Raw genomic sequence first — 114,028 nt, 5'->3', positions numbered from 1 at the left:
GGCAGCATGCCCCTTCGCTGTGGTCTATGTGGACTACCGCACCGCTGGCGGTCCTGTTCGCAGGAGGCCTATGCGTCCTGATCTTCTGGGGTCTACACAGGCTCGCAGGCGATAGCAAGCCGCCAACAAGCAATCTGGATCTGATCAAGACAACCCTTACTGTCGCCGCTCTTATCGCAGCAGTATTGACAGGTGTGTACGCATACAGGAAACAAAGGGTCGCCGAAGGCGATGCCAGCCGTGCAGATGCCCAGCACCTCGCCGATCTATACGCAAAAGCAGCTGAACAACTAGGGCACGCTAACGCTGCCGTCCGACTAGCCGGCGTATATGCCATGACACAACTCGCCGACGACTGGAAGTCCAGACGGCAGGCATGTATTGACGTATTGTGTGCATATGTTCGCATGCCTTACGATCCCAGCCCGGAGTCTCCAATATACAAAGAAGGCGAAAGAACCGTACGCTCCACTGTGCTTCGAGTTATCCGCGAGCACCTGAAGAACCCGAGCCATTGCGACACATGGTGCGGAAGCGATCTAGACTTCACCGGTGCATACTTTGACGAAGGGAGCTTCTCGGAGTGCAACTTTATAAAGTGCGAAGTCCTCTTCGACTACTGCACCTTCACCGGAGGGGCCACTTACTTTTACGACGCGAAATTCAGGGATGCGGAGATTCATTTCTTTAATGCCAAGTTCAAGGATGCCACAATCCACTTCGACGACTCCAGTTTTTCCAGCGTTCACCTCTACCTCGTCGATAACAACGCCGACTCGAGCAGGTTCAACTTTGAAGACTGCTCATTTGAAGGGTGCGTACTGGATCTATGCAAAAGCAAATACTTACGCGCTGACATCAACTTTACGGCTGCCACATTTGATCACGAAACGTCAATAAGTTTCAAGGGTTCGACGTTCGAATTGGGAAGCATAGAGTTCACTCGGGCAGCCCAAGATGATTGCAGGTTTGACCTGCACGAATCTCAGACCAAATCCACTTCAGTAGACCTAGGCCCATTCGTCGAGACGCAAGGTCCTAATCTTTCAATTTAACGAAAGAAATAATACCGAATCTCGCCCGAGCCTCAAACCTCCGCCGCTCAGGCGGAGACGTCCAGTTTGCACTGTTAGGGCACCCTCCGCGGCCGGCCGCCACCTACGCCTTGGCCTGGCCGCGCTCGTTCCCACGTCCGGATTTCTGACTCGCGCGAGGGCGACCAACCAGGCGTCCGACCGACGACAACATCCGGATCCGGAAACGGGTGATCAGCGGCGTAACGGCGTCGCCAAAGGGCAACCGTCCGATGCGAGACCCTGAACCACTCCCCGATTTCGACCATCCCGAGATATCGAAGGGTCAGCCCTTCGCCGGCCGGACGGCCATCTTCCACCCGATGGTTTTCGCCGCTCACCAGGCTGAAGCTAACAGGGACCTGCGCGTCCGACTCGGACCAGCGGCATCGCGGCATGTCTCGCCTCAAACAAACCTTGTTGACTAAGTATACAAAGTTTGCTTACCCTGAACCTTGTTTACTTAGTGCTCAAGGTTTCTTGGGAGGCGCAATGCGGCACATCAACACGAGGTCGTTGGCTGTTCGGAAGCGGTTCGCGGGGCGTCGCCATGGCCGAGCACGCTGAAACAACCTGGTGCCCGCCCGAGCCGCGTGAGCTTCCCGCCTTGCGCGAGCACCTGGCCGAGTACCTAACGACCTCCGTCGCTCACCTGTTCACCTCGGCGATGGTCCGCGAAGGCCGAGGAACGCTTCGCCCGATCGGCGATCCGGACATCGGCGCCGAGTTGATGCTGGCAGACGAGTACCGGCGGCTCCATCAAGCGCGGCTGTTCTACGTCACCAACGACATCACGTCGCTCGTTCACCATGCCGCCCGGAATCTTCGGGACCGCTGGGACATCGAACCTCAGGACTTGCCCGCGCTGACCGGCTTCATGCTCTTCGCCGAACCGCTGGCGACCTACGCCAGAGAAGACGGCAAGGAAGTCGCCATCGTCGCCGTCTCCTGGGGAGAAACCACCCTCATCAGCCATCCCGACGGCGGACTCTGGCTGACCTTCTGGAGCGCCACCGACTTCGCAGCGGTCATCGCCAAGTTCCGCGCGGCGGGCTTCCCAGCGGCCGAAGCGGCCCGGCTCGCGCACGCACAGAATGCGGAGCTGACCTGGGACAACGAGATCTACATGCCCTGGGGAGCTACCCAAGCCGTCGTCCCCGACGAGCCGGGCGGGCAGGTCCTTGACCCAACCAAGGTCTCCGCCGCCAAGACGACGATCGACTGGCTACGCGTAGTCCACGCCGGATGGATCTTCTGCCAGCCGAACGGCTTCACGGACGTTACCGACGAGCACCTCCCGAAGACCTTGCGGAAGCGGTCCGCGCGAGCCGGTCACTCCACGGACCCGGTCCGAGTGCTCTCGGTCAGCCGGAAGGCGCCACCTCGACCGGCGCGGGCCTTCGAGCCGACCGGACGCACCGTGGGTGTCCGCTTTCCCGTCGCACCGTTCCTTCGAAGGCAAGCATACGGACCCAACCACTCGCTCCGCCGCTGGAAAGTCGTGTCCGGCCACTGGCGCGGTCCGGCTGACGCACCGGTCCGGATCGGCAAGAAGGTCAACCTGATCGACGCTCCCCCACCTGAGCAACAAGGCAGGAAACCATGATCGCAGTCAAACGACCGAATCCGACCGACGCCGTCATGTCGGCGGCCCATCACTGTCTCGCGGCCGAGAACTTCTTCGCTCGTGCCAAAGAGCTTTTCGACGAGATCGCAGATGTTCCGCGGCAACGGAACGGCTTCCATCGTCGCCTGGTCAAGAAGCTGGAACGATCGTACGAGAACTATCTGGAGTGGGCACGTTTCCACCTCCAGATGGCGGAGGTCATCACGCAGGGCAGCAACCTCGTGCTGACGTACAACCACGTCTCGTCCACTTTGGACCCACGGCTTCTCGGTACGGATGTGGCCCACGAGGTGGTCTGCTGGGATGGGTTCATCGGCGGACAGCCGCGCGACGGCCGGGAGCGATGGCTAGCGAAGCCGGGCACGGCTGACGCCGAGTACTGAACCGGTCAGCTCACAGCAGGTCTTCGTAACCGAGGTCCGCGGCGACGTCCTCGACGAAGTCTTCACCTGGAACACCGGGATGTTCGTTCTCAACGTCCCAGGCCGCGTCGCCGACGGCGTCGCCACCTTCTTCCAGTGCGTCGACGACCATCTCGACCAATTCACGGGCCTCGTCATCATCGAGGTCGAAACGCTGGGCCGCGTTCGATGCGGCTTGTTCGAGGTCCTGGTCGTACCACGGAGGTTCGTACATCGGCGGGCTCCTTCGCTGGTGTCTGAGCCCTCAGAACATGGCGTTCTCCCCGTGCGTTCGATTCACGCGGCCAACGTCGCGCTCAGAATGGTGGCGGCCAGCATCGGCGGCGCGAGCGGTATACGACCGTCACGAAGGCTCCAACGCTTCACGAGCAGGCCGAGCCCGGCGAGCAGGGCGGCCAGCAGATAGGAACCGACGATCCCGGTCAGGAGCCACTTCCACCCCAGCCAGCCAAGCAGCATCCCCAGGCTCGGCGCCAGCTTGACGTCGCCGGGTCCTGGATCGCCGGTGAGGAGGAACGACACCAGCAGCACGCCGCCCCACACCATGGCCCCGACGAGCGCCATGGTCAACGACGGCGCCGAATCGGTAATCAGCGCCGCGGTGACCAGCGTGATGACCACCCCCACGGCCAGGGGCGCAGTGAGCCAGTCCGGTACCCGGTGTTCGACGACGTCGACAGCGGCGGCCGGCACGCCGATCATCGCAAGGAGGGCGCCTGCGGCAACCAGACTGGGCGGCCAAACGGCGGCAGCCGCTCCGATCACGGCGGCTGCGGCCACAATCGCGATGTAGTGTGCGCGCTTGGGCGTTGTGTTGAGAGTGGCACGGAACAGCAGTGCCGATACCGTGGCCAAGCCGCCGCCGAGGACGAACCCCACGACGATGCGCAGGTCGATGTTCATCTAGCGGTCGCAGCCCTCGTCCATCCGGTGATCGTCACACGGGCTCGGCGGCTGGCCTGCCGAATCGGCCTTCACGTCGCTCGACCGTGTGAAAGTCTTGCCCGCAGGCCGAACCGGACCTCGGCGCCGTACCAAGAACCGACTTCGTTCGAACGTGCACGGCGGTAGTGCCACCCCGGATGATTCGAGACCGCGAACCCACGGCGGCACTCGCAGGTAGTCACGCACCACCACCCGGGCCGCACACGCAAACCCGCCTGGCCCACGGGAGGGAAGTGGTCGGCGAGCGCCCCTGTCGCCTTCGTGATGATCTCGCCGAGCGAGGAGCCGCGAACAAGCAGCTGACCGTGCGCCTCGTGGTGTTCGGCGACCCATTCGACGTCGCACAGCTGAGGTTCTGAAGTCGCACTCATACCCGAGACAAGCCCCGGTGATGAGTCGCGCGATGCGGTGAAGATCAGTCGTGATCGAGCGCTTCGAGGCCCTCGCGTTCGCCAGCGGGGATCGTGGTCATCCAGGTGTCGAAGTCCTGCAGGACCAAGAGCCGGCCGGACCTCGCCGGCTGCACGGTCACCGTCGCGCCACCGACAAGGTCGAGCCGGAGACGCGGGCCATCGAGCCGTGCCGCGGTGATGTGGAGCGCCCGACGTCGGACAATCGCCTGGTCGAAGACGGGTAGCCGCGTTTCCGGGTCTTGGTCTGCCGCACTCAGTGGCCGGATCCAGAAGAGGGCGGGCTCGTCCGTGTCCCGACGTATGTGCCTGGCCAGCGCGACCCGTTGGCCGCCGTCGATATCGAGTTCAGCGCCAGGCAGCAGGTCGTCAGCCCGCTTCTGTGTGCGGCCGGTGACCAGGTTCTCAAGGATGCGCTCGGTCTCGTCGAGGTCGATCTCACGATTCACGGGTCATCTCTCCTTTCATACCTTCAGAACGTCGTCGATCGGCTTGCCGGCGATATGCGTGATGCCTTTGGCCATGAACATGGTGTGGATCTCGTCCCGCTGCTTCTTGCTCTCGCAGAGGATTCTCGACGGTCCTTCAGCGCCCAGCAGATCGATTCCATCACCGAACATGACCTCGTTGGCGGGGCTGGAGAAGCCGGCGATCTTGAAGGGATCTCGTGTGGACGACGCGTACTTGCCGGTCTTCGAGGGGTTGACGGCCCCGTAGGTGTCCGCGTTCGCGCCGTAGTAGTCCGCGCGATGCATCAGCCGCTCAGGTTGGTCCCACACCAGCTTCGGGCCGTCATCCGACGGTGGCTTGCCGAGCACGCGCAGGAAGACGGAACTCGCCCCGCCGGTGAGCTTGTCCTGGTCTTCGCTCATGCCGACACCGCGGCTCACCCCCATCAACGTCCGGCGCTCGGTGGAGGCGAGCACACCGTTTGCCAGCATCGCCTTCAGCCCCGATGCCGACGTGGCGTGGACCAGGGCCTTGCCCTTGAACGCGGCGGTCAGCTTCGGCATCGAGTTGCCGACATCGAACCGGTTCCACGTGAGCCAGCCGCCGGACCGCCGGGGAGCCGGGTCGTAGCCCGCGGTGGCGGCGAGTGCCTCGCCGGTCTGGTGCCCAGTCACCTTCGCTACGGCTTCGCGCAGAACCTTCACCCTCGTCGGTAGTGCCTGCGTGTGCGCGTCCAACTGGATGTCTTTGGCGAACCGCGCGAGCTGAATGTCGTCCAGGCCGACAGCGAGGTGAGCACGCTCATGGAAGAGCTCTTGGCGCGTCATCTCCTCGAGCTGTTCGCCGGTTGCGATGGCCGCCTGCACCTCGGCTTTGCCTGCCAGGTTCTGCGCCTTGACGTTCGCGCCGAGGTAGCCGTACTCGCCTTCGGCCTGGGTCATGGGGCGGTTGGCCAGGTTGAGCTGCCCGAGCCGTTTGACCACGTCCGGGCCATGCCCCTCGCCGGCGGGCGCGATGATCTCGAGCCTGCCGCGCAAGGAGAACTCCGTCGTCTCCGGCGAGTTGACGCTGTAAGGCCGGTAGACGGCTTGAAATCCATCGCCGAGGTTGATCACGTACTCCTTGCCGGCGACCTTCTCCCACCGCGCCATGCCGTTCCAGCTGGCCTGGCCGGTCTCAGAGTCCAGGGTCGGCTTGATCCGTGTCGCGTCGCGCAGGAGACCGGCGACCCGGTGATCGCCAGTGTCGCTCGCGAGCACGGGCATCGTCACGGTGACCGTCGCGACACCTTCGTGCAGGTACGGGTTGACGTGCCCAACATTCTTCGCTGCGGCGGCCGCTGCCTCGACGTCTGCCAGCTTCGCCGCGTAGTGCGCGAGCATCGCGGAGTCCGCCGGTCCCGGACTGTCACCGACGTCCTTGGCCGCGGCAGCCATGGCCGCCTTCGCGTCACTGATCTTCTGCTCTGTTGTCGACGGGAGGTTCCCGACGGAGAGATCTCCCGCTTTGAGGTGGTGGTTCACGCTCTTCGCGGCCGCGATGATCTTGTCGGCAAGTCCGTGCTGCTCGTCGACCGGCAGCCGGCCATGAACGACCTGCTCGACCTGGACTGGAGCCGTCTCCTTGGTGACGTTGATAGCGTCGAGCAGCTTCTCTTCCGCCTCCTCGCTGACCAGTGCGTGCAGAACGGTGCGTGGGCCTTCGGCGCTGGCGTAACTCACCAGGGTGGCACTCGATGCGTGCAGGTCGGTTCCGCCCACCAGAATTGGCTCGCCGAACGGCTTACCGACGTCCGGCGTATCTGGGATAGGCGTCAGCGGCTGAGCGCTCGGTTCCTTGGAGCTGTCCATTTCGGCCGGTGCCTGCTCATCAGCGGAGACCTCCTCCTCCGGAGGTTCCGGCTCTGCTGACGGGGTCGAAGGCGTGATCGAGTAGCTCGTGTGAGCCGTCTTGGAGTTGGTGCCCATCAGGTCGCCCCCGCGTGCTGCAGGGCCGCGGCGTTCGACAGCTTCAGCTCACCGAGGAAGAACTCGGTGAAGTCCTTGCGCAGGTTCTTCTTGCGCTCGACCGCGTAGTCGAGGAAGGCCTCGGCGACCTGTTTCGTGGTCACCGAGGTTTCGGCGGTGCCATGGTGCTTGGCCGCCCTCGCACGCATCGCCGGAGCCCACTTCATCTGCTTCTGCGCGGCGCCGGCGTAGGCCGCCGCCCGCAGCAATCCACGCCACTCTGCGTCTGGAACCGATTCGAGGTGCTTGATCACCGAGTGGGCGGCCGCAGGGTTGACCCGGACTCCTTTGGCGAGCTTGCCCGCCTTGAAGGCGTCGTACGCCTGGTGGTAGACGGCCGTCGTGTTGTTCGGGCGGAACGACATCGACAGCTTGTCCTGACCATAGAACTTGAACGACTGACCATGGTCGATCGGGACGAGGCCACCCTCCCCTGTCCGGAGGACGTTGCCGGTGTGTGGATCGTGGTTCCCCAGAGCCCAACTTGCGACGTGCAGGCGGACGATGTCGTCGACGTCGGTCTGCGACCAGGTGGAGGGATTGTTGGACATCTCGGTCGCGCCGACGAGCATCGGCTGCACGGAGGCCGGTTTTCCGTTGATCTTGGTGGCGAATACGGGGACCACAGGCAGACCTGCACGTTGAAGTGCTCCCGAAGTAGCGGCCTCGGCCGCGATGACCGCGCCGCCTCGTGGAGTCGCTTCTCCTTTCGCGAGCCAGGTTTTGCCGTCTGGCCCGGTGTGCAGAGTCTTCGGATGTGTCCCGCCGAGGTGTGCGGGTTTACCCGCTCCGAAGTCCCAAGCCGCGACAGCGGACGGATCGACCGATTTCGGTAAGGCCACGAGGGCGGCTTTGGTCTGCTTCAGCGCCGAGAGCATCTCGGCGTGCTGGCGACCGAACGCGCTCCTCGGTGCCGCCAAGATGGGGGCCTTCGCGGCCTTCCCTGCCTTGGGTGGCAATGACTTCGTGCTGTTCTTGAGTGCGACCTTCTCTTGCAAACTGTGTTTCAGCGACGCGACCGCCGCAGTGGACCCATAGGCTTGATGGACCAGCAACGACTTGCAGAAGGATTTCGTCGCAGCCGCAGCTTGTTCGGTTGTGAGGACGCCGGCGGAGACGACGAAGGTTCGTAGGTCCTTCAGTTCTTGCTGGTCTACCCACGGCGCGATCTCGGTGTGCGCGACTTGGAGAGTCACGTTGTGCGCGAGTGTCGGCTCGACCGGTTTCCAACCGCCCATGTCCATGTAGGCGACGCCCGCCTGGTGCGAATGATCAAGGAACTTGCTCATCGCCGCGATGCCGCCTGGCTCGGCGAGGCTGGGTAGGCCACCGGGACCAAGTGCTTTTTGCAGCTCGGCGATGTTGGCTTCGAACGTCACCTTCGTTGCAGCGCGCTCCACGGCGAGGTGCTCGAGATCGAGCCGTTCCTGCTTCTCGGTCGACGCACGCAGCAGCTTCAGAACCTGGTGGGCATTGAGTACCTTGGCCTGGAAAGGCGCGATCTGGTCGTCGTCTTTCGCAGCTTGTATCGCGGTGGAGAGTTCATGTGGACCGATGTCCGTGAACGCCTGGTCGACTTGATGCTTCGCCGCGGAACGTATCGTCTCCAAGTCATCCAGCGCCGGGCTGTGGGCGGTCGCAAGCTTGTTTTCCGCGGCGATGAGAGTCGAGACGAGGTCGGGATCAGCCCACGAGCCGTTGGCCTTGGCTGTCTCGACGGCACCAGCAGCGGAGTTGATCGTTTCCTGTACTGCCTGCACTTCGGCAGCTGTCGGCGTCCAGGACGTGAAGCCCGGAGGCACGCTGTGGCTCGGCGTCGGGACCAGACTCGTGCCCAACTGTTGCCACTGCTCGAGGGTCTTGCCACCGACGGTTTCACCGGAGCACAAAGCCGCGAACCTGTTGATCGCGACGCTCTGGATCATCTGCTTCGTGCCTGCATCGTCCGGATAGGACGGATCGAGCCAGTGCACCAGTGGGTTTCCGTTGGTCTCGGACAATCCCACCAGCCCTGGGTACTTGAAGCCCTGTGCGGCAGCGAGTTCCTTGAGCTCATCCTGGGTCAGGCCGTTCAGGAACAGCTCGCACTGGGTATGCAAGGCATCCTCGAACTCGGTTGGATCACCGCTCAGTTTCGCGATTTCCCCTTGGGCCTCGTGGACCGCCTCCACGAACATCGCGTACCGTTCTTCGATGTCATCGGGCAGGTCGAGCGTCGTTGGCTCGAAGGGGTTCTCGGGATCAACTCCGTTGAGGGCGAAGCCTTCGACGACCGACAAGGCGATCTCAACATCAGTCGACTTCGGACCGTCCTCGAGCGGCAGCCCCTCCGAAGCCGAAGGGCCGACAGAGTAGGCCGCGTGCTTGGTTTTGGAATTCGTTCCCATGGAGACTCGATCAGCCGGCGCTACCGAGCAGGTCGTCGAGCTGGGACTGAACAGCGGCAGCGAGATCAGGCGCCGAGGGGATGAGGTCGATGCGTGCGGCGGGTGCGGTGAGCGAGTTCTCCCAGATCTCCATGTGAGCGCGGAGATCACCCTCCGAGGTCGAAGCGATGCGTTCGCGCCAGGTGAGGCAGCGTTGATACTCCCGCGGGACCCATTCGATGTACCGGTCGATCCGACCGTCGTCTCCCTGATCGATACCGAGCACCGCGACGACGGTCGTGGCGGCACCGTACTCGGATGACCAGCCGAGCAGAATCCAGAGCGTCCGCTGCATCAGTTTCCTCTGTCGGGTAAGAGCGAAGCCAGGTAGCGCACCGAGCTCGCGAAGGCGTCCGGGATGCGGGCTTTCAGGTCCTTGCGCCCTTCCGGAGTCATCACGGCTCCGTGGAGCGCGTACTGCGCCGGGTTCTGGCTGACGAGAATCAGCCTGGTGTCGAACAGCTCGACGGCGGTGGCGATGCGGTCTTGGCGGGACAGGCCGGTGATGATGACCGGGAGGTCGTCCGGGATGTTCTCCGCGAGCCAGGTGAGACCGGGCAACGCCCAGGTTTCCCAGTTCTTGTTCTCGCGCACGGTCTGGAGGTTGATTGCGATGGCGGGCGGTGCCGTGTCGGCGATCCACGCGGCGTACCGCTGGAGGTCCTCGAGCCGGAACCAGTAGAGGTTCGGGACGGCCGGCATACCGGCCCTGACGAATTCCTCCGCGAGCAGCAGCGACCTGCGCATGTTGATCAGGTGTTCGGCGCGCGGCCAGTTGCCGTAGACCGAGTAGTTGGGGGCCAGGACGAGATCGAACTCGAGCGTCGCCAGCCGGTCGAGCAGCCGATCGCGGTGCCGTGCCGTCCAGAACGCTTCGACCAGCGGGTCCTCTCCGTACCCCGAGAGGACGGTCAGTGTCGTTGCCGGGAGACCTAACGCTTCCGCGGCCGTCGCTGGTTGATCCCAACGGGGATAGATGGCGTGCGTCTGCGGAGAGAACACGCGACGCAGACCGACGGCGTAGGCGGGCCAGCCCAACGCGGCGTCGAGGTCGCCGGCGCCGGATCCGTCGACCTGCGGAATGAAGGAGGGCAAGCTTTCGGGCAAGCGGCCGCGGACGACGACGTCGTCGAACTCGAGGGTCTCCCCGACATCGGCCATCCACGCCTTGATGTCGGTTCGAGAACCGCATCGAACCGGGCAGCTCGAGCACGCGGTTCCCGTCTGCGCGGTCTCTGCGCGTGCGCAGCCGCAGTAGCTGCAGTCCGAGTTGCACCCGGAACAGAGTGGCGCGATCACCGCACCGGGTTCGGCGTCGGTGCCCGCGTACCAGGGGCAGCGCCTGCAGTCGCACCGCGCGGCCGGCACGGCGCCGGTGGGCAGGCCGAGGAAGACGGACAAGGGGCTCACTCCGTTCCGTTGAGCTGATCGGTCAGGAGGCGGAGCGACGCCAGATCGTGCGCGGAGAGCCGGGCACCGCGAGCCAGCGCGGCGGTCAGGAGACGAAGGCTGGCGAGGGTGTTGTCGACAAGTCGTTGTTCCACGAACTGGACGGAGTCAGCGGTCACTGATGAGTCAGCGCGGAGCTTGTCGGCTCGTGCACTGTCCGCTTGTTCATGCAGTTGCTCGGCTTCGGCAAGAGCTCCGTCAGGAGTGATCGTCGGGTCGGCCGCAGCGGTCAAGGCCGAGCTCAGCAACCGGGTCCGGTTGGTCTTCTTCACCGCGGCCCAGATGTCCTGTGCGGCCTGCGCCCGCCCGCGGTTGAGCTCGATGAACCGGATGCGGGTGTTAAGGCTGATCTTGGCCTCATCCATCTCTTCGGCGATCTCGCGGGGCATCTCGGCGAACGCGCGCACCAGCTCGCGCGCCTTCCGCGGAGTCAGCTGCAGGCCGAGGCGGGACAGGACCTGGGACCACGGCGCCGCGCATTTCTTGTCGGCGCCGCGGATCCGCTCCATGGCGGAGAACCGGGCGATCGGGTCGTCAATGGCGTAAACGTCGGCGGGAACCTTGTAGCCGTGCGCGATCAGCTTGCCCAGCAGCACCGCGCAGCGATCGAGGACGAGCGCGGCCGCCAGCTCACCAGGGCGCAGGTTCTCGCGAGCGAGGTTCTCGACCAGCTGCCAGATCCGGCGTTCCTCATCCGACAGCGGTCCGGGGCAGATGACCGCCGGGAGTGCGGTGAAGTGCGGGTTTTCCGGCTTGTGGACCGCTCCCCACCGGCATGCCCTCAGGCGGCGTTCCCCCGCCGTCAGCCTCATGGCGGGCGCCTTATCGGCGACGTCTATCTCTTCGACGAGAACCGGTTGAAGGACGCCGACGGTCGCGATGGAGGAGATCAGGTCAGCGAGTTCCTCAGGCGCGGTGCTGTCGCCGGGTGCCCGTCCCTGCGAGTCCGTGAACGGAGTTCCTTCACCTCGCAGCGGCAGCAAGGTGAACCGACGCTGGCGCAACCGAGACGAGCACCCGAGCTGCTCGACGAGGTCAACAGGCTCGTCCATCATGATCCACCGGCCTTGGGCCAGGCGAACGCGGATACCGGCGCGCCACTCTCGGCGAGCAGCGGCAGTGCGATGTCGGCTGCCGGTCCGTGGTCTCGAAGTCTCCGCAGCGTCGTCCCCAGCGCGCACAAGCGATCGCCGGCGAGCGCTAGGCCGTGCATCGCCTGTGCGTAAGCCCGCAGGTCCGCGAGCCGCCGCTCAAGGACGTGCTCGGCAGCGCCGGATAGGACGATGAGAAGCCGCGGGAAGCGCGCGTACCGGCTTCGCCATGCGGGACGCCCAGCCGAGTTCGGCTTGCCGGGGATGTAGTCGTGGTAATGGACGTAGGAGCAGAGCTTCTGCGCTAGCCGGGCGACGGGCATGGTCGCGCGGTCCAGCTCGATGAAGAACGTGCGCTGTGACCGTCGCCCGTCTTCGTCAAGGACGTAATCAAGCACCGCATCCGCGATGACAACGCCCTGGCGCCGTCCACGGCCGTCTCGAAACCGGTGCGCGACCTCCGGAGTCCACGACAGCGGCCCGCATTCATCCCCACGCCGGCGCGCCGTCGTCGTAAAGGCGAGCCCGGTTTCGACGACGTCGAGCGCATGATCCTGCAGCAGCTCCACCACAGCCGCCCGCGGGATGCGGTACGGGCGGGCATCAACTCGCCCGGACTCCTCGACCAGTTCCGCACCACTCTCGGTGACGTGCCAGGTCCTGGGAGCGTGGTGCCGGTGCAAACCGTCGGCAAGACCGTTTGCTCGTAGGGCAAGGAGCTTGTGCTGGACAGTGCGGATCGGCGTGGCCGGCGCGATCAACCGTCGCACCTGCTCCGTGGAGACCATGCGGTGCCAGTAGAGAACTGTCAGGGCCTCGCGCTTGAAGGGGTCGAGTCGCTGCATCGGTCATTCCACCGTCGACTCGGGTGCCGGCAACTCGATGCCTGCGCCGCTCCCGCGGGATGGAGGCCGCCCGCGCCGCGAACGAGGTGCCGACTGGTTGCCACGCAAGGCGTCGAGGACGCGGTCGTCGAGATCCTCGAGTTCGTCGAGCACCTCGCCGATCGGCCTGCGGGTCAGGTTCCGGTCGAGGCACCGGTCGACGTCGTCGTTCCACTCGGGGTGGAAGTGGTCAGCGAACTCGTCGTCCACGTGGAGGCCGCGGATCTTGAACGGCGTGGTGCGTTGGCCGCCGAGCGTCACGGTGACGACGTGGTGGAACTGCTCGAGTTCGGTGATCGTCGCGGGGTGGACGAGGCCTCCGTACTCGCGGGCCACCGTCCGGGCGCCGTCGACCGCCGCGGCGCTGGTCATCAGGAGCGACTGGTTCTGCAGCAGCGCCCTGCGGGTCTCCGGCGCGAGCCGATCGGGCATCTGGTTCATCGCGTGCAGAGCGACGCGGTACTTCCGCAGCTGTTCCAGGATCGCGGCGAGGTAGCCGCGCGATGCTCCGTCGACCGCGGCGAGCTCGTCGACGAAGGCGTCGCACCTGCGGCGCTGATCGACCAGTGTGTCCGCGCGCGAGCGGCCGGCGCGGAACAGGTCGTAGATCATGAACGAGGTGATCAGCTTGTTCGTCTCGCCGGTGCCGGTGGTGCAGACGAAGACGATCTTCCCGGTGTCCATGGCCTGGCGGACGTTGTACGTCGTGACCGACGAGCCGAGGAAGGCAGACAACGTCGGACTGGTGCGCAGGCGGTTGATGATGTTCGTGACCACCGTGGTCGCGTCCGGCGCGAGCTTCGTGAACGAATCCGTCCAGTAACGACGGATGCTCGGCTTCAGAACGCGCAAGATCTCGTCACGCCAGGCGTCGTCGTCAAGGAGCGTCGGGATCTGGAAGATCGTCGGCGCGCACTCGGCGGGCAGCCGCATCGCGAGATAGCAGAGCGCCTCGCACGCCTTGGTCAGAATCGACTTCGCCCGCGGCGCCGAATCTCCCCACCCCAGCGCCGTGGCAAACGAGGTAACGACGGCGTCGACGCGGTCCTCGATGTCCTCCTCGGAGAAGCCCTGCATGCTGAGCGGGTTCCAGCCGGGCAGCCGCTTGTCTCGCCCGCGGACGTCGAGATTGACCTCCCACAACCGATTCCGCAACTCAGGATTAGAGAGATACGGTTTCGCGCGTTTCCAACCGTCAGCGTGCGGATCCAGGAACCAGACTCCGCCGCCGAGCCGAGCGATCTCGATCGCCTGCGCGAGCGCTTCCTCGGTCTTACCGAAACCGGCCTTCCCGAACCGCGCCGAGAACAGCAGCTCGCGGATCGGCACCCCGACGAGCCGATCCTCGCCGTTGAGATCGGTGACATAGCCGAGCCGAACCAGCCCCGCGCCGGGTTTGTACCTCGGGATCTCCCTGGGAGCGGGCATGACCCAGCCACGGCTGCGGGCGATCACCGGCGACAGGCAACGCCCGGATGGCGGCTTCAGCAGCGCCGCGATCTCGCTCGCCGTCACGTAGGACCGGCTGCGCGGTTTGGCCAAGCCGGTGTCGAAACGCCGGTCGAAGAACCTGCGGATCAGGATCGTGTCCGCGCCGAAATGCCACCCCAGCACACGCGGCCCTCGAGCTCGCCAATAGTTGTCGCCGCGGTAGACGTCGAAGGCACCGATCACGCTGCGCAGATGCGCCTCGGCGCGGCCGGGAATCTCCGAACGGCAGCGGATCAGCAGCTGGACCGCGAAGACCGGCTCGTCCGTGGCGAACTTGTTCGGTACCGGCGCGACCGCTGGTGCCGCGGGCCGGCGGGCTCCGCGCGCCGTCGGCACGAACTCACCGACAATCTCGCCTGCGGCCTCAACGAGCGCCCGACCTACCGTCCCTTCCGATTTGGCAGTCTCACGAGCGAGGTGGCGGATCCTCGCGGGCGTCAGCGGAATCAGGTCGAGGCAGACGTCGACCGTCTCGCCAAGGTCAGGCCGGACGTCGCCCAGCGCGTTAGCCAGAGCTTGCAGCGGGTCGTCCGGCCGGAGCGGCAGTGCCTTGAGCGCGAGGTGGGCCGGTCGCGCGAGAACCAGCTCGGCGCGTGCCACATGCACCTGCGCTCCCCCAGAGGAAGGAGAAATCTCCCCGTTTCGGCGTGCCCGGAGGCCTCGTAAGAAGTTCATCGCATTCCCCCGCCCGCACGGAGGTCATTTCGCCCTCGTCCGTGTTCTCGGGAGACATCTCCTCGGTCGTCCGCGTTGCGGCGGATTTCGACTTCCGGGTAGGTCAGCTTGTTGATCACGCCGGTGATCGACTCCCGGCCTTCCACGCTCATGGTCAGCTTCCCGAACACCTCGTCGGTACTGAACCGCACCCGGACACCGACCGCGGACTTCGGCACCCAGCCGTGCACCGGGCGCACCCGGCCGAGCTGATGCGCGAACGCCAGAACGCCCTGGAGCGACGGGTCGAACGTGGCGGTCGGGAGGAGGTCGTAACTGACTCTGGAGCGGAGGTGGTGGGAACGTAAGTGTCGGTGGAGGACGAAGACCGCGATCAAGATCGCGACCACCGCCGTGGTCACCCACCACAGCGCGGGCTCGGCGAGCACGTGGTGGATATCGAGCGCCTTCGGCGCGCTGGTTCCCTGGATGGCCTGACAGCCATGGGGGAACAAGTCGGCATTCCCCGGGGAGCCTGCCCATGGCGCCTGACCAGGCAAGATGGCGAGGCTTAGCAGATCAACAGCCGCTGGGTCAACCGCTTGTTCATACGCAAGCCCTGTATCCATGGCAGCCTCCTCGAAGTCTCGGCCCAACTTGATGGGAGACATGCCTGAAGCTGTGGCCTTTGATACGAGTGGCCTCCGAGCTCTCGTGCAGTAGCTCGCTCACGGCGACGAGCCGGCCAGTTGGCGATCCTCTGAAGAAGTCGCCTGAAGAAGTTCACGCTGACAAGGTCTGCACACTCTTAGCTTCTACCAAGTTCACCCCACAGAGAGCGGGACAGAAGAGTGCCCTCACTTCTGATCATCATGGTCAGCATCGCTAGTACCTTGATCCCTCTAGCTGCGGCGGCGCTACGGCTCCACTGGCAGGCAGCTCGCGACCGTCGACGCCAGGAAACCTTATGCACTCTAGCGGCGCGCCTTCCGCCTGAAGGTATGGTCGAGCTGGACGATGTTCGCGACGACGGGAGCCGACTCCGGATTCGCATCAGCACTCCGACTCCCGATCCTGTCAGGGAGAGCAATGTCCGACCATGACCAACCTAAGCCCTTCTCACAGTCGCCAAGATCGGACAATCGGGCAGAAACTGTCCTGATCGACATCGAATTTGGCGCCTTCTACCGAGAGACGGTGAAGGGACTGGTCGGCTTCCTGGTCCTTCAGGGTGCACTACTAAGCGACGCAGCGGACATAGCCCAAGACACGATGGGCGAAGCCTACCGGCTATGGGACACCATTAGCCATCCTCGAGCTTGGTCATATCGAGTCGCCTCTCGATCGCTGATTCGCAGATTGGCCACAGTTGAGCAACCCAATGAAGAGACGCCTGAGCCTTCACCTTTATTGAGAAACTCAAGCTTCGAAGGTTGGGAACAGAGTCAAGATGCCATTCGCTTACTACAGTTGCTGCCACCACGACAGCGGCAGGTCATGGCCTGGACTCTCTACGGCTACACCCCCACAGAGATCGCACACGAAATCTGCATAGAGCCCACCGCAGTCCGCTCCAACCTGAAGAAGGCACGCCGTGCACTAGCACGACATCTGCGCGATCAGGAAGAAGACCAATGAACGCCATCCCTGATCCCAGGCAACAGCAAGCCATCCGTCAGAGCCTCGCCGTCCTGCACGACAATCTTGGTGAGATCTTGGACGTCGAATCTGGACTCCGCGACGCGATGAATTTCGGCGAACCCAACCGCCTAGATAGCGCACTCGCCGAAGAAATCGATGCAGAAGCGGGACTTGAGGCCATACTCCCAAAGGAGAAGCTCGCAGAACCGGACACCCAACAGGACATCTCGATGGTCGCGACCTATGCCGAGAACCTAATGACAAGCCCTTGGCGCAGCCGCCTGAACGTTCGAGTCGGCCTACCAGCGCAAGTACTTCAAGAAGCGCAATTCGCCGCATTAAACCACAATCTCGACTCAGCCTTCGAACAGAGCGACCGAATTGCGAAGAATATTGAGCGCGCCCTGGATATCACCCGACTGATCGACCTTTATGTTCCTGCCGCGAGTTCCACAACGGAGATTATATCCCTCCTTCAGAATTCTTTGCGGACCGCACTACAGGTCAAGAACGATCTCACTCACGGCCGATCACTATGGCGACAGCACGCCCACACGCTAATACTCACAGGTCACCTACAAAAGGGTCAGAAAATCGCACGAAAGCTGACCAGCAAGGTTGATTCCACCAATCTCGACCAGTTCAGTAAAGAACAATTAAAGCAAGGCCTTACCGGACAGTCGAAACTCGCCTTAGAGTTCGACAAGCTAATGAGCAATACGGCACAGCTTTCAACCACGATTTCCAAGCTTGGAAGCCTAGAACGCACACTTACCGCCATCCTTAACGTTTCCGCCCTGGACCCTGAATTTGCCTCCGCATTGAGAAGAGATCTACAAATTGGCCGCAAGCAGGGCTTCAACGGCAAACTCACCGCAGGGTTAGCAAGAGGACTTGAACGCATCAATGCTGCCACAACCGACTTTGCAGGCGCAGACTTGACAAATTTGGACCTCACCGGAGTTCCACTAACAGGAATTCGCTGGTCATCTACGACACGCTGGCCAAATGACTGGCAGGAGATAATTCACATATCATCAGTCAAGGTTTCACCCAACCTTTACGAAATTCGTGAAGACCCTCGGTTGCACAATCACATGACGACCCAATAGAGGAGGCACGTAGATGCGCGCGCAGACTACCCGACAAGGCGAACGCCGCCGGCATGGTATCCGACGTTAATCACATCAATTCTGACTCGTTCACCAGATGAAGGAGAATTTATCATTCTGCCATCGCCGATATAAATTCCCACGTGATGAATGAGATTCGGACTGTAGAACACGAGGTCACCTGGCCGCAGAGCGCCGAGCCCCGCTTCTTTCGGCACACGCGTCCCTAACGCGAACTGCGCCCTGCTGCTGTGCGGCAAGGCGATACCGACCTTGGCGTAGGCAAAGAGAACAAGGCCACTGCAGTCGAAGCCGATCTTGTTGTAGTCACCATGCCGATCAGCGACCCCACCGTCCCGGATCCCGCGGCTCGGCCCTGCGGCGGTCCCACCACCCCACGCGTACGGCACTCCGAGCTGCGACATTGCGGCGTCGATGACGATCTTCGCTGCTCCGGAGGCATTGACGACGGGTTGGAGTTCAACCGCGTCGTAGCGCTCGATGTTGGCGAGGACATGGGTGACGTAGGTCTGGCTGGCGTTGTACCGGAGGAGCGCTGCGCGGAGCTGCGCATGGTCTTTCAGATCGCGAGGGCCGATCCCACAGAGATAGACCGCCGCGCCGAGAGCGGCGTCGAAGGCGTTGTGCGGGTTGCGGACGCCGTCGTCGTTGCCGTCTTGTTCGACGCCGGCCCAGGTGGTCGTGAGGAACTGGAACGGGCCGACGGCGCGGGCGAAGGTTCCGTCGGGATTTCGGATGGGAGTGCGGTTGCCGCCAACACCGCTGCCGTCGAGAGGTGGGCCGAGGACCGGTGGGGTGATGTCCCCGTTGGGCGCGATCGTCCGGTCGGACGCGTGACGGGATTCGACTTCGGCGATGCCTGCGAGGATCGACCACCGCATCCCGGTGCAGGCGGGCCTGATGCCACCGATGCGCTGAGCCGTCTGCTGGTAAGCGGTGAGCATGACGTCCGGGATGCCAGGCACATGACCAGGTGTCGAGCTTGATCCGTCTGCTCCCCCTGCGATGATGACGGTGATCAGGACGGCGACGAGCACGCAGGCGATGACAGGTCCGAACAGGAGAAAGAGAGCGAGACAGCCCCATCGTTTCGGATGTTCGCGGACTTCGTTGCGGACGTGCTCGGCGACTTGGAGGGCGAGCAGCGGGTTCATGACCGGTGCTCGTTCAGCCGGGTACGCGCGCGTTGCGACCACGTCGGCGTGATCGGCAGCATCCCAGGCGGCAGCGGTGTCGGGTCCGGGCTCTGGCTGTGTGGCCTTCTCGGTCCTCTGCTGTCGGGGGTGGTGGCCGCAAGGTCGGTGCCGGTGTACTTGGGAGTGGCCGAAATTCTGGCAGGCGGCTGAGGCTCGGCTGGTGACTCGCCGGATAACCGGCGGGTGCCGAGAACGGACACCGCGGTGGTCGCGACATTCACCAGTGGGCTGGCGGCGGCGCCGATGTTTCCGGCGTAGGTAGAGGCGTAGGCCTTTACAGCGCCCGCCTTGCGCCCGAGCGCGGCCTTGGCCGCGGTGCCTCGTGCGGTGAGGGCGGTGTGCGCGCGGTTGGCGGCGGCCGGCCAGGACACCGGGGCGCCTAGGGTGAAGGAGACGGCTTTGCTGCCGACCTTCCCGCCCAATTTGCTCGCGGTCACCAGCCGGTTCTTCAGGTCGTTCGCCGGGGCGATGGCTTCGGTGAAGGCGCCGGCGCCGGTCTTGATCGTGCGGCTGATCCGGTGCGGGCCAGGCTCGACGATGGGTAAGGGCATGGATTTCGGTCCGCTACGTGGCCTGCCGAGCCGCTGGACGCCTGTGTTGGCGCTGGACCGGATCCGTTGAATGTTCGCCATGAGCCTTTTACGGAACAGGAAGCCGGAGAAGACGACGATGTCGATGACAGCGAACTTGACCAGTTGCGGGCCAAGGTCGGCGAGCATGAGTGACCGCAGCAGCACTGTCATGACGGCGATGAAGAACATCCCCATCAGCAGCTTGGCGATGGTTCCGGCGATCGAGCTGATGCGGTAGGCCAGCTGGTGCTGCAGTGTCGGGATCAGGGCCGCGATCAGGGCGAGGCTGAGCAGGAGGCCTTCGAAGAGCAGGAAGTACGGGGCAAGGATCTGGATCGCGTTGAGGCAGATGGTGAGGATCGCGAACAGGACCATCGCGACGGCGTACTCCCACGCCCCGAGCATGCGATCACCGTCGGCGACCTCGTTGTACTTGCCGTACTCGCTCGGACAACCGGCGAGCTCGCGGGCCGGCGTGCTGTCTTTGCCGGACCAGGGGCCCTGGTCGAGGATCTGCTTGATCGAGTACTGGCAGGCACCCGTGCCCTGTTTGCCGGAGACCGGCGTCCCGTAGTTGAGGGTCTCCCAGGGCGCGATGAGCAAGTTGTCGATGAGGGCCTGCCCGATCGGCGCCGCGGGATTTCCGGTGCCGCCGGGTTGCTTGCCCATGATCACGGCACTGACGTCGGCGCCGAGATCCCGGCTTAGGCTGAGCACTCCCCCATCGCCGACGAGGAAGTCAACGGGATGCGTAATAATCGCGATGGCGAGGACGTTGATGGCGATCGTGGACACGGTTTCGCGCCAGGCTCGGGTAGTGAGACCTCGCATGAACAGCAGCCCGAGGTAGCAGGTCGCGACGAGCAAGGCCAGTTCGCGAAGCTTCAAGCCCCCGATGACGGTGGTCTGCCAGATCTTCTCGAGATCCTGCGCGGGCGCCTTGATCCAGTCGACGACGCCGGCGGTCATGGCCCATTCGGTGAACCAGACCGAGAAACCGAGGGCGTACTTGCCGACGGCGAAGCCCATGTTCGCCAGCCAGAGCCAGATCGTCGGCATCGGGTTGCTGATCAGCGACGGCAGGTTGGCGAAGAGGTCGTAGTTGCGCAGGTCGCGGCCGTAGCCGTCGTCGATGGTGAACATGCCCTTGAGGTGTGCGGTGTGTCCGTGGTCGTCCTGCAAGGGCAGGGTCGGCCCGTCCGGATCGGGCTGGTCCAAGGTCGGCGGAGTCGGCTGCGGAACGCGAGGATCGGGAACGACGAGGCACAGCGGGTACGGCTGACACGGCCGCGGTTCGTTCGGTGGCAGCGGCACGACTTGAGCAGTGGCGGGCGCGGCGTTGCCTAGCAGTAGGACAAGCACGATGGTGGCGAACGCGAGAGGTTTCGCGGCACGCGCGTTGAGCGTCATGAACGTCTCCCGAGGTCGCGCCGGTGGTGTCCGAGACATGGCGTGTACCAGCGGGTTTGATTCAGGGGCGCCAGACAGTGGGCGTGGTGAGAACGGCTTGAGGCAGCGTCCGGTAGGGCTGGGTCAAAATCTTCACCTTGCCGACCCGGCCGGCGTGGTCGCGGACCAGAAACTCCCCGGCGCGCGCTCGGCGTTCTTCTTCGCCGCCTGCGGGGTTGAGCGGTGAGAGGTCTTTGGTGACGATCTCCTGGTACCGGGTGTCAGCAGGGTCGACGCCGAGCCACGCGAGCCCGTGTCGGGCGAGACCGCTATCGCGGTGGCGGCCGAGCATCCGAACGGCGATCAGGCCGCGGAGGACTTTGTCACCGAGGTCACTTTCGGAGTGCGAGCCGAAGGCGGCGTCGGCGCCGTGCTTGCGCCCATCTCGGACGAACTCCAAAGCGATCTGCTGGCCCTCGGGGGTACCGGTGACGGTATAAGCCTCGTCGCAGATGAATTGTCCCCACCGCTGGGTTCCGAAGCAGATCTCCTTGGCGATCGCGGCGATCAGGAGATGGAAAGCACGGCCGAACAGCTTTCTTGGCGGGATGCGGGCGGCCATGCGCTCGTTGCTCATCTCGAGGGTGTTCGGGAGCGGGACTTCGTTGGTGCAGAAGACCACCATGTCGGCGGCGAGCACGTCGACCGGTTCGAGATCAGGATCGAAGATCGGCCGAGTAATCGGATCGCGACGAAGGCGCCGTAGTCGGTCGGCGAGGCCTCGAGACGCTGGATCCGCGGCGCCATGGTCGGTGAGAACGTCGATGAGGGCGTTGCTGGACGCGGTCGGTGAACCGCTGACCTCGTCGAGGGCCCGGCCGAGCGCATCGCGTTCGGCCGAGTTGGATTCCAAGTCCAGCCAGGACGCGAAGAACGTCTCGGCGATGCCAGTGCTGGACTTCGTCTTGCCGCGGAAGACCCGCAAGGGATCGCAGGAATGCCGGAGCTCGGTGTTCGCGGCACGTTCGCTGTCGAGCGTGGGATCGATGATGTCGACCACCTGACAGTTGCCCGGGAGCGCTTTCGCGACCGGCTCCCATTCGCGGCTCCGGGTGCGGTCGATGGCGATCACGCGACCGTCGAGCATCAGCCGGACGACGGCGGCGATGTTCTTCAGCACGACCGACTTCCCGGATCCGAGTTCGCCGATCACCGCGACGCCTCCAGACGAGTCGTGGGTGGGCCCGTAGGTCGGGTCGAGCAGGAACGGGGTGATCGCGCCACCGTCCAAGACCATGCCGAACAACGCGCCACTGGGATCACCGAACTCAGCGGACGACATCGGGAGCAGCATCGCGCAGTCGCTCGCGAGGAGGTTCTGGCTGCATTCCCGCACGACCAGCGGCGTCCGGGAGCCAGGGAGCAGCGCCTGATAGAGCTGCTTCTGTCCACCGAGCGGCCTCTCCCACTTGTACTCGCCGCCCAAGAACATCTGCCGCAACGTTTTAGCCCGGGCGTCGCACTCGTCGGCAGTGTCACCCCACACGCACGCGACGACACCGACCTCGAGTTCGATTTCGGTGCTGCTCGCGCCGAGGCGGGCGTTCTTGTGCTGGATCTCCTCCTGGGCAGAGTGAACGTCGGCAGGTACACCCGCGGTGTCTCCGCCGTGTTCGTCGTCCTGGCTCATCAGGTCGCGGGTGCGGCGCCGGTTGGCCGCGCGAGCCTCGTCGTTCGTCTTTGCCGCGATGCGCAGGGCGTAGTCAACTCCGAAACCGATGTTCGCCAGTCGCGACAAGATCTCGTGCCCGGGGAAGCTGAAGGCGCGGGGCATCTCCGCGAGCACGAGATAGGCCTGGTAGCTCTCGATGAGCCCGTCGTCGTCCGGCGTGACGCACTTGAGAAATCGCTTGTTCAAGATCTGCAGCGGGTTTCCCAGTCGCTTGCCTTCGTCGCTGCGGGCGCCTTCGTCGAAGACGGTCCCGCGCAACGTCACCAGCCGAGCGCGGCTTCCGCCGCGTGCCAAGGTCGCGCCGGTGTTGTGCACGGTCGACGCGCGTTCGAGCTGAGGCTCGCGAACGCCCCGGACCGGAGCGCGGCTCAACCACCACAGCAGTTCGGCTTCGGTCGCGGGGCGAAGCGGGATAGCGCCGCCGAGCTCGTGCTCGATGACGCGTGCAAGTTCCTGTGCCTCAGCGACGGCTTGAGGCGACGCGGGGCACTGCGGTAGACCGAGGCCTGCGCTCAGTGCCGCTCCCGCGGCTCGCAGCAGGGCGCGGCCTCCGTCGCGCCAGCCGTTGCCGGCGAGGGGTTTGGCGATCCAGTAGCTACGGCCGAGCACGTCGAGGTCGTCGAGCTGGTCCCAGGCGTTATGCACCGTTTCCGCCCAGTGCGGGTTCTCATCGAGGTCGATACCGCCGAGACAACGCCGGATGATCGCGTGCGGCTGGACCTGTTCACACAGCGACGCCAGCATCACCTCGCCGCGCAGGGACTTCATAAACGTGACGGTGCGGCTGTAAAGCTCATGCAGCTGCTTTCCCGTCGAACGAGCGCTTTCCCTCGGATGTGCCCGCCACACCGCCCAGACCGACCCATCCGCGCAGAACACCAAGTTGCCGCTGACGTCCTGGATCTGGTTCTCCATCACCGGGCTCCGGCGAGCAGCCGTTGCAGTGACGACTTCGGCGCGGAGTTATCCACAGACTGTTGAGCCTTGTCCACATCCACGCCGTGCAGGTGGAACCGCGGCGTGCACGACACCGGCCGCTCCGGCCGATAGGACCGGCCTGCCAGCATTCCCGACGACGGCGCTAACAGATGCGCCGAGAGGCCAACCAGCCAGCTAGCGGGCGTCCGCGACTCAATCCGCGCGCGGCGGACTGCGATCGCGAACAGCGGTACACCCCAGCGCGCTGGGCCAAGCCAGTCCAGGAGCGGCAGCTTCCAGACGACGAGCAGAAGAACGAGGAAGACCACGCCTTGGGTGAGCGTGTACGGGCCGCCTGGCAGGTATCCGCCGTCCCGGCCGGGCATCCGCCCGAACATCCGAGGAAACCTGCGCGACCGCGTGTACGACCGTCCAATCAGGACATCTCCGCGTGCGCGTTGCGCGGTCATTTGGTGAACCAGGCGCCGAACATTCCCGACACACCGTCGAGGTTGAGCAAGATGCCGAGGAAGATCGCGGCGATCACGCCGTACTTGATCGAGCGGGTGAAGTTGCCCCGTGTCCCGATCAGCAGGCCGATGCCGCCCACGACGGCCGCGAGCAGTATCAAGCGGCGAACGGCCTGGTCTCCCCAGGCGAGGTTGGTGTCGATCCAAGTCTTGACGTCGGCTGCGAGCACGATGGTCGACATCTCTTCTCCTATTCTCCGGCCGGGGGTGCTCCGGCGAGCAGCGGAGCGGGGTCGATCCGGCTCACTTCCCAGCGGCCTGCCCGCGCGACAAGGGTGAAGGCGTAGTCGATCGTGGTGACCTGCCCGAGTGCGTCGTATCCCCAAGCCCGAGCGGCTACGTGAACCTCGGTTCCATCCAGCGGCCGAGCTGCCTGACCGGGCTCGAACGGCTCGTGTGTACGCAGCTCCAGCAGCTGCACCTCGGCATACAGCGGTGGAACGATCGCGCCGATGCTCGCCCCTGGCGCGATGTAGCGGTTCAGCTCCCCTCGGCCGACGAGGTACGCGGCGAGAAAGCCGTGCACGGATTGACCGATCGGCCCGTTCAGCTCCGCGGCCTCCGGGTAATCGAGGTCGACCGCGGCGAGCGTGCGCGGACACGCCACCGGCGCCGGAAGCGATGCTGCGACATAGCCTTCGGCACCTCCGACGAGGCTGACCTCGGCGCAGGCCAGCCTCGCTCGGTGCCGGCCGTCGGGTTGCTGAACCAAGATGTTGGCCGCCACCATCACCGACCAGGCGCCCGGCCGCGGTGACACGACCGACAACGTGCTGGTGTCGACGGGGATCTGCGTGCCGACCGCGCGAGTCGACTTCATCCCCGCCGGATAGAAGGCCTCCAGCCCAGCGGAATCGTCACGGTTGGCCGAGAGCCACGACCGGACGTACATCTCCGCCCAGCCCTGCGGCTCACGACCCTCAAGCGGCTGCTCAGACCGCAGGGCTTCAGCCGGTGCGCTCGGACGCAGCACCACCAGGCCCACAATCACGGCCAGCGGGCTCGCGACGATCACGCACCACCCCAGCACCCTGCCGATCCGTCGAGCCGCAGTGTGGACAACGGGCTCCAGTTGAGCATCGGGGATCGCCTGCGCGATTCGGCTCTCGCGACGCTTCATCACCACGCCTCGATTCCCAGCACCTGGTGCAGGCGTTTACGCAGCTCTCGATCGCCAGAACCGGCAAGCGCCTCGAAGGCGTCACAGGCCGGAAATCCGACCTCATCGAGAAAACGCCGGAGCTCCTCGTACAACTGCCGATCGACCATTGTCGACTCGAGTCGCCGCCCCAGGTCCCTCGCCCGAACACGAGCGTGAGCAATGAGCAGTTCGCCGGGGGCGAGGTCAGCACGGGGTCCGGTCACGGAAGCTCCCTGAGGTCTGGCGGGTTGCGCGGTGCTCAAGACACGCCCAGTCCGCCGACCTTTGATTCATCCCCGGCCGGAGCGTTGCCATTCACGACCAGCCTCAGCCAACGCGCCCAACGCTCGGTTCCGCCTCCGCGTCGCCGTCGGTTGACTCACGCCGAACAGCGCCCCGAGCTGGCGGTCCGTCGCGACCCCGTCCCGGCCCATCTGCTCCCCGAAGTACCGAGCGGTCAGGATCGCCGCGTCCTGTTCGTCGAGCCAACGCTGCTCAACCGCCCACGACAGCAGCTCCAGCAACTCCTCCGACGGGTCCTTCTCAGCCGGCGTCTCGGCCAGCGGCTGGTGCACCGCAACGTCGTCCATGGTCACGACTTCGGCGGCAGCTTGCGTGACGTCGACACCGAGCGCGCGAAGCGCTGTCCTTTGAGTGTCGAAGACAAGGTTGGCCGCGACGTGGTGCCGTCGTCGAAGCGGGTAACAGCGAATCTGCTCCCACAGGTGCCCGATCACTGCGGCCTGGACATCAGCGTTCGCCTCGTTCGCAGAGACCCCGGCTCCTGTGACACCACGGCGGGCTCCGAAGGTGCCGATCGCTGCCCGGCTCGCCCGGATGACCCGTCCGACGATGCCGGGCACCGCGGGCAACATGGCGTTCAGCACGACTTCCCCAGCGACGACCCCTTCGGCTCCGGCGAGCGCGGCCCGCTGCAACAGCGCGTACAGAACTTCGTCGTGGCGCGCATAGTCACGGCTGGCGAGGGTCTCCGAAAGCCGCTCGTGAGTACCAGCGCCGGCCAGCACGGTGTCTTGCGCTGACCAGGAACGCAGAGCGGTGTCGAATCGCAAGCGCGACCTCGGGTGAGCGAACTGGCGTTGGAGCGCAGTGAGCGGGCTGGAGGTGACTGACATCGTGGTGGCCCCTTCGAGCGGCGACAAGATCGCCACGAGGCTCGAAACCGCCCTCGCCCTTTCCCTGGCCCAGATCCTTGCTCCAGCTCTGGGGCAAGCCAACCTTCACCCGATCGGAGTCCGCCGAGACACCTCCGCAGCGGAGAGGAAGACTCCCGGTCAACATCGCGAGACGCGAGCCACGGCTGGGTCTCGCTGCTGTTCCAGCCGAACGAGACGAGGTCTCGGCCAGTCTCGATAGGTGCACATGCGACGTGCACCTGAGCGTCGATCGATCGGTGAATCCAAGCGGCGGCCGAAAGTGCATGTCTCGGTCGATCTCTTTCGATTCGTCGGCTCGTCTCTTCGTGGTGGCGAAGTCTCGCCGTTGACCGGAGTTAGGTCTCGGCAGGTTCGGGATGGACAAGATGAACACTTCTGGGGACAGCGCAGCTATTCCTGAGCCGTCCGAGAGGCCAGGCGACGGGCTCGTTTGGTGCTACGATCAACGTCTCAAATCTGGCGATCGCCGCTACTCTGCTTACGTCACAACGGTTTCTGGTGTCCAAGGCGATCGTCTTCGCGCGCGGCTCAACTCCGCGATCAGCGAGCTGCTCCAGTGGGCCGCGTACCAATCCAAGGACGAACCACCGCCATGACGACGTTCGAGCAAGTGAACAATCCTCCGGCGCCCGGCAGCTACGTCTCCGGGCCTTCCGGGCTGTCCGACTACGCCGTATCCCCCCTGGGCATGCCCGCGGCCTTGCTCCGGGACGAGGTCCGGGTGGCCTTCCTCGGCCGGACTTCCACCGAGGACCTGCAGGATCCTCGCCAGTCGATGCTGCGCCAGCTGGCCAACTGTAAGGCCGCGATACCTGACTCGTGGGTGATCGTGGCCCACTTCTACGACGTCGAGTCCGGCCGGCTTGCCCTGGACAACCGAGGCCGCGGGGCGAACTACGACCGCTTCGACATCCCCATCCCGCGAGCAGGCGGTGTCACCGACCTTCTCAAAGAAGCTCCAGGGCATACCCGGACGTTCGACGTCGTCATCTGTGAGGGCATCTCGCGTGTCGCGCGCCGGGCGTTCGAGGGCCTGTCCATCGAACGAGAACTCGAACGCGCGGACGTGCCGCTCTTCGCGTCGAACGAGCCGATCACCTTGTCCGGCAGCCGTGCACAGCGCGTTCTCCAGCGCCGCATCAACCAGTCCATCGCCGAGTACGAAGTCCTCAACACGCTGGAACAGTCCTGGGGCGGGCTCTGCACCCACGTCCGAGATGGCTGGAACATCGGTAAGCCGCCACACGGCTACAAGGCGAAGGTTCTGCCGCACCCGAACCCGACGAAGGCCGACAAGGGCAAGACCAAGTCTCGTCTCGAACCGGACGGGCGACAGGCCGAGACCGTCACGCAGATCTTCCACTGGCGGTACTACGACAGTCTCGGCTGCGAGACCATCGCGGACCTGCTGAACGCCGATCTCTATCGCTACCCGCCACCGACAGCACCCAGCAAGGCACGCACTCGCGGCTTCTGGGGAAGAAGTGCGGTCGACAACATCAGCACCAACCCCAAGTACACCGGCTACCAAGTCTTCAACCGCAGAGCCACGAAATCCCGCCGAGGCAAGGTCAACGACCCATACAAGTGGGTCTGGTCTCCCAAACCCGTCCACGAACCACTGGTGCCCAAGTGGATGTTCGACGAACTCACCGCCCGACGTGCGGCGAGGCGCGGTTCACGAGCGGACGGGACCACTAACCGGCATCCACAGACCGAACGCACCTACCTGTTCCGCGGCAGGGTCGTCCACAGCTGCGGACGCCGCATGATCGGCGACTCCAGGAAGGGGCGGCCGACGTACTACCTGTGCTGGCCCAGGAAGAACAACCGCGGCGTCGCCGACCCTCATGCCGATCTGCCCACCGCGGTCCGCATCCGCGAAGACGAACTCCTGGATGCCGTCGGACGCTTCTTCGCCGACCGCATCTTCGGTCCTGACCGTACGTCCATTCTGGAAGCCGATCTGGCCACTGTGGACGACAGCACCGCGCAAGCACGCGCAGAGGATCGACAACGCCTCCAACGGCAGCTCGCCGACATCGAACGCAAACAGGAAGCCCTCCTCCGGCAAGCCCAAGACGGCGCCCCCGACGACCCGTTCGCGAAGGCCCTGAGGCAGAGCTTCAACGAACTGGCGGCGAACAAGAACACCGTTCAAGCCGAGGTGGCCCAACTAGACGCGCAAGACAGCGAGACTCCAGCACCACCCATGCCATCGGACCTGAGCCTTCTGGACGCTGTTCCCTACTTACGGGTCAACTTGGCCAGGGCGCCGCAGCCCCTGCTTCAGGCGCTCTTCGAGGTGACACAGCTCACCGTGCAATTGAACGGCCTCGGCGACGTCGTGACGATCGGGGTTAAACTGCCAGCAGATCAAGTGCCCGCGATTGCGGAAGCAGGAGAAAGGATTACCGAAGCTATGTCAGCTTCCGAAATAGCAAAAAGCGCCGATCAGAGTGATCGGCACTCTTTGCGTGGTAGCTGCTTGTACCCCCGATGGGATTCGAACCCACGCTACCGGCGTGAGAGGCCGGCGTCCTAGGCCGCTAGACGACGGGGGCTAGGATCTTCCTCCTGCGAGAGGAGGTTTTCAGTTGTTCACCTGCTGTGTTGCTGCGGAGAAACTTACCAGACCGGGTTTCCCGCCTTCTCAGGGGGGTCACTCTGTGTTTCACTCCGGAGAGTTCTCCAGCTGGGGTACCAGGACTCGAACCTAGACTAACTGGACCAGAACCAGTCGTGCTGCCAATTACACCATACCCCAGTGAGGTACTGTTCCGGTCTTGACCGGCTCAGTACCGCACGAGAAAGAATACTAGAGCACGCTGTTCCGCACCGTGAAAGCGGGGGTCTCGGTAGCGCGCTGAGCCGGGACGCCGAGCTTCGCGAACTCGGAAACGAGCAGCTCAGGCAGCTCGTCGAGGCCGGAGATGGTGTGCACGCCCGCCGGGGCGCGCTCGGCGATGCCGTCCCGGTCGAGCCAGACGGCGCCCAAGCCGGCGTCGCGCGCGCCGATGGCGTCGGTGTCGAGCTTGTCGCCGACGTGGACGGCCTGCGCCGGGTCGCAGCCGAGGCCGAGGCAGACCGAGTGGAACATCGCCGGGTCCGGTTTGGCTACTCCGAGTTCACCTGCGATGGCCACGTGGTCGAAGAACCGGGCGAGTCCGAGGTCGGCGATCTTCTTGCGCTGATGTGTGCCCGAGGCGTTGGTGACGGCCGCGACGAGGACGCCGGCGGCTCGGAGCCATTCCAGGCACGGGAGGACATCTTCGAACAATTGCCACGAACGGGTGAGGATTTCACGGCGGCGTTTTTCGAAGCCGGTGACCTGGTCTTCGTCGGCCAGAATGCCGATCTCGGCGAGGAAGCATTCAGTACGCCGGTGATGCATGGTCGCGTAATCGATTTCACCCGCGATCACCAGCGCGACATGCTCTTCGGTGATGAGATCCCACAGCGGCCAAAGATCGTTCTGGCCGGTGAGCGCGCGCAGGCTGAGCCGGATCGCCGCTGTGCAGTCGATCAACGTGTCGTCGATGTCGAGGCACACCAACCGTAATTCCGGGGGCTCCCAAGGGGCGCCGTCCGGAACGTCCGGCGTGGTTCGTGACGGGGTCCGGGGCACGAGAGCGAAATCCACCAAGTGAGGCTAGGGCACTCAGCGCGATCGCGACTCTGCCGATGAGGTGATTAAGGCTGGTCTGTTCCGGCGCGGGCACTCTACTCCCAGTTGGTGAGATGTCGTGTTTTAGTTACCGGGCAACGGCTAACGCGGACGGGCGGGTGAAATGTCGATTCCCGGCGCCTGGTTCGATTCGCGGCGCGCACACCCTGTGACGACGACGAAATCCTTACGAGGCTTACGTCGCGGACCGTCCACAAGGGCGTTTCCGCGGCCGGTGTCCTTCCAGGACCGTCCTACCCCTTTTGAGTCCTATTTGGACGGTCGCTCGGACGCGCGCGGGTCGGTGAGACCTCGGCCATAGCCCGATCAGCGTATCCGCCCGGACGGCGCTTGACGCGCCGGTCGGGCAGGTGCATGCTGAGCTTATTCAACAGGTGATGAATAAGGGTTTCGAAGGGGTGGGACGGATGAACGAACGCACGAACTGCGTGGTCGTCGGCGGTGGCCCCGCGGGCATGGTCGCGGGGTTGCTGCTGGCCAGGGCCGGGGTCGAGGTCACCGTGCTGGAAAAGCACAAGGACTTCCTGCGGGACTTCCGCGGCGACACGGTGCACCCGTCGACGCTGACCCTTCTCGACGAACTGGGGCTCGGCGAGAAGTTCCTCAGCCTGCCGCACAGCGAGATCGCCTACGCCGGCTTCCCGGCCGAGGACGGCACGATGATGCGGCTGGCCGATTTGACCCGGCTGAAGGTGGCGCATCCCTTCATCGCGATGGTCCCGCAGTGGGACTTCCTGGACCTGCTCGCCGACGCCGGCGCGAAGGAACCCGCTTTCACGCTGCGGCAAAGCACCGAGATGACCGGGCTGCTCTTGGAACGGGGCCGGGTGACCGGTGTGCGCTACCGCGACGCCGAGGGGAAGACCGGTGAACTGCGCGCCGACCTGGTGATCGCGGCCGACGGCCGCTGGTCGCTGGCCCGGCGGGAGGCGGGGCTGATGACGAAGGAGTACCCCATCCCGTTCGACGCGTGGTGGTTCCGGATCTCACGGCGTGAGGGGGAACTCGAGGGGAGGCTGGCCCCGAAGATGCGAGATCGCCGGTTCGCCGTGCCGTTGCCGCGCAAGGGCTACTTCCAGATCGCCTACCTCAGCCCCAAGGGCGACGACCTGCGCGACAAGGGCATCGAAGCGTTCCGGGAGAACGTGGCCGCGATTCTGCCCGAGCTGGCCGACCGCGTGGACGAACTGAAGACGACCGACGACATCAAGTTCCTGGACGTCAAAATGAACCTGCTGCGGAAGTGGCACCTCGACGGGCTGCTGTGCATCGGTGACGCGGCGCACGCGATGTCACCGGTCGGCGGGGTCGGCATCAACCTCGCGGTGCAGGACGCGGTCGCGGCCGCCACCCTGCTCGCCGAACCATTGCGCCGGGGCCGGCCGTCGGTGGCGGATCTGGCGAAGGTCCGCAAGCGCCGTCTCGCGCCGACCATGCTGGTGCAGGGGCTGCAACGCATGTTGCACAAGAACGTCATGCGGCCGGTGATGGAGGGCAGGCGCAACGGCCCGCCCGCGCCGATGGTGAGGCTGTTCAGCCGCTTCCCCGTGCTGTCCTACGTCCCCGCGCGGCTGCTGGGCCTGGGGCTACGGCCGGAGCACGCCCCGGCGTTCGCGCGGCGGGCGATGGAGCCAGTGGACGGTTAGCCTCCGGATGTTATGAACGGTCCGTTCATCACAGATTTTGTTATGAACGGACCGTTCATAACACGCTTCAGACGCTCTGCACCGGGTTCGTCAGGGTGCCGATGCCCTCGATGGTGATCGAAACGGACTGACCGTCCTCGATCGGGCCGACGCCCTCGGGAGTACCCGTCAGGATGATGTCGCCGGGCAGCAGGGTCATCACGCCGGACACGAATTCGACCAGCTCGGGGATCTTGTGCACCAGGTCCGACGTCCGGCCGTCCTGCTTGAGGACACCGTCCACCTCGGACTTGAGCGCGAGGTCCGCCGCGTCGATCGAGGTCTCGATCCACGGACCGAGCGGGCAGAAGGTGTCGAAACCCTTCGCCCGGCCCCACTGGCCGTCGGCCTTCTGCAGGTCACGCGCGCTGACGTCGTTCGCCACCGTGTAGCCGAGGATCGCGCTCGCCGCACGGGCGGCGGGCACGTTCTTCACCGGCTGGCCGATGACGATGGCCAGTTCACCCTCGAAGTCGACGCGCCCGATGCCGTCGGGAACGCGGATGGGCGCGTTCGGGCCGATCACCGTGGTCGACGGCTTGATGAACAGCATCGGGTCCTGCGGGAGCTCGTTGCCGAACTCGGCCGCGTGCTTGGCGTAGTTCCGGCCGACCGCGATCACCTTCGACGGCAGGATCGGCGCGAGCAGCCGGACATCGGCGAGCGGCCAGCGCTTGCCGGTGAAGTTGGGGTTGCCGAAGGGGTGCTCGGCGATTTCGAGTACCTGGGCGTCGTCGCCGTCCCCTTCGACCGAAGCGAACGCGACACCACCGGGATGAGCAATACGGGCTAGACGCACTCCCCCACTGTACGACTCCTCAGGCCGGGCCCTCGGAGAGGGACTTGTGCACGAGCGCGTCGCACAGCGCGAGCCAGCTCGCTTCGACGATGTTGCCGTGCACGCCGACGGTGGTCCATTCCCGTTCGCCGTCGCTGGTCTCGACGAGCACCCGCGTGACGGCGTCGGTGCCCGGATGGCCGGGCAGGATCCGCACCTTGTAGTCGGCCAGCTCGACACTGTCCAACCAGGACAGATGCGGGCTGAGCGCCTCGCGCAGGGCGGCGTCGAGCGCGTGCACGGGGCCGTTGCCCTCGGCGGTGGCGATCACGCGCTGCCCGGCGACGTGCACCTTCACCGTCGCCTCGGAGACGACCTCGCCGTCGGAGCGGTGGTCCAGCACGACCCGGTACGACTCGAGTTCGAACGGCGGTTCGTCGAGGACGTCGCTCTGCGGGCCGTCGACTTCCCGCCGCAGCAACAGTTCCAGTGAAGCGTCCGCGGCTTCGAACGACCAGCCCTCGGATTCGAGTTGCTTCACCTTGCGAACGGCGCTCGTCAGCGCCTCGGGCTGGCCGGCAAGGTCGACCCCGAGCTCACGTCCCTTGAGCTCCAGGCTGGCCCTGCCGGCCATCTCGGTGACCAGTACCCGCATGTCATTGCCGACAGAAGCTGGATCGATGTGGTTGTACAACAACGGATCCACCTTGATCGCGCTCGCGTGCAGTCCCGCCTTGTGAGCGAAAGCCGACGCCCCTACGTAAGCCTGGTGGGTGTAGGGGGCGAGGTTGGCGATTTCGGCAAGAGCATGGGAGACCCGGGTGAGCTCGGCGGCGCCTCCGGTCGGGAGCACCGCCATTCCGAGCTTGGTCACCAGATTTCCCGTGACGGCGAACAGATCGGCGTTACCCGCCCGTTCGCCGTACCCATTGGCGGTGCACTGGACGTGCGTCACGCCGGCCTGCACGGCGGCGACGGAGTTCGCCACCGCGCAGGAAGTGTCGTCCTGACAATGGATTCCGAGCCGGAATCCGGTCCTTTCCTTGACCTCGCGGACGGTTTCCGCGAGGCCGAGCGGCAACTGACCGCCGTTGGTGTCGCACAGCACGGCGACGTCTGCGCCCGCGTTCACCCCAGCGTCGAGCACCTTCAGCGCGGTGTCCGGGGAGAACGCGTAGCCGTCGAAAAAGTGTTCCGCGTCAAGGAAGACGCGACGTCCTTCGCCGACGAGGAAAGCGACGGTGTCCCGCACCATCGCGCAGGCCTCGTCGACGTCGACCCGCAGCGCGCGTTCGATGTGGCGAAGGTCCGATTTGGCCACCAGCGTGATCACCGGCGCCTGCGAATCGAGCAGGGCCCGCACCTGCGCGTCCTTGTCCGCAGTGGTGCCCGCCTTGCGCGTCGCGCCGAACGCGACGAGCGCCGCGTGGCGCAGTTTCAGTTCGCCCGAAGCAGCGCGGGCGAAGAATTCCGTGTCCTTGGGCAGCGCGCCCGGCCATCCGCCTTCGATGAACCCGACCCCGAGGTCGTCGAGCAGCCTCGCCACCGCCAGTTTGTCCGTGACGGAGTAGGAGATCCCCTCGCGCTGCGCGCCGTCGCGCAACGTCGTGTCGTACAGGTGGAATGCGTCGCCGAGCGGCGTATCGGCGGGCTCCGTGCGGGTCACGGGTTTCTCCTTGTGGCGGGGCAAAGCTGGTTCGGGCAACAAAAAAACCTCCCGCATGGGTGCGAGAGGTTGCGCGCCGGGGGCTCTTGTGGAGCTGTTATCCGGCGCGCTCGGCGATAATGATGGTGCAGGAGGTCACGAACGCATCATGGCACACGCTCCGCCGGGCGTCCACAAGCCGGGCGACAGTTCCCACTTTCTGGGAGTTCCCCCGATGCTATGAACGGCCCGTTACTTGCAAAATTTGCAAGTAACGGGCCGTTCATGGCACAGCCGGATACTACGACTGAGTGACCGGGCGCACGTTCGACGACACCAGGGCCGCCAGCCGGTCACCGATCGCATGCGTCGCACCGGGCGACGCCTGGTCGCGGGTCGCGAGGTCGAAGGCCACCGAGGCCTCGATCCGCCGCGCCGCTTCCTTCTGTCCCAAGTGGTCCAGCAGCAGCGCGACCGAAAGCACCGCGGCGGTCGGGTCGGCGAGACCCTGGCCCGCGATGTCCGGCGCGCTGCCGTGCACCGGCTCGAACATGCTCGGGTTCCGCCGGGTGATGTCGAGGTTCCCGCTCGCCGCCAGACCGATGCCGCCGGTCACCGCGGCCGCCAGGTCGGTGATGATGTCGCCGAACAGGTTGTCCGTCACCACGACGTCGAATCGCGAGGGATCGGTCACCAGGTGGATGGTCGCGGCGTCCACATGGGAGTAAGCGACCGTCACCTCCGGGTGCTCCAGCGAGACCTCTTCGACGATCCGCGACCACAGCGAACCCGCGTACTCCAGCACGTTCGTCTTGTGCAGGAGCGTCAGGTGCTTGCGAGGCCGCGCCTCGGCGCGGTTGAACGCGTCGGTCACCACGCGCCGGACGCCGAACGCCGTGTTGACGCTGACCTCCGTCGCGATCTCGTGTTCGGTGTCCTTGCGCAGCAGGCCACCGTTGCCGGCGTACGGCCCCTCGGTGCCCTCACGCACGACGACCATGTCGATCTCGCCCGAGTCGGCGAGCGGGCCACGCACCCCCGGGTACAACCGGGCGGGCCTCAAGTTCACGTGGTGGTCGAGCTCGAAACGGAGCCGCAGCAGCAAACCACGCTCCAGAATGCCGCTCGGCACCGTCGGGTCGCCCACCGCGCCCAGCAGGATCGCATCGTGCTGACGGAGTTCGCCGAGCACGGACTCCGGAAGCAGCTCACCGGTGGAGTGCCACCGGGCGGCGCCGAGGTCGTAGTTCGTGATCTCCGCCGTAGGTACGACCTCACCGAGCACCTTGAGCGCCTCGGAGACCACTTCGGGCCCGATCCCGTCTCCTGGGATCACCGCGAGCCGCATCCACACACCTCCGTAGACCAGGCCACCGGCAGTCCGGATGGCCCATCCGCAAGAAAACGCCAGCAGCGGAAGGTTACCGGCCGTAGCCCGGTAGCCGTAGCCGCACCACCCTTATGCCGGAATCTCCCACAGAGCGAGACAGCCGAAAGAGTGAATACAAGAAGGGACGCCCTGGCGGAAAGCATGCCGCCAGGGCGTCCCTCACCTCATCGAACGCGGGTTACCGCACTACCGCGTCAGCCAACACCGATCGGCTGACGTCCGGTGTGCCGACCACCGTTGCCCGGCCGGTCGGCGCCCGCGTTGTCGTTACCGGCGTTCGCCTGGATCTTCACCACGTTCGCCCGGTTACCCGAGGCGTTGTGGTGATCGATCGCCAGCAGGCCGAGGACGGTGTCCTGCGCGGCCGTGTTGCGGTTGACCACGAGCGCCGTGCCCGGCTTCGCGACGTAGCCCAGCGCGGAGTCGCCGCCGCCCTGGACGGTGTACGCGGGAGCCAAGGCGTCGAACGAAAGCGGCGTGCCGACGTAGTCGATCGTCGACGAGTCCGCACCCGGCGCCGCGTAGAACCCGGAGGTCCCGACCGTGTAGCTGATCTTGTGCGACGCGGCGTTCGGGTCGATGCCCAGCGCGGCGATGCTCACCGGCAGCACGACGACGTTGGTGTCGTACACGTTCGTGTCGACGTCGCCGAGCTGGCCGTTGACCGGCTGGATGTCCACCTGCGGGAAGCCCGGCTTCAGCGCCACCGTGACGGCCACCAGCACATCGGTGGCGGTCACCTTCGTGACATAGGTCTCGAAGTCCGGTTGCCCGTCGCCCGTGGTGTCGATGTCCACGAACGGCGAGGTGTTGCTGCCCAGGTTGGCCAGGTCACTCCAGGTGGTGAGACCGAAGGCCAGCAACGCGTTCTCCGGCTCACCCTGCGCCTTGGCCAGCGGAGCCGTGGACGCCGCGCCGACGTAGCGCAGGTCGGCACCCTTGGCGGTCTGGTTCAGCGTGCAGTCGGTGGTGACGCCGCCGTCGCATTCGGGCAGCTGCGGGGATTCCGCCTGCAGCTCGAGCACGCTGATCAGCGAGCGGTACCGCTGCGGGCCGGTGCCCTGGTCGACGCCCTTGCCGGTCAGGTTCAGCACGGCCTGGTTCTGGCCGTTGCCGAAGTTGACCGTGCCCGGGGTGTTGATGGCCGAGACGGGCTTCGGCGCGGAGTACACCGAGAGTCGCAGCGGAACGGTCGTGCCGCTCTTCGGGGTGAACGCGATCCGGCCGGAGGCGTCCGCCACGAACTGCCGGGCGAGGCCGACCTGCGAGGCCGCCATGGTCGGGTCCATGACCTTGCGGAGCGCCTTGGGGTCGGCGATCTTCAGGGTCACCTTCACCAGCGCGACACCGCGCGGGCTCAGCTTCACGGTCGGCTTGTCCACTGTGTACTCGACACCGGGGAGCGAGTTCACGGCTTCGTAGCCCACCGAGTACTCGACCGGCTTGATGCCCTTGTTGACCACCTTGACCGTCTTGGTCAGGGTGACCGGGCCGCCCGCTTCGACGACGCCGAAGTTGACCGAGACGAAACCGGGGTTGTCGACGACGTAGGCCAGGACCTGGTTGTCCAGCGCGGCCTTCGCGTCGATCCGCCCGCTGCCGACGCGCTGCGGCCCGTAGGTGCGGCCCGACGCGTCGTGGATGTCGTGGCCGGCGGTGTTGATGACCGAGGCCTTGACCTCTTCGACCGACCAGTCCGGGTGCGCCTGACGGATCAGGGCGGTGATACCCGAGGTGTGCGGAGCCGCCATCGACGTTCCGGAGATGACCAGGCGGCCGGCGCCACTGCCACTGAGCGCCGACGAGATCGAGTCACCGGGCGCCGCGACGTCCGGCTTGCTCGCCGGACCGCGCCCGCCACGCGAGGTGAACGAGCTCGGGGTGTCCACAATGGACTGGTCGGTGGTCGGCACGGACACGCGGCCCTTGCCGGTCATGCGGACCTGCAGCGTGCCCGCGTTCAGCGCCGGGCGGAGCGACGCGGTCGCGCTGCCGGTGAGCTGGAACGTCGGGGTGGCGGCGTTGCCCGCGATCCCGGCCGAGAAGTGCTCCAGTGTCGAGGAGAACAGCGCGCCCTTGGCACCGGCGGCCTGCGCGTTGTTCGAGCGGGCGCCCGAACCACAGGCACGGGTCGCGTCGTTGTCGTCCCATTCGAGGAACACGATCTTGCCCGCGGCCTTGGCCTTGTCGGCTTCGGAGTACGGCTTGCAGCCGGCGGCGTTGTCGGCGGACAGCTTGACCACCGGCGCGGTGACGTCGAGCGTGTCGTAGGTCGCGTAGTTCTGGCTGAACTGCCCGGTCTTCGCACCCTTGACACCGTCGGGAGCGACGGCCTCGACGGCGTCGCGGAGGACGGACGCGTCACGGCTGCTGGCGACGGTCAGCGCTTCGGGCGTGTTGCCCGGCGCGCCGCCGACGTCGTTGAGGTCGCCACCGTTGCCCGCGGAGAACACCGGGACGACGTTGTTCGCGGCGATCTTGCGGACGAACAGCGAGTCCGGGTCATCCGGGGTGGCGAAGTCGCCGCCCAGCGAAAGGTTGACCACGTCGAGGTGGTCGGTGAAGTCGCCGTCACCGTCAGGGTCGAGCGACCAGTCGAGCGCCTGTGAGGTGACGTTGGTCGAGCCGTCGCAGCCGAAGACCTTGATCGCGTACAGGAGGGCCTTGGGCGCGGTGCCCGGGCCGATCTGCATCGCTTCGATCTTCTTCTTGTTCAGCTTCTTGTAGTCACCGGTGAAGGTCTTGCCCGCTTCGTCCACCCCGAAACCGGCGACCGTGCCCGCGACGTGCGTGCCGTGGTGGCCGCAGGAAAGCGGGTTGGGGTCCGGCTTCGGGACGTGGAGGGCCGGGTCGTCGCTGCCGGTGTCGTAGGCGTCGCCGACCAGGTCGATACCGCCGACGACCTTGTCGGTCGGGAAGGCGGGGGTGGCCTGGTCGCGGTTGATCGCCTTGTACGCCTCGGCCGTGCCCGGTCCGCCGAAGGTGGCGTGGGTGTAGTCGATGCCGTCGTCGATCACGCCGACGCGGATGCCGTCGCCGTAGCGGCCGGTCTGCTGCCACGAGGCGAGCGTGTTGGTCAGCTGGACCGCGCTGGAGTTGGTGCGGGTCTTCGGCACCACCTTCTTGACCGAGACGACGTCCGGCCGCTTCGCCAGCTCGCGGATCTTCGCCGCGTCGGCCGTGACGACCGCGCCGGCGACCGCGTTGGCGGTCTGGGTGACCAGCTGGGTTCCGGCGTCGGCGGCCTTGAGCTGACCGACGACGGAGTCCACCGTCGCGGCGGCGTCGGCCTTGGCGGCCTTCGCGGCCCGCTTCGCCTGGTCCCTGCCCCCACCCTTGTTCTGCTCGGCGTTGAAGGCGTCGACAGCGGGCTGCTTGGCCAGCTCGACGAAGGCGGTGATCTTGCCCTGGGCGGCCTTGAGCTTCGGTTCGACCTTCCCCTGGAATCCGTTACGGTCGATCTTCGCCGGCGTGATGCCGTCCGCGAGGGGGACATCCTGCGCGGCTGCGGTCGCCCCGGTCACGGACGTCGCGAGCAACGCGGCGAAGACCGCGGCCGATGAGCGGATGGCCCACCGGGGTACGCGGGATCTGTTCATGAGTACGTGCCCTCACTCGAGGCCTTGACTCGGAACCTGCCTGCCGCTCGAACACACCCCCGACGGTGAGCCCCGGCGCCGCGCCGTGCCCTTGACGGCGCGATGGTTCGGCCTCGCCGGAGAAACCTATCCGGGGACCAGCCCGACTTCAGTAGGCATTTTTCACCGTTATTGAATCTTGCTCTGCGTTCTCGCGAACCCCGCACACACAACGACCACAGTTAGTCGACTAATTGCGGAAAGTACATGAAGGCCCCCTTCCTGTACCTAGGCGCAAGGAAGGGGGCCTTCATGTACTTGAAGGTCAGCCGAAGTTGACCGCGCGAATGGTGTGCGCGCCGACGGTGGCGCCGATCGGCTCCAGCAGGTGCGAGTCCACGGAACGGTCGACGCGCAGCAGCATGACCGCGTCCGCGCCGTCGGTGGTCTGGCTGATCTGCGCGGCCTCGATGTTGATGCCCGCCTCGCCGAGCAGCGTGCCGACGCGGCCCATGATGCCCGGGCGGTCCGGGTACTCGAGCAGCAGCACGTTGCCCTCGGCACGCAGGTCGAAGTGGCGGCCGTTGACCTCGACCAGCTTCTCGACCTCGTCCTTGCCGGTGACCGAACCGGAGACCGAAAGGGTCTGGCCGTCGGCGTGGACCGCGCGAAGGGTGACCAGGCTGCGGAATTTGGGGCTTTCGGGCTCGGTGACCAGTTCCACCTGGACACCCAGCTCTTCGGCGACGCGCGGCGCGTTCACGAAGGTGACCTGGTCCTCGACGACGCCGGAGAACACGCCGCGCTCGGCCGCGAGCGGCAGCACGCTGACGTCCTCGTTGGACAGTTCACCCTTGACCACGACGGTGATCGACGTCGGCGCCTTCGGGTTGAGGGCGGTCAGCACGGTCCCGAGCTTCTGGGTGAGCGAGAGGTACGGCCGCACGTGCTCGCCGACCGTGCCGCCACCGGCGACGTTCACCGCGTCCGGCACGAAGTCGCCGCGCAGCGCGAGCAGCACGGACTTCGCGACGTCGGTGCCCGCACGGTCCTGAGCTTCGGCGGTCGACGCGCCGAGGTGCGGCGTGACGACGACGTTCGGCAGGCCGAACAGCGGGCTCTCGGTGGTGGGCTCGGTGACGAACACGTCGATACCGGCACCACCGACGTGCCCGGAGCTCACCGCGTCCGCCAGGGCCTGCTCGTCGATGAGGCCACCGCGCGCGGCGTTGACGATGATGACGCCCTGCTTGACCTTCTTGAGCGCCTCGGCGCCGATCAGGCCCTTGGTCTCCGGGGTCTTCGGCAGGTGGATGGAGATCGCGTCGGCGCGCTCCAGCAGCTCGTCCAGCGTGACCAGCTCGATGCCGAGCTGCGCGGCGCGGGCGGCCGAGACGTAGGGGTCATACGCGATGAGCTTGGTGTCGAAGGCGGCGAGACGCTGCGCGAACAGCTGGCCGATCTTGCCGAGGCCGACCACACCGACGGTCTTGCCCTGGATCTCGACGCCGGAGTAGGCGCTGCGCTTCCACGCGCCGCCCTGGAGGCTCTGGTCCGCGGCCGGGACCCGGCGGGCGACCGCGAGCAGCAGCGCGACGGCGTGCTCGGCGGCGGAGACGATGTTCGACGTCGGCGCGTTGACCACCAGCACACCGCGTTCGGTGGCGGCGGGGACCTCGACGTTGTCCAGTCCGACGCCGGCGCGGGCGACGACCTTGAGCGAGGTGGTGGCGCCGAGCACCTCGGCGTCGACCTTGGTCGCGGACCGCACGAGCAGCGCGTCCGCCGTCTTCACGGCTTCGAGCAGCGCGGGGCGGTCCGTGCCGTCCACATGCTGGACCTCGACCTCGTCGGAGAAGACGCTCAATACGGAAGGCGCGAGCTTCTCCGCGATGAGGACGACGGGCTTGTTCGGCTTGGTCACGATACGGCTCCCACTATCTGGTCTGTGCCTGCGACTCATAGGTTTGACGGTCACGCCGTTGTGCCCGGTTGCGCCGCAGTTTAGACCTGGTGACAGGGGATTGTTAACTCGCCTGTAATCCGGCGAAAACGAGATCGAGGAGCCGTTCGAGGCCCTTGTCACCCGAAAGGTGTTCACTGGCCCAGGAAAGCGCGTGCAGCAGCACCAGCAATTCGTGCGCCGTGACGTCCGCCCGCAGCTCCCCCGAAGCCTTCGCCCGTTCCACTAGCTGGGATACCCCGTCCCGCATGGCGTGACATGACGCATACAGCGGCGAGCTCTCGTCGTCGAGGACATCGACCATCAGTTCGGGCAGTCCGCGGTAGCTCGCCGACTGTCGACCCATCCCGGCGAGCCAGGTCTTGAGCGCACTCAACGGCTCCGGCGAGTCCAGGAGTTCGCGGGCCGCCACGGCCTGGCCGTCGAACCGCTCGCGAAGCACCGTCTCGACCAGCGCCTCGCGCGTCGGGAAGTGCCGGTACAGCGTCCCGATGCCGACACCGGCCTGGCGGGCGATCTCTTCCAGTGACGCCTCGACCCCGCGCGCGGCGAAGGCGCGCCTCGCCTCTTCGAGGAGGCGCTCGTAGTTGCGCCGGGCGTCCGCACGCAGCGGTTTCTTCTCGGTGTCCATCGCGCTCCCGAGCTTAGCCTCGACAAATCGGAGGGTGCCTCCGTATAGTCGACCAGGTAACCGGAGGCTGCCTCATATTAGCTGGAGAGTTCGCAGTGAACCTGATCGAAGAGACCCGCGACCTGCTGGGACCGGTGGGCGTCTGGCTGCCGCTCGGCATGCTCAAGCCGTCACCCGAAGACGAACTGAAGGCGATACGACGGCTGGAAGAGCTGGGCTATCGCACCGTGTGGGCCGGTGAGGGACCGGCGGCCCGGGAACTGTTCGCGCACAGCGGCGTCGCGCTCGCCTCCACCGAACGGGTGGTGATCGGCACCGGGATCGCCAACATCTGGTCACGGCCCGCGTACACCGCCCAGGCCGGCGGGCGAGCGCTCGCGCACGCCTTTCCCGGCCGGTTCGTGCTCGGTGTCGGCATCGGCCACGCACACCAGGCGACGAAGACCGGTTCGGACTACCGGCCGCTCGGACAGACCCGTGAGTATCTCGAAGCCATGTCCGCCGCGGAGGCCGAATTCCCTTCACCGGTCCCGTTTCCGCGCGTTCTCGCCGCTGTCGGCCCGAAGATGCTCGAACTCGCGAGGGACATGGCGGACGGCGCGCACCCGTTCGCACAACCCTTCGAACACACGCCGTACGCCCGCGAGATCGTCGGGCCGGACAAGCTGCTCATCCCGGAGCATCCGGTCCTGCTCGGCGGCCGGGAGGAGGCGCGGGCGAACATCGCGAAGACCATCGAGCTGCTGAAGCAGTACGACATCCCGCACTACGTCAGGGGCTGGAAACGGCTGGGCTACACCGATGCCGACATCGACGGCGTCAGCGACCGGCTGGTCGACGGGCTGACCGCCTGGGGCGACGAGGAGAAGATCGCGCGGCGGATCAAGGAAATCGTCGACGCCGGCGCGGACACCGTGCTCGTCAACCCGGTCGGCGACAGCCTGGACGTCATCGTGGCCCAGCTGGAACGACTGGCACCGGCACTGGCGGAGGTGACCCGGTGAGCGTCGGGATCTGGACATTCTCCTTCGACGGCAAGGAAATCGGCGAGGTCCGCGACGCGGCCTCGGAAATCGAGGAACTCGGCTTCGACACGCTGTGGTTCGGCGAATACCTGGGCAGGGAGGCGTTCACGCAGGCGGGTTTGCTGCTGGCGGCGACGTCCCGGCTGACGGTCGCCACCGGGATCGCGCGGTTCGGCCATCGGGAACCGATCGCCGCGGCGGCCGCCGAACGGACACTCGCCGAGGCGTATCCGGGCCGGTTCGTCCTGGGGCTGGGCGGACACCTGCCGGGTGCGAAACCGCTGGAAGCGATGCGCGGCTACCTCGACGGGATGGACGAAGCCGAACTGTCCACACCGGACTCGCCACGCCGTCGGCTGCTGGCCGCGCTGGGACCGAAGATGCTCTCGCTGGCCGCGGAACGGGCCGATGGGGCGCATCCGTACTTCGTCCCCGTCGAGCACACCGCTCTCGCTCGGGAAATCATGGGCCCTTCGGCTTACCTGGCCGTCGAACAGGCCGTGGTTCTGGGTTCGGATCGGGAGATCGCCCGGCGGCACGTGTCGATGTACCTGGAGCTGGCGGCCCACCATCGGGCGAACCTGCGGCGGTTCGGCTTCACCGAGGAGGATTACGGCTCGGATCACCTCGTGGACGCGCTGGTCGCCGTCGGCGAGGACGCGATCTGCGCCCGGGTGCGCGCGCATCTGGACGCGGGCGCGGATCACGTCTGCTTGCAGGTCCTGACCGGGGACGACCGGATCCCGCTGACGGAATGGCGGCTTTTGTCGGGGGTCGCGGGTAGCGTGCGGCAGCGTGACGTCACCGGCTGAACTGGCTTTCGAACAGGCACGCGAACTGATCGACGCGCGGGACCTCGCCGGGCTCGCGCGCCTGATCGGCGACCTGCCCACCCTCGTCCACGCGCACGGCGAGAACGGGAACGATCTGCTGGGCATGGCCACCGCGACCTGCGACGAACGGCTGTGCCGGATCCTGCTGGACCACGGGGCGGATCCGGCGTCGGCCAACGTGCACGGCTGGACCGCGCTCCACCAGGCGGGTTACGTCGGCCTGCCACTGCTGGCCACGATGCTGCTCGACGCGGGCGCCCCGGTCGACGTACCCGCCCGCGGCGACGGCGGGACACCGCTGGTGGTCGCGCTGTTCTGGGGCCACCGCGAGGCCGCCGAGGTACTGGCCGCGCGCGGCCTGTCCCCCGGCAACCTGCGCGTCGCCGCCGGTCTCGGCCACGCGGACCTGCTCGACACGTTGCTCGCGCCGGACGGCACACTCGCCCCCGCGGCGGGCGCACACCGAGAGTTCTACCGGCCGCACAGCGGTTTCCCGGAATGGCGACCGAGCGACGACCCCGCCGAGATCCTCGACGAGGCGCTCTCATGGGCCGCGCGGAACGACCGCTCTTCGACTGTCCGCACGCTGGTGGAGCGGGGCGCGCGGGTGGACGCCGACGTCTATCGAGGGACGGCGCTGACGTGGGCCGCCGCCCAGGGGAAGGCGTCGGTGATCGGGACTTTGGCCGAGCTTGGGGCCTCGGTGAACCGGCAGGGCACCTTCGGCGGGCTTTCCCATGGGGAAGGTGTCACCGCGCTGCACCTTGCTGTGCAGGGTGGGCACGTGGCGGCGGTTCGCGCTTTGCTGGCGGCGGGGGCGGATGTGTCCCTTGAGGACACTTTGTACTCGTCGTCGGCTTTGGGGTGGGCTGAGCACTTCGAGCAGGAGGAGATCCTGGCGGTCCTGCGGGACGCTTGAGCCTGGGCATGGCGTCTCGGTCGCGAACCAAGGTCGTGAAGGCCTCCTTGCCTACCTTCAGGGTAGGCAAGGAGGCCTTCACGACCTTGACGATACGGACATACGGCATCTAATCAGGCCGGAAGGTCGAATTCGCCGTCCCGCACGCCTTTCACGAACGCGTCCCATTCCGTCGGCGTGAACACGAGGACATGGCCGTCCGGATCCGACGCCTGGCGCAGCGCGGTATAGGTGACGCCGTCGGTGTGCGGGATCAGCGCGTACTCGGCGCGGTCTTCGAGGTTCGCGCCCTCCGGTTCCGCCCGGATCCACGTCACTTCGGTCAGGTCCAGCTCGTGCCGGATGTGGGCCTTGTCGTCCACCGGCTGCTCACTCATGGTGTCCACGGTATCGCTTTCCGACGCGCAAAACGAAGGGGCCCTTCACCGCGTGAGACGCGGTGAAGGGCCCCTTCGGCCCAAGAACTAGGCGGTTTCGGTGATCGGCCGGTCCACCCACGACATCAGGTCGCGCAGCTTCTTGCCGGTCTCCTCGATCGGGTGCTGGTTGCCCTGCTCCTCGAGTTTGGTGAAGTTCGGCCGCCCGGCCTCGTCCTCGGCGACCCATTCGCGGGCGAAGGTGCCGTCCTGGATCTCACCGAGGATCTTCTTCATCTCTTCCTTGACCGCCGGCGAGATGACGCGCGGGCCGCGGGTCAGGTCGCCGTACTCGGCGGTGTCGGAGATCGAGTAGCGCTGACGCGCGATGCCGCCCTCGTACATGAGGTCGACGATCAGCTTCAGCTCGTGCAGCACCTCGAAGTAGGCGATCTCCGGGGCGTAGCCGGCCTCGGTGAGCACCTCGAAACCGGTCTGCACCAGCGCGGACGCGCCACCGCAGAGAACGGCCTGCTCGCCGAAGAGGTCGGTCTCGGTCTCCTCGGTGAAGGTCGTCTTGATGACACCGGCGCGGGCACCACCGATGGCGGCGGCGTAGGACAGCGCGAGCGCCTGAGCGTTGCCGGAGGCGTCCTGCTCGACCGCGATGAGCGCAGGGACGCCCTTGCCGTCGACGAACTGGCGGCGGACCAGGTGGCCGGGGCCCTTCGGCGCGACCATGGCGACGTCGACGTTAGACGGCGGCTTGATCAGGTCGTAGCGGATGTTGAAGCCGTGACCGAAGAACAGCGCGTCGCCGTCCTTGAGGTGCGGCTCGATGTCCTTCTCGTAGATCGCGCGCTGCTTGGTGTCCGGCGCGAGGATCATGATCAGGTCGGCTTCGGCGCTGGCCTCGGCCGGGGTGAGCACGCGGAGACCCTGCTCCTCGGCCTTGGCCCGCGACTTCGAGCCCTCGGGCAGACCGACGCGGACGTCGACGCCGGAGTCGCGCAGGCTGAGCGAGTGCGCGTGGCCCTGGCTGCCGTAGCCGATCACGGCGACCTTGCGACCCTGGATGATCGAAAGGTCCGCGTCGTCGTCGTAAAAGATTTCCACTGCCATGAGGGGTACTACTTCCTTTCCTGACTTACAAATTATCGAGCTGAGGTGGCGGTAATGGATCGGGCGCCACGGCCGACCGCGACCATTCCGGACTGGACCAGTTCACGGATGCCATAGGGCTCCAGCATCCGCAGCAGGGCACCGATCTTGTCCGAGGTCCCGGTGGCTTCGACGGTGAGCGCCTCGGGGGACACATCCACCACTTTCGCGCGGAAGAGCTGCACCGTTTCCAGGACCTGGCTGCGCACGGTGGCGTCGGCCCGGACCTTGACGAGCAGCAGTTCGCGCTGCACGGCTGTGGACTTTTCCAATTCCACGATCTTGATGACGTTGACCAGCTTGTTGAGCTGTTTGGTCACCTGTTCGAGCGGTAGCTCTTCGACGGCGACCACGATCGTCATCCGGGACACCTCGGGATTCTCCGTGGGCCCGACGGCGAGGGATTCGATGTTGAAACCACGCCGGGAGAACAGTCCGGAAACCCGCGCGAGGACACCGGGCTTGTTCTCCACCAGAACGCTCAGGGTGTGCACGCTCATCGGGCGTCTCCTTCTGTGGCGGCGTTCAGCTCCGCCTCCGCGGCGACTTCGTCGTCGTCGAAGAGCGGGCGGATCCCGCGCACGGACATGATTTCGTCGTTACCGGTGCCCGCGGCCACCATGGGCCACACCTGGGCATCCTTCCCCACCACGAAATCGATCACGACGGGGCGGTCGTTGATCTCCATGGCGCGCCGGATGGTGGCGTCGACGTCTTCCTTGGTCTCACAGCGGAGCCCGGCGCAGCCGAGCGCCTCCGCGAGCAGGGTGAAGTCGGGGATGCGGTGCTTGTGGGTACCGAGATCGGTGTTGGAGTACCGCTCCGAGTAGAAGAGGTTCTGCCACTGGCGGACCATGCCCAGGTTGCCGTTGTTGATGACGGCGACCTTGATCGGCGCGCCTTCGATGGCGCAGGTGGCCAGTTCCTGGTTCGTCATCTGGAAACAGCCGTCGCCGTCGATGGCCCAGACCTGCTTGTCCGGCATACCGAACTTGGCGCCCATCGCGGCGGGGACGGCGAAGCCCATCGTGCCGAGGCCGCCGGAGTTGATCCAGGTGCGCGGGTTCTCGTACTTCACGAACTGCGCGGCCCACATCTGGTGCTGGCCGACGCCCGCGGTGTAGACCGCGTCCGGGCCGACGAGCGAACCGATGCGTTCGATGACGTACTGCGGGGAAAGCGTCCCATCCTCGGGCCACTCGTAGCCGGCCGGGTAGTCGTCACGCCAGGAGCTGACCTGCGTCCACCAGTCCGTCAGATCCGGCTTCGCGGACTTGTCGGTCTCGGCGCGGACGGCCTCGATCAGTTCGGTGATGATCTCCGCGCAGTCGCCGACGATCGGCACGTCCGCCTTGCGGTTCTTGGAGATCTCGGCCGGGTCGATGTCGGCGTGCACGATGGCGGCGTCCGGGGCGAAGGAGGACAGCTGCCCGGTGACGCGGTCATCGAAGCGGGCGCCGAGCGCGATCAGCAGATCCGCCCGCTGCATCGCGGCGACCGCGGAGACCGAGCCGTGCATCCCCGGCATCCCGAGGTGTTGCGGGTGCGAGTCGGGGAACGCGCCACGCGCCATCAGCGTGGTGACGACCGGGATCCCGGTCAGCTCGGCCAGTTCCATCAGCTGGCGCGAGGCGTCGGCCTTGATCACGCCACCGCCGACGTAGAGGACCGGGCGCCGCGACTTGCTGATCAGCCGGGCGGCCTCGCGGACCTGCTTGCCGTGCGGGCGCAGCGTCGGCCGGTAGCCCGGCAGCCGCAGCTCCGTCGGCCAGGAGAAGGAGGTCATCTCCTGCAGGACGTCCTTGGGGATGTCCACCAGGACCGGGCCGGGACGGCCGGTCGAGGCGAGGTGGAAGGCCTCCGCGATGGTGCGCGGGATGTCCGCCGGGTCGGTGACCAGGAAGTTGTGCTTGGTGATCGGCATGGTGATGCCGCAGATGTCGGCTTCCTGGAAGGCGTCCGTGCCGATCAGCGCGCGGGACTGCTGACCGGTGATGGCGACCACCGGCACCGAATCCATGTTCGCGTCGGCCAGCGGGGTGACCAGGTTGGTCGCGCCGGGGCCCGACGTGGCCATGCACACACCGACCTTGCCGGTCGCCTGCGCGTACCCGGTGGCGGCGTGGCCCGCGCCCTGTTCGTGCCGGACCAGGACGTGGCGGACCTTCGTCGAGTCGAGCAACGGGTCGTACGCCGGGAGAATGGTGCCGCCGGGAATACCGAACACGACTTCCGCGCCCACCGCCTCGAGCGAGCGGACGAGCGACTGCGCGCCCGTGACCCGCACGGGGGTCCCGGCCGGCGGGGCCGGCTTGGGTCGGGACCCGGATGTTCCGGTGTTCGCTTCAGCTCGCGAGGTGGCACTAGTCATCGCTGTTTGCCTCGTCTTTGTCTAGTCACTCGTTCGGGTATTCATTGGCTGGTTCGGCAGGTGAAATTGTTCCAGGCAACAAAAAACCCCCGCCGACCGGAGTGGTCGCACGAGGGTCGCGCGTCGACGCAGCGGAGACTTCCCTAAGCGTCGACGCGCTTGGGAAGTACGAGGCCGGTCTGCGTTGTCACGAGAGTGAAGCTAGCCGGTCCCCGTCAAGAGTGTCAACTCTGCGGGACGGCGATTCCGCATGCTGGACACCGCCGACGTACTACGCGACCCGCGTTCGGGGCCCGAAAGGCCGCGGTGCACCATCTTTGACGTGGCAGAAGAAAAGCAGCAGGAACAGGCGAACGAGGCTCCCAAAGCCGTCTTCAAGATTCCGAACACGGCACTGCTGGCGATCGCTTTCCTCGTCGTTTGTGTGACGCCTGTCGCGTTCGGCGACGTGCCGTACCTCCAGTGGCTCTACGTCTTCCCGATCGCGCTGGCGGTGTTCGTCATCCGGACCCGCACGACCGCGACGGCCGAGGGATTGGAAGTCCGCACGCTGTTCGGGCGGCGGGACCTGCCGTGGTCCTCCCTCAAGGGCCTCGCCATCACCGACAAGGCGAAGGTGCAGGCGGTGCTGAAGGACGAGACCAAGGTCGCCCTCCCGGCCGTGCGCACTCGCCATCTTCCGGTGATCTCGCTGGTCAGCGCGGGCCACATGGCCGATCCTTCCGGGCTGACCGACGACGTGGCCGAGGCTCCGGAAAAGACCGCCGATTCCGGGGAGTAGGATTGGTAGGACCAGTTTGGCGCTCGTTCGCCCTGGTCCCCGCCCCGAACCTTGGAGTCAGCCGTGCCCCCACTCCGTTCCCGGACCACCACCCACGGCCGCAACGCGGCGGGCGCCCGCTCGCTCTGGCGCGCCACCGGGATGACCGACAGCGACTTCGGCAAGCCGATCGTCGCCATCGCGAACTCCTACACCCAGTTCGTGCCGGGGCACGTGCACCTCAAGGACCTCGGCGAGATCGTGGCCGGCGCGGTGAAGGAGGCGGGCGGTGTCGCCCGCGAGTTCCACACGATCGCCGTCGACGACGGAATCGCCATGGGGCACAGCGGAATGCTCTACTCGCTGCCCTCGCGCGAGATCATCGCCGACGCGTGCGAGTACATGGTGAACGCGCACCAGGCCGACGCGCTGGTCTGCATCTCCAACTGCGACAAGATCACCCCCGGCATGCTGAACGCCGCCATGCGGCTGAACATCCCGGTGGTGTTCGTCTCCGGCGGGCCGATGGAGGCCGGGAAGGCCGTGGTCGTCGGCGGGGTCGCGCAGGCGCCCACCGACCTGATCACCGCGATCTCCGCGTCGGCCAGCAGCGAGGTCGACGACGATGGTCTGTCCATTGTGGAGCGTTCAGCCTGCCCGACCTGCGGTTCCTGTTCGGGCATGTTCACCGCGAACTCGATGAACTGCCTCACCGAGGCGCTCGGGCTCTCGCTGCCGGGCAACGGTTCCACCCTCGCGACGCACGCCGCGCGCAAGGCGCTGTTCGAGGACGCCGGGCGCACGGTCGTCGAACTGTGCAAGCGCTGGTATGAGCAGGACGACGAGTCCGCGCTTCCGCGCTCGATCGCGTCGAAGAAGGCGTTCGAGAACGCGATGGCCCTCGACATGGCGATGGGCGGTTCGACCAACACCGTGCTGCACATCCTCGCCGCCGCGCAGGAGGGCGAGGTCGAGTTCACCATCGACGACATCGACGCCATCGGCCGCCGCGTGCCGTGCCTGTCGAAGGTCGCGCCGAACTCGGACTACCACATGGAGGACGTCCACCGCGCCGGCGGAATCCCGGCCATCCTCGGTGAGCTGTACCGCGGCGGGCTGCTGAACACCGACGTCCACTCCGTGCACTCGCCGGACCTCGACTCGTGGCTGTCCACTTGGGACATCCGCGCGAAGGCTCCCTCGGACAGGGCTGTGGAGCTGTTCCACGCGGCGCCGGGCGGAGTCCGCACCACCGAAGCCTTCTCCACCGAGAACCGCTGGTCCTCTTTGGACACCGACGCCGCGGACGGCTGCATCCACGACGTCGAACACGCCTACACCAAGGACGGCGGGCTCGCGATCCTGCGCGGGAACCTCGCCGAGAACGGCGCGGTCATCAAGTCCGCGGGTATCGACGAGGAACTCTGGCGCTTCGAGGGTCCTGCCCGGGTGCTGGAAAGCCAGGAGGAGGCCGTTTCGGCCATCCTCAAGAAGGAGATCCAGCCCGGCGAGGTGCTGGTGATCCGCTACGAAGGTCCGGCGGGTGGCCCTGGCATGCAGGAGATGCTGCACCCGACGGCGTTCCTCAAGGGCTCCGGCCTGGGCAAGAAGTGCGCGCTGATCACCGACGGCCGGTTCTCCGGTGGCTCGTCGGGCATCTCGGTCGGGCACATCTCCCCCGAGGCCGCCGCGGGCGGGGCGATCGGCCTCGTCCAGAACGGCGACCGGATCCTGCTCGACGTCCACGAGCGCCGTCTCGAACTGCTCGTCGACGCGGACGTGCTGGCCGAGCGGCGCGCGAAGATGGAGGCGAGCGAGCGTCCGTGGCAGCCGGTCTCGCGGGACCGGCCGGTGACCGCCGCGCTGCGGGCCTACGCGCGGATGGCGACTTCGGCCGACACCGGCGCCGTGCGGGACCCGAGCAAGTAGTCCTCTAATTGCGGTTGTTATGAACGGACCTTTCATAACAAAATTTGTTATGAAAGGTCCGTTCATAACAACCGCGGGGAGGGAAAACCCGCAACTAGAGGACTACTTGCGGAGGCGTCAGCGGCACAGGACGATCACCACGACCGAAGCGGCCGCAGCCAGCAGGAGCCCGATCAGCCCGAACGAAAGCGGCCGCTTCCGCCAAGGCGTGTTGACGTCCAGCGAGAGCCGTCCAGCGCCCGCGAGCAGGACGGTCAGCGAGGCCGCGCCCAGCAGGAGCTCGAACTCGAAGCCCTGCCCTTCCTTCTGGAAGAACCCGCCGCCGAACTTCACGAACACGATGTTCGCGCAGACCCCGAGCAGCGCGGCGGCACCGACCGGGGTGAACAGGCCCACCAGGACGAGCGCGCCGCCGAGCACCTCGCTGATCCCGGTGATCCACGAAAGCAGCGTGGTCTGGGTGGTGTAGCCGAAATTGCCGAGCGCCCTGGCGAAGCCGCCGACCCCGGGCCCGCCGAAGGCACCGAAGAGGTGTTGCAGCCCGTGCGCGCCCATGGTCACGCCGAGTACCACTCGCAGGACGAGCAGACCGAGGTCGATCCCACCCCTGGTCTCCGCCGGGGCCGGGCCGCTGTCGGAGTCGGCCACGTCCGAGATCATGCTGGTCTGGTAGTCATCGCTCACGCGCGAAGGGTAGGCGAAACCGGCCCGTCAGGCGACCGAACCGCCGGACCGGCGACGAAGCGGCTCAGAACAGGGTCGCGGGCTCGACCGGTTCGGGCTCGGGCAGCGGGTCGAGGCCGGGCACCAGGGCGCGCACGTCGTCGTGGAACCGGCGGGCGAGCGCCGGTGCGTCGTCGTTGTCGGGGGTGTGCACGAAAACCGTCGGCGACCGGCCCGCACGCAGCCATTCGGCGACCACCTCGGCCCACGGTCGCCAGCCCTGGACGGTCTCCTCGGTCGAGTCCCGGCCGAGGTAGCGGACGATCGGCCGGTCGGTCAGCGCCCGCGTCCGCCGCGGCAGCCGGGGTTTCTTGGCCCAGGCGTCCTGCTCGGCCTCGCTGACCGGCGGACTCCGGAAGAAGACCGTGGTGTCGAACGGCACCCACTCGGCGTCCGCGTCGGTGAGGGCCCGCTCCAGCAGCGACGTCGAGCGGGCGTCGGTGTGGAACTCGGGGTGGCGCACCTCCACGGCGCGTCGGAGGCCGGCCGGGAGACGGCGCAGGAAGCGGCCGAGGGTGTCGACGTCCGACGGGCCGAACGAGGCGGGCAACTGGGTCCACAGGACCGCCCGGTCGCCGAGGGGTTCGATCGCGTCAAGGAACGCCCGCATCTCGGTCTCGACGCCGGCGAGCCGTCGCTCGTGCGTGACGACCTTGGGGAGCTTGACCACGAACCGGAAGCCGGGATCGGTCTGCCGCGCCCAAGTCGCGACGGTGTCCCTGGTGGGAGTCGCGTAGAAGGTGGTGTTGCCCTCGACCGCGTTGCACCAGCCGGCGTAGGCCCGCAGTCGTTCTCCGGCAGGCTGCGACCGCGGCAGGAACCGCCCGGCCCACGCCTTATGTGTCCACATCGCGCAACCGACATGAAGACTCGCCACGTCAGTACTCGCCGTGGACCAGGTTCTTCGGCAGCTCTCCGCTCAGATAGTGGCTCAGTTCCCGGACCACCACCGCGTAGGCGCGCTGCCGTCGCCCGCTCACCGCGCCCGCGACATGCGGCGTCAGCAGCAGTCCCGGCACCTCCCACAGCGGATGGCCGTCGGGCAGCGGTTCGGGATCGGTGACGTCGAGGGCGGCGCGCAGCCGTCCCGACGCGAGTTCCGCGACGAGCGCGTCGGTGACGACGACCGGCCCCCGCGAGACGTTGACGAGGATCGCCCCGTCCGGCATCGCGGCCAGGAACTCCGCGTCGACCAGCCCCTGGGTGTGCTGGGTGAGCGGCACCATCAGGACCGTGATGTCGTGGTCGGGCAGCAGATCGGGGAGTTCGCCGACGCCGTGCACGCCCTCGCGAGCGGTCGCGCCGACCATCGTGCACCGCACGTCGAACGTCTCCAGCCGACGCCGCAGGTGCCTGCCGAGGTCGCCCGCGCCGACGATGAGGGCCCGCTTGCCCTGCAAGGTGTCGGTGATCCGGCGTTCCCAGTGCTTCCGCCGCAAGCCGTCGGCGAAACCGTCGAGACCGCGGTAGATCGCCAGGAGGACCGCGACGACCCATTCGGCGGAGCTTCCGCCGTGCGCGCCGCGGCAGGTCGAGAGCAGAACACCGTCCGGCACCTTGCCGATCCAGTCCTCGGCCCCGGCCACCAGCAACTGCACGAGTCTGACGTTCGGCAGTTCGCGCCACATATCGTCACTGGGCTGGTCACCGGTCACGAGGACTTGGGCCTCGGCGGCTTCGGCCGGCACCGGCTCTCCCCGGCGGTACACCACCGGACGCACGCCTTCGATCTCCGAAAGCGCGCTCACTCCCTCTTCGTCGGGCACGAGCACCGTTACCGTCATGATCACCACGGTAATCCAGTGCCGCTTACCCGTGGCTCACGCACGCCCACCTAGGCTGGACCCGTGCGTACCAGGTACCGGCGGAAATGGACCGCACCGCTGGCTCTGCTGGCCTGCGGCGCGCTACTGCTCTCCGGCTGCGCCGAGTTCGACAACACGGCCGCCGGGCAGAAGTTCACGCCCGTCAACCCGCCGTCCCCCGAGGTCCCGCCGCAGGTCGGGCCCGGCGGTGAAGCGGGCGACTCCGGCCCCGGCCGCGGCAACGGACCGAATCAGACACCGACCCCGATCCCGCCGCCGCAGGGCTGCAAGGACTTCGACAAGGCCGTCATCGCGACCTGCCTGGACACCGTCGCCGCCGTGGCCGCGATCCCCGGCGACGGCTCCGCGCCCAGCGCGCTCGCGGGGGAACGCAAGAGCGGCCGGATCATGCTCGCCGCCGCGGAGAAGGATCCAGCCGACTGGGCCACCGTTCCCGTGGACGGCTCCGGCGACGGCGGTCTCACCTCGCTCGCCCTGTCCCCCGGTTTCGCCGAAGACCAGCTGGTCTTCGCCTACATCACCACCCCGACCGACAACCGGGTCGTCCGGCTGGCGAAGGGCCAGGCGCCGAAACCGGTGCTGACCGGCATTCCCAAGGGCGCCACCGGCAACCGCGGCGCGATCGGCACCGACGCCAAGGGCGCGCTCCTGGTCGCCACCGGCGACGCGGGCAACGCCGGACTCGCGGCCGATCCGGCGTCGCTGGCCGGGAAGGTGCTGCGCATCGACACCTCCGGCAAACCGGCGCCGGGCAACCCGACGGCGGGTTCGGCGGTCTTCTCGACCGGCGTGCACTCGCCCGGCGGGTTGTGCCGCGACCAGGCCGGTTCGCGGATGTGGCTGACCGACAGGCTGGCGGACAAGGACGTCGTCTACCGGCTCAGCGCGGGCAAGCCGCTGACCACCCCGGCGTGGACCTGGCCGGACAAGCCCGGCGTCGCGGGCTGCGCGGACTTCGTCGGTGCCACCGGCTATCTCTCCGTGGCGACGTCGATCGCGGGGAACCTGCAGAACCTGCCGGTGACCCCGGACGGCGCGATCACCGGCAAACCCAACGTCAACATGGACGGCAAGGTCGGCAAACCGCCGAAGACCTTCGGCCGCCTGGCTTCCATGAGCATGATCAACCCGCAGATCGCGCTGGCCGGCACGATCAACAAGGACGGCGGCACGCCGGTGTCGAGTGACGACCGCGTCGTCATCATCACACCGACCGCCGCGACCGGCGGGGGCGGCAAGGACTGATCCGCCCCCGGCCGGACCTCACTGGGACGGCCGCGGGAACACCGGCGGGGTGAACCGGACGAACGACGGCGGGACGGGCTTCTCCTTGAACTCCGGGTCGAACAGATCCGGCACCAGCTGATAGTCCGGACCGTAAGCGGTCGCGGCGGCGGTGAGCCGATGCGGGTCCGTGGTCGGCCAGCGTCCACTGTCCACACGGGACAGCAGAGTGCGCAGCAGGACGATCTCCTCGGCCGCGTTGAACGAGCAGTGGCCACCCCTGTTGACGTAGGTCTGACGCAGCCGTCCGGGATCGCCGTTCCGCCGGACCTGGTCGGCGTACCAGCGGACCTGATCCGCGACGGCGCCGCCGTCGCCGGTGGTGTGCACGGTCAGCACGGGCGCCGGCGTGGTGCCGCCCGCGACGGTGTAGCGATGCATGTACGCCTCCGCCTTCGGGTCGGCCGTGATCCTCGGAGCCGCGGCGAGCCTGTCGAGGTCGGCGTCCAGGTCGACACCGCCAGCCTGCCGGTAGGCGTACCGGACCAGGTCGCGCTGGGCGGATCGGGCGAGCATGCGCCGATAGTCGATCCCGGCGTTCCAGGACGGGTTACCACCGGCACGGCGCTCGATGTCGGTCCGCGCGCCCGGCCCGTACCCGTACACGTAGGCCCCGGTGACCCAGCTCGCCTGCTCGGCGAGCCGATCCGCGGGCGCGGTCGGCTCCGGCCGGTGGGCGTTGGCCCAGCCGGGAAGGTTGCCGAGCGCGCCGGCCAGTGCGATCCGGGCTCGGCCCGATTCGGTCTGCGAGGCTTCGGTCACGAGCGCCACCAGCGCGGCCTGAGCGGACGCCGGGTCGCGGGGCCGGACCAGGTCGATGTCCGAGTCCGGCGCCAGCAGGGTCTTGAGCGCGAACAGGATGTCCAGCGCGCTGTTCCACGTGCCGTTCGCGTCGTACTCACCGCATTGGGTCAGCACGCCGTCGAAACGACCGGGGTTGTCCTCGGCGAGTTTCAGGGAGATCACCGCGCCCATGGACATGCCGCTGGCGATCGTCCGACGCGGCTTGCCGACGTTGGCCCGGAACCAGTCCAGGAGCGCGATCTGGTCGGTCAGCGCCTCCTCGATCACGTGCCCGTAGACGCCCTTGTAGTCCGACGCGGCCAGCGCGTAGCCGTTGTCGAGCAGCCACTTCTCGGTTTCGGGGCGGGTGGCCAAGTACGTCCGCTCCATGGGCCAGTCCTCGACGTACAGCCCGTGGCTGTACAGCACCAGCGTCCCGTTCCAGTGTTTCGGCACTTTGACCAGGTAGTGCGCGCCATCGATCGTTCCCTCGTGCGTGCGCCAGCGTTCCCCGGCGGTGGCCGGGACGGCGGTCAGCAGGCTGCCGAGAAGAAGCGCGGCGAGCACAGTGGCGAGCGCTTTCAGCGGTCGTTTCATGACTCCGAAGATAGGTGACCAAATGGTCACATGTCAACGGTGGAGGTCACCATCCAGACATGGCCGTCCGGGTCGGCGAACGTGCCCACATAGCCCCACGGTTGACTTCCCGGCTCCGTGACGATCACCGCCCCGGCCGCGCGGGCGCGCTCGATCAGCGAGACGACATCGGCTTCGCTCTCGGCGGTCAGCGTGAAGAGGCATTCGCTGGTGCCGGGCTCCGCGACGGCACGGCCGCCCACGACCCAGCCGAATCCGCCGGTCGGGATGAGCATCAGCCGGAGCCCCTCGTTGAGGGCGAACTGCAACGGTTCGGGGACGCCGTCTTCGGCGAGCGCGCCGACGGCTTCGAAGCCGAGCCCGTCGCGATAGAACTCGTACGAGGTCATCCGGTCGGCGATCGGCAGGCCGACGGTCACAGGGGTGGTCTTCACGGTGGTGTCTCCTTTGGCTGGTTTCGTCCGGTCGCTCTGACAGAGCGACGAACGGAACCGGCCCGGACAGACACCTCGCCAGATCAGCCGGAGAAGTCGTACTCGTCTCGCCGTCCGCACATCCCGTAGCCGCCGCGTTTCACCGGCCACGTCACCGAGACGCCGGACTGCTCGAGATGGCTCGCGTCGCCGTTCGCGAGCGCCTTCAAATGCTCACCCGGCGCCTCGGCGGCCGCCAGGGCGCCGTCCCGCCACAGCGGGATCCACGCCTCGACCTTGGGCGCGACCAAAGCCGCGGCCGCACGGTGGAACTCCCTCAGCGGACCGGGGTTTCCCGCGACGAGGGCGTCCCGGATCGGGAGATAGCCCTCGATCGCGAGATCGCGGCGACGGCGCGCCGAGTCGTCGTCCGCGGGCATCGCGGCGGCCCCGGCATACGCGACCGGGTCTTCGAGGATCGACGGCGGGAAGGTGAAGACCGCGTCGCCCGCTTCGGGCAGCCCGCTGTTCTGCATGAGCACGGTGATCCGCAGATCGTCGCGCTGCACCATCCGGTGGACCGTGCCGGGCGCGAACCACGCGACGACCCCGGTTTCGAGGTCGGTTTCGTGGTAGCCGTCGAGGCCGAGCGTCTGCACCGCGCCCCGCCCGCCGGTGACGACGTACGCCTCCGTGCACGCGAGATGGAGATGCGGGCTGCCTCCGCACACCCCGTCCGCCGCCTCCCATTCGTAGGCCCGCAGATGGGACAGACCGATGCCGAACACGGGAACCTCCTCAGAATCCGTGTGTCTTCAGGTAATGCTCGACACGGTCGCGGTCCCAGGCGCCGTCCGCGACCACCACGCGGTAGCGGTAGTGGAAACTTTCGCCGGGCGGCAAAGAGAACTCCTCGAAGAACGCCCAGGAGATCGCCACCGTCGGCGTGCCGTGCGACCGGACGAACCAGTGCGACTCGTGGATCGCGTGCTCGTTCTCGGGCGCGTGCGCGAAAATCAGCGTCGACTTCGCGTCGACCTCGTCGTGTTCGCCGACGAACGCCAGCCATGGCGCCTGCCGCCCCATCATCTCCTCACCGCCGAGGCCGCCTGGACCGAGGACCTCGCCGCCGCTGAATTCGCGGGGCCCGCGCCAATGCAGCCCGGTGTAGCCCGCCATCTCGCGTCCGGCCGTCGTCGGACTGCCGAATTCCAGGGGCACGTCACGGATATTGGTGAGGGTGATTGCCCAGTCGATGGCCCAGGCTCCCTCGTCCGGCGCCACCGAATGGACGACGAGGTCACGCCGCTCACGCGCCCATTCTCTGCCGCCGTTCTCGATCCAGGTCAGCTTTTCGCCCAAGGTAAGGCTTTCGTCCTCGACGGTGAACTCCTCGAAGCCGTCGTGCCGCATCGAACCGACCAGATCCGGCAGTTCCCGGTACCAATCGCCGGGTACATAGGTCCAACCGCCCCAGAAGTTCTGGCCGGACAGGTGACTCGATGTCATCTGGAGTCCCTTGTGCCAGCGGTGATCCGACGGCCGGTAGGCACTGACCTGACGCCCGGCCAGCGTCCGCAGAGGATGCGTGTAGGGCTTGCGCGACTCGTAGGCGGCGGGGTCTGGTTTGTACACATAGGACAGTAGTTCGACGCCATCGGCCTCGACGGTGACGTGGTCACCGTGCCGGTGGGTGACGGTGATGGGTGCGCTCACAGTCGTCTTCCCCCGTTCATGGCGGAGTGGAACGGATCTTCCGGAGTGATCTCCCCCACGTGGACGGGCGCTCCGGTGAAAGCGGATTTGTACAGCGCGGCGATGAATTCGAGCGCCCGCCGTCCATCGGCTCCACTGCACGGTGGACGTTGCCCCGACCTGATCGCGGCGAGGACGTGGGTCAGCTGCGCGGTGTGGGAGCTGTCGAGGTTCGCGGACGGCGCGCGCCACTTCCCGGCCGCGTGCGGCGCGGGCGTGTAGGTCCAATCTTCGTTGCCATAGCCGTAAAGATGGGTCAGTTCGACGGTCGCGTCGGTGCAGTCGACGCGGATGCGGCTGACCTCGCCGGGTGAGAGCACGCTGTTCACCACGGTGGCCAACGCGCCGGATTCGAAGCGCACCAACGCCGTCGAGACGTCATCGGTGCGGACGTCGTGCACGAGCCTGCCCGTCATCGCGCGGATCTCGGCCCAGTCGCCGAGCAGGTGCAGGAGCAGATCGATCTGGTGGATCCCCTGCCCCATGGCGGGTCCGCCGCCTTCGGTCGCCCAGTCGCCGCGCCAGGGGACGGCGTAATAGGCGGCGTCGCGGAACCAGGTCGTCTGACAGTGCGCGACCAGCGGCCGCCCCAGTTCACCCGCGGCCAGCAGTTCAAGGAAGTGCGCCGCGGCGGAACCGAACCGGTGCTGGAAAACGAAACCGGCGTACGGCCCGCCCTCGGACTCGGCCGCGGTGATCTCGTCGTATTCGGACAAGGACAGGCAAGGCGGCTTCTCGCACCACACCCACGCTCCGGCGCGCAAAGCTTGTTTGACCTGCTCCACGTGCAGCGAAGGCGGGGTGCAGAGCGAGACGAGGTCGGGCTTCTGCTCGGCCAGCAGTACGGCGAAATCGGTGTAGGGCTTGATATCGCCGCTCGCGAACTCGGCGACCCTGGTTTCGTCGACGTCCGCCGCCGCGACCACGGTCACGTCCGACGGATGGGCTTCGTAGGCGGCTAGATGGCTTTTGGCGATTCCTCCGGTGCCGATAATGGCCACCCGAAGGGGTTTCCCGGTCGTCACCCGTGACCTCCACCTTGCGTATGAGGCCCTCACACGGTAGGCAGAAAGCGCTTTCTTGCGCAACCCCTTCCCGCAACTAGAGGACTACTTGCGAGAGAGGCGAGGGCGTGACTCGCGTGCTCAGAGGCGGATCTCGCGTGCCTGAACACCGAACTCACGTGTGCGGCCTCTAAGCACACGAGATCCGCCTTCGAGCACGCGAGTCACGGCTCTGAGCACGTGAGTGCGGGATTGCGAGAGGGGGTCAGCGGCGGGTGCGGGTCTCGGCACGGAGGACACGGACGTCGAGGAAGGCGACGGCGGCGGAGACCACACCGGCGAGCAGGCCGAGGTAGCGACCCAAGCCGGTCCCGATCTCAATACCGGCCGCGGAGAGGATCCCTCGCTGGTCGGCGTCGAACTGCCAGTCGAGGGTCAGCCAGCCGAGTGCCATCAGCAGGAGCGCGCCGATGGCCGCCATCAGCCACAGATGCGGCAAACCCGCGCGGCGGACGGCGTCGACGCGGCCGAACAACACGACGGCGAGGCCGGGCAGGAACAGCAGGAAGAGCGGCGCCCAGGCGAGGAAGCCCGCGCGCCACGCGTCTCGCGTAACGTCGTTGGCGGGCAACGTCGTCAGCACGTCCTCGATCTCCGGGCGCGACGCGGTCAGCGTCATCCACGGCAGGAACAAGGCCACCAGCGCGAGCAGCCCGGCCGCGAAGCCGAGCCACTCACGCCAGGTGACCTTCTTCAGAGCGAGGTCAGGCACCGACTCGCTCGACGATCAGTTCACGCACGCGCTTGGCGTCGGCCTGGCCCTTGGTGGCCTTCATGACCGCGCCGACGATCGCCCCGGCCGCGGCCACCTTGCCGCCGCGGATCTTCTCGGCGACGTCCGGCTGCGCGGCCAGCGCCTCGTCGACCGCCGCGATGAGCGCGGAATCATCGGAGACGACCTTCAAGCCGCGCGTCTCGATGACCTCGGCGGGCGAACCCTCGCCGGCGAGGACGCCCTGCACGACCTCCTTGGCCAGCTTGTTGGTCAGCTCGCCGGATTTGACCAGGCTGATGACGTCGGCCAGCTGCGACGGCGTGATCGTCAGCTCGGCGAGTTCGATCTCGCGGGAGTTGGCCTCCTGCGCCAGCGTGTTGACCCACCAGCTGCGGGCCTCGTCCGGTGTCGCGCCCGCCAAGACGGTCGCGGCGACCAGGTCGACCGCGCCGACGTTGAGCAGGTCGCGCAGCGCCTCGTCGGTCAGGTTCCACTCGCGCTGGATGCGCTTGCGGCGCTCCGAAGGCATCTCCGGCAGCGTCTTGCGCAGCTCCTCGACCCACTCGCGCGACGGCGCGATCGGCACCAGGTCGGGCTCCGGGAAGTACCGGTAGTCCTCGGCGGTCTCCTTGGTGCGGCCGGGCGACGTGGTGCCGTCGGCCTCCTGGAAGTGCCGAGTCTCCTGCTTGATCGAGCCGCCCTCGGCGAGGATTGCCGCCTGGCGGGTCATCTCGTACCGCACGGCGCGCTCGACGCTGCGCAGCGAGTTGACGTTCTTCGTCTCGGTGCGCGTACCGAACTCGGTCGCGTCCTTGGCCATCAGCGACACGTTCGCGTCACAGCGCAGGGAACCCTGGTCCATGCGGACGTCGGAGACGTCCAGCGCGCTCAGCAGATCCCGCAGCGCGCTCACATACGCCCGCGCGACCTCGGGGGCGCGCTCGCCGGTGTGCTCGATCGTCTTGGTGACGATCTCGATCAGCGGCACGCCGGCGCGGTTGTAGTCGAGCAGCGAGTGCTCGGCGCCGTGGATGCGACCGGTGGCGCCGCCGACGTGCAGCGACTTACCGGTGTCCTCCTCCATATGCGCGCGCTCGATCTCCACGCGCACGACCTCGCCGTCGTCCAGCGTCACGTCGAGGTAGCCGTTGAAGGCGATCGGCTCGTCGTACTGCGACGTCTGGAAGTTCTTCGGCATGTCCGGGTAGAAGTAGTTCTTCCTGGCGAACCGGCACCATTCGGCGATCTCGCAGTTGAGCGCGAGACCGATGCGGATCGCGCCTTCGATCGCCTTGCCGTTCACGACCGGCAGCGCACCGGGCATGCCGAGACAGGTCGGGCACACCTTGGTGTTCGGCTCGCCGCCGAACTCGTTGGCGCAGCCGCAGAACATCTTGGTGTTCGTGTTCAGCTCGACGTGCACCTCGAGGCCCAGCACCGGGTCGAACCGCTCGATGACGTCGGCGTAGTCCATCAACTCAACCACGGCGGTCACTTCTTTCCTCCCAGCTCCGGAACCTGGTGCACCAGCGAACCACCGTTGGCGGCGTCCCGCGCGACCTCGTAGGCGGCGCCGACGCGGTACAGCCGGTCGTCGGCCATCGCCGGGGCCATGATCTGGAGGCCGACCGGCAGGCCGTCCTCATGCGACAGTCCACTCGGGACGCTCATCGCGGCGTTGCCCGCGAGGTTCGACGGGATCGAGCAGATGTCGGAGAGGTACATCGCCATCGGGTCGTCGACGCGCTCGCCGATCTTGAACGCGGTGGTCGGCGTGGTCGGCGAGACCAGCACGTCCACCTTCTCGAACGCGGCGTCGAAGTCGCGCGTGATGAGCGTGCGGACTTTCTGCGCCGAGCCGTAGTAGGCGTCGTAGTAGCCAGAGGACAGCGCGTACGTGCCGAGCATGATGCGGCGCTTGACCTCGGGGCCGAAGCCCTTCTCGCGGGTGAGCGACATGACCTCTTCGGCGCTGTGCGCGCCGTCGTCGGACACGCGCAGGCCGTAGCGCATGGCGTCGAACCGGGCGAGGTTCGACGAGCACTCGCTCGGCGCGATCAGGTAGTACGCGGGCAGCGCGTAGGTGAAGTACGGGCACGAGACCTCGACGACCTCGGCACCGAGCGCGCGCAGCTGCTCGACGGCGGCTTCGAAGGACCGCAGGACACCGGCCTGGTAGCCGTCGCCGGCGAACTCCTTCACCACGCCGACGCGGACGCCCTTGAGGTCACCGGTCAGGCCCTGGCGGGCCGCGGCGACCACCGGCGGAACCGGCGCGTCGATCGAGGTCGAGTCCATCGGGTCGTATCCGGCGATGACCTCGTGCAGCAGGGCGGCGTCGAGCACCGTCCGCGCGCAGGGACCGGCCTGGTCCAGCGACGACGAGAAGGCGACGAGACCGTAGCGGGAGACACCGCCGTACGTCGGCTTCACGCCGACAGTGCCAGTGACGGCGCCGGGCTGGCGGATCGAGCCGCCGGTGTCGGTGCCGATCGCGATCGCGGCCTCGAACGCCGCGATGGACGCCGAGGAACCACCGCCGGAGCCGCCAGGGATGCGTGCGTGGTCCCACGGGTTGTGCGTCGGGCCGAACGCGGAGTTCTCCGTGGAGGAGCCCATCGCGAACTCGTCCATGTTGGTCTTGCCGAGCACCACGACACCGGCCTCGCGCAGCTTGCGCGTCACGGTGGCGTCGTACGGCGGGATCCAGTTCTCCAGCGTCTTCGAACCGACGGTGGTCGGGATGCCCTTGGTGGTCAGCACGTCCTTGAGCGCCAGCGGCACCCCGGCGAGCGGCGACTTCGGCGCCTTGCCCTCGGCGACGTCGGCGTCCACCGCGCGGGCCGCGTCGAGCGCGCCCTCGGTGTCCACGTGCAGGAACGCGTGGATGTGGTCGTCGACCTCGGCGATCCGGTCCAGGTGGGCCTTGGCGACCTCGACCGCGGAGACCTCACGGGCCTGGATCTTGTCCGCCAGTTCGGCGGCGGTCAGTTTGATGAGTTCGGTCACTGCTCTTCTCCCAGAATCCGCGGCACCCGGAAACGACCCTCTTCGGCGGCCGGCGCACCGGCCAGCGCCTGCTGCTGGGTCAGCCCCTGTCGGACCGTGTCCTCACGGAACACGTTGGTCAGCGGCACGGCGTGCGACGTCGGCGGGACATCCTCGCCCGCCACCTCGCTCACCTTGGCCACCGAGTCCAGGATCTGGTCGAGCTGGCCTGCGAAGACGTCCAGCTCCTCCTCGGTGACGGCAAGCCTGGCGAGCTTGGCGAGGTGTGCGACCTCGTCGCGGGAAATGTTGGGCACGCGGGTGACTCCCGGGGTGTGCTGTGCGGGTTCTGTCGGAAGCTGCAAGTCTATGGTGGCGGCGTCGGCGAACTCGACTGGGTTATGCCGCGGCCTGCACTCCTGCTCGGGGTAGGGCACTTCGAGTAAGGAGTGCCTGGTTCGTTATCCCGTAGACCGGATGGCAGGCCCCATGACACCGTCCGGTCTGTCACAATCGGCGCCCGGCGTAGCGCGTTCCACGGCGAGGCTGGAACGCCTGAGGCGAGAGGGGCGCGTGTGTCGTTCCTGATCCGGGTCCAATTACCGGACACCCCGGGGACCCTCGGCGCGGTCGCCACCGCGCTCGGCACCGTCGGCGCCGACATCCTGAGTGTGGACGTGGTCGAACGCGGCGGCGGTGTCGCCGTCGACGACCTCGTCGTCGAAATCCCCTCCGGCAGGCTGCCGGACGCGCTGATCACCGCCGCCGAAAGCGTCGACGGTGTCGAGGTCGACGCCGTCCGCCCGTACGCCGGGGTCCTGGACACCCATCGCGAACTCGAACTGGTCGAGGAGATCGCCGCGAAGCCCGCTTCGGGGCTGGAGATCCTCGCCGAAGGCGTGCCGCGGATCATCCGGGCGGGCTGGGCCGTCGTCGTCGAGCACTCGGAATCCGGCGCGCTGCGGCTCGCTTCGTCGAACGCGGCCCCTGAGACGCCGATCACCGACCTGCCGTGGCTGCCGCTGGAACGCGCCACCATCCTCGACGCCGAGGAGGCCTGGGTCCCGGAGACGTGGAAGGAACTCGGCACGGAACTTGCGGCGACGCCGCTGGGGAAACCCGGGAAGGCGCTGCTGGTCGCGCGGCCGGGCGGACCGAACTTCCGGGCCGCCGAGGTGGCGCGGCTGGCTCACTTCGCGGGGATCGTGGCCGTCGTCCTGGACAGCTGAGCGCCCTCCGGGCAAGCGGCGGCGGTACCGAGTCGGTCGCCTTGCTGCGGGAAGGCCGTGAAGGCCTCCTTCCCTACCTTGAGAGTCAGGGTCCCGGCAAAGTCGAGATCTTGCAGGTCAGGCGACTATTCGCCGCCTGCATGAGGCTGACGATGAAGGAATCGGGACGTTGAATGTCCCCATTCCTTCACCGTCAGCGGGCACACCGGTTGCGGAGCCCCCCGAGCGGGGAAGAATCCGGACGTTCAACGTCCGAAATCCTCCCCGCTCGACCCTTTCAGGCACCAGCGATGCCAAGCCCGGATTACCAAGAGCACCGCTGACCAGCAGCCCTGCGACTTTGCCGGGACCCTGACCTTGAGAGTAGGCAAGGAGGCCTTCACTACGTCACCGACCAGGCGAGGGGGGCACCCACCACTTCGCCGCGCGAAGGACGCCTTCCCCGCATGGCATGCGGGGAAAGTCCCCTTCAGCCCCTCACCCAGGCTGAAAAAGCGCAATGAAGGACGCTTTCATAGCAAAATTCGCTATGAAAGCGTCCTTCATTGCACGGATGGAGGGGCTTAGGTGAGGTCCAGGCGGTAGGCGATCAGGGTCACCCCAGGGTGCGGTTCCCAGTCCCGTTCCGGCATCCGCGCGAAACCGAGCCGCTCGTACAGCCGGTGCGCCCGCGCCATCGTGACTAGGCTGCACAGCACCACCCGCACCGCGTCCAGTTCCCGCGCCCGCGCGACGACCGCCCTGGTCAGCGCCTCGCCGATACCGCGACCGGTGGCCGAGGGCAGCACGCCGAGCATGCGGAACTCCAGTTCGCCCTCGCGGGACAGCTCGGCGAACGGCGTCCCCGGCCGTGCGATGGTGACCGTGCCGAGCAGCGTGCCCTCGCCGTCCACCGCGACCAAAAGTTCGGCCAGGTCCGCCCGGCGGGCGGCGTCGAGGAGTTCCGCGGCGTAGCCCACGCCGTCGACGAGGCTCCGCTCCGCGGAGTACGCGGCCAGGGTGAGCTCCCCAACCGCCGCCAGTTCCTCGGGGCGGGCGGGCCGGATCTCCAGGTCACTCACCACTTTCCTCCTCGGCGGGTTCGTCGGTGGGCAGCGCGAGTTCGGCGGCGGCCTCGGGGCCGCTCTCCAGCAGCACCCGGAAGCCGTTCTCGTCGAGCACGGGCACCTTCAGCTGGACGGCCTTGTCATACTTCGTCCCCGGCGCGTCGCCGACGACGACGAACGCCGTCTTCTTCGACACCGAACCGGCCGCCTTCCCGCCGCGGGCCATGATGAACTCCTTGGCCTCGTCACGGGAGTAGTCGTTCAGCGAACCGGTGACGACGATCGACAGGCCTTCGAGGTTGCGCGGGATGGACTCGTCGCGCTCCTCCTCCATCCGCACGCCCGCCGCACGCCACTTCTCGACGATCTCGAGGTGCCAGTCGACCTCGAACCACTCTTTCGCGGCTCGCACGATGGTCGGGCCGACCCCGTCGACACTGGCGAGCTCCTCTTCGGAGGCGTTCTCGATCCGTTCCAGTGAACCGAATTCCCGCGCGAGCGCCTGCGCCGCCGTCGGGCCGACATGCCGGATCGAGAGCCCGACGATGACCTTCCACAGTGGACGGTCCTTGACGATCTCCAGGTTGTCCAGCAGTTTGCGCCCGTTGGCCGACAGCTCCCCCGCCTTGGTGCGGAACAGTTCGACTTCGAGCAGTTTCTCCTCGTCCAGGTCGAAGATGTCGCCTTCGTCGTGCACGACACCGACGTCCAGCAGCGCCACCGCGGCCTCGTACCCGACCACCTCGATGTCGAAGACGTTCCGGCTCGCCAGGTGGAACAGCCGCTCCCGCCGCTGCGCCGGGCAGAACTGCGCGTTGGGGCAACGGATGTCGATGTCGCCCTCCTTCTGGTACGCCAGTTCGGTGTCGCAGTTGGGGCAGCGCAACGGCATGACGAACTCGCGTTCCTCGCCGGTGCGCGCGTCGGCGACCGGGCCGAGCACCTCGGGGATGACGTCGCCCGCCTTGCGGATCACGACCTTGTCCCCGATCAGCACGCCCTTGCGTTTGACCTCTTCCTGGTTGTGCAACGTCGCCATCGCCACCGTGGACCCGGCGACCTTCACCGGCTCCATCACCGCGAACGGGGTGACCCGCCCGGTGCGGCCGACGTTGACCTGGATGTCCAGCAGGGTGGTGATCGCCTCTTCCGGCGGGTACTTGTAGGCGATCGCCCAGCGCGGCGCGCGTGACGTCGTCCCGAGACGGCGCTGGAGCCCGACTTCGTCGACCTTGATGACCACGCCGTCGATCTCGTGCTCGGCGTCGTGACGGTGCTCGCCCCAGTATTCGATGTGCGCCAGCAGTTCCTTGCCCGAAGTCAGCACCTTGCTGTGCGGCGAGACCGGCAGGCCCCACGCGGCGAGCGCGTCGTACGCCTCGGACTGGCGCTTCGGCTCGAACCCTTCGCGTTTCCCGAGACCGTGGCAGATCAGCCGCAGGTTGCGGGACTTCGTGATCTTCGGATCCTTCTGACGCAACGATCCCGCGGCGGTGTTGCGCGGGTTCGCGTACGGGTCTTTGCCCGCCTCGACCATTTTCGCGTTGAGCGCCAGGAAGTCCTCGACGCGGAAGAACACCTCGCCGCGGACCTCGACCAGCGCGGGCACCGGGAACTCGTCGGTGCTCCTCAACCGATCCGGCACCTGCTCCAGGGTGCGGACGTTGAGCGTGACGTCCTCGCCGGTGCGGCCGTCGCCCCTGGTCAGCGCGCGGGTCAGCTTGCCGTTCTCGTACAGCAGGTTGATCGCGAGCCCGTCGATCTTCAGTTCGGCGAGGTACTTCGTCGCGCCGATCTCCTTCTGGACCCGCTCGACCCAGGTCTCGAACTCCTCGCCGTCGAAGACGTTGTCCAGGCTGAGCATGCGCTCGAGGTGGTCGTGCGCGACGAACTCGGTCGAGAACGTGCCGCCGACGTTCTGCGTCGGCGACTCCGGCGTCACCAGTCCCGGGTGCTCGTCCTCGATGGCCTGGAGTTCGTTGAGCAGCGTGTCGAACTGGCCGTCGGACACGATCGGTGAATCCAGCACGTAGTACCGGAACTGGTGCCCGCGGATCTCCTCCGCCAGTTCGGCGTGCCGTTCGCGGACCTCGGCGGGGACCTCGGTGATGTCCTGCGCTGGCTCGGGGTTTTCAGGAAGTTCGCTGCTCACGGGGGTAAGCCTAGTCGGGGGTACCGACAATTCCGGACAGCCTGCCGACCACCTCGCGTAGTTCCAGCAGGGTCAGCTGTCCCTCCTGCGCCTCGGTCACCAGCTCGACCTTGCCCAGCCTTTCGGCCGCGACGCGCTCACCCAGCGTGGCGTCCAGCGGCAGGAAGGTCATGGTCGTCCGGGTCTCCGGCCGGAGTTCCCCGATCAGCGGATGGAACACGGTCACGTCCACCCGTCCGGCTGATTCGTCCACCTTCGCGGTCACCCGGACGTCGGCGAGCGCGATGCGGGTCTCGCCGAGGTTGACGGTGACCTCACTCGGATCGGGGACCGGCGGCACGGAGTCGTGGTACTCCCAGATCGCGTCCTCCGGCGGCGCGGCGGCCTTCCACGCGTCGGTGTACGGGCGCAGTTCCGGATCCTCCTGGCCGGTGAGCACCAGCGAGTAGATCGCCCGGTGCCCCCGATCGAGGGAGAAGTGCAGTCGCGGGTGCAGCGCCTCGACGATGGTGCAGAGGTCGTGTTCCACGCGGTGCGGTTCGCGGTCGCCGAGTGCGGCGCTGACCTCCGGAAGGAGGGCGAACCACGCCTCCCAGAACGTCACCGCCGCGACGGCCGCGTCCTCGGGGACCGGCTGCTCCGGCCAGGCGGTGCGGGGGTCGGGAACGTCCTCGGACTTACGAGGTCGGCGGAACAAACGCATGCGGGCACGTTACCGCGCCGGTCACCAGCCTTCAGGCGGTTCGAGGAAAGCCTTGCCCGCCTCCCGGCCGAGCGTGAACGCGCGGCGCATCCAGTCGGGGGTGGCGCCCGCGAGACCGCACGCCGGTGTCGGCACGACGCGTTCGGCGAGGATCTCGCGGCGGAATCCGAGCCTGTCGACGAGTTTGAACACGGGCGTGACCAGGTCACGCAGCACCACCGGCGCGCCGGGGTCGGTCGTGGGGACGAGCCCGAGCATCAGTGTCGTGCCGGAGTCCAGCGTCTCGCCGATTTCGTCGAGCTGCGCGGGCGAAGCACCCTTCAGCAGGGTGAAGTCGAAGGCGATCGCTTTCGCCCCCGCCGCGCGCAGCAACGAGATCGGCGGCTTCTCGGCGCAGCAGTGCACGATGACCGGCTGCCCGGTGATGCGCTCCGCACCGGAGATCACCGTCGAAAGCAGTTCGCGGGCTTCCGGCGCGGGGACGGCGGAAACGGTGCCGTAGCCGGACGCCGTCGGGAGGTCACCGGCGAGGACCGCGGGCAGCGACGGTTCGTCGAACTGGAGCACCACCGGCGCGCCGATGCGCGACTTCAGCTCCGCGACGTGTTCGGCCAGGCCGTCCAGCAGGGACGCGGTGAAATCGCGCAGCGCGCCCCGATCGGTGAGGATCCGGTGCCCGCGCTGGAGTTCGACGTTCGCGGCGAGCGTCCACGGGCCCGCGACCTGCGTCTTGAAGACCGGCGGCGCGGCGCCCGCCTTCTCCCTGGCCTCCTGGACGGCGTCGAGGTCCCAGTTCATCAGATCGAGGGCGCGGCGGTGGTCGTGCCCAGGGCGGGCGGCGACCCGATAGCCGCTCGGCACCACCTCGACGGCGAGATCGACCAGCAGCGCCGCCGTCCGGCCGATCAGGTCGGCACCGACGCCACGCGCGGGAAGTTCGGGCAGATACGGGAATTCGGGCAGTTCGCCGAACACGATCGACGCGGCCTCGACCGGATCGGTGCCGGGCTGGGAACCGATCGCGGTCGCGGCGCCCGGAGGCCAAGGTCGTTCGTTCACACCCGGATTCTCCCCTTGGTCCCACTTGGCGGGGAGGCGGGGCAGGGGAGGACACGGACATTCGCCGCAATTGCCGTCGGCGAGCCCGTAGCGGCGTCTCGCGCATTACGCTGACCTGCCATGACGAGCTCTCCACAGCCCGCCGGCTGGTATCCCGACCAGCAGAACCCCCGGGTGTACCGGTGGTGGGACGGGCAGGCCTGGACGGCCAACACGCGGCCGTCCCACGACGCCGAGATGATCGAACTGGACATCGAGGGCGCGCCCGACCCGAACAAGATCCGGGCGCAAGTGGCGAAGGGGGCCCAAGGTCGCGGTGGCGGGGCCACCGGTGGTGGGACGCTGTTCTCCGAACCCGTGCTGGTCGTCAACCAGCGCGCGAAACTCATCGAAATGTCCAACGAGTTCGGGGTGTTCGACCAGAACGGCAACCGCCTCGGCGGCGTCGTCCAGGTCGGGCAGAGCACCTTGAAGAAGGCCATCCGGCTGCTCACGAACTACGACCAGTTCCTGACCCACCGCTTCGAAATCCGCGACGCGAACCACAGCACCGTGCTGAAGGTGACGCGGCCGGCGAAGGTGTTCAAATCCCGGTTCCTGGTGACGAAGGCCGACGACTCCCCGATCGGGGAGATCGTGCAGGAGAACGTCTTCGGCAAGATCCGGCTGGGTTTCGTGGTCGACGGGCAGAAGGTCGGCGGGATCTTCGCGGAGAACTGGCGGGCGTGGAACTTCGTGATCAAGGACCACGCCGACGCCGAGATCGCGCGGATCACCAAGACCTGGGGCGGTTTCGTGAAGGCCGCGTTCACCACCGCCGACAACTACGTCGTCGAGATTCACCGGCCGCTGCGGGATCCGCTGGCTTCGATGGTGGTCGCTTCGGCGCTGACCATCGATACGGCGCTGAAACAGGACGACAACCGCTGACCTGCCGTCCTGGCACGTCTCGTGAGTGGTAAGGACGGTTAGAGCCAAGGGTTTCTTAGGTACCTACTGAGTGTGACGGCAGTTGGCCGCAGGTCTGTGAGGGCCTCCTTGCCTACCCTGAAGGTAGGGAAGGAGGCCTTCACGGACTACGCGATCGCCACCCGCAGGCCCAGCAACACCGCCAGCCCCAGCAGTCACAGCGGCTGCGCGTGAAGGCCCCCTTCCCAAGTACATGAAGGCCCCCTTCCTTGCGCCCAGATACAGGAAGGGGGCCTTCATGTACTTCAGGGGCGAGCAACGGCGGCGGCGTGGTGGGGCACGTCTCGTCAGCGGTAAGAGCGGCCAGAACCGTCCCTGCCACTCGCGAGACCCACGCGATTCCGCAGCCGTGACATGAGTCTCACCTCGCTCAAGTGGACACTCGGCTTCCGGCGGCACAAAGTGGAAGAACTGGGCGTCACGCTGGAGTGCGTCCGGGACGGAGGACACCATGGAGCCGTTGCCCGAAGACGGCGAACGGGACTGGGCCGAACCAGGCGTGTACACGGTTTCGCCGGGGGTCCACCGGATCCCGCTACCCCTGCCGCACGACGCCTTGCGCGCGGTCAACGTCTACGTCGTCACCGACGGCACCCGCCTGGTCCTCATCGACTCGGGCTGGGCGCTGGAGTCGGCGCGTGAGCGGCTTTCGCGCGGGTTGAAGGCGCTCGGCGCCGATCTCGGCGACATCGACGAATTCCTGATCACCCACGTGCATCGCGACCACTACACCCTCGCGGTGGAACTGCGTCGCGAGTTCGGCGGCAAGGTCGGGCTCGGGAAGCTGGAAGAGCCGTCCCTGGTGCGCTCCGGCGATCCCGACCGCTTCCCGATGGAGGCGCAGGTCGGCCTGCTCGAACGTTGTGGCGCGGCCCCGGTCGTCGAGGTGCTCGCCAAGGCCTTCGGAGGCGTCCGGCACACCGAGGCGCACCTGTGGGAGCAGCCCGACGAGTGGCTCAGTCCCGGCAAGCGCGCGATCGTGCCCGGCCGCGAGTTCGACATCGTGCACACGCCGGGCCACACCGCCGGACACGTCGTCTTCGTGGACGACGAAGCGGGGCTGGTGTTCTCCGGCGACCACGTGCTGCCGCACATCACGCCGTCCATCGGGTTCCAGCCGGTGCCCGCGGACCTGCCGCTGAGCGACTACCTCGACTCCCTGCGCCTGGTGCGCGAGATGCCGGACCGGCGCATGCTGCCCGCGCACGGCCGGGTGACCGACAGCGTCCACGCGCGCGTGGACGAACTGCTGGAGCACCACCGCGACCGGCTCGAAGTCATGGGCGCGGAGATCACCGCGGACGTCACGACGGCGTACGAGGTCGCACTGCGGTTGGGTTGGACACGCAAACTGCGCAAGCTCCCGGAGATGGACCCGTTCAACCAGATGCTCGCCGTCCTCGAGACCGGTTCGCATCTGGATCTGCTGGTGGCACAAGGGAAACTCACCGCGACCGAGACCGACGGGGTGCGACACTACGCGTCATGATCATCCGTCAAGCGCGCCGGGAAGACGTCGCGGCGATCGTCGGGATGCTCGCCGACGACCAGATCGGCAGCACCCGGGATTCCACTGACGACCTCACGCCGTATCTCAAGGCCTTCGAGGAGATCGACGCCGATCCGGCGCAGGTGCTGATCGTCGCCGACGACGCAGGGGAGGCCGTCGGCACGCTCCAGCTGTCGATCATTCCGGGCCTGGCGCGGAAAGGCGCGCTGCGCGGGCAGATCGAGGCGGTCCGGGTGCGGGCGAGCCATCGCGGCTCCGGGCTCGGCGGCGAGCTGATGACCTGGGCCATCGACGAATCCCGGCGACGGGGCTGCGCGCTCGTGCAGCTGACGTCAGATGTGAAACGCGAGGACGCGCACCGGTTCTACGAACGCCTCGGTTTCGAAGCGAGCCACACCGGCTTCAAACTGAAGTTCTGACCGCCCGCGTTTCGTCCTCTAGTTGCGGTAGTTGCGCGCAGCAACGACCGCAACTAGAGGACGAATTGCGGGAGTCAGCGGGTCCCCGAGATTTTCGCACTCCCCAACACGAGGTCTCCCTCAGCCGCATCGGTGCGGTAGAGGACGACGACCTGTCCCGGCGCGACGCCGCGCAGCGGCTCGCGCAGCTGGACAGTCACCTCGTCACCCGAAACCTCGGCGACGGCCTCGACGATCCCGCCGTGCGCACGCACCTGGACGACGCATTCGGTGGGCCCGTCCAGCGGCCGCTCGCTCGGCCAGATCGGGCGGTTCGCCTCGATCACGTTCACGCCGAGGTCCCGCGCGGAACCGACCTTCACGGTGCCCGAAACCGGCTCCAGCGAAAGCACGTAACGAGGCCGCCCGTCCGGCGCCGGCGCCTCGATGCCGAGTCCCTTGCGCTGCCCGACGGTGAACCCGTGCACGCCGGTGTGCTCACCGAGCACCGCGCCGGTCTCGGCGTCGACGAGCTGCCCGGGCCGCTGGCCGAGCCGCTTCTCCAGGAAGCTCTTCGTGTCCCCGTCCGGGATGAAGCAGATGTCGTGGCTGTCCGGCTTCTGCGCCACCGACAGGCCGCGGCTTTCGGCCTCGGCGCGCACGTCGGTCTTCCACGTGTCACCCAGCGGGAACAGCGAATGCCGCAGCTGCTCCGGGGTGAGCGAGGCCAGCACGTACGACTGGTCCTTGCCGGAGTCGACGCTGCGCCGCAGCTCCGGGACACCGTCCACAAGGGACAGCCGGGCGTAGTGCCCGGTGGCGACGGCGTCGAACCCGAGCGCCATCGCCTTGTCCAGCAACGCCTCGAACTTGATCTTCTCGTTGCAGGTGACACACGGGTTCGGGGTGCGGCCCGCCGCGTACTCGCCGACGAAGGTCTCGATGACCTCTTCGGTGAAGCGCTCGGCGAAGTCCCAGATGTAGAAGGGGATGCCGAGGATGTCGGCCGCGCGGCGCGCGTCACCGGAGTCCTCGATCGTGCAGCAGCCGCGGGAGCCGGTGCGCAGCGTGCCGGGCTTCGCCGACAGCGCCAGGTGCACGCCGACGACCTCGTGCCCGGCGTCCACGGCGCGCGCGGCGGCCACCGCCGAGTCCACTCCCCCGCTCATCGCGGCCAGTACGCGCATTTCCCTCACACCTCTTGCTTCTGCGTCGTCTGCTTGCGCATTCCCGCGAGTCCCGCCTGCCTCGCCCTGTCGACGACGCCCACGATCTCCCTCGAAACCGCTTCAACGTCTTCCGGCGTCGAGGTATGCCCGAGCGAGAACCGCAGCGACCCGCGCGCGGCCGCCGGATCGGCACCCATGGCCAGCAGCACGTGGCTCGGCTGCGCGACACCCGCGGTGCACGCCGATCCAGTGGAACATTCGATGCCCTTGGCGTCCAAGAGCATTAGCAGGCTGTCACCCGCGCAACCGGGAAAAGTGAAGTGGGCGTGCGTCGGAAGGCGCTCGCCCTCACCGCCGTTGAGCAAGGCGTCCGGCACCTCGCGCCGGACGGCCTCGATCAGGTCGTCCCGCAGCTCGGCGACGCGTTTGGCGTACTCCTCGCGGCCTTCGACCGTGGCCTTCACCGCGGTCGCGAACGCGATCACCGCGGGCACGTCGAGGGTGCCCGAACGCACACTGCGCTCCTGGCCACCGCCGTGCAGCACCGGCACGCACGCGGTGTCGCGCCCGAGCAGCAGCGCGCCGACGCCGTACGGGCCGCCGAGCTTGTGCGCGGTCAGGGTCAGCGCGGAAACGCCGCTCTCGGCGAAGTCGACCGGCACCGCGCCGACGGCCTGTACCGCGTCGGAGTGCAGCGGGATCTCGTGTTCGGCGCAGACGGCGGCGAGTCCGGCGATCGGGTTGACCGTGCCGACCTCGTTGTTCGCCCACATCACGGTGGCCAGCGCGACCGTCTCGGGGCTGTCGCCGATGGCGGCGCGCAACGCCTCCGGGGACACCCGGCCCGCCTGGTCGACCTCGACCCAGACGATCTCGGCACCCGCGTGCTGCTCCAGCCACTCGACGGAATCGAGGACGGCGTGGTGCTCGACAGTGCTGCACAACACCCGGCGGCGCTTCGGATCCTCGCCGTTGCGGGCCCAGAAGATGCCCTTGACCGCGAGGTTGTCGCTCTCCGTGCCGCCACCGGTGAAGATCACCTCGGACGGCCGGGCGCCCAGCGCCTCCGCGATCACCTCGCGGGCCTCTTCGACCTTGCGGCGGGCCCGGCGTCCCGAGGAATGCAGCGCGGAGGCGTTGCCCACTGTGGACAGCGCCTCGGACATCGCCGCTACGGCATCGGGCAACATCGGGGTCGTCGCCGCGTGGTCGAGATAGGTCATCGCCATACCAGGGTAGACCGCTCCGGGGCGTGACCAAGCCCACCCTTGGTCAGCGGGTGGCAGTGCTCATATCCGACGGCCACCGGCCGGTCAGCCGCACCCCGAGCAGCGCGATGCCGGTCAGCAGCACCGAAAGCACCAAGATCGCCACCGAAGGCTCCTTCGCCGACGCCAGCGAGGCGAGCAGAACTCCACCCAAACCGATGGTCAGGGCCGATCCGACCCAGTCGCCGAGTTGCAGCGCCGAGGTGTTGAAGCCGCGTTCGGCCTCCGGCGAGTAGCGCAGCAGCAAAACCGAGATCGCGGGCATCGCGATGCCCATCCCGGTGCCGCCGACGGCCGACGCCACGAACGCCATCCAGCCGGGGAACGACGGCAGCGGCACGAAGACGAAGATCGCCAGACCGGCCGCGACCAGCGCGAACCCGATCCGCAGGGACACCTCGCGCGACCAGTCGAGCATGCGGCCCTGCACCATCGACCCGGCCGACCAGCCCAGCGCGGTCACCGTCAGCGGCAGCCCGGCCAGCGCGGGGCTGTAGCCGTGGACCTCGGTCATCGTGAGCGGCAGGTAGGCCTCCATCCCGGCGTAAGCGCCCGCGATCAGCCCGCGGGAGGCGATCACTGTCGGCAACCCCGGCCGTGACGTCAGCGTGCCGGCTGGCAGGAGTTTGCGGAGCGCGTACGCCAGCGCGACCAGGCCGGCGCCGCCGTAAGCCAGCGCCGCGAGAGACGGGTGCTGCGCCGCCCAGGTGAGCGCGGCGACACCGAGGGCGGCGACCACCGCGGGCACCACCCCGGCGCGGCGCGCGGACTCGCCGGGCACGTGGGCCGGCAGCTTGCGCGTGACCAGGACCAGCAGTGCGAGCCCGATCCCGGTCAGCGGGATCAGCCCGAGGAAGACCCAGCGCCAGCCGACGCTCACGGTCAGCACGCCCGCGATCGAGGGCCCGATCACCGCGGGCAGCACCCAGGCGGCGGCGTTGGCGGCGTAGATCACCGGACGCTCGCGGTCGCTGAAGGTGAGCGCGATCAGCAGGGACACCGAGACCAGCAGGAGCCCAGCGCCGAAGCCCTGCAAGGCCCGGCCGAGCAGGAGCACCGGCATGTCGTGCGCGAGCCCGGCCACCAGGAGCCCGGACGCGAACAGCGCGGTACCGGCGAGCAGCGCGGGCGCCGGTCCTTTGCGGTCGCCGAGTCGTCCGGAAAGGACGGTCGCGACCACGCTGGCGACCAGGAACGTGGTGAAGGGCCAGGCGTACAGCGCGAGGCCATCGAGGTCGGCCACCATCGTCGGCATCGCGGTGGCGACACCCATGCTCTCGAACGCGATGAGCGTGACCATGAGCAGCAACCCGATCGTGGTCGCCCGGTGCTCCGGTGTCCAGAGCACACCCTTCGGCTTCGCCTTGTCCCCAGTGATCGTCATAGGGCAAGCGTGCTACCTCCAGTTGAGTGGAGGTCAAGCGCCGGCGGACTCCAGGCGCAGCTCCCGCGCCAGCATCGCGGCCTCGCCGCGTGACGTGACTTCCAGCTTCCCGAGGATCTTCCGCACGTGGAACTTCACCGTGTGCTCCGTCAATAGCAGCTCTTCGGCGATCTGCCGGTTCCGCTTCCCGCGCGCGATCCCGGCGAGAACCTCGAGTTCCCGTGAGTTCAGCCGGTCCAGCGGGCGCAGTTCCGGCATTTCCTGGACGCCCAGCGGCAGGACGGCGGTGATCGTCGCGCCCCAGCCGGGTACGGCGTCGACCTCCCAGCGGCCGCCGAGCGGGGTGATCCGCTCGGTGAGACCGGTGGCGGGCACGGCTCGGGCGACGTCCGGGCCGTCGTCGCGCACGGTGATCCGGAGGGCCTGCCCGTCGAGCTGCCAGGACGCCCGGACGCGGCCGCTGCCCCGCTCCAGCGCGGTGAGCACGAGACCGCGGGTGACCGTGCGCGCGGTGTGCGCGATGTCCTGCGGGAGCGGCCGGTCGTCGCCGGGCCCGGCGAGGTCGACGGTCACGTCGTTGTGGCGCACCAAGGGATCCAGCTGCGTGACGAGGGTGTCGAACGCCGACGACGCCGGTTCCGCCGAAAGCTCCTGGTCGCGGTCCGCGATCGAGCGCAGTTCGACCAGCGCGGCCGCGGCGAGGTCGGTCGCGGTCTGCCGGGCGGCGGCGTCGCCGAGCCTTCGGGACCGCAGCACCGAAAGGAGGGACGCCAACGTGGTCCCGTGGGTCTGCCCCAGATCGGTGATCGCCCGCGCCCGCGCGGTCGCCGCCGCGATGTTGCTCTCCAGTACCGCGGGCTCGGGATCGGTGGCGCGCTGGGCGGCGTTCACGCTGACGATGTCCCACAGCTTGGCGACGATCGCGAGCGCGCGGTCCGCGGGCGCGTCCTCGGTGGGAACGAGCGCGATCATCGCTCCTTTGCCGATCACCGGGGCCGACGTCAGGACGACGAGTTTCCGCCGCTTCCCGCCGAGCGTCTCCTCGGCCACCACGGCCTCGCCCGGGACGCCGAGCGCGGCGAGCCGCTGCAACTCCGCGCTCGTGACCGCGCCCACGATCACCGGGTCGCCGTCGACCTTGATCGGCAGGCGGGAGCAGTCGCCGGTCTCCATGGCGGCGGCGCGGTGCGGCAGGACGGCCGCGGCCGTCGCGGAAAACCGCGGCAGGAGTTCAGGGCGCGGAGCGGCGAGCATGTACTCGACCTGGCTCAGCACGTACAGCGGATCCGACCACTCGTCCATGACTCCACAGTAAGCGCGCTCTCGTTCCGTGACGCTGCTCGCCTGGCTAGCGAACACTGCTCGTCCGAGTGGTTCGGGCGGGGTCCGGGCGCCGGTTGACTGATCGCAGCGAAGAAATCCGAACCAGGAGTGAACATGCGAGCGATCACCATCACCCAGTACGGCGAACCGGACGTCCTGCGGTCGGCCGAGGTCCCACTGCCGGAGCCCGGCCCCGGCCAGGTACGGGTCGCGGTCAAGGCGGCAGGCGTCAACCCGATCGACTGGAAACTCCGGTCCGGCGCCATGGCGGAGGCCCGCCCGCTCGACTTCCCGCACATCCTCGGCCTGGAACTGGCTGGCGTGGTGGACGCGGTGGGCGAAGGCGCCGGATTCGCCGTCGGGGACGAGGTCTTCGGCTGGTCCGACACCGGGGCATACGCGGAGTACGCGCTGGCGACCAACGTCATCCGCAAACCCGCCGGACTTTCGTGGCCCGAAGCCGCCGCGCTGCCCATCGCCGGTGAGACGGCGTTGCGGGTGCTGGGCGAACTCGAGGTCAAACCGGGCGAAACCCTGGTGATCCACGGCGCGAGCGGCCAGGTCGGCCGGATCGCGACGCAGGCCGCCGTCGCACTAGGCGCCACGGTCATCGGACTCGCCGGAGCGTCGTCTCTGGACGAGGTGAAGGCGCTGGGCGCGGCTCCGGTCCAGTACGGCGACGGTTGGGTAGCGCGGGTCCGTGCGGTGGCGCCGAGCGGGGTGGACGCGGTGTTCGACGCGGCCGGATTCGGCGTCCTGGGTGACTCCGTCGACCTGCTCGGATCACCCGACCGGCTGGTCACCATCGCCGACCCGGCGGCCTTCGCGCAGGGGCTGCGGTTCTCAGCCGTCAGCACGGAAACCGCTGAGGTGCTCGAGGATCTGGTCGCGCGTGGGCTGAAGCTCAAGCTGGGGTCGGCTTACGGACTGGCGGATGTCGCGGAGGCGCACCGGGAGAGCGCGACCGGGCACGCGGGCGGGAAGATCACGCTGACCGTCGGCTGAGCCGAAGGGGACCATGCCCGCATAGGACGCGGTGAAGGGAGCTTTCACCACTTCCTATGCGGGGAAAGTCCCCTTCAGCCACTCGACCCCAGCTACCGCTGCGCCTTCACCCAGACGGGCGCGCGGCTTCGCGGCGCGCCCGTGTCAACCCCGGGATGAGATGAACGGGACTTTCATTGCAAATTTTGCAATGAAAGTCCCGTTCATAACACGCGAGAGTTACTGAGAGGGCACTTTCGCGACAGGCGCGACAGCAGGAGCCGAGACTGCGCGACGCCGCCGCGGCTGCACCGGGATCTGGATCTGCACTCGCCCGAGCGCCGCCTGCACCGCGGATTCCGCCAGCGCGGCCAGTTCCCGCCGGTCCGAAGCCTTACCCGGCGCGATTTCCGGGCACACGTGCACCTCCAGCACCAGACCGCGCAAAGCCGCGACCCGGCGCAGTGAAGCGATGAGCGACTCCGGCCCGATGAACGCCGGCTGCGTGGTCTCGCGACCGTCGGCGAGCCGGAAGCGCAGAGCCAGTGGCCGCACGGGGACACCGCCGTCGATCGCGGCCTGGAAGGTCGCCGAGCGGAACCGGCCCGACGCCAGACCGCACCAGGTGGTCCCCTCCGGTGTCACGCTGACGAGTGAACCACCGCGCATCGCGTCGGCCAGTTCGGCCATCGTCGCTGGCAGGCTCCGCAGGTTCTCACGGTCGAGGAAGATGCTGCCGCCGCGGCGCACCAGCAGGCCGAGCACCGGCCAGGCGCCGACCTCCTTCTTGGCCAGCGCCCGCATCGGCTGGATGGCGTTGACGGCGATGATGTCCAGCCACGAGATGTGGTTGTTCACCACCAGCGCGCCACGGCCGGGCACGGCGCGGAAACGCTCGTCGCCGCGCACCACGAGCCGGACCCCGAACGAGCGCAGGATGCCGACGAACAGCAGGCGCACCAACCGTTCCCGCGGCATACCGCGCAGCACGAGCACCAGCGGCGCGCTCAGGAAAGCGCCGAAGATGACGCCGATCGCCGCGGTGAACCGCAGCACGCGCCGGCCGAACGCCACCGTCGGCGCCCCTTCGCTCAGGCATCCGTCGCCGCACGGCGACTTCGGCATCCAGGCGTGAGTCATCCCTGCACTCCCAGGAAGAACTTGAGATACCGCTCGTCGACGTTGTGCAGATCCAGCAGGACGAAGAAGTCCGCGACGCCGAAGTCCTCGTCCAGCGCGGGCGGGCCGTAGATCTTGGCGCCCAGGCGCGTGTACCCCTTGATGAGCGGCGGCAGGATCGCCCGCGCGGGCCGCTCGACGCCCTCGGTCCGCCACGGGTTCAGCGGCGTGACCCGGAGCGACTCGTCCGCGTAGTGCTTGGCGCGCAGGACATCCCAGACGCCGGCCGCGTATTCCCCGCCGCCGGTCAGCGGCACGGAAGCGCAGCCCGCGAGGTATCGGTGCCCGGCCAGCAGCATGTAGCGTCCGATGCCCGCCCAGACGAGGCTCACGACGGCGCCGCTGCGGTGGTCGGGGTGCACACACGAGCGACCCGTCTCGACCAGCGAAGGACGCAGCGAATCGAGCGCCGTGAGGTCGAATTCGCTGTCGGAGTACAGCTTTCCGGCCCGCATCGCCCGATCGGGTGGCAGCATCCGGTACGTGCCCACGATCTCGCCGGTGTTGTCGTCGCGCACCACGAGGTGGTCGCAGAACTCGTCGAAGTAATCGACGTCGAGGCCGGGTTCGGGCGAATTGAGCTTCGCCCCCATTTCCTCGGCGAACACCTGGTAACGAAGGCGTTGCGCGGCAACGACTTCTTCGTTTCCGTTGGCCACGAGGAGTGAGTAACGCGGTGCGTCGGCCGGGAGTTCGACACCTGCCTGGTCAGTACTGACGAGGAGCTGTGACGTCGTCATGAACAAGGTCTACCCCTCGGGGGGTACCAACGACAATGCGCCCGATGGCCGAATAGTGCACGTTCAGTTAATTGCGGGTTCTCAGGCTTCTCTCAGGGTGGAACATCACTTTCGGATCACAGAAAAGGGGCCGTCCGGGAAATAGATCCCGGACGGCCCCTTCAGGGTGAAACTCAGCCCTTGCGCTTCTGGACCTCTTCGGTCAGCTGCGGCGCGACGTTGAACAGGTCGCCCACCACACCGAAGTCGGCGATCTCGAAGATCGGCGCCTCGGCGTCCTTGTTGACCGCGATGATGGTCTTCGAGGTCTGCATACCGGCCCGGTGCTGGATGGCGCCGGAGATGCCCAGCGCGATGTACAGCTGCGGCGAGACCGTCTTACCGGTCTGGCCGACCTGGAACTGCGCCGGGTAGTAGCCCGAGTCGACGGCGGCGCGGGAAGCGCCGACGGCCGCGCCGAGCGAGTCGGCCAGCGACTCGACGACGTCGAACTTGTCGGCCGAGCCGACACCGCGGCCGCCGGAGACGACGACCGAGGCCTCGGTCAGCTCCGGCCGGTCGCCGCCGACGATCGGCTCGACGCCGGTGATCTTGGCGGACTTCGCCGGGTCACCCGCGGGGACCTCGACGGTCTCCTCGGCGGCCGCACCCTCGGCCTGGGACGCCTCGACCGCGCCGGGGCGGACCGAGATGACCGGGACACCCTTGGTGGCCTTGGACTTGACGGAGAACGCGCCACCGAAGATGGACTGGTCGACGCTGCCGTCGCTGTTCACGCCGACGGCGTCGTACAGCAGACCGGAGCCGAGGCGGACCGCGACACGAGCGGACACCTCCTTGCCCTCGGCGCTGGCCGCGACGAGCACGGCGGCCGGGGAGGACCGCTGGGCGAGCGCGGCGAGGACGTCCACCTTGGGGGTGACCAGGAAGCCGGTGGCGTTGTCACCTTCGGCGACGTACACCTTGGCGGCGCCGTGCGCGGCGAGGGCTTCCTTCGCCTTGGCGGCGGTGCCGGTCGGGCCGACGACGACCGCGGACGGCTCACCCAGCTCACGAGCGGCGGTCAGCAGCTCGAGCGTGACCTTCTTGACTTCACCGTCGACGTGGTCGACGAGGACGAGTACTTCAGCCATTTCCCTATTCCTCCTCGAAACCTGTCTCAGATGAGCTTCTGCGCGACCAGGTAGGCGGCCACCTTGCTGCCGCCGTCACCCTCGTCCTCGACGCGCTCACCGGCGGTGCGCGGCGGCTTCGGGGAGGCTTCGAGCACCGACGACCAGGCGTTGCCGAGGCCGACCTCGCCCGCGTCGAGGCCGAGGTCCGCGATGGTCAGCGTCTCGACCGGCTTCTTCTTCGCGGCCATGATGCCCTTGAAGGAGGGGTAGCGCGGCTCGTTGATCTTCTCGCCGACGCTCACCACCGCGGGCAGGTTCGCCTCGAGGTGCGTGACGCCGTCCTCGGTGTAGCGGTCGGCCTTGATCGAGGTGCCGTCGACGGTCAGCTCGTTCACGTGGGTCAGCTGCGGCAGGCCGAGCAGCTCGGCGATGATCGCCGGCACGGCGCCACCGCGGCCGTCGGAGGCCTCGTTACCGGTGATGACCAGGTCGTAGCCTTCGACCTTCGAGATCGCGGCGGCCAGCACCTTGGCGGTGGCGATCGCGTCGGAGCCGTGGAGCGCGGCGTCGGAGACGTGGATGGCCTTGTCGGCACCCATGGACAGCGCCTTGCGGATCGCGTCGGTCGCGCGGTCGGGACCCACCGAGACGACGGTGACCTCACCCTCGCCGGCTTCCTTGATCTTCAGGGCTTCTTCGACGGCCTTCTCGTTGATCTCGTCGAGCACGGCGTCGGCGGATTCGCGGTCAAGAGTGTTGTCGGCACCGGAGAGCTTCCGCTCCGAATAGGTGTCCGGTACCTGCTTGACCAGGACAACGATGTTCGTCATGGGTCTACTTCGACCTCCCGTTAGTGGCCGGCGTCGGCCACGGGGCAACAGCTCTACTGGCCGGTAGATTAGGGCCATTTCCGCGCCGCGGCCCGCCGAGGTGACCTCATTCACCTGGATGCACGTTTTACTGGGACCATCGTCCAGGTATTTCACCCGGAAGTGAGTGTAACCGGCCGACTAACCCGAACGGCCGTATTCCGGGGTACTCCCGGCGAGGGTGACGGGCTAACGTGCCCCACCATGCGTTCCATGCCCGGCCCTGTCGCCGTGATCACGGACTCGACCGCCTGCCTTCCCGTTCCGGTCGCCGAACGCTGGGGAATCGGCGTAGTTCAGGTCCAATTGCAGGTCGGCGAGCAGTTCGACGAGGAGAACCGCTACGACCGCGACGAAGTCATCGGTCAGCTGCGCGCCGGGACGCCGGTGAAGACGGCGCCTCCCGAGGTCGCCGCGTTCTTCTGGGCGTTCCAGGACGCCGCGAGCAAGGGCGCCTCGGCGATCGTCAGCATCCACATCTCGGGACGCATGTCGGAGACGGTGAACGCCGCCCGCGAGGCCGCCCAGCAAGTGAACATCCCGGTCCACGTCCTCGACAGCGGGACCACCGGGATGAGCCTCGGTTTCGCGGCGACCTCGGCGGCCAAGGTCGCCGCCGCGGGCGGGCAGGCCACCCGCGTCATCGACGCGGCCGAACGCCGGTTCCGCGCCAGCCGGGAAATCCTCTACGTCGACACGCTGGAGTTCCTGCGGCGCGGCGGCCGGATCGGCGCGGCGCAGGCCTTCCTCGGTTCCGCGTTCTCGATCAAACCCCTGCTGACGCTGAAGAACGGCGAGGTCGCCCCGCTGACCCGGGTGCCGGGTCAGCGTCGGGCGCTCAACAAACTCGTCGACCTCGCGGTGGAATGCGCGGGCGACCAGGACGTCGAAATCGCCATCACCCGATTCGGCCCGGACGAACGCGACCTCGAGATCGGCGGGCGGCTGCGGGCGCGGCTGCCACATATGGTCGACAGCACCCTGGTGGACGCGAGCATGATCCTCGGCGCCCACCTCGGGCCCGGCGCCATCGGCATCACGGTGTCGCCGGTGTAGCCCGCTTGCCGGGGATCAGCACCAGTACCAGCGGGAGCACCGCGCCCAGCGCCGTCGTCGCGACGATGAGCACCTGGTCCACCGGCTCGAAGTGCGAGACGTGGCCGAGGTGGTAGAGGAAGTGCGGCAGTCCGAAGAGGAAGGTCGCGAGCGCCGCGAGCCTGGCCACGGCCGTCGTCCCGATCACGGCGGCGCCGATCAGGATGGCGGCGAGAGCCAGGTTGAGGCCGCCGAAGTCGCGGAGCAGGTGTTCGTTGAAGGGGCCGTCCATCGCCACCCAGCCGGTGCGGAAGCCGGGGAAATTCCGGTAGAACCCCTCCGGGCTGAGCAGCGGCCACAGCCCGACCGGCAGTTCGATCAGGCCGAAGACGACGAGCAGTACGCGAGTGATTGTCCGTTGCATACCTCCTGGACTGGACAGCGCCGCGAAACGTGACACCGTCGCAAGTAGTCCTCTAGTTGCGGTCCCACTCCGCCACCAAGCAGCGAACACGCGTGCTTGGGCGGCGAACTCGCGTGATCGAACGGTGATCTCACGTGATTGGGCGGAGATCACGTGAGATCTCCGCCCAATCACGCGAGTTCGCCGTCCAGACACGCGAGATCTCCGGCTGGTCACACGACAGGGACACCGCAAGTAGTCCTCTGGTTGCGGTAGTTGCACGCGCAAGGACCGCAACCAGAGGACTACTTGCGGAGGGGATGGAAGTGACCGGCCGGTAGGGTCGCGGCGTGACCACCCCAGCCACCAGGGCCGAAGCGCTGCACCTCACGGGTGAACGCACCGTGCCGGGCATCGCCGAGGAGAATTACTGGTTCCGCCGCCACGAGGCCGCGTACCAAAAGCTCCTGCCGCTGTGCGCGGGCAAGACCGTCCTGGAGGCCGGCTGCGGCGAGGGTTACGGCGCCGGGCTCATCGCCACCATCGCCGAGCGGGTACTCGCGCTCGACTATGACGTCCCCACCACCGAGCACGTCGCCCGCCGCTACCCCGGCATCGGCGTGGCCAGGGCGAACCTGGTGTTCCTGCCGCTGCGGGACGCCTCCGTCGACGTCGTCGCCAACTTCCAGGTGATCGAACACCTCTGGGACCAGGGCGCGTTCCTCGCCGAATGCCGACGCGTACTGAAGCCCGGTGGACGGCTGATCGTCACCACGCCCAACCGGCTCACCTTCACTCCGGACAGCGACACCCCGCTCAATCCCTTCCACGCCAGGGAACTCGCACCGTCCGAATTGGACGAATTGTTGTGCGCGGCCGGGTTCGAGGTCGAGACGCTGCATGGTCTCCACCACGGGGAAGGCGTAAAGAACCTCGACGCCAAGTACGGCGGCTCGATCATCGACGCCCAGCTCGACGTCGTGATGGGGCAGCTGCCCGGACAGGCGACCTGGCCGCCCGCACTGCTCGCCGACGTCGAAGGCATCCAGGCCGCGGATTTCGCCATCCACGGCGAAGACCTCGACGTCAGCCTCGACCTCGTCGCCGTGGCGGTGCGCCCATGAGCGAGTACGAGGGCACGTTCTGCCTCGTCGTGCACAGCCATCTGCCGTGGCTGCCGCACCACGGATCCTGGCCGGTCGGCGAAGAATGGCTTTACCAGGCCTGGGCGCATTCCTACCTGCCGATGGTCGACCTCTTGCGCCGCTTCGCCGACGAGGGCCGCGAAGACGTCCTCACGCTCGGCATGACACCGATCCTCGCCGCCCAGCTCGACGACCCGTACTGCATCGGCGCCTTCCACGACTGGCTCGGTCACTGGCAGCTGCGCGCCTGGCACGCGTCCACGCTCTGGCGCGGCGACCCGCTGCTGCGCGACCTCGCCGCGAGCGAGTACCGGACCGCGGTCAAGGCGTCGGAAGAACTCGAAACCCGCTGGCGTCACGGTTTCTCGCCCATCCTTCGGTCCTTTGTGGACAACGGGACGATCGAGCTGCTCGGCGGGCCGCTGGCGCATCCGTTCCAGCCGCTGCTCGACCCGGCGGTGCGCGACTTCATGCTGCGCGGCGGCCTCGCCGACACCGCGCTGCGCATCGGACGGCGTCCCGAAGGCATTTGGGCACCTGAATGCGGGTACAACCCCGGTATGGAGGCGGGTTACGCCGCCGCGGGCGTCCAACGCTTCATGGTCGACGGCCCGTCGCTGCACGGCGACACCTCTGCCGCGCGGACCGTGGGCGATTCCGACGTCGTCTGTTTCGGCCGGGACCTCGAAGTCACGTACCGCGTCTGGTCGCCGAAGGCCGGATACCCCGGCCACGCCGCCTATCGCGACTTCCACACGTGGGCGCACGAAGTCGGTCTCAAGCCGTCGCGGGTGACCGGCAAGACCATCGAGCCGCCGGACAAGGCGCCGTACGACCCGGCGATGGCGGCGGGCATCCTCGGCGGCCACGTCCAGGACTTCGTCGACACCGTCGTCGCCCGGCTGCGCTCACTCAAGGCCGAGCACGGCCGCGAGTCGCTCGTCGTCGCCGCGTACGACACGGAACTTTTCGGCCACTGGTGGCACGAGGGTCCGGCCTGGCTCGAAGGCGTCCTCCGCGCGCTGCCGGAGGCCGGGGTCCGCGTCACCACGCTCAAGGGCGCGCTCGAAGCGGGCCACCTCGGCGGGAAGGTCGATCTCCCGGCGTCGTCGTGGGGGTCGGGCAAGGACTGGCGGGTCTGGGACGGCGAGCAGGTCGCCGACATGGTGCGGGACAACACCGCGTTGCAGACCCGGATGCTCGACCTTGTCGCCGGAATGGACACCACGACCCGTGACTCGGTCCGCGATCAGGCCGTCTCCGAGGCGATGCTGGCGCTTTCGAGCGACTGGGCGTTCATGGTCACCAAGGATTCCGCCGCCGACTACGCGCGGCGGCGGGCGAAGGTGCACACCGACCGGTTCGACACGCTCGCCGGACTGCTCCGCGACGGCGCACACGAGCGAGCCCGGGAAACCGCGGCCGCGTTCCGGCGCGACGACGGCCCGTTCGGGCACGTCGACGCGCGTGATCTGCTGAGGAAATGACGAAAGGGGAACCATGGGGATCCACGACATTCCACTGAGGACACTCGCGGGCGAGGACACCACGCTCGGCGCCCTCGAAGGCAAGACCCTGCTGGTGGTGAACGTGGCGTCGAAATGCGGCCTGACGCCGCAGTACTCCGGACTGGAGAAGCTCCAGGAACGCTACGCGGACAAGGGTTTCTCCGTCGTCGGCTTCCCGTGCAACCAGTTCGCGGGCCAGGAGCCGGGCACCGCCGAGGAGATCCAGATCTTCTGCTCGACGACATACGGGGTTTCGTTCCCGCTGTTCGAAAAGCTGGACGTCAATGGGGAAAACCGTCACCCGCTCTACGCCGAGCTGACCGAGACGGCCGACGCGGACGGCGCGTCCGGTGACGTGCAGTGGAACTTCGAGAAGTTCCTCGTCGCCCCGTCCGGCGAGGTGGTGGGACGTTTCCGCCCGCGCACCGAACCCGAAGACGAAGTGATCACCAAGGCGATCGAGGCCACTGTCGGCGCCTGAGTGAGCTGAAGGGCGCTTTCCCCGCATGCGATGTGGGGAAAGCGCCCTTCACCTCGTCTGATGAGGCGAAAGTCCCCCTTCAGCCCCCGCTTCGATGACCGCGCGGTTGCGGGCGACGACGGTCTCGAGATCCGCCTTCACCACCCTTCTGTCGTAGGAGAGCAGGCCGTTGACCTCGTTCTCGACGTCGGTGGTCTGCGTGTAGATGGCGCCGGAGAGTCCCGTCTCGGCGATCAGCCGTTCGAGGGTCTCCCCGACCTCGGCATAACGCTTGGTCAGTTCCGCCGAGGTCGACGTCATCTCGTACGCCTGCGGTTTCCCCGGCCAGCGATGGTCGTCGAGGACGAGTCCGAGCCCACCGTACTCGCCGTCGACGATCACCCGATGGTCTTTCACGACGGGCTTGCCGGGCCCGACGTAGGTGTGGTCGTCGTAGACGTCGCCCGCGCCGGAGTCCGGCCGTGAGAAGCAGCAGTTCACCCCGCTGTTCGCGACGACGAGCCTGGTCGGGTCGAGTTTCTTCACCAGACCGGCGATCCGGGCGGTGTCGAACTCGCCAGCTCCGCTTCGAAGCGCGCTTTCGCCTCCGGGACCGGGTCGGGCGCGGTCCCTGGCGGGCCGTCGAAGGAGACGGTGAGCGACGGCATGTCCTGCCAGACGAGCAGGCCGAGGCGGTCGGCCCAGTGATACCAGCGCTCCGGTTCGACCTTGACGTGCTTGCGGACGAAGTTGAAGCCGAGTTCCTTGGTCTTCTCCAGATCGAACCGCAAGGCCTCGTCGGTGGGCGCGGTGTAGATCCCGTCCGGCCAGTAGCCCTGGTCGAGCGGACCGTGGAGGAAGGTGATGCGGCCGTTGAGCGCGATCCGCGGCCTGCCCTCGGCGTCGGTGACCGTCCCGATCGTGCGCAGCCCGGTGTAGGACTCGACGACGTCGAGCACGTTGCCGCCCTCGTCGAGGAGGCGAACGCGCAGGTCGTAGAGGTACGGGTCGTCCGGGGTCCACAGACGCGGCGAAGGAACTTCCGCGCGCAGCGGGGTTCCCGCGTCCCCTTCGACGCGTGCCACTTCCGGACCGCCGGGCTCGCTGACGATCACCTCCACCCGGGCGCTGCCTGTGACCTTGGGCACAACCATCACCCCGGTGAGATCCGGGGTCAGCTGGACATCTTCGACGTGGGCGAACGGCACCGGCTCCAGCCAGACGGTCTGCCAGATACCGGACGCGGCGGTGTAGAAGATCCCTTCGGGATCGTTCCGCTGCTTGCCGACGGCGTGCGTCGAAGTGTCGGTGCGATCCGTCGCCCGGACGGTCAGTTCCTGCGATCCCGACGGGCGCAGGACGTCGGTGACGTCCGCGCTGAAGGCCGTGTACCCGCCCTCGTGGACGGCGACCTCCTGGTTGTTGACCCAGACCGTCGCGGACTGGTCGACGGCGCCGAACCGGAGCATCACCCGCTGACCGTCCCATTCGGACGGAACCTGGAAAACCTTGCGGTACCAAAGGGTTTCGTCATGCCGCCCGATACCGGAGAGCGCCGACTCCGGCGGATACGGCACCAGGATCCGCTCGCCGTACCCGTTCCGGCCGGGTGAGCCGCTCCCCGCGTACTCCCAGACGCCGTTGAGGTTCAGCCAGCGTTCGCGGACCAGCCGCGGGCGCGGGTACTCGGGCAAGGCGTTGCCGGGGCCCACCTGGGCGGACCACGGGGTCGACAGCACCGGTTCGACGGGCTTGAAGGCCGGTTCGGCCGCGTTCACCGAGGACGTCATCAACCCGATGGTGGCAAAGATCGCCGCGCCTGTCGCCCTCGTGACTTTCACCGCCGGGGGTGATCGCCCCGTCCGCCGAAGACCGACTGACGAGTAACCTCCACCCATGCGCGTGCTGATGTTGTCGTGGGAGTACCCACCCGTGGTCGTCGGCGGACTCGCACGGCACGTCCACGCACTGGCCAGGCACCTCGCCCGGCAAGGGCACGACGTGGTCGTCCTGTGCCGCCACACGGCGGGCACCGACGCCGAGACCCACCCGAGGACCGATCGCGTGGTCGAGGGCGTGCGGATCATCCGGGTCGCCGAGGACCCCCTGCACGTGACCTTCGAACGCGACCTCGTCGCGTGGACGCTGGCCATGGGGCACGCGATGGTCCGCGCCGCGACCGACCTGCTGCGCACCTGGCAGCCGGACGTCGTACACGCGCACGACTGGCTGGTCACCCATCCCGCGATCGCGATCGCCGAGGCCGCGCGGGTCCCGCTGGTCGGCACGATCCACGCCACCGAGGCCGGGCGGCACTCCGGCTGGCTCTCGCATCCGCTGAACCAGCAGGTTCACTCGGTCGAATGGTGGCTCGCGAACCGCTCGGACGCGCTGATCACCTGCTCGCAGGCCATGCGCCGCGAGGTGTCGCATCTGTTCGAGGTGGACGGTGACGCGGTCACCGTGATCCACAACGGCATCGAGGAACGCACCTGGCAGGTGCCTGCGGAAGAGGTCGCGCACGCCCGCGAGGTCTACAGCCCGTCCGGCGCGCCGCTGCTGCTGTACTTCGGACGGCTGGAGTGGGAGAAAGGCGTGCAGGACCTGCTCGCCGCGCTCCCCCGGATCCGCCGCGCCAAACCGGGGACCCGGCTGGTCGTCGCGGGCAAGGGCAGGCATCTGGAGGAACTGGTCGACCAGGCGCGGAAGCTGCGCGTGCGGCGCGCGGTGGACTTCGTCGGGCACCTGTCCGACCGCGAACTGCGCGCGGTGCTGGCCGCGGCCGACGCCGTCGTGCTGCCCAGCCGCTACGAACCGTTCGGGATCGTCGCGCTGGAAGCGGCCGCCGCGAAGGCGCCGCTCGTGGCTTCGACCGCCGGCGGACTCGGCGAGGTCGTCGTCGACGGTGAAACCGGCCTGGCGTTCAGCCCCGGCGACGTCGACGCCCTCGGGGACGCCGTCGAAGCGGTACTGGACGACGAGGTCGCCGCAGCTCGGCGGGCCCTGACAGCGCAGTCCCGGCTGGCCGCGGACTTCGACTGGGGGCGGATCGCGGAGGCGACCGTCGCGGTCTACCGGCGGGCCCGCGTCGGCGAGCCGGTGGAACTGGGGCGCCCGAAGATCGCGACGGGCAACGCTTTCGAGCCGTGAACCCGCATCGCAAGTAGAGGACTACTTGCGATGCGGGGACGGGGGATCCGGGGTTCCCGGATCCCCCGTCCACGAGCGGTCGCGGGTCGCGAGGGGCACGACCCCCGTGGCTGCTCTAGGTGAGGAAGATCAGAAGTGGCAGGGCCGGACACAGTCCGGCCCTGCCGAGATCGCGACCGAAGCGGACACGGCAGGTGCGGCGAGGGCGACCGCGAGGACGGCGAAAGCTGTGGCCAAGACCCTTCTCAACTGCTTCTTCATGGTGGCTCCTCGGGAATTCGGGTGGAAAGTGCACCCGAGGCCGAGCATCCGCGCGAGCCGCCGCGGAAACAACAGGGGTATCACTAGGTACCCCTACCTATTCGCGGTCCGTGACCGGTTCATCCCTTTCTGCCGGTCAGTATCCTGACCTGGATCGGCTCCACGAAAGGCGCGTGCGGGGAAATCGCCACGCTGAGCCGCTCCTCGAACCGGGCGCGCTCGTCCGGCTTCGGCAGCCTGTCCTCCGGGGTCGCCGAGTAGACCGCGCCGATGACGAATTCCAGGTCGATCTCGTCCTCGTACTCGACGATGGTCTCTCCTGCGATGAAACCGGCCGCTTCCAGGCTCGCCCGGTAGCGGTCCTGCTCCTCCTGCTCGGCCCCGCAGGTGCGCACGAGCGGCTGCCCCAGCCAACCGGACAGATAGTCGTGCAACGCCCTCGACCACGGGCTGTCGTGCAACCACATCGGCGCGCCGTTGGTGAGCACGGCGACCCCGCCGCCGGGCCGAAGCAGCGAATGGAGCACCGGGAACAAGGTCTCGTGGTCCATCCAGTGCAGTGCCTGCCCGATGGTGACCGCGCCGAGTGTTCCCTTGCCCAGCAACGCTTCCAGCGCCGGAACGTCACTGTCGGCGCCGACCAGCCAGTTCGCGTTGGGCACTCCCGCGGCCGCTTTTCTCGCCTGGGCGAGCATGTCCGGTTCGGGATCCATCCCGACGACCGACCGTGTCCTGGCAGCGAGCGGCAAGGTCAACTGGCCGGTACCGCAGCCGAGGTCCAGTGCCGTGTCTTCGGCACCGAGGCCGAATTCCGCCACCAGCGCGTCGAGGACTTCGGCCGGATAGCCGCGACGGTAGCGCTGATAGAACTCCGCGACCTCGCCGCTGAACTTGAGGATCGTCATACCCGTGATGATGACCGGGCCCGTACCCCTCCCGCCGCCGCTTTCGCCGTCGGCGGAACGCGAAGGCCCCGCCCACGACGGTGTGGGGTGAGCGGGGCCTCCGCGACAGCGCACGCACGCCCGACAGCGCTACCGGAAGGGGGCGCGCGCGTGAATCGGGTCCGGTGGCGGGGAGCCTCCGCCACCGGACCCGTTGGGCCACACCGTCCCAAACCGGTGTGGAACCCGGCCGCCCCGCGTCAGGTAGGGGCGGCCGGAGCCTCGAGTCAGTGCGTGGTCAGGTACCGCGCGTACGCGCCGGTGGTGAGGAAGCTCGGCAGCTTCTCGCCCAGCGCGGTCTCGGTGAAGATCTCGTAGGCGTCGCCGAGGCGGTTGCCCTCGCCCAGTTCGGAACGCACCGAAGCCAGCTCTTCGTCCAAATAGGACACGGTGAGTTCGTGGGTGAGCGCCGTGCCGTCTTCGAGCTTCGTGCCGTTGCGGATCCACTGCCAGATCTGGCAGCGCGCGATCTCGGCGGTGGCGGCGTCCTCCATCAGGTTGTGGATCGCCGCCGCGCCGGTCCCGCGCAGCCAGGCGTCGATGTAGCGCAGCGCGACGTTGATGTTGGCGCGGACACCGGCTTCGGTGACCTCGCCGCCCGCGCTGGCGACGTCGAGCAGGTCCTCGGCGGTGACGACGACGTCCTCACGGAGTTTGCCGAGCTGGTTGGGCCAGCCGCCGAGCACACCGTCGAACACCTCGCGGCAGACCGGGACGAGGCCGGGGTGCGCGACCCACGAGCCGTCGAAGCCGTCGTTCGCCTCGCGTTCCTTGTCCTGGCGGACCTTTTCCAGCGCGGTCGCGTTGATCTCCGGATCCTTGCTCGGGATGAACGCGGCCATGCCGCCGATGGCGTGCGCCCCGCGCTTGTGGCAGGTGCGCACCAGCAGTTCGGTGTAGGACCGCATGAACGGGACGGTCATCGTCACCTGCGCGCGGTCCGGCAGCACGAAGTCCGCGCCGTGCGAGGAGAAGTTCTTGATGACGCTGAAGATGTAGTCCCAGCGGCCGGCGTTCAGCCCGGCGATGTGCTCGCGCAGTTCGTAGAGGATCTCCTCCATCTCGAACGCGGCGGTGATCGTCTCGATCAGCACGGTGGCCCGGATGGTGCCGCGCGGGATGCCCAGTTCTCGTTGCGCCAGCAGGAAAACGTCGTTCCACAGCCGCGCTTCGAGGTGGTTTTCGAGCTTCGGCAGGTAGAAGTAGGGGCCGCTGCCGCGGGCCAGCAGCTGGCGCGCGTTGTGGAAGAAGTACAGGCCGAAGTCGACAAGGCTCGCCGAAACCGGGCGGCCGTCGATACGGATGTGCTTCTCCACCAGGTGCCAGCCACGCGGACGGGCGACGATCGTCGCGGGCTCGTCGCCGATCGTGTAGCGCTTGCCCGCCTCGGTGGTGAAGTCGATGTTGCGGCGGATCGCGTCGAACAGGTTGAGCTGGCCGTCGATGACGTTGTGCCAGGTCGGCGAGGTCGCGTCCTCGAAGTCGGCGAGCCAGACCTTGGCGCCGGAGTTGAGCGCGTTGACCGTCATCTTGCGGTCGGTCGGGCCGGTGATCTCGACGCGGCGGTCTTCGAGACCGGGCGCGGCCGGGGCGACCGACCAGCTGCTGTCGTCGCGGACCGAACGCGTCTCGGGCAGGAAGTCCAGCGGCTCCTCACCGGACTGGAGCTTCTCGCGGCGCAGGCGGCGCGCGTCGAGCAGTTCGCGGCGGCGGCCGGCGAACGCGTTGTCCAACTTGGCCACGAAGTCCAGTGCGGCCGGGGTGAGGATCTCGTCGAACCGGTCACCGGCGGGTCCGCAGACGTCGGTCCGGTAGTTCAGCTTCTCAACCATGGTGTGCCTCCGCTGGGCTTCGCGAGAGATAGCAGGGGAAGGGAGGGATGGGGTGGGGGCCGAGCGGCGGTCTCTCCGGGGGTCGAGAGACCGCCACCTGGCACCTACTTGCGAGGGATCAGAACTGCTCGGCCTCGGTGGAACCGGCGAGCGCGGTGGTCGAGCTGGTCGGGTTCAGCGCGGTCGCGACGTTGTCGAACCAGCCGGTGCCGACCTCGCGCTGGTGCTTCGTGGCGGTGTAACCGCGGTCCTCCGAAGCGAACTCGCGCTCCTGCAGGTCGACGTAGGCGGTCATGCCCTCGCGGGCGTAACCGTGCGCCAGGTCGAACATCGAGTAGTTCAGGGCGTGGAAACCGGCCAGGGTGATGAACTGGAACTTGTAGCCCATGTGGCCGAGCTCGCGCTGGAACTTCGCGATCGTCGCGTCGTCCAGGTGCTTCTTCCAGTTGAACGACGGCGAGCAGTTGTAGGCGAGCATCTGGTCCGGGTACTTCGCCTTGATGGCCTCGGCGAACTGGCGGGCGACCTCGAGGTCCGGCTTGGAGGTCTCCATCCACAGCAGGTCGGCGTACTCGGCGTAGGCGAGACCGCGGTCGATACAGGGGTCGATGCCGTTGGTGACGTTGTAGAAGCCCTCGGCGGTGCGCTCGCCGGTGACGTACTTGCGGTCACGCTCGTCGACGTCGCTGGTGATCAGCGTGGCGGCCTGGGCGTCGGTGCGGGCGACGATCAGCGACGGCACGTTCAGCACGTCCGCGGCGAGGCGGGCGGCGTTCAGCGTGCGCTCGTGCTGCTTGGTCGGGATCAGCACCTTGCCGCCGAGGTGGCCGCACTTCTTCTCGGACGCGAGCTGGTCCTCCCAGTGCACACCCGCGGCACCGGCGGCGATCATGCCCTTCATCAGCTCGAAGGCGTTGAGCGGACCACCGAAGCCCGCCTCGGCGTCGGCGACGATCGGGGCGAACCAGTCGGTGTCGGTGTTGCCCTCGGCCCAGTTGATCTGGTCGGCACGGCTCAGCGCGTTGTTGATGCGGCGGACGACGGCGGGCACCGAGTTGGCCGGGTAGAGGCTCTGGTCCGGGTAGGTCTGGCCGGACAGGTTCGCGTCGGCGGCGACCTGCCAGCCCGAGAGGTAGATGGCCTTGAGGCCGGCGCGGACCTGCTGCACCGCCTGGTTACCGGTCAGGGCGCCCAGCGAGTGGACGTAGTCCTCGTTGTGCAGGAGGTCCCACAGCTTCTCGGCGCCGCGGCGAGCGAGCGTGTGCTCCTCGACCACGCTGCCGCGCAGCTTGACCACGTCAGCCGCGGAGTACGACCGCTTCACGCCCGCCCAGCGGGGGTCAGTCTCCCACTGCTTGGCCAGTTCGGCGGCCGCCTGCTCCAGCTGCTGCGCGTGCTGAGTCATCGGATTCTCCCGGTGTTGCGAAGTTTGCGAGTGATCGCCTTTCCTGACCAGACCCTGACATGACCGGGGAAACCCGATCCAGGCCTCCAATTTGCCAATTTCTGCGAAGCTTCCGTAGCATCTTGCAAAGGTTGCGAATCGCAGGTTCGCAAGCAATGGCAAAATCCACGGGCTTGACCGTTCACTGAATCGTTCAGGCCCGGAAACCTTGCGGACAGAGAGGCCTCAGTGGACAAAACCTTCGCCGGAGCGAAGCTGCGGCATCTGCGCGAAAGCCGGTCGATGAGCCAGGCGGATCTCGCTCGTGTGCTGGAGATCTCACCCAGTTACCTCAACCAGATCGAGCACAACTCACGTCCGCTGACCGTCCCGGTGCTCCTTCGCATCACGCAGGCGTTCGGAGTGGACACCGAGTTCTTCGCGAACAACGACACCGCGAGGCTGGTGGCAGATGTCAAAGAGGCACTGCTCGACGAGGTGCTCGGCGTCGACGTCACCACCAGCGAGCTGAATGATCTCGCCACGAACCTGCCGACGATCGCCCAGGCCCTGGTCAAACTGCATCGCAGCTACCGCAACTCGGTCGAGAACACCGCCGCCCTGACCACGGAGAACGGGCTGGGCATGCACGGCAGCGCGGCCGGCTCGTTGCCGCACGAAGAGGTCCGCGACTTCTTCTACGAGCGGGAGAACTACGTCGCCGAACTGGACGAACGCGCCGAACGGATGGCGCACGACATCCCGCTTCAGCGCGGCCACGTGCTCGCCGCGTTGAAGGAAACCCTGACCCAGCGCTACGGCGTCGACGTCACCAGCGACGGCATCGACGAAGCGGCCGGTGAACAGCACCGGTATGAACCGGGGCCGCGGGTGCTGCGGCTGGCGCCGAGCCTGCGTGTCGGACAGCAGGCGTTCCGGATGGCTTCGCAGATCGCCCTGCTCGACTACGACGACCTGATCACCGAACTCGCCGATTCGTGGGCGTTCTCCGGGCCAGCCGCGCGTTCGCTGGCCCGTGTCGGGCTCGCGAACTACTTCGCGGGTGCGCTGATCCTCCCTTATGGACCGTTCCTGTCCACCGCGGAACGCTTCCGCTACGACATCGAGCGGCTGTGCGACCACTTCGGCGTCGGCTTCGAGACCGTCTGCCACCGGCTGTCGACCTTGCAGCGGCCGAAGAACCGCGGTGTGCCGTTCTCGTTCGTACGGGTCGACCGGGCGGGGAACATGTCGAAACGCCAGTCCGCGGCCGGTTTCCACTTCTCCCGTGTCGGCGGCGCCTGTCCACTGTGGAACATCTACGAGGCGTTCACGCAGCCGGGCAAGATCCTCACCCAGATCGCGACCCTGCCCGACGGCAAGAGCTACTTCTGGATCGCGCGGACGGTGTCCCGCAACATCGGTGGCTACGGCAGCCCCGGCAAGACGTTCACCGTCGGTCTCGGCTGCGAATTACGGCACGCGAAACGGCTGATCTACTCGACCGGGCTCGATCTCGACGACCGCGCCGCGGCCACCCCGATCGGCATGGGTTGCAAAGTCTGCGAACGCCCTGCCTGCTCGCAGCGCGCCTTCCCGACGATCGGCAAGCAGCTGACCGTGGACGAGAACACCAGCACCTTCGTCCCGTACCCGGCGGTTCCCAAGGCGCCTTGAGCGGTCTTGATCTCCCTGGCAGGGTTGCCGGCGAGGGCCGCCGCCGGTGACGGCGGCCACCACACTGGGGAGAACTGAATGATCTTGGTGACCGGGGCAGGCGGGAACGTCGGCTCGGAACTGACCGGAATCCTCACTCGCGACGGGCATCCCGTCCGGGCGCTGGTCCGCACGCCGCGGCCGCTGCCGGACGGCGTCGAAGGGGTGATGGGCGACCTCAACGAGCCGAACACCCTGAAACCCGCGCTGGACGGGGTCCGGGCGGTCTTCCTGCTCGGCGGCTACGACGACATGCCGGGCGCGCTGGCGGCGATGCGGGACGCGGGCGTCGAGCAGGTCACGCTGCTGTCGTCGAGGTCGGTCGTCGGCGGACATTCCGACAACGCCGTCGCGGGAACGCACATGGCGGCCGAGGCGTCGGTGCGCGCGTCGGAGCTGGCCTGGACGTTCCTGCGGGCGAGCGGGTTCATGTCGAACACGCTGCGATGGATTCCGCGGCTTCGCGAGGGCGATGTCGTCCGGGAACCCTTCGCGGAGGTGCCGGTGGCGACGATCGATCCATACGACATCGCGGCCGTCGCGGCGGAATCCCTGACCACGCCGGGGCACGAAGGGCGGGCGTACGCGCTCACCGGTCCGGAGGCGCTCCTGCCCGCCGACAGGCTGCGCGTCCTGGGCGAACTCCTGGGCCGTGACCTGCGGCTGGAGCCTCTACCGGACGAGGAAGCCCGCGTGACGATGAGCGCGGAGATGCCGGAGAAGTACGTCGACGCCTTCTTCCGCTTCTTCACCGAAGGCGAGTTCGACGACTCCGAGGTGACCTCCGCCGTCCAGGACCTCACCGGCCGGGCACCGCGCCCGTTCGCCACCTGGGCCCGAACCCACCTGGCCGCCTTCCGCTAGCCACAACGCAATTAGTCACCTACTTGCGACGTTCGGACGTCGCAAGTAGGTGACTAATTGCGGGGGTCACACCAGGAAGTGGAAGAGCGGGCTGCCGGGTTCGACGCGCTCCACCTGCAGCGGGCTCGCGTCCAGCCGGTGCAGCAGGCCCTCCAGGTCACCGGGCCGCGCGAGTTCGATGCCGATCAGCGCCGGGCCGGTCTCCCGGCTGTTGCGCTTCACGTACTCGAACCGCGTGATGTCGTCGTCCGGCCCGAGGACCTCGTCGAGGAACCGCCGCAGCGCGCCGGGCTCCTGCGGGAACCCCACCAGGAAGTAGTGCCTCAGTCCCTCGTGGATCAGGGACCGTTCGAGCACTTCGCCATAGCGGCTGACGTCGTTGTTGCCGCCGGAGACGACGCACACCACGATCTGCCCGGGGTCGATCTTCACCGTCGTGCCCAAGGCCGCGGTCGCGAGCGCGCCCGCGGGTTCGGTGATCACGCCGTCGGACTGGTACATCGCGAGCATTTCCGTGCAGATCGCGCCCTCGGCGACGTCGGTGAGTTCGACGCCGCCGTCGCGGACCAGCGGATACGTCACCGACCCAGCCAGCGCGACCGCCGCACCGTCGACGAACGTGTCGACGGCTTCGAGCCGCACCGGCTCGCCTGCCGCCAGCGCGGCGGCCATACAGGTCGCGCCCGCCGGTTCGACCCCGACGATCCGCATCTCCGGCGCGCGTTCCGCGGCCCAAGCGGCGATCCCCGCGAGCAGACCACCACCGCCGACCGGCACCACCATGACGTCGGGGATGAACCCGAGTTGCGCGACGACCTCCATCGCGACCGTGCCCTGCCCGGCGACCGTCTCCGGCGCGTCGAACGCGGGGACCAGCGTCGCGCCGGTGTTTTCCGCGTCCTGCTTCGCGGCGGTGAAGGCATCTTCGTAGGTCTCGCCGACGACGATGACCTCGATATGCGAGCCGCCCAGCGTCGCGATCCGCTCGCGCTTCTGCCGGGGAGTCGTACCGGGCACGTAGACCCGGCCGTTCGCGCCGAGACGACGGCACGCGTACGCGACGCCCTGTGCGTGGTTGCCCGCGCTCGCGCAGACGACGCCGCGTTCACGGTGCTCCGCGTCGAGCTGGACGATGAAGTTGTACGCACCGCGGATCTTGTACGAGCGCACGGTCTGGAGGTCTTCGCGTTTGAGCCAGACCCTGGCGTCGACCCGCGCCGAGAGCCGCTCGTTCGGTTCGAGTGGCGTGCGCGTCACCACCCCGGCCAGTCGTTTCGCGGCCTCTTCGACCGTTCGGGCGCTCACCGTTTCGATCCCTTGCACGAAGGTTGAATGTACTGACCGCCCAGGGCCACGGCGGAGAGTGGTCCAGTGGCCAGTGCGCAGGATGTCGGTGGCCTGTGGTCCACTGGTCGCCATGGTGAGCAAGGTCGACGGAGTCCGGAGTCTCGATGCGTTGCGCGAGCTGGTCCACAGTGGCGCGGTGCCCGAGTACCAGCTCTTCTACGGCCACACCCCGCTCAAGAGCGGCCGGGTCAACGCAGCTTGCCTGAGCCAGTGGTGGCACGCGCCGTTTCTCGCGGGCGGCGAGCGGTACCCGACGGCCGAGCACTACATGATGGCGAGCAAGGCCGAACTGTTCGGCGATCACGAGGCCGCGGAGGCCATCCGTCAGGCTGCGGATCCCAAAACCGCCAAGATCCTGGGCCGCGAGGTCTCCGGCTTCGACGCCGATCTGTGGGAGCGGCACCGCTTCGACATCGTCGTCGACGGGAACCTGGAGAAGTTCCGCCAGCACGCCGAACTGCTCGAGTTCCTGCTGAGCACCGGCGACAAGGTGATTGTCGAGGCGTCGAGGATGGACCTGATCTGGGGCAGCGGCGTCGCCCGCGACGACAAGAACGCCACCCGCCCCGACTACTGGCGCGGGCAGAACCTCCTGGGCTTCGCGCTCATGGAGGTCCGGGAACAGCTCCGCGGCTAGATGGCCGGTCAATCACGCGTGATCTCCGTCTGATCACGCGTGTCGTCCGTCTGATCACGTGCGGTGGTACGAAACGGAGAACACGCGTGATCAGACGGAGAACTCAGGTGATTGGGCGGAGAACACGCGTGATTGGGCGGAGAACACGCGGGTCAGGAGTCGACGCCCAGGGTCTTCTGAAGGGCCTTGTTCGCCTTACGCGCCATGTCCGCGACAGCCTCGCGACGGGCGGCGTCGGCGGCGTAGTCGTCCTGCCGGTTCCGCACCACGCGGGCCGGGGAGCCGACGGCGATCGAGTAGTCCGGGATGTCGCCCCGCACCACGGCGTGCGCGCCGAGGACGCAGCCGCGGCCGACCCGCGTGCCCTTGAGCACGGAGACCTTGGTGCCGATCCAGGTGTCCGGCCCGATCCGCACCGGCGACTTCACGATGCCCTGATCCTTGATCGGGACGGTGATGTCGGTGGTGACATGGTCGAAGTCGCAGATGTACACCCAGTCCGCGACGAGGGTGGCCGCGCCGAGTTCGATGTCGAGGTAGCCGTTGAGCACGTTCTGGCGCCCGAACACGGCTTTGTCGCCGATGCGCAGCGAACCCTCGTGGCAGCGGATCGCGTTGCCGTCACCGATGTGCACCCAGCGGCCGATCTCCAGCCGTCCGTAGCCGGGACGGCAGTGGATCTCGACGTCCTTGCCGAGGAACACCATGCCGCGCAGGATGATGTGCGGATGCGCGATCCGGAACTTCAGCAGCCGCCAGTACCGGACCAGGTACCAAGGCGTGTACGCGCGGTTTCGCAGCACCCAGCGCAGCGAATCCGCCGTCAGGAACTTCGCCTGCCTCGGGTCGCGGCGGGCCTGGCCCCAAGCGCGGAGCCTCGACAGTGCGGGCGCACCCCACATGGACGTCATACCGGTGACCGTAACCTGTGATCAGGCCGTCGACCGCAAAGGGGAGCACGCGCATGGGCACCAAGCTGATCATCGACACGGACCCGGGGGTCGACGACGCCTTCGCGCTGGCCTTGGCCGCGCGATCCGACGACGTCGACCTGCTGGGCGTGACGACGGTGTTCGGCAACGTCCCACTGAGCCACACCACCGCCAACGCCCGGCGCCTGCTGCGGCTTTTCGGCCGTGACGACGTGCCCGTGGCCGCCGGCGCGGCGCGTCCGCTGGTGTACGACAACGCCAAACCCGCCGGTTTCGTCCATGGTCAGGACGGCCTGTCCGGCCACGCCGACACGCTGCCGGAGGCGACGCGCCCGCTCGACGACCGTGGTGCCGTCCGCCTGCTGGTGGATCTGCTGGAAGCCGCCGACGAACCGGTGACCATCGCCCCGATCGGCCCGCTCACGAACATCGCGCTGCTGCTCGCGGCCCATCCGGGGATCCGCGAGAAGATCGGCCGCATCGTCATCATGGGCGGCGGCGTGACCAAGGGGAACTCCACCACCGCGGCCGAGTTCAACATCTGGAGCGATCCCGAGGCCGCGCGCCGGGTGCTGGTCGACGAGGACATCCCGACGGTCCTGGTCCCGCTGGACATCACGCACCAGTGCACGGTCGACACCGCCTGGCTCGGCAAGCTCGCCGCGTCCGGCCCGCTCGGCGCGGCACTCGAAGCGTTCACGCCCACCTACGTCGAGCACTACACCCCGATCCTCGGGTTCCCCGGAATGGTCATGCACGACGCGGTCGCGGTGGCCGAGGCGATCCGGCCGGGCATTCTCGATACCGAGTCGTACCCGGTGGACGTCGAATGCGGCTTCGGCCCCGCGCGCGGCGCGACACTCGTAGACCGGCGAAGGCTGCGAAGTACCGATCCGCAAGCCGTGCCGGGCCGGACCATCGACGTCGCGCTGACCACCGACGTCGACGCCTTCCGTGACTTCGTGCTCGGCCGCATCGTCGGAGGGCTCTGATGGAAGAGAAGACGTCCCGCCGCCGCAGACTCCCGGTGATCATCGCCGCCGTCGTCGTCGCGGGTGCCGCATTGGTCGCGGCCATCACGTTCGCCCCGAAGGACGAGCCGAAAACGGAAGCCGCCGCCGTCCAGTCGTCGGTGCCGCCCGCTCCGCCGACGTCGTCCGCGCCCGCGGAAGTCCCCAAGGAGCAGCCGAAGGTCCCGCAGCAGCAGGGGCAGGAGTTCGACGCCTGGGTGTCGAAGACCAGCGGCTGGCTCGACATCCCGCTGCGAGCGATGACCGGCTACGCGAAGACCACCGTGGCGATGGGTAAGGAAGCGCCGGGCTGCCGCCTGTCGTGGGTGACGCTGGCGGCGCTCGGGAAGATCGCCTCGGATCACGGCCGCGCCAAGGGTTCGAGCCTCGGCGACGCCGGGGTGATGACCGTGCCGCTCGGGACGGTCGAGGTCCGCGACTTCTACAACAAGGTCGTCTCGGTCCCGAACGCGAGCGGCCCGTTGCAGCTCTCGCCGTCGACCTGGAGCCAGTTCCAGACCTCGGCGAGCGGCGCCAAACCGGATCCGCAGAACATCGACGACGCCACCCTCGCCGCCGCACGCGCGTTGTGCGCGGGCGGCCGCGACCTTGGCCAGGGCCAGACGTGGTGGAACGCGGTGAGCACGCTGCAACCGGCACCGATGATGCTGCACCGCACGCTCGCCACCGTGAACGTCTACGGCACGGTCGGCCAGAACCCCCAGCCGCCGAACACGGCGGCGCTGAGCGCGGTCAACTTCGCCATCGACAAGATCGGCCTGCCCTACGTCTGGGGCGGCAACGGCACCGGCGGCGGCGACCCAGGTTTCGACTGCTCCGGCCTGACGACGGCCGCGTACGCGAGCGCCGGCGTCAAGCTCATGCGCACCGCCCACACGCAGTACCACAGCGTGAACAAGGTGACCGATCCCCAGCTGGGCGACCTGATCTTCTACGGCGAGCCGAACACGAAGATCCACCACGTCGGGCTCTACATCGGGAACCAGCAGATGATCGACGCCCCGCAGACCGGACAGGCGGTGCAGGTGCACACCTACCGGAAGCAGGGCGACGACTACGCCGGGGCAGGCCGCCCGGCGGCCTGAGTCAGGTCTGGAACAATCTCGCCGCCCCCCGCTTGCCGTCTGTGCGAGAGGGTTACGAGGTCGGCGTCGCCTTCTTGAAGATCTCGAACACGGCCAGGTAGTTCTTTCCACTGTAGCCCTCGGTGATCGCCCGTTCGGCGATCTCCTTCATCAGTCGCGGTTGGTCGGAGTGGACGCCCTGTTCCACGCATGCTCGGGTGATGTGCTCGAGCGCGTTCAGGTTCATTTCCATGGTGCCGAGATCACCGGGGTAGTTGCCCTTGTCCAGGTCGGGCGCCTGCTCGGCCAGGGTCGAATCCACCACTGAGGGCATGAACCAGCCCAGCGCGAGTTCGGCGAACTCGACCGCCGAGACGTTCGCCGAGCCGACCAGGGCGGTGGCGTGCAGGAAGCCGTTCATGGTCGCGTACATCATGTCGAGCAGTGCCGCGTTGTACAGCACCGCCAGGCTGGGGTCGGAGCCGAGGTACCGCGGGTCCCCCATGCTCGCCAGCGCCACTCCGGCCTTGTCGAAGACGTCCCGCGAACCGCTGTACAGGAAGACGGACTCGGGGTGTCCGACGAGCGGTGGCGGCACCATGATCGCACCGTCGAGGTACTCCGCCCCACGCTCGGCCGCCCAGTCGAGTGCCCCGCGTGCCTCTGTCGGCGTACCGGAGTTGAGGTTCACCAGTATGCGGCCTTTCAGGGCCTCCCCGGCGGAATCGAAGGCCCCGTACACGGTCTCGTAGTCCTTGAGGCAGATGATCGTGACCGGGCTCGCGGACACCGCCTCGGCGACCGTCGCTGCGAGGTGGGCGCCCTTGGTGACGAGACCTTCGGCTTTCTCCGGGGTGCGGTTCCACACCGTCAGAGGGTGCCCCTGCTTCAGAAGCGCCTCGGCGAGGGCCGTGCCCATGGGGCCAAGGCCGATGACGGTGACAGGGTTGCTGTGCGGGCTGGTTGGCTGCGGTGTCGTCATGAACGAGACGTTAGAGTCTCACATCGATGTGAGAGTCAACTCGGAAAGGTGTGGTGATCAGCACGTGCGTATTGGAGCTTTGTCCCAGCGGACCGGGGTCAGCGTCCGGCTGTTGCGCTACTACGAGGAGCAGGGCCTGCTGACGCCACACCGTCGCCCCAGCGGATATCGCGAGTACCACGACGAGGATGCGCGCACCGTTCAGAACATCCGCACGCTGCTGGCCGCAGGCCTCAATACCCACACGATCGCGGAGTTGCTGCCCTGCATGGTCGACGAAGGCCAGGGACTGGCGCCGGGTTGCCCCGGCATGCTTCCCGACCTGCACCGGGAACGCGAACGGATCGACCGCGCCGTAGCCGATCTCATGGCCGCGCGCGCCGTGTTGGACACCGTCATCACGGCCATGCCGCCGCACGACAGCGGCGAGCCGGATGCCTGCCTTGTGATGACGACCAGCGCCGCGCCATCGTGACGGACAGGTGAGCCGCGGGTAGCGGCCGAACTCAGCGGTGATGCCTGTTCATGGAAGCCAAGCCCGATGCGCAACCACCCCCGGAAAACCAGCGCGCCGAAAACGGACAACCTGTAGTTTCCGTGCCGATTTGAGTATTTCCGTGTGTATATGAGCACCGCGTAGGCATTTGCTCAGGTGCCACGGAAGTCCGCCTGCCGCAACACGCGCTCGTCTACGCGCGGAGCAGATCGCGGTCGCCGTACTGCACCCACCGCTCGGCCTTCAACACGTCACGCGGCCAGAATTGCTCGTGTTCCCACGGAACCTCCAAGATGGTGGAGGTTCCGTGGGAACACGACATGTTCCGCACCTGAATGCTGTGCGTGTGATCTTTTGATCACTTGTCGTGGAAGAAAGTGCCCGGCCTGGCCCGCTGAATCAGCCGGCCAGCCTGCGGAGCAGGCTCTCCAGATCGCGTTCGCCGTCGCGGGTCTGGGCGCCGTGGGCCAGTCCGCCTCGGATCAGCTGTTCGGCCGCGGGCCGGACGATCTGGCTCGCCCAAGCGTCGTGTTCACGCAGGAAGCCCTCGGCCAGGTCAGCGGGAACGATGGCACGTTTGGCCGCGGCGATCACGCCCTCGGGCAGTGCGGCGATGTTGCGGGCGAGACGGTCGACGAAGTCGTCGAGTTCATCGGCGGGTACGGCCCGGTTGACCCAGCCGTAGCGTTCGGCGGTCCGCGCGTCGTGCAGGTCGGCACCGAGCACCACCTCCAAAGCGCGGTTGCGGCCGATCCGATCGGCGAGGTACTGGGTGCCGCCGCCCCCGGGGACGATGCCCATGAGGGCCTCGACCTGGCCGATCCCGGCGCGACCGATCGCCGCGAACGCCATGTCCGCCGCCGTGACGAACTCCGCCCCGCCGCCGCGGGCCAGGCCGGCGAGCTTGACGATCGTCACCTGGGGCTGGCACCGGAGCAACTCCCCGAGGGCTTGGAAGACGTTGATGCCGTCGGGTGTGTCGGCCGCGAGTTCGTCGAAGGCGTCCGGCGCGTCGACGAGTGCCATGTCGACGTGGGCGATGAAGAAGTCCGGATCGGCGCTGTCGAACACGATCACCCGGACCGAGTCGTCGTCCCGCAGCCCGGTCAACAGCCGCCGCAGGTCGGCCATGAGGGCGACGTTCAGGACGTTGACGGGTGGGTTGTCGAGGGTGACACGGGCGATGCCTGCCTCATGGCTCACTCGCAGGGTCGCGTAGGCGTCGTGGTGCACGAAGAATCTCCGATCGGTACCTGTCAGGCAGCTAAGTTCCTGATGTATACCTAGGCTGAAGCGGCGGGAGACCGGCGTCAATAACGCACTTTCGGCATCTTAAGGATCATGGAGGATACCGACATGGCCACTTCCGGCACCGGCACGGACACGGGCGTCGTCTACCGGGCAGACTGCCCCAGTCGCCCGATCCTCGACCAGATCGCCGACAAGTGGTCGATGATGGTGATGACCGTCCTCGACAGGCCCCGCCGGTTCAACGACATCAAGCGCCGCCTCGACGGCGTGACCCAGCGGGTCCTGACCCAGACCCTGCGCCGCCTGGAACGCAACGGGATGATCGAACGGCGCGTGCTGCCGACCTCACCGGTCGGAGTCGAGTATTCCCTTACCCCGCTTGGCGAATCCCTGCGCGAACCCTTCGGTCGCTTGTACGACTGGACGACCGCCCACGCCGACGAGATCCAGAACTGCCAGCAGAGCTACGACCAGCGTCAGCACGCCGAACGAACGTAATTCGCCACGCGGTGCGGCTACCGCGCGGCCAGGAACGGCGTCAGGATGCGGAGCAGTTCCTGGGGCCGGTCCAGCGGAATGATGTGGCCGCAATCCTGGACGAGATGACCGGTGAGGTCGTCGGCGACGGGACGCAACTGCCGTTCCAGCGCGCGGCCGACCGGGTGGGCGCCGATCGCCATGGTGGGCATGGTGAGCCGGCCACCCGCCACGGCCTCGCTGATCTGACGCGCGCTGGCCGGCATGGCGCGGTAGTAGGAGAAGGCGCGGCGCAGGGCGTCGTGTCCGGTGTAGGCGCTGACGAAGGCGTCGCGGATCTCCGGCGGTACACCGCGACCGTGGGTGCCCGCGGCGAGGAACCAGTCGAGGTACTCCGCCTCGTGTCCGTTCAGGACCGTTTCGCCGAGACCGGGAACGGAGTGGAACCCGAACCACCACGGTGGGCCGCCGTCGAGGAAGTCCTCGGCGCCGGGCAGGGAACCCAGCAGCGACTCCATCAAGACGAGTCTCCGCACCAGCTTTGGCCGCCGCATGGCGAGCAGGAAGGCGACCGGGGTGCCGGCGTCGATGGCGACCACGGCCGCGGCAGGTTCGGCGAGGGCGTCGAGGATTCCTTCGGCGTCGGCGGCCAGCGTGCCCGCGTCGTAGCCCTCCGCCGCAGGGGTGCTGGCGCCGAGCCCGCGCAGATCCGGGGCGATGACCCGGTGGTGCTCGGCGAGCGGGCCGATGACCTCGGCCCACAGCCGCCAGGTGTGCGGAAAGCCGTGCAGCAGCAGGACTGCCGGCCCCGAGCCGGCCACAGCCACGTTGGCTTGGATGCCGTTGGTGGCGATCCGCCGTAGAGAAGGGGTTGCGGGCACGGCGCCTCCAAGCTGGTTACCATTGGTTACTTGGAAACGCTAGGTAACTTCGTCAGTGCTGCCAAGACGGCACTTTCCCCACAGGTGGTGAGTTCCAGGTGACCTCCCGACCGGCGCGCGGTGACTTGTTCGATCCCCAGTGCCCGACCCGCCAGTTGCTCGACCGCATCGGCACGAAATGGACGTCGATGGCGGTCAAGGTCCTCGCGGAGGCGGCCCCGCACGAGGTGCGTTTCGCCGAATTACGGCGACGGATGCCCGGTGTCTCACAGAAAATGCTGTCGGTGACCTTGCACAGCTTGACCCGCGACGGCCTCGCTGCCCGCCGGGTGGAGCCCACCGTGCCGCCACGCGTGCACTACCGGCTCACCGAACTGGGCTCGTCGCTCGAGGTCCCGCTGGCGGTGCTCCGGGCATGGGCCGAGGAGCATATGGCCCAGATCGACCGCGCCAACGCGATCAGCGACGCCCAAGCCGATCCCGCGGCTCCTTCCTTCCCAAGTACATGAAGGCCCCCTTCCTGTACCTAGGCGCAAGGAAGGAGGCCTTCATGTACTTCAGGCGACAAGGGTGCCGGTATCGAGGCCCCGCCGGAATCAGCCGAACCAGCGGGAAAGCTGGTCGTCCAGATCCCGCTGGTCGTCACCGATCCAGGCGACGTGGCCGTCGGGACGCAGCAGGACGCACGGGACATCCAGCCCCGCGGTGGGATCCGCGAGATAGTCGACCCGGTCCGACCAACCGCCGACGGTCAGCCGCTCGGTGCGGTCCAGCAGCAGACCGCGGCCGCGACGCAGCAAGTCATAGAGCCTGCCCTGTTTCACGTCGATGTCGCGCAGGCGGCGGCCGAGCAGATCGGGACCTTCGCCGAAGTCGTAACGGATGTCGATGGCGGTGATCTTCTCGATCAGATAGCGGTTCACCTCGTTGAAGTCCATCAATTCGGTGAGCAGCCTGCGCACGGCCCGCGGGCCCGGTTCGGTGGACGACAACTCCATCTGGGCGCGGGTGTTGTCCAGCACGTCCGCGGCGACGGGATGACGCTCCGCTTCGTACGTGTCCAGCAGTGTTTCCGGGGCCCAGCCACGGATCCGGGCGGCCAGTTTCCAGCCGAGGTTGAAGGCGTCCTGCACGCCGAGGTTGAGGCCCTGTCCCCCGGTGGGTGGGTGGATGTGCGCCGCGTCGCCCGCCAGCAGCACCCGCCCGACGCGATAACTTTCAGCCAGCCGGGTGGCGTCCCCGAAGCGGGACAACCAGCGCGGGGAATGCACCCCGAAATCGGTTCCGGCGATGGCACGCAGCTCTTGTTCGAAATCCCCGAGGGTGGGCGATTCCGTGCGATCGCTGACTCCCGATGCGGGAACCACGACGCTGTAGATCTTTTCGCCGACGGGCCGGAGCCAGAATGATTTATGGGTCCCGCCGAGTTCGGCCATCTTGGCGGCGATCTCCTCTTGCGACGCCCTCACTTCCATCTCGCCCATGAGCGTCTCGGTCCGTGAGGGCTCGCCGGGGAAGCCGACGCCGAGCAGTTTGCGCACCGTGCTGCGCGCGCCGTCACAGCCGACGAGATAGCGCGTCCGCAGCTGTTCGCCGTCGGCCAGCTCGACGGTCACCCCGTCGTCGTCCTGCTCGAAACCGGCCACCGCGTGTCCGCGCCGGACCTCCGCGCCCAGGTGGATCGCGTGCTCTTCGAGGAGGCGGACGATGACCGGCTGCGGGATGCCCAGCAGGTAGGCGTGCGCGGAATCCAGGCCCTCTGGCGCGGGTTTGGCGATGGCGGCGAAGAAACCGGCCGCCGGACGCTGTCTTCCGTGTTCGAGAACGCGATCCAGCAGCCCGCGCATCGCCAGCAGTTCGAGACTGCGGATGTGCAGCCCGACTATGCGGGCGAACGAGACGGGCTCGGTTTCCTTCTCCAGCACGAGTACCCGCACATCGTGCAGCCGCAGCTCGGCGGCCAGCATCGCGCCTGCCGGGCCGCAGCCGGCGATGATCACGTCGAAATTCGGTGAATCCACAGGTGTTGCCTTTCGGGAGTGCCTCGACGGCGCTCCCGCGACACTTAAGTCAGCCGCCCTGCCGTGACAAAACGGGGAGCACCCACAGCGATACAACGTTCATGGGTCCCACCTCCTCGGGCAGTGTCACGGTCCACCGCAAGCTACAAGCCCGCGCCTCCCCCGTCCACTCCTTTCCGCCGAAGACAACTCCATCTGGGCGCGGGTGTTGTCCAGCACGTCCGCGGCGACGGGATGACGCTCCGCTTCGTACGTGTCCAGCAGTGTTTCCGGGGCCCAGCCAAGGATCCGGGCGGCCAGTTTCCAGCCGAGGTCGAAGGCGTCCTGCACGTCGCGGAACCCCGCTCCTTTCGCTTTGAGCGCGAACCGGTTCTGAGAGCCGATCCGCTTCTCGGCGACCTCGGACCGCAAAGGGTCGTTTGTGAGAGCGGCGCCAGGCTCTCGGTGCCGGGGCCTGGATGCGAAAGCGGGGAACGGGCGCTCACTCGCTCGCGGGAGGGGCGGGGCGAGAAGTGTTTTCCTTGGGTTTTGGGCCGGGGCGGCGGCTACGTGCGGCGCGGGCGCGGATCTCTTCGGTGGCTGCTCGGTAGGCGGGGGCCGCGTGGGCGAAATAGTCGAAGAGGACCTCGCGCTGCTGGGGTGTGTAGCGGTCCAGGACCTCGGCGATCAGTCGGCGGGCGGGACCGACCACGTCCTCGATGTCGGGGAAGGTCTCGGCTGAGGCTTCGACGATGACCCGTCGGCGGTCGGCCGGGTCCGAGGTGCGGCGTAGGTAGCCGGCCTTCTCCAGCCGGTCGATGAGCCGGGTCGTGGCCCCGGTGGTCAGGCCGGCGCGGGCGGCCAGGTCACCCGAGGTGATGCGTCCGGCCAGAGTGATCAGGCTGACCGCGTACCACTCGGTGGGCTGGAGTCCGGCGGCTTCCGCACCGGCCATGCCGTGCAGGCCCACCGCGTCGAGGTACTGGCGGAAGATCACGTGCTGGTCTCCAGGCGTCGGGTTTGCCATCGCTGCGGATGCCCCCTAGGCTAATAGTTGCAATGATGCAGATATTGGATGCAAGCAGATGTTGCTTCATCTTAACGAACTGGAGGACAGTATGACCACACAGGGCGACAAGGCGGCCATCACCGCGGTGATGGCCGAGATGAACCGCGCGTGGGCCCGCAACGACGCCGACGCATACGGGGCACTTTTCACCCAGGACGCCACGTACGTCACGTTCGCCGGGACGTACTACAGCGGCAGGGCCGACATCGTGGAGTGCCACCGCGCGCTGTTCGCGAAGTTCCTCAAGAACACCAAGCTCGCCGGGGAGATCACCGGCATCCGGTTCTACGGTCCGGATACCGCGGTCGTCAACGGTCGCGGCGACACCTACAAGGGCGCCGCCGCGCCCCGGTCCTCGAAGCTGTCGAAGGTGCAGACGTGCACGTTCGTGCGTGAGGCGGACGGGCAGTGGCGGGTGGCGGCCTTTCAGAACACCCAGCGCAAGGCGCTGTTGGAGGCCATCTCCTTCAAGACCGCCCCGGGCACCATCCCGGCCGCACAGAAGTGACCGGGTCCACCGCCCGGGGCACGGCTCTGGTCACCGGGGCAAGTGAGGGCATCGGCCGTGCGGTGGCCCGTGCACTGGCCGCGGACGGCTATACCGTCACCGGCATCGCGCGCAACGAGGCACGCCTGCGCGCGGTCATCGACGGCCTGGGCGAGGGCGGGCATTCGGCGCTCGTCGCGGACCTGGCGACCGAGGACGGCCTGGGACGCGTGGTCCACGGCGTGCAGCAGGGCCGGTTCGACGTCCTGGTCAACAATGCGGGCACCGCGAGTTCCGGGCCGTTCGTCGACGTCCCGCTGGAGCGCGCGACGGCCATGATGAACCTCAACTGCCACGCGCTGCTCACCCTCGCCCACGCCTTCCTGACCGGGGCCCAGCCCGGCGGGGCATTGGTCAACGTCTCGTCCACCCTCGCGTTCGCCCCCATGGCGAACCTGAGCGTCTACAGCGCCACCAAGGCATTCGTCACCTCGTTCTCGGAATCCCTGTGGCATGAGCACAAGGCCCGCGGCGTCTACGTCATGGGCCTGTGCCCGGGAATGACCTCGACGCGATCGCAGCCGCACAGCGGCGCTGACGTACCCGCCGGCCTGGTGCAGAGCCCCGAACAGGTGGCTGCCACCGCTCTGGCGGCCCTGCACCGTCGCAAACAGCCCACCGTCATCTGCGGCACGAAGAACAGCCTGTTCGCGGCCGTGGCCAGGGCCCTGCCCCGGCGGGCGGCCCTGCGCATCCTCACCCCCGAACGGCAGTCTCCCGCCTAGCACCGCACGCCCCTCTGAAATGGAGCAGTCCCATACCCATCCGCAAGAAGCACCTGCGCACCCTGCACGGTCTCATCGAAGCACCCGTCGGCCAGGTCGCCACCTCTGGTCCTCGACGTGCCGCCGAGCGGTGGAGTCACCGTCGAGGCCTCTACGCGCATGCGAAGCGTCGCCGTCCAGGGCAGCTGGTGGTATCGCAGCGAGACCACCGATACCCGGCGGCAGCATGAATCACACTGGAGATCGAACAAGATCATCTTCGCGTCGGGGAACGTATAATCGAGACACGCTGGGCCGCAGCCGGCGATGATCACGTCGAAATTCGGTGAATCCACAGGTGTTGCCTTTCGGGAGTGCCTCGACGGCGCTCCCGGCGACACCTGAGTCAGCCGCCCGGCCGTGACAAAACGGGGAGCACCCACAGCGATACAACATTCATGGGTCTCACCTCCTCGGGCGTTGTCACGGTCCACCGCAAGCTACAAGCCCGTGCCTCCCCCATCCACTCCTTTCCGCCGAAGCGAGCACTTCGGCGGAAAGGATGTGGATGTCGGGTCAGACCCACCTCTGGTCGATGTGCAGGTGGCAGTCCCACAGCACCAGCTTGGTCCCATTTGCCGTGCTGCCACCGTTGCCCAGGCCGACGCATTTGCCGGAGGGCGTGTTCTTCAGTGCCCACCCCACGCCGGTCAGGGCGATCCAGCTCCACTTCTGGTCGGCGTTCTGGTGGCAGTCCCACAAGACCAGTTCGGTCCCGTTGGCCGTGCTGCCGTTGTTGGCGAGGCCGACGCATTTTCCGGACACGCCACTGCGCAACAAGGGGCTGTTACCCCAAATCCAGTATTGATCGGGATTGAGGTGGCAGTCCCACAGGACCAGCCGGGTCCCGTTGGCGGAGCTGCCGTTGTTCGCCAGGCCGACGCATTTGGTGGGAGTGCTGGCCGCGTTGCGGATGGGGTGGCTGTCGACGGCGTTCGCCGGGAGGGTGACACCGATCGTCAACGCCAGCGCCCCGGCCAGTGCCATTATCGTTCGAGAAATTCCGCGCATGAAGGTGAGCATCACAGGATCACCGCCCTTGAGGACCCGCCGACAGGGCAGCACAAAGGGCAGCTCCGCTCACTCGGCGTCGAACAAGGCGGCCAGCCGCGGAGGGACGTCGTCGCCGAACAGAGTCTCGAGAAGGAATTCTTCGTCGACGGGGGTTTCCCAGCGGGTGAACATGGCCTGCTCGTATTCGGTGAGGGCGGCCTCGACATCGCCGGAGTGCGTGGCGAGGGCTTTGCCGAGTTCCGCGCCGTCCAGCATGGCGAGGTTGGCGCCTTCACCGTTCGGCGCCCCGAGGTGGGCGGCGTCGCCGACGAGGGTCGTCCCCGGCACTCGATCCCACCTGCCGACCGGGAGTGCGAAGAAGGGCCGGTGGATCGGTGCGACGTCGCTTTCGGTGATCAGCGCGGTGAGTTCCGGGGCCCAGCCGTCGAACTCGCGCGCGATCCGCGCGGTGGCCGCGGCGGTGTCGGTGAAGTCGATGGCCGCGAACCAGTCCAGCGGTTCGGTGACCTCCGCGTAGGTGTGCAGGGTGCCGCCCCGTTCGCGGTGCGCGTTGATGCCCTTGCCCGGCGTGGACCCGTTCCCGAACATCGATCCGCCGCCGACCGCTTTCGCCGCGGCGGCGTGCCGGGTGTCGGAGTCGTACAGGTAGGTCTCGACGATGGACGCGCCGGTGTATTCGGGTACGGCGGAGGTGAGCAGCGGCCGGATCCGTGACCACGCGCCGTCTGCGCCGACCAGGAGATCGGTGACGACGGTGGTGCCGTCCGCGAACGTCACCTCGTGGCGCCCGTCGTCGAGTGTCCTGGCGTCGACGGCCCTGCGACCCCACCGGACGGTGCCGTCCGGGAGCGAGTCGAGCAGCATCTGCCGCAGCTCGCCGCGGTACACCTCGGGACGGCCACCCGTGCCGTCGTCGCCTTTCTCGAACAGGACGGTCCCGTCCCGGTGGAGGACCCGCAGCGCCTGATGGCCCTCCAGGATGAGGCCGCGGAACTCCGCCATCAGACCGGCCGCCTCGACGGCGAGCTGACCGTTGTAGTCGTGGATGTCGAGCAGCCCGCCCTGCGCCCGCGCCATCGGCGACTCCTCCCCTTCGTAGACCGTGGACGGGATCCCGTTGACGTGCAGGACGCGGGCGAGGGTGAGGCCGCCGAGCCCGGCGCCGATGATCGTGACAGTGGGGTTCATGGTGACTCCTCGGAAGATCGTTCTGGAATGACATTCCAGAGACTGTCCCGAGCCACTGGCAGATGGCGCACGCGGCGCTGGCACCGGCCTGACACGCCCTGTCAGCCGAGGAACCCGACCTCGTCGTACCCGGCCCAGCCGGGGTCGCCGGTTTTGGCGAACGCGACCCACGCGCCGTGCACTCTGGTCGCGAGACCGTCCGGGGCGGGATCAGGGCCGAGCAGGCCGGTGTCCCCGTGCAGCCACGGCTCCTCGGCGACGTCGAACACGAACGGCAGCTCGACGGTGTGCGCGGCGCCGAGCCACCCGTCCCGCGCCGTCGAGCGGTGCCCGAACGAGTAGACGTGGGTGCGGCCGCCCGAGATCCGCGCGTGGGCCCGCGCCAGGCGCGCGGTACCGGCCCTGAACAGGGTTTCCCCGAGCGCGTCAGCTTCTTCTTTCGTTGCGGTGTAAAGGTTTCCTTCCTCGGTGTTGGTGCCGATGAGCAGCTCGACGTCGCCTGCCGGGCCGTCTGCGAGAGCGTCGGCGGGCTGGACCGGGAGCACCAGGCTGAACGGGCTGAGCCCGGCCAGCGGGTCCGCGGCGGTCTCCGTCCGGAGATCGAGGCCTGCCAGCGCGGGCAGGATCTCCTGGAACCGCTCGTCCGGGATCGCTCCGAACGCTTCAGCGGTCGGGTCCACTCCCAGCGCGGACGCCGCCGCGACGGTGACCCGGCGTGCCTGCTCCGGGGTGAAGGCTCCGGTCCCGTTGCCGCTCTGCACGATCGCCCGCCGGAACAGTCCCTTGGCCTCCGGCGTCGCCAGCAGCGCTCCGGTGAGCGTGGCGCCCGCGGACTGCCCGAAGACGGTGACGTTGCCCGGGTCTCCCCCGAACACCGCGATCGTGTCGCGCACCCAGCCGAGTGCGGCGAGCACGTCGAGCAGCCCCCGGTTGGCCGGGGCGCCCTCCAGGTCGAGGAAACCGGGGACGCCGAGGCGGTAGTTGACCGTCACCAGGACGACGCCGTCGCGGGCGAACGCCCTTCCGTCGTAGAGCGCGGCCTGGGTCGAGCCGGTGACGAATCCGCCGCCGTGCACGAAGACCATGACGGGCCGCCTGCCCTCGTCCGCGGCGGGCGTACGGACGTCGACGGTCAAGTACTCCTCGCCCCGGACCCAGCCCGGTCCGAAGTAGGGCTTCATGTCGAGAGTGCCGAAGTCCCGGAGTGCGCCACGAGGCGCTGTCAATCAATGTGGAGGTGAAAGACCTGCACCATTGTTATGTCGCATCATAGCGGTGATAGCTGAGGGCAGCGGAACCAGGAGACGCTGGGGAAGCGGGAGCAGCCCTGA

At 67.6% G+C, this 114,028-nt stretch carries 101 protein-coding genes, 2 tRNA genes and 4 pseudogenes (1 of these 107 cut by a window edge); 33 read left to right on the top strand and 74 right to left on the bottom strand.

Annotated elements, in window-relative coordinates; translation table 11 throughout:
• The 3 genes from ACLARN_RS29485 to ACLARN_RS29475 form a co-directional block, all read left to right on the top strand.
• On the top strand, positions 1-1,055 hold the 3' portion of the coding sequence (locus tag ACLARN_RS29485) for a pentapeptide repeat-containing protein (protein ID WP_409494728.1). The gene continues 43 nt to the left of window position 1, outside the view; 1,055 of the gene's 1,098 nt are visible here — the last part of the coding sequence; the start codon falls outside the window, past its left edge; its stop codon occupies positions 1,053-1,055.
• 568 nt (positions 1,056-1,623) lie between these two features.
• Positions 1,624-2,679: a hypothetical protein gene (locus tag ACLARN_RS29480; RefSeq protein ID WP_409494727.1), complete on the top strand. Its 1,056-nt coding sequence runs from the start codon at positions 1,624-1,626 to the stop codon at positions 2,677-2,679.
• Entirely contained in the window at positions 2,676-3,083 is a 408-nt protein-coding gene (locus ACLARN_RS29475) for a hypothetical protein (protein ID WP_409494726.1), read from the top strand. The genes ACLARN_RS29480 and ACLARN_RS29475 overlap by 4 nt, the downstream gene beginning before the upstream one ends.
• A 10-nt stretch (positions 3,084-3,093) precedes the next feature.
• Here the strand turns inward: ACLARN_RS29475 and ACLARN_RS29470 are convergent, their stop codons facing one another.
• From ACLARN_RS29470 to ACLARN_RS29420, 11 genes are all read right to left on the bottom strand, one after another.
• Positions 3,094-3,336, bottom strand: coding sequence for a hypothetical protein (locus tag ACLARN_RS29470; protein ID WP_409494725.1), 243 nt, complete (start codon positions 3,334-3,336; stop codon positions 3,094-3,096).
• A gap of 62 nt (positions 3,337-3,398) precedes the next feature.
• Positions 3,399-4,025, bottom strand: a complete 627-nt coding sequence (locus ACLARN_RS29465) for a prepilin peptidase (protein WP_409494724.1) — start codon at positions 4,023-4,025, stop codon at positions 3,399-3,401.
• A gap of 457 nt (positions 4,026-4,482) precedes the next feature.
• Positions 4,483-4,926, bottom strand: coding sequence for a hypothetical protein (locus ACLARN_RS29460; RefSeq protein WP_409494723.1), 444 nt, complete (start codon positions 4,924-4,926; stop codon positions 4,483-4,485).
• A gap of 15 nt (positions 4,927-4,941) precedes the next feature.
• Positions 4,942-6,894 (bottom strand): hypothetical protein, encoded by a 1,953-nt coding sequence (locus tag ACLARN_RS29455; RefSeq protein WP_409494722.1) that lies wholly within the window; start codon positions 6,892-6,894, stop codon positions 4,942-4,944.
• Positions 6,894-9,320, bottom strand: a complete 2,427-nt coding sequence (locus tag ACLARN_RS29450) for a hypothetical protein (RefSeq protein WP_409494721.1) — start codon at positions 9,318-9,320, stop codon at positions 6,894-6,896. The genes ACLARN_RS29455 and ACLARN_RS29450 overlap by 1 nt, the downstream gene beginning before the upstream one ends.
• A gap of 10 nt (positions 9,321-9,330) precedes the next feature.
• Positions 9,331-9,654, bottom strand: coding sequence for a hypothetical protein (locus tag ACLARN_RS29445; protein ID WP_409494720.1), 324 nt, complete (start codon positions 9,652-9,654; stop codon positions 9,331-9,333).
• Entirely contained in the window at positions 9,654-10,520 is an 867-nt protein-coding gene (locus tag ACLARN_RS29440) for a hypothetical protein (RefSeq protein WP_409494719.1), read from the bottom strand. The genes ACLARN_RS29445 and ACLARN_RS29440 overlap by 1 nt, the downstream gene beginning before the upstream one ends.
• A 245-nt stretch (positions 10,521-10,765) precedes the next feature.
• A complete protein-coding gene (locus ACLARN_RS29435) occupies positions 10,766-11,860 on the bottom strand; it encodes a ParB/RepB/Spo0J family partition protein (RefSeq protein WP_409494718.1) in 1,095 nt (364 codons plus the stop codon).
• Entirely contained in the window at positions 11,860-12,744 is an 885-nt protein-coding gene (locus ACLARN_RS29430; RefSeq protein ID WP_409494717.1) for a replication-relaxation family protein, read from the bottom strand. Before ACLARN_RS29430 ends, ACLARN_RS29435 begins: the two co-directional genes overlap by 1 nt.
• A gap of 3 nt (positions 12,745-12,747) precedes the next feature.
• Positions 12,748-14,880: an ATP-binding protein gene (locus ACLARN_RS29425; RefSeq protein ID WP_409494716.1), complete on the bottom strand. Its 2,133-nt coding sequence runs from the start codon at positions 14,878-14,880 to the stop codon at positions 12,748-12,750.
• Positions 14,881-14,945: 65 nt separating this feature from the next.
• Positions 14,946-15,443: a hypothetical protein gene (locus ACLARN_RS29420; protein WP_409494715.1), complete on the bottom strand. Its 498-nt coding sequence runs from the start codon at positions 15,441-15,443 to the stop codon at positions 14,946-14,948.
• Positions 15,444-16,017: 574 nt separating this feature from the next.
• On the opposite strand from ACLARN_RS29420, the gene ACLARN_RS29415 reads away from it, so the two are divergent.
• Both ACLARN_RS29415 and ACLARN_RS29410 read left to right on the top strand, forming a co-directional pair.
• The gene (locus ACLARN_RS29415; protein WP_409494714.1) at positions 16,018-16,566 is read left to right on the top strand and encodes an RNA polymerase sigma factor; all 549 of its coding nucleotides are present in this window, start codon (positions 16,018-16,020) and stop codon (positions 16,564-16,566) included.
• Positions 16,563-17,681, top strand: a complete 1,119-nt coding sequence (locus ACLARN_RS29410; protein WP_409494713.1) for a hypothetical protein — start codon at positions 16,563-16,565, stop codon at positions 17,679-17,681. The genes ACLARN_RS29415 and ACLARN_RS29410 overlap by 4 nt, the downstream gene beginning before the upstream one ends.
• Before the next feature lie 26 nt (positions 17,682-17,707).
• Here ACLARN_RS29410 and ACLARN_RS29405 read toward each other — a convergent pair whose 3' ends face one another.
• The 9 genes from ACLARN_RS29405 to ACLARN_RS29365 form a co-directional block, all read right to left on the bottom strand.
• Positions 17,708-18,856 (bottom strand): NlpC/P60 family protein, encoded by a 1,149-nt coding sequence (locus tag ACLARN_RS29405; RefSeq protein ID WP_409494712.1) that lies wholly within the window; start codon positions 18,854-18,856, stop codon positions 17,708-17,710.
• Positions 18,853-20,880, bottom strand: a complete 2,028-nt coding sequence (locus tag ACLARN_RS29400; protein ID WP_409494711.1) for a hypothetical protein — start codon at positions 20,878-20,880, stop codon at positions 18,853-18,855. Before ACLARN_RS29400 ends, ACLARN_RS29405 begins: the two co-directional genes overlap by 4 nt.
• Positions 20,881-20,941: 61 nt before the next feature.
• Positions 20,942-23,506, bottom strand: a complete 2,565-nt coding sequence (locus tag ACLARN_RS29395) for an ATP-binding protein (protein ID WP_409494710.1) — start codon at positions 23,504-23,506, stop codon at positions 20,942-20,944.
• On the bottom strand, positions 23,506-23,907 hold the full coding sequence (locus tag ACLARN_RS29390) for a hypothetical protein (protein ID WP_409494709.1): 402 nt from the start codon (positions 23,905-23,907) through the stop codon (positions 23,506-23,508). The genes ACLARN_RS29395 and ACLARN_RS29390 overlap by 1 nt, the downstream gene beginning before the upstream one ends.
• Positions 23,908-23,975: 68 nt before the next feature.
• On the bottom strand, positions 23,976-24,221 hold the full coding sequence (locus ACLARN_RS29385; RefSeq protein ID WP_044852697.1) for a hypothetical protein: 246 nt from the start codon (positions 24,219-24,221) through the stop codon (positions 23,976-23,978).
• A gap of 8 nt (positions 24,222-24,229) precedes the next feature.
• Positions 24,230-25,159 (bottom strand): hypothetical protein, encoded by a 930-nt coding sequence (locus ACLARN_RS29380; protein WP_409494708.1) that lies wholly within the window; start codon positions 25,157-25,159, stop codon positions 24,230-24,232.
• The gene (locus tag ACLARN_RS29375; RefSeq protein ID WP_409494707.1) at positions 25,159-25,404 is read right to left on the bottom strand and encodes a hypothetical protein; all 246 of its coding nucleotides are present in this window, start codon (positions 25,402-25,404) and stop codon (positions 25,159-25,161) included. The genes ACLARN_RS29380 and ACLARN_RS29375 overlap by 1 nt, the downstream gene beginning before the upstream one ends.
• 66 nt (positions 25,405-25,470) lie before the next feature.
• Positions 25,471-26,352: a hypothetical protein gene (locus tag ACLARN_RS29370; RefSeq protein WP_409494706.1), complete on the bottom strand. Its 882-nt coding sequence runs from the start codon at positions 26,350-26,352 to the stop codon at positions 25,471-25,473.
• A 484-nt stretch (positions 26,353-26,836) separates the two neighbouring features.
• A complete protein-coding gene (locus ACLARN_RS29365; RefSeq protein WP_409494705.1) occupies positions 26,837-27,721 on the bottom strand; it encodes a hypothetical protein in 885 nt (294 codons plus the stop codon).
• Between ACLARN_RS29365 and ACLARN_RS29360 the strand changes: the two are divergent.
• Positions 27,623-28,204, top strand: a pseudogene (locus ACLARN_RS29360) (recombinase family protein); the annotation flags it as partial. The gene ACLARN_RS29365 and the pseudogene ACLARN_RS29360 overlap by 99 nt on opposite strands.
• A 645-nt stretch (positions 28,205-28,849) precedes the next feature.
• Here ACLARN_RS29360 and ACLARN_RS29355 read toward each other — a convergent pair.
• The 3 genes from ACLARN_RS29355 to ACLARN_RS29345 form a co-directional block, all read right to left on the bottom strand.
• Positions 28,850-28,922, bottom strand: a tRNA-Glu gene (locus tag ACLARN_RS29355).
• Positions 28,923-29,053: 131 nt separating this feature from the next.
• Positions 29,054-29,125: transfer RNA gene (locus tag ACLARN_RS29350), tRNA-Gln, on the bottom strand.
• 51 nt (positions 29,126-29,176) lie between these two features.
• Positions 29,177-29,911, bottom strand: a complete 735-nt coding sequence (locus ACLARN_RS29345) for an HAD family hydrolase (protein ID WP_409494760.1) — start codon at positions 29,909-29,911, stop codon at positions 29,177-29,179.
• Between the two features lie 542 nt (positions 29,912-30,453).
• Between ACLARN_RS29345 and ACLARN_RS29340 the strand changes: the two genes are divergently transcribed.
• Positions 30,454-31,692 carry an FAD-dependent oxidoreductase gene (locus ACLARN_RS29340; protein ID WP_409494704.1) on the top strand — a complete coding sequence of 413 codons (1,239 nt, stop codon included), beginning with the start codon at positions 30,454-30,456 and terminating at the stop codon, positions 31,690-31,692.
• Positions 31,693-31,759: 67 nt separating this feature from the next.
• On the opposite strand, the gene ACLARN_RS29335 is transcribed toward ACLARN_RS29340, so the two are convergent.
• From ACLARN_RS29335 to ACLARN_RS29310, 6 genes are all read right to left on the bottom strand, one after another.
• On the bottom strand, positions 31,760-32,530 hold the full coding sequence (locus ACLARN_RS29335; RefSeq protein WP_409494703.1) for a fumarylacetoacetate hydrolase family protein: 771 nt from the start codon (positions 32,528-32,530) through the stop codon (positions 31,760-31,762).
• A gap of 19 nt (positions 32,531-32,549) precedes the next feature.
• A complete protein-coding gene (cimA, locus tag ACLARN_RS29330; RefSeq protein ID WP_409494702.1) occupies positions 32,550-34,175 on the bottom strand; it encodes a citramalate synthase in 1,626 nt (541 codons plus the stop codon).
• 280 nt (positions 34,176-34,455) lie between these two features.
• Positions 34,456-35,502, bottom strand: a complete 1,047-nt coding sequence (locus tag ACLARN_RS29325; protein ID WP_409494701.1) for a 3-isopropylmalate dehydrogenase — start codon at positions 35,500-35,502, stop codon at positions 34,456-34,458.
• A gap of 236 nt (positions 35,503-35,738) precedes the next feature.
• On the bottom strand, positions 35,739-39,143 hold the full coding sequence (locus ACLARN_RS29320; RefSeq protein ID WP_409494700.1) for a S8 family serine peptidase: 3,405 nt from the start codon (positions 39,141-39,143) through the stop codon (positions 35,739-35,741).
• Between the two features lie 304 nt (positions 39,144-39,447).
• The gene (gene serA / locus ACLARN_RS29315; protein ID WP_409494699.1) at positions 39,448-41,046 is read right to left on the bottom strand and encodes a phosphoglycerate dehydrogenase; all 1,599 of its coding nucleotides are present in this window, start codon (positions 41,044-41,046) and stop codon (positions 39,448-39,450) included.
• A 103-nt stretch (positions 41,047-41,149) separates the two neighbouring features.
• Entirely contained in the window at positions 41,150-41,716 is a 567-nt protein-coding gene (locus ACLARN_RS29310; protein WP_409494698.1) for a TetR/AcrR family transcriptional regulator, read from the bottom strand.
• A gap of 95 nt (positions 41,717-41,811) precedes the next feature.
• On the opposite strand from ACLARN_RS29310, the gene ACLARN_RS29305 reads away from it, so the two are divergent.
• From ACLARN_RS29305 to ACLARN_RS29295, 3 genes are read left to right on the top strand one after another with little or no spacing between them, the layout of a single operon-like run.
• Positions 41,812-42,720, top strand: coding sequence for a TIGR03620 family F420-dependent LLM class oxidoreductase (locus tag ACLARN_RS29305; protein ID WP_409494697.1), 909 nt, complete (start codon positions 41,812-41,814; stop codon positions 42,718-42,720).
• Positions 42,717-43,553, top strand: a complete 837-nt coding sequence (locus ACLARN_RS29300) for a TIGR03620 family F420-dependent LLM class oxidoreductase (protein ID WP_409494696.1) — start codon at positions 42,717-42,719, stop codon at positions 43,551-43,553. Before ACLARN_RS29305 ends, ACLARN_RS29300 begins: the two co-directional genes overlap by 4 nt.
• A complete protein-coding gene (locus ACLARN_RS29295; protein ID WP_409494695.1) occupies positions 43,537-44,493 on the top strand; it encodes an ankyrin repeat domain-containing protein in 957 nt (318 codons plus the stop codon). Before ACLARN_RS29300 ends, ACLARN_RS29295 begins: the two co-directional genes overlap by 17 nt.
• A gap of 113 nt (positions 44,494-44,606) precedes the next feature.
• Here ACLARN_RS29295 and ACLARN_RS29290 read toward each other — a convergent pair whose 3' ends face one another.
• From ACLARN_RS29290 to ACLARN_RS29275, 4 genes are all read right to left on the bottom strand, one after another.
• Positions 44,607-44,870, bottom strand: coding sequence for a DUF397 domain-containing protein (locus ACLARN_RS29290; protein ID WP_409494694.1), 264 nt, complete (start codon positions 44,868-44,870; stop codon positions 44,607-44,609).
• Positions 44,871-44,957: 87 nt separating this feature from the next.
• Positions 44,958-45,971, bottom strand: coding sequence for a ketol-acid reductoisomerase (gene ilvC / locus ACLARN_RS29285; RefSeq protein WP_409494693.1), 1,014 nt, complete (start codon positions 45,969-45,971; stop codon positions 44,958-44,960).
• A 32-nt stretch (positions 45,972-46,003) separates the two neighbouring features.
• Entirely contained in the window at positions 46,004-46,510 is a 507-nt protein-coding gene (gene ilvN, locus ACLARN_RS29280; RefSeq protein WP_076162709.1) for an acetolactate synthase small subunit, read from the bottom strand.
• Positions 46,507-48,381 (bottom strand): acetolactate synthase large subunit, encoded by a 1,875-nt coding sequence (locus ACLARN_RS29275; protein ID WP_409494692.1) that lies wholly within the window; start codon positions 48,379-48,381, stop codon positions 46,507-46,509. Before ACLARN_RS29275 ends, ilvN begins: the two co-directional genes overlap by 4 nt.
• A 322-nt stretch (positions 48,382-48,703) precedes the next feature.
• On the opposite strand from ACLARN_RS29275, the gene ACLARN_RS29270 reads away from it, so the two are divergent.
• The gene (locus ACLARN_RS29270; RefSeq protein ID WP_409494691.1) at positions 48,704-49,162 is read left to right on the top strand and encodes a PH domain-containing protein; all 459 of its coding nucleotides are present in this window, start codon (positions 48,704-48,706) and stop codon (positions 49,160-49,162) included.
• 63 nt (positions 49,163-49,225) lie between these two features.
• Positions 49,226-51,070, top strand: a complete 1,845-nt coding sequence (gene ilvD, locus ACLARN_RS29265) for a dihydroxy-acid dehydratase (RefSeq protein ID WP_409494690.1) — start codon at positions 49,226-49,228, stop codon at positions 51,068-51,070.
• Between the two features lie 117 nt (positions 51,071-51,187).
• Here ilvD and ACLARN_RS29260 read toward each other — a convergent pair whose 3' ends face one another.
• The 3 genes from ACLARN_RS29260 to ACLARN_RS29250 form a co-directional block, all read right to left on the bottom strand.
• Positions 51,188-51,730, bottom strand: a complete 543-nt coding sequence (locus ACLARN_RS29260) for a DoxX family protein (protein ID WP_409494759.1) — start codon at positions 51,728-51,730, stop codon at positions 51,188-51,190.
• An 88-nt stretch (positions 51,731-51,818) separates the two neighbouring features.
• A complete protein-coding gene (locus tag ACLARN_RS29255) occupies positions 51,819-52,643 on the bottom strand; it encodes a DUF72 domain-containing protein (RefSeq protein WP_409494689.1) in 825 nt (274 codons plus the stop codon).
• A 28-nt stretch (positions 52,644-52,671) separates the two neighbouring features.
• Positions 52,672-53,577 carry a 2-hydroxyacid dehydrogenase gene (locus ACLARN_RS29250; RefSeq protein WP_409494688.1) on the bottom strand — a complete coding sequence of 302 codons (906 nt, stop codon included), beginning with the start codon at positions 53,575-53,577 and terminating at the stop codon, positions 52,672-52,674.
• A 63-nt stretch (positions 53,578-53,640) separates the two neighbouring features.
• Here ACLARN_RS29250 and ACLARN_RS29245 point away from each other — a divergent pair, with 63 nt between their 5' ends.
• Positions 53,641-54,864 (top strand): PQQ-dependent sugar dehydrogenase, encoded by a 1,224-nt coding sequence (locus ACLARN_RS29245; protein WP_409494687.1) that lies wholly within the window; start codon positions 53,641-53,643, stop codon positions 54,862-54,864.
• Positions 54,865-54,882: 18 nt separating this feature from the next.
• On the opposite strand, the gene ACLARN_RS29240 is transcribed toward ACLARN_RS29245, so the two are convergent.
• From ACLARN_RS29240 to gatC, 9 genes are all read right to left on the bottom strand, one after another.
• Positions 54,883-56,283: an alpha/beta hydrolase family protein gene (locus ACLARN_RS29240; RefSeq protein ID WP_409494686.1), complete on the bottom strand. Its 1,401-nt coding sequence runs from the start codon at positions 56,281-56,283 to the stop codon at positions 54,883-54,885.
• A gap of 26 nt (positions 56,284-56,309) precedes the next feature.
• Positions 56,310-56,717 (bottom strand): VOC family protein, encoded by a 408-nt coding sequence (locus tag ACLARN_RS29235; protein WP_409494685.1) that lies wholly within the window; start codon positions 56,715-56,717, stop codon positions 56,310-56,312.
• Positions 56,718-56,800: 83 nt separating this feature from the next.
• Positions 56,801-57,484 (bottom strand): cupin, encoded by a 684-nt coding sequence (locus ACLARN_RS29230; protein ID WP_409494684.1) that lies wholly within the window; start codon positions 57,482-57,484, stop codon positions 56,801-56,803.
• A gap of 10 nt (positions 57,485-57,494) precedes the next feature.
• Complete coding sequence (locus ACLARN_RS29225; protein WP_409494683.1) at positions 57,495-58,412, bottom strand: PmoA family protein; 918 nt, start codon at positions 58,410-58,412, stop codon at positions 57,495-57,497.
• Positions 58,409-59,476, bottom strand: coding sequence for a Gfo/Idh/MocA family protein (locus tag ACLARN_RS29220; protein ID WP_409494682.1), 1,068 nt, complete (start codon positions 59,474-59,476; stop codon positions 58,409-58,411). The genes ACLARN_RS29225 and ACLARN_RS29220 overlap by 4 nt, the downstream gene beginning before the upstream one ends.
• A gap of 244 nt (positions 59,477-59,720) precedes the next feature.
• A complete protein-coding gene (locus ACLARN_RS29215; RefSeq protein ID WP_409494681.1) occupies positions 59,721-60,227 on the bottom strand; it encodes a hypothetical protein in 507 nt (168 codons plus the stop codon).
• Positions 60,220-61,725, bottom strand: coding sequence for an Asp-tRNA(Asn)/Glu-tRNA(Gln) amidotransferase subunit GatB (gatB, locus tag ACLARN_RS29210; protein ID WP_409494680.1), 1,506 nt, complete (start codon positions 61,723-61,725; stop codon positions 60,220-60,222). Before gatB ends, ACLARN_RS29215 begins: the two co-directional genes overlap by 8 nt.
• Entirely contained in the window at positions 61,722-63,239 is a 1,518-nt protein-coding gene (gatA, locus tag ACLARN_RS29205; RefSeq protein WP_409494679.1) for an Asp-tRNA(Asn)/Glu-tRNA(Gln) amidotransferase subunit GatA, read from the bottom strand. The genes gatB and gatA overlap by 4 nt, the downstream gene beginning before the upstream one ends.
• The gene (gene gatC / locus ACLARN_RS29200; protein WP_184894389.1) at positions 63,236-63,535 is read right to left on the bottom strand and encodes an Asp-tRNA(Asn)/Glu-tRNA(Gln) amidotransferase subunit GatC; all 300 of its coding nucleotides are present in this window, start codon (positions 63,533-63,535) and stop codon (positions 63,236-63,238) included. The genes gatA and gatC overlap by 4 nt, the downstream gene beginning before the upstream one ends.
• 258 nt (positions 63,536-63,793) lie before the next feature.
• Here gatC and ACLARN_RS29195 point away from each other — a divergent pair, with 258 nt between their 5' ends.
• A complete protein-coding gene (locus tag ACLARN_RS29195; RefSeq protein ID WP_409494678.1) occupies positions 63,794-64,447 on the top strand; it encodes an ACT domain-containing protein in 654 nt (217 codons plus the stop codon).
• Positions 64,448-65,010: 563 nt separating this feature from the next.
• Here ACLARN_RS29195 and ACLARN_RS29190 read toward each other — a convergent pair.
• Genes ACLARN_RS29190 through ACLARN_RS29175 form a run of 4 tightly spaced genes read right to left on the bottom strand, consistent with a single transcriptional unit; the run spans position 65,011 to position 69,407 of the window.
• A complete protein-coding gene (locus ACLARN_RS29190) occupies positions 65,011-65,508 on the bottom strand; it encodes a GNAT family N-acetyltransferase (protein WP_409494677.1) in 498 nt (165 codons plus the stop codon).
• Positions 65,501-67,645 (bottom strand): NAD-dependent DNA ligase LigA, encoded by a 2,145-nt coding sequence (gene ligA / locus ACLARN_RS29185; protein WP_409494676.1) that lies wholly within the window; start codon positions 67,643-67,645, stop codon positions 65,501-65,503. Before ligA ends, ACLARN_RS29190 begins: the two co-directional genes overlap by 8 nt.
• Before the next feature lie 10 nt (positions 67,646-67,655).
• Positions 67,656-68,348, bottom strand: a complete 693-nt coding sequence (locus ACLARN_RS29180; protein ID WP_409494675.1) for a hypothetical protein — start codon at positions 68,346-68,348, stop codon at positions 67,656-67,658.
• A gap of 21 nt (positions 68,349-68,369) precedes the next feature.
• On the bottom strand, positions 68,370-69,407 hold the full coding sequence (locus ACLARN_RS29175) for a methionine synthase (protein ID WP_409494674.1): 1,038 nt from the start codon (positions 69,405-69,407) through the stop codon (positions 68,370-68,372).
• A 120-nt stretch (positions 69,408-69,527) separates the two neighbouring features.
• Here ACLARN_RS29175 and ACLARN_RS29170 point away from each other — a divergent pair, with 120 nt between their 5' ends.
• The 3 genes from ACLARN_RS29170 (at position 69,528) to ACLARN_RS29160 (ending at position 72,305) form a co-directional block, all read left to right on the top strand.
• Positions 69,528-70,337 (top strand): phospholipid scramblase-related protein, encoded by an 810-nt coding sequence (locus tag ACLARN_RS29170; RefSeq protein ID WP_409494673.1) that lies wholly within the window; start codon positions 69,528-69,530, stop codon positions 70,335-70,337.
• A 490-nt stretch (positions 70,338-70,827) separates the two neighbouring features.
• Complete coding sequence (locus ACLARN_RS29165) at positions 70,828-71,865, top strand: MBL fold metallo-hydrolase (protein ID WP_409494672.1); 1,038 nt, start codon at positions 70,828-70,830, stop codon at positions 71,863-71,865.
• Entirely contained in the window at positions 71,862-72,305 is a 444-nt protein-coding gene (locus ACLARN_RS29160; RefSeq protein ID WP_409494671.1) for an N-acetyltransferase family protein, read from the top strand. Before ACLARN_RS29165 ends, ACLARN_RS29160 begins: the two co-directional genes overlap by 4 nt.
• A 74-nt stretch (positions 72,306-72,379) precedes the next feature.
• Here ACLARN_RS29160 and mnmA read toward each other — a convergent pair whose 3' ends face one another.
• The 4 genes from mnmA to ACLARN_RS29140 are packed head-to-tail and all read right to left on the bottom strand — an operon-like array spanning position 72,380 to position 77,407.
• A complete protein-coding gene (gene mnmA / locus ACLARN_RS29155; RefSeq protein WP_409494670.1) occupies positions 72,380-73,471 on the bottom strand; it encodes a tRNA 2-thiouridine(34) synthase MnmA in 1,092 nt (363 codons plus the stop codon).
• Positions 73,472-73,476: 5 nt separating this feature from the next.
• Positions 73,477-74,676, bottom strand: a complete 1,200-nt coding sequence (locus ACLARN_RS29150; RefSeq protein ID WP_409494758.1) for a cysteine desulfurase family protein — start codon at positions 74,674-74,676, stop codon at positions 73,477-73,479.
• Positions 74,677-74,725: 49 nt separating this feature from the next.
• Positions 74,726-76,105 (bottom strand): MFS transporter, encoded by a 1,380-nt coding sequence (locus ACLARN_RS29145; protein WP_409494669.1) that lies wholly within the window; start codon positions 76,103-76,105, stop codon positions 74,726-74,728.
• 33 nt (positions 76,106-76,138) lie between these two features.
• Entirely contained in the window at positions 76,139-77,407 is a 1,269-nt protein-coding gene (locus ACLARN_RS29140) for a LuxR C-terminal-related transcriptional regulator (protein ID WP_409494668.1), read from the bottom strand.
• Between the two features lie 135 nt (positions 77,408-77,542).
• Between ACLARN_RS29140 and ACLARN_RS29135 the strand changes: the two genes are divergently transcribed.
• On the top strand, positions 77,543-78,433 hold the full coding sequence (locus ACLARN_RS29135) for an NADP-dependent oxidoreductase (RefSeq protein ID WP_409494667.1): 891 nt from the start codon (positions 77,543-77,545) through the stop codon (positions 78,431-78,433).
• Positions 78,434-78,652: 219 nt separating this feature from the next.
• Here the strand turns inward: ACLARN_RS29135 and ACLARN_RS29130 are convergent, their stop codons facing one another.
• The 4 genes from ACLARN_RS29130 to ACLARN_RS29115 form a co-directional block, all read right to left on the bottom strand.
• Complete coding sequence (locus ACLARN_RS29130) at positions 78,653-79,552, bottom strand: lysophospholipid acyltransferase family protein (protein ID WP_409494666.1); 900 nt, start codon at positions 79,550-79,552, stop codon at positions 78,653-78,655.
• Positions 79,549-80,331 (bottom strand): GNAT family N-acetyltransferase, encoded by a 783-nt coding sequence (locus ACLARN_RS29125; RefSeq protein WP_409494665.1) that lies wholly within the window; start codon positions 80,329-80,331, stop codon positions 79,549-79,551. Before ACLARN_RS29125 ends, ACLARN_RS29130 begins: the two co-directional genes overlap by 4 nt.
• Positions 80,332-80,504: 173 nt before the next feature.
• Complete coding sequence (locus tag ACLARN_RS29120) at positions 80,505-81,464, bottom strand: electron transfer flavoprotein subunit alpha/FixB family protein (RefSeq protein WP_409494664.1); 960 nt, start codon at positions 81,462-81,464, stop codon at positions 80,505-80,507.
• 26 nt (positions 81,465-81,490) lie between these two features.
• Positions 81,491-82,276, bottom strand: coding sequence for an electron transfer flavoprotein subunit beta/FixA family protein (locus ACLARN_RS29115; protein WP_409494663.1), 786 nt, complete (start codon positions 82,274-82,276; stop codon positions 81,491-81,493).
• A 243-nt stretch (positions 82,277-82,519) separates the two neighbouring features.
• Here ACLARN_RS29115 and ACLARN_RS29110 point away from each other — a divergent pair, with 243 nt between their 5' ends.
• Positions 82,520-83,371, top strand: coding sequence for a DegV family protein (locus tag ACLARN_RS29110; protein ID WP_409494662.1), 852 nt, complete (start codon positions 82,520-82,522; stop codon positions 83,369-83,371).
• Here ACLARN_RS29110 and ACLARN_RS29105 read toward each other — a convergent pair.
• Positions 83,352-83,774 (bottom strand): hypothetical protein, encoded by a 423-nt coding sequence (locus ACLARN_RS29105; protein WP_409494661.1) that lies wholly within the window; start codon positions 83,772-83,774, stop codon positions 83,352-83,354. The two genes, ACLARN_RS29110 and ACLARN_RS29105, sit on opposite strands and share 20 nt — an antisense overlap.
• Positions 83,775-84,103: 329 nt before the next feature.
• Between ACLARN_RS29105 and ACLARN_RS29100 the strand changes: the two genes are divergently transcribed.
• Genes ACLARN_RS29100 through ACLARN_RS29090 form a run of 3 tightly spaced genes read left to right on the top strand, consistent with a single transcriptional unit; the run spans position 84,104 to position 86,887 of the window.
• Positions 84,104-84,877 (top strand): methyltransferase domain-containing protein, encoded by a 774-nt coding sequence (locus ACLARN_RS29100; protein ID WP_409494660.1) that lies wholly within the window; start codon positions 84,104-84,106, stop codon positions 84,875-84,877.
• A complete protein-coding gene (locus tag ACLARN_RS29095) occupies positions 84,874-86,385 on the top strand; it encodes a 1,4-alpha-glucan branching protein domain-containing protein (protein WP_409494659.1) in 1,512 nt (503 codons plus the stop codon). The genes ACLARN_RS29100 and ACLARN_RS29095 overlap by 4 nt, the downstream gene beginning before the upstream one ends.
• 13 nt (positions 86,386-86,398) lie before the next feature.
• Positions 86,399-86,887 (top strand): glutathione peroxidase, encoded by a 489-nt coding sequence (locus ACLARN_RS29090; protein WP_409494658.1) that lies wholly within the window; start codon positions 86,399-86,401, stop codon positions 86,885-86,887.
• A 48-nt stretch (positions 86,888-86,935) separates the two neighbouring features.
• On the opposite strand, the pseudogene ACLARN_RS29085 reads toward ACLARN_RS29090, so the two are convergent.
• Positions 86,936-88,656 (bottom strand): annotated as a pseudogene (locus ACLARN_RS29085) (glycoside hydrolase family 2 protein).
• 106 nt (positions 88,657-88,762) lie between these two features.
• Between ACLARN_RS29085 and ACLARN_RS29080 the strand changes: the two are divergent.
• A complete protein-coding gene (locus ACLARN_RS29080) occupies positions 88,763-90,016 on the top strand; it encodes a glycosyltransferase family 4 protein (RefSeq protein WP_409494657.1) in 1,254 nt (417 codons plus the stop codon).
• Between the two features lie 129 nt (positions 90,017-90,145).
• Here ACLARN_RS29080 and ACLARN_RS29075 read toward each other — a convergent pair whose 3' ends face one another.
• The 4 genes from ACLARN_RS29075 to aceA all read right to left on the bottom strand — a co-directional run bounded on the left by ACLARN_RS29075 (position 90,146) and on the right by aceA (position 94,458).
• Positions 90,146-90,277, bottom strand: coding sequence for a hypothetical protein (locus ACLARN_RS29075; protein WP_409494656.1), 132 nt, complete (start codon positions 90,275-90,277; stop codon positions 90,146-90,148).
• Positions 90,278-90,396: 119 nt separating this feature from the next.
• The gene (locus tag ACLARN_RS29070; protein WP_409494655.1) at positions 90,397-91,182 is read right to left on the bottom strand and encodes a class I SAM-dependent methyltransferase; all 786 of its coding nucleotides are present in this window, start codon (positions 91,180-91,182) and stop codon (positions 90,397-90,399) included.
• Between the two features lie 266 nt (positions 91,183-91,448).
• The gene (aceB, locus tag ACLARN_RS29065; RefSeq protein ID WP_409494654.1) at positions 91,449-93,053 is read right to left on the bottom strand and encodes a malate synthase A; all 1,605 of its coding nucleotides are present in this window, start codon (positions 93,051-93,053) and stop codon (positions 91,449-91,451) included.
• Positions 93,054-93,171: 118 nt separating this feature from the next.
• Positions 93,172-94,458: an isocitrate lyase gene (gene aceA / locus ACLARN_RS29060; protein ID WP_409494653.1), complete on the bottom strand. Its 1,287-nt coding sequence runs from the start codon at positions 94,456-94,458 to the stop codon at positions 93,172-93,174.
• A 228-nt stretch (positions 94,459-94,686) separates the two neighbouring features.
• Here aceA and ACLARN_RS29055 point away from each other — a divergent pair, with 228 nt between their 5' ends.
• Entirely contained in the window at positions 94,687-96,114 is a 1,428-nt protein-coding gene (locus ACLARN_RS29055) for a short-chain fatty acyl-CoA regulator family protein (RefSeq protein ID WP_409494652.1), read from the top strand.
• A 78-nt stretch (positions 96,115-96,192) separates the two neighbouring features.
• The gene (locus ACLARN_RS29050; protein ID WP_409494651.1) at positions 96,193-97,017 is read left to right on the top strand and encodes an NAD(P)H-binding protein; all 825 of its coding nucleotides are present in this window, start codon (positions 96,193-96,195) and stop codon (positions 97,015-97,017) included.
• 66 nt (positions 97,018-97,083) lie between these two features.
• On the opposite strand, the gene ilvA is transcribed toward ACLARN_RS29050, so the two are convergent.
• Positions 97,084-98,340: a threonine ammonia-lyase IlvA gene (ilvA, locus tag ACLARN_RS29045; protein ID WP_409494650.1), complete on the bottom strand. Its 1,257-nt coding sequence runs from the start codon at positions 98,338-98,340 to the stop codon at positions 97,084-97,086.
• A 94-nt stretch (positions 98,341-98,434) separates the two neighbouring features.
• Between ilvA and ACLARN_RS29040 the strand changes: the two genes are divergently transcribed.
• Complete coding sequence (locus ACLARN_RS29040; RefSeq protein ID WP_409494649.1) at positions 98,435-99,001, top strand: NADAR family protein; 567 nt, start codon at positions 98,435-98,437, stop codon at positions 98,999-99,001.
• Between the two features lie 152 nt (positions 99,002-99,153).
• Here the strand turns inward: ACLARN_RS29040 and ACLARN_RS29035 are convergent, their stop codons facing one another.
• Positions 99,154-99,912: an acyltransferase gene (locus ACLARN_RS29035; RefSeq protein ID WP_037304713.1), complete on the bottom strand. Its 759-nt coding sequence runs from the start codon at positions 99,910-99,912 to the stop codon at positions 99,154-99,156.
• A gap of 53 nt (positions 99,913-99,965) precedes the next feature.
• Here ACLARN_RS29035 and ACLARN_RS29030 point away from each other — a divergent pair, with 53 nt between their 5' ends.
• Together ACLARN_RS29030 and ACLARN_RS29025 are read left to right on the top strand one after the other, a co-directional pair.
• Complete coding sequence (locus ACLARN_RS29030; protein ID WP_409494648.1) at positions 99,966-100,925, top strand: nucleoside hydrolase; 960 nt, start codon at positions 99,966-99,968, stop codon at positions 100,923-100,925.
• Positions 100,925-102,049, top strand: a complete 1,125-nt coding sequence (locus ACLARN_RS29025; protein ID WP_409494647.1) for an NlpC/P60 family protein — start codon at positions 100,925-100,927, stop codon at positions 102,047-102,049. The genes ACLARN_RS29030 and ACLARN_RS29025 overlap by 1 nt, the downstream gene beginning before the upstream one ends.
• A 52-nt stretch (positions 102,050-102,101) precedes the next feature.
• Here ACLARN_RS29025 and ACLARN_RS29020 read toward each other — a convergent pair whose 3' ends face one another.
• Complete coding sequence (locus tag ACLARN_RS29020) at positions 102,102-103,010, bottom strand: NAD(P)-dependent oxidoreductase (RefSeq protein ID WP_409494646.1); 909 nt, start codon at positions 103,008-103,010, stop codon at positions 102,102-102,104.
• Between the two features lie 28 nt (positions 103,011-103,038).
• Between ACLARN_RS29020 and ACLARN_RS29015 the strand changes: the two genes are divergently transcribed.
• Positions 103,039-103,485 carry a MerR family transcriptional regulator gene (locus ACLARN_RS29015; protein ID WP_409494757.1) on the top strand — a complete coding sequence of 149 codons (447 nt, stop codon included), beginning with the start codon at positions 103,039-103,041 and terminating at the stop codon, positions 103,483-103,485.
• 420 nt (positions 103,486-103,905) lie between these two features.
• Here ACLARN_RS29015 and ACLARN_RS29010 read toward each other — a convergent pair whose 3' ends face one another.
• A complete protein-coding gene (locus ACLARN_RS29010; RefSeq protein ID WP_409494645.1) occupies positions 103,906-104,739 on the bottom strand; it encodes an enoyl-CoA hydratase/isomerase family protein in 834 nt (277 codons plus the stop codon).
• A gap of 123 nt (positions 104,740-104,862) precedes the next feature.
• On the opposite strand from ACLARN_RS29010, the gene ACLARN_RS29005 reads away from it, so the two are divergent.
• On the top strand, positions 104,863-105,255 hold the full coding sequence (locus tag ACLARN_RS29005) for a winged helix-turn-helix transcriptional regulator (protein WP_409494644.1): 393 nt from the start codon (positions 104,863-104,865) through the stop codon (positions 105,253-105,255).
• Positions 105,256-105,272: 17 nt separating this feature from the next.
• Here ACLARN_RS29005 and ACLARN_RS29000 read toward each other — a convergent pair whose 3' ends face one another.
• Entirely contained in the window at positions 105,273-106,115 is an 843-nt protein-coding gene (locus ACLARN_RS29000) for an alpha/beta fold hydrolase (protein ID WP_409494643.1), read from the bottom strand.
• A gap of 98 nt (positions 106,116-106,213) precedes the next feature.
• Here ACLARN_RS29000 and ACLARN_RS28995 point away from each other — a divergent pair, with 98 nt between their 5' ends.
• A complete protein-coding gene (locus ACLARN_RS28995) occupies positions 106,214-106,624 on the top strand; it encodes a winged helix-turn-helix transcriptional regulator (RefSeq protein ID WP_409494642.1) in 411 nt (136 codons plus the stop codon).
• A gap of 87 nt (positions 106,625-106,711) precedes the next feature.
• On the opposite strand, the gene rox is transcribed toward ACLARN_RS28995, so the two are convergent.
• From rox to ACLARN_RS28980, 3 genes and pseudogenes are all read right to left on the bottom strand, one after another.
• Positions 106,712-108,136: a rifampin monooxygenase gene (gene rox / locus ACLARN_RS28990; RefSeq protein ID WP_409494641.1), complete on the bottom strand. Its 1,425-nt coding sequence runs from the start codon at positions 108,134-108,136 to the stop codon at positions 106,712-106,714.
• A gap of 141 nt (positions 108,137-108,277) precedes the next feature.
• Positions 108,278-108,466 (bottom strand): annotated as a pseudogene (locus ACLARN_RS28985) (FAD-dependent monooxygenase); the annotation flags it as partial.
• A gap of 151 nt (positions 108,467-108,617) precedes the next feature.
• A complete protein-coding gene (locus ACLARN_RS28980; protein ID WP_409494640.1) occupies positions 108,618-109,142 on the bottom strand; it encodes a MarR family winged helix-turn-helix transcriptional regulator in 525 nt (174 codons plus the stop codon).
• Positions 109,143-109,233: 91 nt separating this feature from the next.
• On the opposite strand from ACLARN_RS28980, the gene ACLARN_RS28975 reads away from it, so the two are divergent.
• Together ACLARN_RS28975 and ACLARN_RS28970 are read left to right on the top strand one after the other, a co-directional pair.
• Entirely contained in the window at positions 109,234-109,692 is a 459-nt protein-coding gene (locus tag ACLARN_RS28975) for an SgcJ/EcaC family oxidoreductase (RefSeq protein WP_409494639.1), read from the top strand.
• On the top strand, positions 109,689-110,456 hold the full coding sequence (locus ACLARN_RS28970; protein ID WP_409494638.1) for an SDR family NAD(P)-dependent oxidoreductase: 768 nt from the start codon (positions 109,689-109,691) through the stop codon (positions 110,454-110,456). Before ACLARN_RS28975 ends, ACLARN_RS28970 begins: the two co-directional genes overlap by 4 nt.
• 555 nt (positions 110,457-111,011) lie before the next feature.
• On the opposite strand, the gene ACLARN_RS28965 is transcribed toward ACLARN_RS28970, so the two are convergent.
• The 3 genes and pseudogenes from ACLARN_RS28965 to ACLARN_RS28955 form a co-directional block, all read right to left on the bottom strand.
• Positions 111,012-111,506, bottom strand: coding sequence for an RICIN domain-containing protein (locus ACLARN_RS28965; RefSeq protein ID WP_409494637.1), 495 nt, complete (start codon positions 111,504-111,506; stop codon positions 111,012-111,014).
• Positions 111,507-111,575: 69 nt separating this feature from the next.
• Positions 111,576-112,697, bottom strand: a complete 1,122-nt coding sequence (locus ACLARN_RS28960) for an FAD-dependent oxidoreductase (protein WP_409494636.1) — start codon at positions 112,695-112,697, stop codon at positions 111,576-111,578.
• 101 nt (positions 112,698-112,798) lie between these two features.
• Positions 112,799-113,920: pseudogene (locus ACLARN_RS28955) on the bottom strand (carboxylesterase family protein); the annotation flags it as partial.
• Positions 113,921-114,028: the final 108 nt, after the last annotated feature.

The sequence above is a fragment of the Amycolatopsis sp. cmx-11-12 genome (genome assembly GCF_046269425.1).
In the GTDB taxonomy this organism is placed as follows: Bacteria; Actinomycetota; Actinomycetes; order Mycobacteriales; family Pseudonocardiaceae; genus Amycolatopsis.
Note: the sequence above shows the minus strand (reverse complement) of the source record. Positions and strands in the feature narration are given on the sequence as shown.

Bases quoted from the DNA above. Each gene is read 5' to 3' on its own strand.
- aceA (WP_409494653.1), bottom strand. From the start codon at position 94,458: ATGACTCAGCACGCGCAGCAGCTGGAGCAGGCGGCCGCCGAACTGGCC.
- ACLARN_RS28960 (WP_409494636.1), bottom strand. From the start codon at position 112,697: ATGAACCCCACTGTCACGATCATCGGCGCCGGGCTCGGCGGCCTCACC.
- ACLARN_RS29240 (WP_409494686.1), bottom strand. From the start codon at position 56,283: ATGAAACGACCGCTGAAAGCGCTCGCCACTGTGCTCGCCGCGCTTCTT.
- ACLARN_RS29075 (WP_409494656.1), bottom strand. From the start codon at position 90,277: ATGAAGAAGCAGTTGAGAAGGGTCTTGGCCACAGCTTTCGCCGTCCTC.
- ACLARN_RS29035 (WP_037304713.1), bottom strand. From the start codon at position 99,912: ATGACGTCCATGTGGGGTGCGCCCGCACTGTCGAGGCTCCGCGCTTGG.
- ACLARN_RS29025 (WP_409494647.1), top strand. From the start codon at position 100,925: ATGGAAGAGAAGACGTCCCGCCGCCGCAGACTCCCGGTGATCATCGCC.
- ACLARN_RS29290 (WP_409494694.1), bottom strand. From the start codon at position 44,870: ATGAGTGAGCAGCCGGTGGACGACAAGGCCCACATCCGGCACGAGCTG.
- ACLARN_RS28980 (WP_409494640.1), bottom strand. From the start codon at position 109,142: ATGGCAAACCCGACGCCTGGAGACCAGCACGTGATCTTCCGCCAGTAC.
- ACLARN_RS29105 (WP_409494661.1), bottom strand. From the start codon at position 83,774: ATGCAACGGACAATCACTCGCGTACTGCTCGTCGTCTTCGGCCTGATC.
- ACLARN_RS29455 (WP_409494722.1), bottom strand. From the start codon at position 6,894: ATGGGCACCAACTCCAAGACGGCTCACACGAGCTACTCGATCACGCCT.
- ACLARN_RS29450 (WP_409494721.1), bottom strand. From the start codon at position 9,320: ATGGGAACGAATTCCAAAACCAAGCACGCGGCCTACTCTGTCGGCCCT.
- ACLARN_RS29140 (WP_409494668.1), bottom strand. From the start codon at position 77,407: ATGGACGAGTGGTCGGATCCGCTGTACGTGCTGAGCCAGGTCGAGTAC.
- ACLARN_RS28965 (WP_409494637.1), bottom strand. From the start codon at position 111,506: ATGCGCGGAATTTCTCGAACGATAATGGCACTGGCCGGGGCGCTGGCG.
- ACLARN_RS29250 (WP_409494688.1), bottom strand. From the start codon at position 53,577: ATGACGGTAACGGTGCTCGTGCCCGACGAAGAGGGAGTGAGCGCGCTT.
- ACLARN_RS29130 (WP_409494666.1), bottom strand. From the start codon at position 79,552: ATGACTCACGCCTGGATGCCGAAGTCGCCGTGCGGCGACGGATGCCTG.
- ACLARN_RS29115 (WP_409494663.1), bottom strand. From the start codon at position 82,276: ATGACGAACATCGTTGTCCTGGTCAAGCAGGTACCGGACACCTATTCG.
- ACLARN_RS29415 (WP_409494714.1), top strand. From the start codon at position 16,018: ATGTCCGACCATGACCAACCTAAGCCCTTCTCACAGTCGCCAAGATCG.
- ACLARN_RS29005 (WP_409494644.1), top strand. From the start codon at position 104,863: ATGGCCACTTCCGGCACCGGCACGGACACGGGCGTCGTCTACCGGGCA.
- ACLARN_RS29030 (WP_409494648.1), top strand. From the start codon at position 99,966: ATGGGCACCAAGCTGATCATCGACACGGACCCGGGGGTCGACGACGCC.
- ACLARN_RS29170 (WP_409494673.1), top strand. From the start codon at position 69,528: ATGACGAGCTCTCCACAGCCCGCCGGCTGGTATCCCGACCAGCAGAAC.
- ACLARN_RS29275 (WP_409494692.1), bottom strand. From the start codon at position 48,381: ATGACTAGTGCCACCTCGCGAGCTGAAGCGAACACCGGAACATCCGGG.
- ACLARN_RS29070 (WP_409494655.1), bottom strand. From the start codon at position 91,182: ATGACGATCCTCAAGTTCAGCGGCGAGGTCGCGGAGTTCTATCAGCGC.
- ACLARN_RS29145 (WP_409494669.1), bottom strand. From the start codon at position 76,105: ATGACGATCACTGGGGACAAGGCGAAGCCGAAGGGTGTGCTCTGGACA.
- ACLARN_RS29400 (WP_409494711.1), bottom strand. From the start codon at position 20,880: ATGACGCTCAACGCGCGTGCCGCGAAACCTCTCGCGTTCGCCACCATC.
- ACLARN_RS29340 (WP_409494704.1), top strand. From the start codon at position 30,454: ATGAACGAACGCACGAACTGCGTGGTCGTCGGCGGTGGCCCCGCGGGC.
- ACLARN_RS29040 (WP_409494649.1), top strand. From the start codon at position 98,435: ATGGTGAGCAAGGTCGACGGAGTCCGGAGTCTCGATGCGTTGCGCGAG.
- ACLARN_RS29470 (WP_409494725.1), bottom strand. From the start codon at position 3,336: ATGTACGAACCTCCGTGGTACGACCAGGACCTCGAACAAGCCGCATCG.
- ACLARN_RS29165 (WP_409494672.1), top strand. From the start codon at position 70,828: ATGGAGCCGTTGCCCGAAGACGGCGAACGGGACTGGGCCGAACCAGGC.
- ACLARN_RS29090 (WP_409494658.1), top strand. From the start codon at position 86,399: ATGGGGATCCACGACATTCCACTGAGGACACTCGCGGGCGAGGACACC.
- ACLARN_RS29405 (WP_409494712.1), bottom strand. From the start codon at position 18,856: ATGAACCCGCTGCTCGCCCTCCAAGTCGCCGAGCACGTCCGCAACGAA.
- ACLARN_RS29435 (WP_409494718.1), bottom strand. From the start codon at position 11,860: ATGGACGAGCCTGTTGACCTCGTCGAGCAGCTCGGGTGCTCGTCTCGG.
- ACLARN_RS29380 (WP_409494708.1), bottom strand. From the start codon at position 25,159: ATGAAGCGTCGCGAGAGCCGAATCGCGCAGGCGATCCCCGATGCTCAA.
- ACLARN_RS29320 (WP_409494700.1), bottom strand. From the start codon at position 39,143: ATGAACAGATCCCGCGTACCCCGGTGGGCCATCCGCTCATCGGCCGCG.
- ACLARN_RS29110 (WP_409494662.1), top strand. From the start codon at position 82,520: ATGCGTTCCATGCCCGGCCCTGTCGCCGTGATCACGGACTCGACCGCC.
- ACLARN_RS29160 (WP_409494671.1), top strand. From the start codon at position 71,862: ATGATCATCCGTCAAGCGCGCCGGGAAGACGTCGCGGCGATCGTCGGG.
- ilvC (WP_409494693.1), bottom strand. From the start codon at position 45,971: ATGGCAGTGGAAATCTTTTACGACGACGACGCGGACCTTTCGATCATC.
- ACLARN_RS29325 (WP_409494701.1), bottom strand. From the start codon at position 35,502: ATGCGGCTCGCGGTGATCCCAGGAGACGGGATCGGGCCCGAAGTGGTC.
- ACLARN_RS29135 (WP_409494667.1), top strand. From the start codon at position 77,543: ATGCGAGCGATCACCATCACCCAGTACGGCGAACCGGACGTCCTGCGG.
- ACLARN_RS29050 (WP_409494651.1), top strand. From the start codon at position 96,193: ATGATCTTGGTGACCGGGGCAGGCGGGAACGTCGGCTCGGAACTGACC.
- ACLARN_RS29445 (WP_409494720.1), bottom strand. From the start codon at position 9,654: ATGCAGCGGACGCTCTGGATTCTGCTCGGCTGGTCATCCGAGTACGGT.
- ACLARN_RS29020 (WP_409494646.1), bottom strand. From the start codon at position 103,010: ATGACGACACCGCAGCCAACCAGCCCGCACAGCAACCCTGTCACCGTC.
- ACLARN_RS29080 (WP_409494657.1), top strand. From the start codon at position 88,763: ATGCGCGTGCTGATGTTGTCGTGGGAGTACCCACCCGTGGTCGTCGGC.
- ACLARN_RS29475 (WP_409494726.1), top strand. From the start codon at position 2,676: ATGATCGCAGTCAAACGACCGAATCCGACCGACGCCGTCATGTCGGCG.
- ACLARN_RS29430 (WP_409494717.1), bottom strand. From the start codon at position 12,744: ATGCAGCGACTCGACCCCTTCAAGCGCGAGGCCCTGACAGTTCTCTAC.
- ACLARN_RS29440 (WP_409494719.1), bottom strand. From the start codon at position 10,520: ATGGCCGATGTCGGGGAGACCCTCGAGTTCGACGACGTCGTCGTCCGC.
- ACLARN_RS29125 (WP_409494665.1), bottom strand. From the start codon at position 80,331: ATGACGACGTCACAGCTCCTCGTCAGTACTGACCAGGCAGGTGTCGAA.
- ACLARN_RS29385 (WP_044852697.1), bottom strand. From the start codon at position 24,221: ATGTCGACCATCGTGCTCGCAGCCGACGTCAAGACTTGGATCGACACC.
- ACLARN_RS29410 (WP_409494713.1), top strand. From the start codon at position 16,563: ATGAACGCCATCCCTGATCCCAGGCAACAGCAAGCCATCCGTCAGAGC.
- ACLARN_RS29095 (WP_409494659.1), top strand. From the start codon at position 84,874: ATGAGCGAGTACGAGGGCACGTTCTGCCTCGTCGTGCACAGCCATCTG.
- ACLARN_RS29150 (WP_409494758.1), bottom strand. From the start codon at position 74,676: ATGACCTATCTCGACCACGCGGCGACGACCCCGATGTTGCCCGATGCC.
- aceB (WP_409494654.1), bottom strand. From the start codon at position 93,053: ATGGTTGAGAAGCTGAACTACCGGACCGACGTCTGCGGACCCGCCGGT.
- ACLARN_RS29480 (WP_409494727.1), top strand. From the start codon at position 1,624: ATGGCCGAGCACGCTGAAACAACCTGGTGCCCGCCCGAGCCGCGTGAG.
- ACLARN_RS29255 (WP_409494689.1), bottom strand. From the start codon at position 52,643: ATGTGGACACATAAGGCGTGGGCCGGGCGGTTCCTGCCGCGGTCGCAG.
- ACLARN_RS29310 (WP_409494698.1), bottom strand. From the start codon at position 41,716: ATGGACACCGAGAAGAAACCGCTGCGTGCGGACGCCCGGCGCAACTAC.
- mnmA (WP_409494670.1), bottom strand. From the start codon at position 73,471: ATGCGCGTACTGGCCGCGATGAGCGGGGGAGTGGACTCGGCGGTGGCC.
- ilvN (WP_076162709.1), bottom strand. From the start codon at position 46,510: ATGAGCGTGCACACCCTGAGCGTTCTGGTGGAGAACAAGCCCGGTGTC.
- ACLARN_RS29260 (WP_409494759.1), bottom strand. From the start codon at position 51,730: ATGATCTCGGACGTGGCCGACTCCGACAGCGGCCCGGCCCCGGCGGAG.
- ACLARN_RS29120 (WP_409494664.1), bottom strand. From the start codon at position 81,464: ATGGCTGAAGTACTCGTCCTCGTCGACCACGTCGACGGTGAAGTCAAG.
- ACLARN_RS29390 (WP_409494709.1), bottom strand. From the start codon at position 23,907: ATGTTCGGGCGGATGCCCGGCCGGGACGGCGGATACCTGCCAGGCGGC.
- ACLARN_RS29180 (WP_409494675.1), bottom strand. From the start codon at position 68,348: ATGCGTTTGTTCCGCCGACCTCGTAAGTCCGAGGACGTTCCCGACCCC.
- ACLARN_RS28975 (WP_409494639.1), top strand. From the start codon at position 109,234: ATGACCACACAGGGCGACAAGGCGGCCATCACCGCGGTGATGGCCGAG.
- ACLARN_RS29465 (WP_409494724.1), bottom strand. From the start codon at position 4,025: ATGAACATCGACCTGCGCATCGTCGTGGGGTTCGTCCTCGGCGGCGGC.
- ACLARN_RS29395 (WP_409494710.1), bottom strand. From the start codon at position 23,506: ATGGAGAACCAGATCCAGGACGTCAGCGGCAACTTGGTGTTCTGCGCG.